The organism is Pantoea sp. B550 (assembly GCF_024158165.1).
Classification (GTDB): domain Bacteria; phylum Pseudomonadota; class Gammaproteobacteria; order Enterobacterales; family Enterobacteriaceae; genus Pantoea; species Pantoea alfalfae.
On sequence record NZ_JAMYXI010000003.1, the window covers coordinates 115,344 to 230,686 of the forward strand.

110 protein-coding genes, 1 tRNA gene and 2 pseudogenes (1 of these 113 only partly in view) are annotated in these 115,343 nt (G+C 54.0%); 59 read left to right on the forward strand and 54 right to left on the reverse strand.

Translation table 11 applies throughout. The features are described 5' to 3' along the window. The 5 genes and pseudogenes from trpD to NIM72_RS03605 form a co-directional block, all read left to right on the forward strand. Positions 1-411 (forward strand): annotated as a pseudogene (gene trpD, locus NIM72_RS03585) (bifunctional anthranilate synthase glutamate amidotransferase component TrpG/anthranilate phosphoribosyltransferase TrpD) (it extends 1,184 nt beyond the left edge of the window). Between the two features lie 2 nt (positions 412-413). After that, positions 414-1,775, forward strand: coding sequence for a bifunctional indole-3-glycerol-phosphate synthase TrpC/phosphoribosylanthranilate isomerase TrpF (gene trpCF / locus NIM72_RS03590; protein ID WP_161736506.1), 1,362 nt, complete (start codon positions 414-416; stop codon positions 1,773-1,775). A gap of 45 nt (positions 1,776-1,820) precedes the next feature. Further along, positions 1,821-3,011, forward strand: coding sequence for a tryptophan synthase subunit beta (trpB, locus tag NIM72_RS03595; protein WP_161736507.1), 1,191 nt, complete (start codon positions 1,821-1,823; stop codon positions 3,009-3,011). Next, positions 3,011-3,814: a tryptophan synthase subunit alpha gene (trpA, locus tag NIM72_RS03600; protein ID WP_161736508.1), complete on the forward strand. Its 804-nt coding sequence runs from the start codon at positions 3,011-3,013 to the stop codon at positions 3,812-3,814. Before trpB ends, trpA begins: the two co-directional genes overlap by 1 nt. A 149-nt stretch (positions 3,815-3,963) precedes the next feature. Then, the gene (locus NIM72_RS03605) at positions 3,964-4,278 is read left to right on the forward strand and encodes a BON domain-containing protein (protein WP_009089937.1); all 315 of its coding nucleotides are present in this window, start codon (positions 3,964-3,966) and stop codon (positions 4,276-4,278) included. A 46-nt stretch (positions 4,279-4,324) separates the two neighbouring features. On the opposite strand, the gene ompW is transcribed toward NIM72_RS03605, so the two are convergent. Then, the gene (gene ompW, locus NIM72_RS03610; protein ID WP_237566755.1) at positions 4,325-4,957 is read right to left on the reverse strand and encodes an outer membrane protein OmpW; all 633 of its coding nucleotides are present in this window, start codon (positions 4,955-4,957) and stop codon (positions 4,325-4,327) included. Between the two features lie 254 nt (positions 4,958-5,211). On the opposite strand from ompW, the gene NIM72_RS03615 reads away from it, so the two are divergent. From NIM72_RS03615 to yciA, 4 genes are read left to right on the forward strand one after another with little or no spacing between them, the layout of a single operon-like run. Next, positions 5,212-5,628 (forward strand): YkgJ family cysteine cluster protein, encoded by a 417-nt coding sequence (locus tag NIM72_RS03615; RefSeq protein ID WP_161736509.1) that lies wholly within the window; start codon positions 5,212-5,214, stop codon positions 5,626-5,628. Between the two features lie 27 nt (positions 5,629-5,655). After that, the gene (locus NIM72_RS03620) at positions 5,656-6,390 is read left to right on the forward strand and encodes a YciC family protein (RefSeq protein WP_222925409.1); all 735 of its coding nucleotides are present in this window, start codon (positions 5,656-5,658) and stop codon (positions 6,388-6,390) included. Between the two features lie 51 nt (positions 6,391-6,441). Next, the gene (locus NIM72_RS03625) at positions 6,442-6,981 is read left to right on the forward strand and encodes a septation protein A (protein ID WP_161733961.1); all 540 of its coding nucleotides are present in this window, start codon (positions 6,442-6,444) and stop codon (positions 6,979-6,981) included. A gap of 58 nt (positions 6,982-7,039) precedes the next feature. Continuing rightward, on the forward strand, positions 7,040-7,462 hold the full coding sequence (gene yciA, locus NIM72_RS03630) for an acyl-CoA thioester hydrolase YciA (RefSeq protein WP_161733963.1): 423 nt from the start codon (positions 7,040-7,042) through the stop codon (positions 7,460-7,462). A gap of 36 nt (positions 7,463-7,498) precedes the next feature. Here yciA and tonB read toward each other — a convergent pair whose 3' ends face one another. Next, entirely contained in the window at positions 7,499-8,248 is a 750-nt protein-coding gene (gene tonB, locus NIM72_RS03635) for a TonB system transport protein TonB (protein ID WP_161733965.1), read from the reverse strand. Positions 8,249-8,445: 197 nt separating this feature from the next. On the opposite strand from tonB, the gene NIM72_RS03640 reads away from it, so the two are divergent. Together NIM72_RS03640 and NIM72_RS03645 are read left to right on the forward strand one after the other, a co-directional pair. Further along, positions 8,446-8,742, forward strand: a complete 297-nt coding sequence (locus NIM72_RS03640; protein WP_003853909.1) for a YciI family protein — start codon at positions 8,446-8,448, stop codon at positions 8,740-8,742. A gap of 76 nt (positions 8,743-8,818) precedes the next feature. Beyond that, positions 8,819-9,004: a hypothetical protein gene (locus tag NIM72_RS03645; RefSeq protein ID WP_253418760.1), complete on the forward strand. Its 186-nt coding sequence runs from the start codon at positions 8,819-8,821 to the stop codon at positions 9,002-9,004. Positions 9,005-9,203: 199 nt separating this feature from the next. On the opposite strand, the gene ycgZ is transcribed toward NIM72_RS03645, so the two are convergent. Further along, on the reverse strand, positions 9,204-9,446 hold the full coding sequence (gene ycgZ / locus NIM72_RS03650) for a regulatory protein YcgZ (RefSeq protein ID WP_253418763.1): 243 nt from the start codon (positions 9,444-9,446) through the stop codon (positions 9,204-9,206). A 345-nt stretch (positions 9,447-9,791) separates the two neighbouring features. Between ycgZ and NIM72_RS03655 the strand changes: the two genes are divergently transcribed. Further along, positions 9,792-10,109 carry a hypothetical protein gene (locus NIM72_RS03655; protein WP_161733971.1) on the forward strand — a complete coding sequence of 106 codons (318 nt, stop codon included), beginning with the start codon at positions 9,792-9,794 and terminating at the stop codon, positions 10,107-10,109. Between the two features lie 22 nt (positions 10,110-10,131). On the opposite strand, the gene NIM72_RS03660 is transcribed toward NIM72_RS03655, so the two are convergent. Next, the gene (locus tag NIM72_RS03660) at positions 10,132-10,305 is read right to left on the reverse strand and encodes a YciY family protein (protein ID WP_095707117.1); all 174 of its coding nucleotides are present in this window, start codon (positions 10,303-10,305) and stop codon (positions 10,132-10,134) included. 170 nt (positions 10,306-10,475) lie between these two features. Here NIM72_RS03660 and cls point away from each other — a divergent pair, with 170 nt between their 5' ends. Beyond that, complete coding sequence (gene cls, locus NIM72_RS03665) at positions 10,476-11,936, forward strand: cardiolipin synthase (protein ID WP_253418766.1); 1,461 nt, start codon at positions 10,476-10,478, stop codon at positions 11,934-11,936. A gap of 45 nt (positions 11,937-11,981) precedes the next feature. Then, on the forward strand, positions 11,982-12,305 hold the full coding sequence (locus NIM72_RS03670; RefSeq protein ID WP_003853921.1) for an HI1450 family dsDNA-mimic protein: 324 nt from the start codon (positions 11,982-11,984) through the stop codon (positions 12,303-12,305). A gap of 43 nt (positions 12,306-12,348) precedes the next feature. On the opposite strand, the gene oppF is transcribed toward NIM72_RS03670, so the two are convergent. From oppF to NIM72_RS03705, 7 genes are all read right to left on the reverse strand, one after another. Next, complete coding sequence (gene oppF, locus NIM72_RS03675) at positions 12,349-13,350, reverse strand: murein tripeptide/oligopeptide ABC transporter ATP binding protein OppF (RefSeq protein WP_161733973.1); 1,002 nt, start codon at positions 13,348-13,350, stop codon at positions 12,349-12,351. Then, the gene (locus NIM72_RS03680; protein ID WP_161733975.1) at positions 13,347-14,360 is read right to left on the reverse strand and encodes an ABC transporter ATP-binding protein; all 1,014 of its coding nucleotides are present in this window, start codon (positions 14,358-14,360) and stop codon (positions 13,347-13,349) included. The genes oppF and NIM72_RS03680 overlap by 4 nt, the downstream gene beginning before the upstream one ends. A gap of 11 nt (positions 14,361-14,371) precedes the next feature. After that, the gene (gene oppC / locus NIM72_RS03685; RefSeq protein WP_161733977.1) at positions 14,372-15,280 is read right to left on the reverse strand and encodes an oligopeptide ABC transporter permease OppC; all 909 of its coding nucleotides are present in this window, start codon (positions 15,278-15,280) and stop codon (positions 14,372-14,374) included. A gap of 14 nt (positions 15,281-15,294) precedes the next feature. Then, a complete protein-coding gene (gene oppB, locus NIM72_RS03690) occupies positions 15,295-16,215 on the reverse strand; it encodes an oligopeptide ABC transporter permease OppB (protein ID WP_161733980.1) in 921 nt (306 codons plus the stop codon). A 92-nt stretch (positions 16,216-16,307) separates the two neighbouring features. Beyond that, entirely contained in the window at positions 16,308-17,948 is a 1,641-nt protein-coding gene (gene oppA, locus NIM72_RS03695; RefSeq protein WP_161733982.1) for an oligopeptide ABC transporter substrate-binding protein OppA, read from the reverse strand. Between the two features lie 154 nt (positions 17,949-18,102). After that, entirely contained in the window at positions 18,103-19,728 is a 1,626-nt protein-coding gene (locus NIM72_RS03700) for an ABC transporter substrate-binding protein (RefSeq protein ID WP_253418769.1), read from the reverse strand. 581 nt (positions 19,729-20,309) lie between these two features. Next, entirely contained in the window at positions 20,310-20,957 is a 648-nt protein-coding gene (locus tag NIM72_RS03705) for a YchE family NAAT transporter (RefSeq protein ID WP_161733986.1), read from the reverse strand. Positions 20,958-21,405: 448 nt separating this feature from the next. On the opposite strand from NIM72_RS03705, the gene adhE reads away from it, so the two are divergent. Beyond that, positions 21,406-24,093 carry a bifunctional acetaldehyde-CoA/alcohol dehydrogenase gene (gene adhE / locus NIM72_RS03710; protein ID WP_161733988.1) on the forward strand — a complete coding sequence of 896 codons (2,688 nt, stop codon included), beginning with the start codon at positions 21,406-21,408 and terminating at the stop codon, positions 24,091-24,093. 68 nt (positions 24,094-24,161) lie between these two features. Here adhE and tdk read toward each other — a convergent pair whose 3' ends face one another. Further along, a complete protein-coding gene (tdk, locus tag NIM72_RS03715) occupies positions 24,162-24,782 on the reverse strand; it encodes a thymidine kinase (protein ID WP_033783265.1) in 621 nt (206 codons plus the stop codon). Positions 24,783-25,190: 408 nt separating this feature from the next. Here tdk and hns point away from each other — a divergent pair, with 408 nt between their 5' ends. Beyond that, a complete protein-coding gene (gene hns, locus NIM72_RS03720) occupies positions 25,191-25,601 on the forward strand; it encodes a histone-like nucleoid-structuring protein H-NS (protein WP_161733990.1) in 411 nt (136 codons plus the stop codon). 77 nt (positions 25,602-25,678) lie between these two features. Here the strand turns inward: hns and NIM72_RS03725 are convergent, their stop codons facing one another. The 5 genes from NIM72_RS03725 to rssA all read right to left on the reverse strand — a co-directional run bounded on the left by NIM72_RS03725 (position 25,679) and on the right by rssA (position 31,187). Beyond that, a complete protein-coding gene (locus NIM72_RS03725) occupies positions 25,679-26,686 on the reverse strand; it encodes an NAD-dependent epimerase (RefSeq protein ID WP_253418772.1) in 1,008 nt (335 codons plus the stop codon). Between the two features lie 14 nt (positions 26,687-26,700). Next, positions 26,701-28,041, reverse strand: a complete 1,341-nt coding sequence (locus NIM72_RS03730; RefSeq protein ID WP_222925404.1) for a UDP-glucose/GDP-mannose dehydrogenase family protein — start codon at positions 28,039-28,041, stop codon at positions 26,701-26,703. A 22-nt stretch (positions 28,042-28,063) separates the two neighbouring features. Continuing rightward, positions 28,064-28,972, reverse strand: a complete 909-nt coding sequence (galU, locus tag NIM72_RS03735) for a UTP--glucose-1-phosphate uridylyltransferase GalU (protein WP_253418775.1) — start codon at positions 28,970-28,972, stop codon at positions 28,064-28,066. A 193-nt stretch (positions 28,973-29,165) separates the two neighbouring features. Then, positions 29,166-30,182 (reverse strand): two-component system response regulator RssB, encoded by a 1,017-nt coding sequence (gene rssB, locus NIM72_RS03740; RefSeq protein ID WP_161733998.1) that lies wholly within the window; start codon positions 30,180-30,182, stop codon positions 29,166-29,168. 99 nt (positions 30,183-30,281) lie between these two features. Continuing rightward, positions 30,282-31,187, reverse strand: a complete 906-nt coding sequence (gene rssA, locus NIM72_RS03745) for a patatin-like phospholipase RssA (RefSeq protein WP_161734000.1) — start codon at positions 31,185-31,187, stop codon at positions 30,282-30,284. Between the two features lie 96 nt (positions 31,188-31,283). Here rssA and NIM72_RS03750 point away from each other — a divergent pair, with 96 nt between their 5' ends. From NIM72_RS03750 to xthA, 4 genes are all read left to right on the forward strand, one after another. Then, the gene (locus NIM72_RS03750; protein ID WP_253418778.1) at positions 31,284-31,739 is read left to right on the forward strand and encodes a YchJ family protein; all 456 of its coding nucleotides are present in this window, start codon (positions 31,284-31,286) and stop codon (positions 31,737-31,739) included. A gap of 56 nt (positions 31,740-31,795) precedes the next feature. Then, positions 31,796-32,644, forward strand: coding sequence for a formyltetrahydrofolate deformylase (purU, locus tag NIM72_RS03755; protein WP_253418781.1), 849 nt, complete (start codon positions 31,796-31,798; stop codon positions 32,642-32,644). A 144-nt stretch (positions 32,645-32,788) separates the two neighbouring features. Then, positions 32,789-32,873: transfer RNA gene (locus NIM72_RS03760), tRNA-Tyr, on the forward strand. Positions 32,874-33,134: 261 nt separating this feature from the next. After that, entirely contained in the window at positions 33,135-33,941 is an 807-nt protein-coding gene (xthA, locus tag NIM72_RS03765; RefSeq protein ID WP_161734004.1) for an exodeoxyribonuclease III, read from the forward strand. Positions 33,942-33,974: 33 nt separating this feature from the next. On the opposite strand, the gene NIM72_RS03770 is transcribed toward xthA, so the two are convergent. From NIM72_RS03770 to NIM72_RS03780, 3 genes are all read right to left on the reverse strand, one after another. After that, positions 33,975-34,286, reverse strand: coding sequence for a DUF1496 domain-containing protein (locus NIM72_RS03770; protein WP_161734006.1), 312 nt, complete (start codon positions 34,284-34,286; stop codon positions 33,975-33,977). Further along, a complete protein-coding gene (locus NIM72_RS03775) occupies positions 34,283-36,199 on the reverse strand; it encodes a DNA topoisomerase III (protein WP_253418784.1) in 1,917 nt (638 codons plus the stop codon). The genes NIM72_RS03770 and NIM72_RS03775 overlap by 4 nt, the downstream gene beginning before the upstream one ends. 192 nt (positions 36,200-36,391) lie before the next feature. Then, entirely contained in the window at positions 36,392-36,943 is a 552-nt protein-coding gene (locus NIM72_RS03780) for an NAD(P)H nitroreductase (RefSeq protein ID WP_161734010.1), read from the reverse strand. Between the two features lie 173 nt (positions 36,944-37,116). On the opposite strand from NIM72_RS03780, the gene sppA reads away from it, so the two are divergent. The 3 genes from sppA to pncA all read left to right on the forward strand — a co-directional run bounded on the left by sppA (position 37,117) and on the right by pncA (position 40,703). Then, on the forward strand, positions 37,117-38,979 hold the full coding sequence (gene sppA / locus NIM72_RS03785; RefSeq protein WP_033783269.1) for a signal peptide peptidase SppA: 1,863 nt from the start codon (positions 37,117-37,119) through the stop codon (positions 38,977-38,979). Positions 38,980-39,064: 85 nt separating this feature from the next. Further along, positions 39,065-40,078, forward strand: a complete 1,014-nt coding sequence (gene ansA, locus NIM72_RS03790; protein WP_161734014.1) for an asparaginase — start codon at positions 39,065-39,067, stop codon at positions 40,076-40,078. Positions 40,079-40,094: 16 nt separating this feature from the next. After that, a complete protein-coding gene (gene pncA / locus NIM72_RS03795; protein ID WP_161734016.1) occupies positions 40,095-40,703 on the forward strand; it encodes a bifunctional nicotinamidase/pyrazinamidase in 609 nt (202 codons plus the stop codon). A 30-nt stretch (positions 40,704-40,733) separates the two neighbouring features. On the opposite strand, the gene NIM72_RS03800 is transcribed toward pncA, so the two are convergent. After that, positions 40,734-41,015 (reverse strand): YeaC family protein, encoded by a 282-nt coding sequence (locus NIM72_RS03800; protein ID WP_013358061.1) that lies wholly within the window; start codon positions 41,013-41,015, stop codon positions 40,734-40,736. A 4-nt stretch (positions 41,016-41,019) separates the two neighbouring features. Next, complete coding sequence (gene msrB, locus NIM72_RS03805) at positions 41,020-41,430, reverse strand: peptide-methionine (R)-S-oxide reductase MsrB (RefSeq protein ID WP_222925402.1); 411 nt, start codon at positions 41,428-41,430, stop codon at positions 41,020-41,022. Between the two features lie 342 nt (positions 41,431-41,772). Here msrB and gapA point away from each other — a divergent pair, with 342 nt between their 5' ends. Both gapA and NIM72_RS03815 read left to right on the forward strand, forming a co-directional pair. Continuing rightward, on the forward strand, positions 41,773-42,771 hold the full coding sequence (gene gapA / locus NIM72_RS03810; protein WP_013358063.1) for a glyceraldehyde-3-phosphate dehydrogenase: 999 nt from the start codon (positions 41,773-41,775) through the stop codon (positions 42,769-42,771). Between the two features lie 74 nt (positions 42,772-42,845). Beyond that, positions 42,846-43,745, forward strand: coding sequence for a D-hexose-6-phosphate mutarotase (locus NIM72_RS03815; RefSeq protein ID WP_161734020.1), 900 nt, complete (start codon positions 42,846-42,848; stop codon positions 43,743-43,745). On the opposite strand, the gene NIM72_RS03820 is transcribed toward NIM72_RS03815, so the two are convergent. Further along, on the reverse strand, positions 43,742-44,593 hold the full coding sequence (locus NIM72_RS03820; RefSeq protein WP_253418788.1) for an aldo/keto reductase: 852 nt from the start codon (positions 44,591-44,593) through the stop codon (positions 43,742-43,744). The two genes, NIM72_RS03815 and NIM72_RS03820, sit on opposite strands and share 4 nt — an antisense overlap. A 72-nt stretch (positions 44,594-44,665) precedes the next feature. Continuing rightward, the gene (locus NIM72_RS03825; RefSeq protein ID WP_222925399.1) at positions 44,666-45,415 is read right to left on the reverse strand and encodes a MipA/OmpV family protein; all 750 of its coding nucleotides are present in this window, start codon (positions 45,413-45,415) and stop codon (positions 44,666-44,668) included. A gap of 420 nt (positions 45,416-45,835) precedes the next feature. Between NIM72_RS03825 and yeaG the strand changes: the two genes are divergently transcribed. The 6 genes from yeaG to NIM72_RS03855 all read left to right on the forward strand — a co-directional run bounded on the left by yeaG (position 45,836) and on the right by NIM72_RS03855 (position 54,586). Continuing rightward, the gene (gene yeaG, locus NIM72_RS03830) at positions 45,836-47,770 is read left to right on the forward strand and encodes a protein kinase YeaG (RefSeq protein WP_003852739.1); all 1,935 of its coding nucleotides are present in this window, start codon (positions 45,836-45,838) and stop codon (positions 47,768-47,770) included. Between the two features lie 89 nt (positions 47,771-47,859). Continuing rightward, positions 47,860-49,134 carry a YeaH/YhbH family protein gene (locus NIM72_RS03835; protein ID WP_110330377.1) on the forward strand — a complete coding sequence of 425 codons (1,275 nt, stop codon included), beginning with the start codon at positions 47,860-47,862 and terminating at the stop codon, positions 49,132-49,134. A 248-nt stretch (positions 49,135-49,382) separates the two neighbouring features. Then, the gene (locus NIM72_RS03840) at positions 49,383-51,110 is read left to right on the forward strand and encodes a potassium/proton antiporter (protein ID WP_253418791.1); all 1,728 of its coding nucleotides are present in this window, start codon (positions 49,383-49,385) and stop codon (positions 51,108-51,110) included. A 78-nt stretch (positions 51,111-51,188) separates the two neighbouring features. Beyond that, the gene (locus NIM72_RS03845) at positions 51,189-51,422 is read left to right on the forward strand and encodes a DUF1480 family protein (RefSeq protein ID WP_013358069.1); all 234 of its coding nucleotides are present in this window, start codon (positions 51,189-51,191) and stop codon (positions 51,420-51,422) included. Positions 51,423-51,798: 376 nt separating this feature from the next. After that, entirely contained in the window at positions 51,799-53,265 is a 1,467-nt protein-coding gene (gene wbaP, locus NIM72_RS03850; RefSeq protein WP_253418794.1) for an undecaprenyl-phosphate galactose phosphotransferase WbaP, read from the forward strand. A gap of 127 nt (positions 53,266-53,392) precedes the next feature. After that, complete coding sequence (locus NIM72_RS03855) at positions 53,393-54,586, forward strand: multidrug effflux MFS transporter (RefSeq protein WP_253418810.1); 1,194 nt, start codon at positions 53,393-53,395, stop codon at positions 54,584-54,586. Here NIM72_RS03855 and dadX read toward each other — a convergent pair. Continuing rightward, positions 54,579-55,649: a catabolic alanine racemase DadX gene (dadX, locus tag NIM72_RS03860; protein WP_253418812.1), complete on the reverse strand. Its 1,071-nt coding sequence runs from the start codon at positions 55,647-55,649 to the stop codon at positions 54,579-54,581. The two genes, NIM72_RS03855 and dadX, sit on opposite strands and share 8 nt — an antisense overlap. A 19-nt stretch (positions 55,650-55,668) precedes the next feature. Then, a complete protein-coding gene (locus NIM72_RS03865) occupies positions 55,669-56,970 on the reverse strand; it encodes a D-amino acid dehydrogenase (RefSeq protein ID WP_253418815.1) in 1,302 nt (433 codons plus the stop codon). Positions 56,971-57,474: 504 nt separating this feature from the next. Here NIM72_RS03865 and NIM72_RS03870 point away from each other — a divergent pair. Then, positions 57,475-59,010, forward strand: coding sequence for a SpoVR family protein (locus tag NIM72_RS03870; RefSeq protein WP_033732860.1), 1,536 nt, complete (start codon positions 57,475-57,477; stop codon positions 59,008-59,010). A 41-nt stretch (positions 59,011-59,051) separates the two neighbouring features. On the opposite strand, the gene fadR is transcribed toward NIM72_RS03870, so the two are convergent. Continuing rightward, positions 59,052-59,771, reverse strand: coding sequence for a fatty acid metabolism transcriptional regulator FadR (fadR, locus tag NIM72_RS03875; protein WP_013358075.1), 720 nt, complete (start codon positions 59,769-59,771; stop codon positions 59,052-59,054). 471 nt (positions 59,772-60,242) lie between these two features. Between fadR and dsbB the strand changes: the two genes are divergently transcribed. Further along, the gene (gene dsbB, locus NIM72_RS03880) at positions 60,243-60,773 is read left to right on the forward strand and encodes a disulfide bond formation protein DsbB (protein ID WP_161734034.1); all 531 of its coding nucleotides are present in this window, start codon (positions 60,243-60,245) and stop codon (positions 60,771-60,773) included. A 72-nt stretch (positions 60,774-60,845) separates the two neighbouring features. Here dsbB and NIM72_RS03885 read toward each other — a convergent pair whose 3' ends face one another. The 3 genes from NIM72_RS03885 to NIM72_RS03895 all read right to left on the reverse strand — a co-directional run bounded on the left by NIM72_RS03885 (position 60,846) and on the right by NIM72_RS03895 (position 62,609). Next, positions 60,846-61,292 (reverse strand): YcgN family cysteine cluster protein, encoded by a 447-nt coding sequence (locus tag NIM72_RS03885; protein WP_013358078.1) that lies wholly within the window; start codon positions 61,290-61,292, stop codon positions 60,846-60,848. A gap of 65 nt (positions 61,293-61,357) precedes the next feature. Further along, positions 61,358-62,017, reverse strand: coding sequence for a fumarylacetoacetate hydrolase family protein (locus NIM72_RS03890; RefSeq protein ID WP_222925393.1), 660 nt, complete (start codon positions 62,015-62,017; stop codon positions 61,358-61,360). Between the two features lie 316 nt (positions 62,018-62,333). Continuing rightward, the gene (locus NIM72_RS03895) at positions 62,334-62,609 is read right to left on the reverse strand and encodes a YcgL domain-containing protein (protein WP_161734038.1); all 276 of its coding nucleotides are present in this window, start codon (positions 62,607-62,609) and stop codon (positions 62,334-62,336) included. 155 nt (positions 62,610-62,764) lie between these two features. Here NIM72_RS03895 and minC point away from each other — a divergent pair, with 155 nt between their 5' ends. Genes minC through minE form a run of 3 tightly spaced genes read left to right on the forward strand, consistent with a single transcriptional unit; the run spans position 62,765 to position 64,597 of the window. Continuing rightward, positions 62,765-63,478, forward strand: a complete 714-nt coding sequence (gene minC / locus NIM72_RS03900; RefSeq protein WP_161734040.1) for a septum site-determining protein MinC — start codon at positions 62,765-62,767, stop codon at positions 63,476-63,478. A gap of 33 nt (positions 63,479-63,511) precedes the next feature. Then, complete coding sequence (gene minD, locus NIM72_RS03905) at positions 63,512-64,324, forward strand: septum site-determining protein MinD (protein WP_003852716.1); 813 nt, start codon at positions 63,512-63,514, stop codon at positions 64,322-64,324. A gap of 3 nt (positions 64,325-64,327) precedes the next feature. After that, positions 64,328-64,597 (forward strand): cell division topological specificity factor MinE, encoded by a 270-nt coding sequence (minE, locus tag NIM72_RS03910; RefSeq protein WP_008925314.1) that lies wholly within the window; start codon positions 64,328-64,330, stop codon positions 64,595-64,597. Positions 64,598-64,650: 53 nt separating this feature from the next. Here minE and rnd read toward each other — a convergent pair whose 3' ends face one another. The 7 genes and pseudogenes from rnd to NIM72_RS03945 all read right to left on the reverse strand — a co-directional run bounded on the left by rnd (position 64,651) and on the right by NIM72_RS03945 (position 72,869). Then, positions 64,651-65,772 carry a ribonuclease D gene (gene rnd / locus NIM72_RS03915; protein ID WP_161734042.1) on the reverse strand — a complete coding sequence of 374 codons (1,122 nt, stop codon included), beginning with the start codon at positions 65,770-65,772 and terminating at the stop codon, positions 64,651-64,653. A gap of 98 nt (positions 65,773-65,870) precedes the next feature. Beyond that, entirely contained in the window at positions 65,871-67,547 is a 1,677-nt protein-coding gene (gene fadD, locus NIM72_RS03920; protein ID WP_161734044.1) for a long-chain-fatty-acid--CoA ligase FadD, read from the reverse strand. 206 nt (positions 67,548-67,753) lie between these two features. Further along, positions 67,754-68,350 (reverse strand): Slp family lipoprotein, encoded by a 597-nt coding sequence (locus NIM72_RS03925; protein ID WP_061062628.1) that lies wholly within the window; start codon positions 68,348-68,350, stop codon positions 67,754-67,756. A 60-nt stretch (positions 68,351-68,410) separates the two neighbouring features. Beyond that, entirely contained in the window at positions 68,411-69,109 is a 699-nt protein-coding gene (tsaB, locus tag NIM72_RS03930) for a tRNA (adenosine(37)-N6)-threonylcarbamoyltransferase complex dimerization subunit type 1 TsaB (protein ID WP_253418818.1), read from the reverse strand. A gap of 44 nt (positions 69,110-69,153) precedes the next feature. Continuing rightward, entirely contained in the window at positions 69,154-71,070 is a 1,917-nt protein-coding gene (locus NIM72_RS03935; protein WP_253418821.1) for an ATP-dependent DNA helicase, read from the reverse strand. Between the two features lie 249 nt (positions 71,071-71,319). After that, positions 71,320-72,057, reverse strand: a pseudogene (locus tag NIM72_RS03940) (carbonic anhydrase). Positions 72,058-72,701: 644 nt separating this feature from the next. Beyond that, complete coding sequence (locus tag NIM72_RS03945) at positions 72,702-72,869, reverse strand: hypothetical protein (RefSeq protein ID WP_202604891.1); 168 nt, start codon at positions 72,867-72,869, stop codon at positions 72,702-72,704. Between the two features lie 341 nt (positions 72,870-73,210). On the opposite strand from NIM72_RS03945, the gene NIM72_RS03950 reads away from it, so the two are divergent. Both NIM72_RS03950 and NIM72_RS03955 read left to right on the forward strand, forming a co-directional pair. Continuing rightward, complete coding sequence (locus NIM72_RS03950; protein ID WP_253418824.1) at positions 73,211-73,570, forward strand: hypothetical protein; 360 nt, start codon at positions 73,211-73,213, stop codon at positions 73,568-73,570. Positions 73,571-73,637: 67 nt separating this feature from the next. Next, a complete protein-coding gene (locus tag NIM72_RS03955; RefSeq protein ID WP_253418827.1) occupies positions 73,638-73,982 on the forward strand; it encodes a RidA family protein in 345 nt (114 codons plus the stop codon). 12 nt (positions 73,983-73,994) lie between these two features. Here NIM72_RS03955 and NIM72_RS03960 read toward each other — a convergent pair whose 3' ends face one another. Further along, on the reverse strand, positions 73,995-74,189 hold the full coding sequence (locus NIM72_RS03960; protein ID WP_253418842.1) for a YoaH family protein: 195 nt from the start codon (positions 74,187-74,189) through the stop codon (positions 73,995-73,997). A 110-nt stretch (positions 74,190-74,299) separates the two neighbouring features. On the opposite strand from NIM72_RS03960, the gene pabB reads away from it, so the two are divergent. The 4 genes from pabB to NIM72_RS03980 all read left to right on the forward strand — a co-directional run bounded on the left by pabB (position 74,300) and on the right by NIM72_RS03980 (position 79,566). Continuing rightward, a complete protein-coding gene (pabB, locus tag NIM72_RS03965) occupies positions 74,300-75,679 on the forward strand; it encodes an aminodeoxychorismate synthase component 1 (protein ID WP_222925385.1) in 1,380 nt (459 codons plus the stop codon). Then, a complete protein-coding gene (locus tag NIM72_RS03970; RefSeq protein WP_253418845.1) occupies positions 75,663-76,226 on the forward strand; it encodes a CoA pyrophosphatase in 564 nt (187 codons plus the stop codon). The genes pabB and NIM72_RS03970 overlap by 17 nt, the downstream gene beginning before the upstream one ends. 188 nt (positions 76,227-76,414) lie before the next feature. Continuing rightward, entirely contained in the window at positions 76,415-77,779 is a 1,365-nt protein-coding gene (locus NIM72_RS03975) for an L-serine ammonia-lyase (protein ID WP_161733053.1), read from the forward strand. Positions 77,780-78,003: 224 nt separating this feature from the next. After that, positions 78,004-79,566: an EAL domain-containing protein gene (locus tag NIM72_RS03980; RefSeq protein WP_161733055.1), complete on the forward strand. Its 1,563-nt coding sequence runs from the start codon at positions 78,004-78,006 to the stop codon at positions 79,564-79,566. A gap of 133 nt (positions 79,567-79,699) precedes the next feature. On the opposite strand, the gene NIM72_RS03985 is transcribed toward NIM72_RS03980, so the two are convergent. Continuing rightward, positions 79,700-81,292 carry a TerC family protein gene (locus NIM72_RS03985; protein ID WP_161733057.1) on the reverse strand — a complete coding sequence of 531 codons (1,593 nt, stop codon included), beginning with the start codon at positions 81,290-81,292 and terminating at the stop codon, positions 79,700-79,702. A 509-nt stretch (positions 81,293-81,801) separates the two neighbouring features. Between NIM72_RS03985 and manX the strand changes: the two genes are divergently transcribed. From manX to NIM72_RS04005, 4 genes are all read left to right on the forward strand, one after another. Further along, positions 81,802-82,764: a PTS mannose transporter subunit IIAB gene (gene manX, locus NIM72_RS03990; protein WP_222925383.1), complete on the forward strand. Its 963-nt coding sequence runs from the start codon at positions 81,802-81,804 to the stop codon at positions 82,762-82,764. A gap of 63 nt (positions 82,765-82,827) precedes the next feature. Next, complete coding sequence (locus tag NIM72_RS03995; protein WP_033733019.1) at positions 82,828-83,628, forward strand: PTS mannose/fructose/sorbose transporter subunit IIC; 801 nt, start codon at positions 82,828-82,830, stop codon at positions 83,626-83,628. 15 nt (positions 83,629-83,643) lie between these two features. Continuing rightward, complete coding sequence (locus NIM72_RS04000; protein ID WP_161733061.1) at positions 83,644-84,489, forward strand: PTS mannose transporter subunit IID; 846 nt, start codon at positions 83,644-83,646, stop codon at positions 84,487-84,489. A 91-nt stretch (positions 84,490-84,580) separates the two neighbouring features. Then, positions 84,581-85,039 carry a DUF986 family protein gene (locus NIM72_RS04005; protein WP_161733183.1) on the forward strand — a complete coding sequence of 153 codons (459 nt, stop codon included), beginning with the start codon at positions 84,581-84,583 and terminating at the stop codon, positions 85,037-85,039. On the opposite strand, the gene rlmA is transcribed toward NIM72_RS04005, so the two are convergent. The 4 genes from rlmA to NIM72_RS04025 all read right to left on the reverse strand — a co-directional run bounded on the left by rlmA (position 85,036) and on the right by NIM72_RS04025 (position 88,135). Then, complete coding sequence (gene rlmA, locus NIM72_RS04010) at positions 85,036-85,845, reverse strand: 23S rRNA (guanine(745)-N(1))-methyltransferase (RefSeq protein WP_253418848.1); 810 nt, start codon at positions 85,843-85,845, stop codon at positions 85,036-85,038. The genes NIM72_RS04005 and rlmA overlap by 4 nt on opposite strands. A 137-nt stretch (positions 85,846-85,982) precedes the next feature. After that, on the reverse strand, positions 85,983-86,192 hold the full coding sequence (gene cspE, locus NIM72_RS04015; protein WP_003852684.1) for a transcription antiterminator/RNA stability regulator CspE: 210 nt from the start codon (positions 86,190-86,192) through the stop codon (positions 85,983-85,985). A 647-nt stretch (positions 86,193-86,839) separates the two neighbouring features. Further along, positions 86,840-87,844, reverse strand: a complete 1,005-nt coding sequence (locus NIM72_RS04020) for an MBL fold metallo-hydrolase (protein WP_253418851.1) — start codon at positions 87,842-87,844, stop codon at positions 86,840-86,842. Between the two features lie 18 nt (positions 87,845-87,862). Further along, positions 87,863-88,135 carry a YebO family protein gene (locus NIM72_RS04025; protein ID WP_150014979.1) on the reverse strand — a complete coding sequence of 91 codons (273 nt, stop codon included), beginning with the start codon at positions 88,133-88,135 and terminating at the stop codon, positions 87,863-87,865. Positions 88,136-88,339: 204 nt separating this feature from the next. On the opposite strand from NIM72_RS04025, the gene NIM72_RS04030 reads away from it, so the two are divergent. Then, positions 88,340-88,576 (forward strand): YobH family protein, encoded by a 237-nt coding sequence (locus NIM72_RS04030; protein ID WP_253418854.1) that lies wholly within the window; start codon positions 88,340-88,342, stop codon positions 88,574-88,576. A 30-nt stretch (positions 88,577-88,606) separates the two neighbouring features. Here NIM72_RS04030 and kdgR read toward each other — a convergent pair whose 3' ends face one another. Next, positions 88,607-89,398 (reverse strand): DNA-binding transcriptional regulator KdgR, encoded by a 792-nt coding sequence (gene kdgR, locus NIM72_RS04035; protein WP_222925382.1) that lies wholly within the window; start codon positions 89,396-89,398, stop codon positions 88,607-88,609. 187 nt (positions 89,399-89,585) lie between these two features. Here kdgR and NIM72_RS04040 point away from each other — a divergent pair, with 187 nt between their 5' ends. Beyond that, positions 89,586-90,956, forward strand: a complete 1,371-nt coding sequence (locus NIM72_RS04040) for an MFS transporter (protein ID WP_161733071.1) — start codon at positions 89,586-89,588, stop codon at positions 90,954-90,956. 340 nt (positions 90,957-91,296) lie between these two features. On the opposite strand, the gene htpX is transcribed toward NIM72_RS04040, so the two are convergent. From htpX to NIM72_RS04060, 4 genes are all read right to left on the reverse strand, one after another. After that, the gene (gene htpX / locus NIM72_RS04045) at positions 91,297-92,178 is read right to left on the reverse strand and encodes a protease HtpX (RefSeq protein ID WP_161733073.1); all 882 of its coding nucleotides are present in this window, start codon (positions 92,176-92,178) and stop codon (positions 91,297-91,299) included. A 244-nt stretch (positions 92,179-92,422) separates the two neighbouring features. Then, positions 92,423-94,462, reverse strand: coding sequence for a carboxy terminal-processing peptidase (gene prc / locus NIM72_RS04050; RefSeq protein WP_161733075.1), 2,040 nt, complete (start codon positions 94,460-94,462; stop codon positions 92,423-92,425). Positions 94,463-94,481: 19 nt separating this feature from the next. Further along, a complete protein-coding gene (gene proQ, locus NIM72_RS04055) occupies positions 94,482-95,183 on the reverse strand; it encodes an RNA chaperone ProQ (protein ID WP_253418857.1) in 702 nt (233 codons plus the stop codon). Positions 95,184-95,279: 96 nt separating this feature from the next. Then, positions 95,280-95,780, reverse strand: coding sequence for a GAF domain-containing protein (locus NIM72_RS04060; RefSeq protein WP_161733077.1), 501 nt, complete (start codon positions 95,778-95,780; stop codon positions 95,280-95,282). Positions 95,781-95,994: 214 nt separating this feature from the next. On the opposite strand from NIM72_RS04060, the gene yebS reads away from it, so the two are divergent. The 3 genes from yebS to rsmF all read left to right on the forward strand — a co-directional run bounded on the left by yebS (position 95,995) and on the right by rsmF (position 101,598). Beyond that, complete coding sequence (gene yebS / locus NIM72_RS04065) at positions 95,995-97,239, forward strand: membrane integrity lipid transport subunit YebS (RefSeq protein ID WP_161733079.1); 1,245 nt, start codon at positions 95,995-95,997, stop codon at positions 97,237-97,239. Further along, on the forward strand, positions 97,208-99,841 hold the full coding sequence (locus tag NIM72_RS04070; protein ID WP_161733081.1) for a PqiB family protein: 2,634 nt from the start codon (positions 97,208-97,210) through the stop codon (positions 99,839-99,841). The genes yebS and NIM72_RS04070 overlap by 32 nt, the downstream gene beginning before the upstream one ends. A 290-nt stretch (positions 99,842-100,131) precedes the next feature. Continuing rightward, positions 100,132-101,598: a 16S rRNA (cytosine(1407)-C(5))-methyltransferase RsmF gene (rsmF, locus tag NIM72_RS04075; protein ID WP_253418859.1), complete on the forward strand. Its 1,467-nt coding sequence runs from the start codon at positions 100,132-100,134 to the stop codon at positions 101,596-101,598. 1 nt (position 101,599) lies between these two features. Here rsmF and NIM72_RS04080 read toward each other — a convergent pair whose 3' ends face one another. The 4 genes from NIM72_RS04080 to NIM72_RS04095 all read right to left on the reverse strand — a co-directional run bounded on the left by NIM72_RS04080 (position 101,600) and on the right by NIM72_RS04095 (position 106,391). Next, positions 101,600-102,247, reverse strand: coding sequence for a metallophosphoesterase (locus NIM72_RS04080; protein ID WP_161733085.1), 648 nt, complete (start codon positions 102,245-102,247; stop codon positions 101,600-101,602). Between the two features lie 258 nt (positions 102,248-102,505). Beyond that, the gene (locus tag NIM72_RS04085; protein WP_161733087.1) at positions 102,506-102,718 is read right to left on the reverse strand and encodes a DUF1272 domain-containing protein; all 213 of its coding nucleotides are present in this window, start codon (positions 102,716-102,718) and stop codon (positions 102,506-102,508) included. Between the two features lie 146 nt (positions 102,719-102,864). Then, positions 102,865-104,226 carry an MFS transporter gene (locus tag NIM72_RS04090; RefSeq protein ID WP_222925380.1) on the reverse strand — a complete coding sequence of 454 codons (1,362 nt, stop codon included), beginning with the start codon at positions 104,224-104,226 and terminating at the stop codon, positions 102,865-102,867. 134 nt (positions 104,227-104,360) lie between these two features. Further along, positions 104,361-106,391: a choline transporter gene (locus NIM72_RS04095; protein ID WP_161733091.1), complete on the reverse strand. Its 2,031-nt coding sequence runs from the start codon at positions 106,389-106,391 to the stop codon at positions 104,361-104,363. Positions 106,392-106,646: 255 nt separating this feature from the next. Between NIM72_RS04095 and betI the strand changes: the two genes are divergently transcribed. From betI to NIM72_RS04135, 8 genes are all read left to right on the forward strand, one after another. Beyond that, positions 106,647-107,240 carry a transcriptional regulator BetI gene (gene betI, locus NIM72_RS04100; RefSeq protein WP_222925379.1) on the forward strand — a complete coding sequence of 198 codons (594 nt, stop codon included), beginning with the start codon at positions 106,647-106,649 and terminating at the stop codon, positions 107,238-107,240. Between the two features lie 14 nt (positions 107,241-107,254). Then, complete coding sequence (gene betB / locus NIM72_RS04105; RefSeq protein WP_161733095.1) at positions 107,255-108,727, forward strand: betaine-aldehyde dehydrogenase; 1,473 nt, start codon at positions 107,255-107,257, stop codon at positions 108,725-108,727. Between the two features lie 23 nt (positions 108,728-108,750). Next, the gene (gene betA / locus NIM72_RS04110; RefSeq protein ID WP_161733097.1) at positions 108,751-110,433 is read left to right on the forward strand and encodes a choline dehydrogenase; all 1,683 of its coding nucleotides are present in this window, start codon (positions 108,751-108,753) and stop codon (positions 110,431-110,433) included. 428 nt (positions 110,434-110,861) lie between these two features. Beyond that, a complete protein-coding gene (gene mdtJ / locus NIM72_RS04115) occupies positions 110,862-111,212 on the forward strand; it encodes a multidrug/spermidine efflux SMR transporter subunit MdtJ (protein WP_150015024.1) in 351 nt (116 codons plus the stop codon). Beyond that, a complete protein-coding gene (mdtI, locus tag NIM72_RS04120) occupies positions 111,199-111,528 on the forward strand; it encodes a multidrug/spermidine efflux SMR transporter subunit MdtI (RefSeq protein ID WP_253418862.1) in 330 nt (109 codons plus the stop codon). The genes mdtJ and mdtI overlap by 14 nt, the downstream gene beginning before the upstream one ends. A 200-nt stretch (positions 111,529-111,728) precedes the next feature. Further along, positions 111,729-112,871 carry an acyltransferase gene (locus NIM72_RS04125; RefSeq protein ID WP_161733101.1) on the forward strand — a complete coding sequence of 381 codons (1,143 nt, stop codon included), beginning with the start codon at positions 111,729-111,731 and terminating at the stop codon, positions 112,869-112,871. Positions 112,872-113,034: 163 nt separating this feature from the next. After that, the gene (locus NIM72_RS04130) at positions 113,035-113,295 is read left to right on the forward strand and encodes a hypothetical protein (RefSeq protein ID WP_013358126.1); all 261 of its coding nucleotides are present in this window, start codon (positions 113,035-113,037) and stop codon (positions 113,293-113,295) included. A gap of 116 nt (positions 113,296-113,411) precedes the next feature. Beyond that, complete coding sequence (locus NIM72_RS04135) at positions 113,412-113,597, forward strand: hypothetical protein (RefSeq protein WP_150015032.1); 186 nt, start codon at positions 113,412-113,414, stop codon at positions 113,595-113,597. 95 nt (positions 113,598-113,692) lie between these two features. Here NIM72_RS04135 and NIM72_RS04140 read toward each other — a convergent pair whose 3' ends face one another. Both NIM72_RS04140 and adhP read right to left on the reverse strand, forming a co-directional pair. Then, entirely contained in the window at positions 113,693-113,830 is a 138-nt protein-coding gene (locus NIM72_RS04140; RefSeq protein ID WP_167493426.1) for a hypothetical protein, read from the reverse strand. Between the two features lie 215 nt (positions 113,831-114,045). Then, on the reverse strand, positions 114,046-115,029 hold the full coding sequence (gene adhP / locus NIM72_RS04145; protein WP_253418865.1) for an alcohol dehydrogenase AdhP: 984 nt from the start codon (positions 115,027-115,029) through the stop codon (positions 114,046-114,048). Positions 115,030-115,343: the final 314 nt, after the last annotated feature.

The following is a 115,343-nucleotide window of genomic DNA, read 5'->3' on the forward strand; positions in this document are numbered from 1 at the left end:
GAACTGGTGCTGCCGATTGCGCAGACCCTGAAAGTACTGGGTTATCAGCGCGCCGCGGTGGTTCACGGTGGCGGCATGGATGAAGTGGCGCTGCACGATGTGACCCATGTGGCTGAGCTGCGTGAAGGGGAAATTACCCGCTATCAGCTCTCGCCGGAAGACTTTGGTTTTGGCTTCCATCCCAAAGAGGCGCTGGCGGGCGGCACGCCGGAAGAAAATCGTGACATTCTGACGGCTTTACTCCAGGGTAATGGCCAGCAGGCCCATGAGGAGGCGGTCGCCGTCAACGTGGCGATGTTGCTTAAAGTATTCGGTCAGGAAGATCTGCGTGAAAACGCACAGCAGGCGCTTAACGCCATCCGCAGCGGACAGGCTTATGAGCGTGTTGTCGCACTGGCAGCAAGAGGATAATCATGAAAGGCACCGTGTTAGAAAAAATTGTTCAGGACAAAGCGATTTGGGTGGAAGCCCGTCAGCAGCAGCAGCCTCTCTCCACCTTTCAGAACAGCATTGAACCTGCCAGCCGTCATTTCTATGACGCGCTGCAGGGTGCAAGAACTGCGTTTATCCTGGAATGTAAAAAGGCGTCGCCCTCAAAAGGTGTGATTCGCGAGGATTTCGATCCGGCCGCCATAGCCGGGGTTTACCGCCACTATGCTTCTGCGGTGTCCGTGCTGACCGATGAGAAATATTTTCAGGGTGACTTCGCCTTTCTGCCGATTGTCAGCGCCGCCATCACCCAGCCGGTGCTGTGCAAAGATTTTATTATCGACCCTTATCAGATCTATCTGGCCCGCTATTACCAGGCGGATGCGATCCTGCTGATGCTGTCGGTGCTGGATGATGAGCAATATCGTCAGCTGGCCGCCGTAGCGCACAGCCTGAAAATGGGCATCCTGACGGAAGTGAGTAATGAAGAGGAACTGGAGCGGGCTATCGCGCTGCAGGCAAAAGTCGTGGGAATTAACAATCGCGACCTGCGCGATCTCTCTATCGATCTCAACCGCACTCGTCAGCTGGCGCCACGCCTGTCACACGGCGTCACCGTAATCAGCGAATCAGGCATAAACAGCTACGCAGATATTCGTGAGCTGAGCCACTTTGCCAACGGCTTCCTGATTGGGTCTGCCCTGATGGAAGAAGCTGACCTGACCGGTGCGGTACGTCGGGTTACGTTGGGTAGCAATAAAGTGTGCGGTCTGACCCGTGCCGAAGATGCCCGCGCTGCGTATGAAGCCGGTGCAATCTATGGCGGTCTGATTTTCGCGGAAGGGTCACCGCGCCAGATTGACACCGCCGCGGCACAACATGTGATTGGCGCCGCGCCGCTGCGTTACGTCGGGGTTTTCCGCAACCACTCCATCAGTGACGTTGTCACTCAGGCCAGTGCGATTTCGCTGTCAGCAGTGCAGCTTCACGGCAATGAAACGCCGGAATTTGTGGCAGAATTGCGTGCTTCCTTACCTGCAGAGATTCAAATCTGGAAAGCACTTCGCATTGAAGGCGCATTACCTGCGCGCGACTGGCCACATGTCGACCGCTATGTATTTGATAATGGTGATGGCGGAACCGGACAGTGTTTTGACTGGTCGCTGTTACAGGGGCAGACATTGGACAATGTGCTGCTGGCCGGTGGCCTGAGTGCGGATAACTGTGTTGAAGCCGCGCAGCTGGGCTGTGCCGGACTGGACTTCAACTCTGGTGTGGAAAGCGCGCCAGGCATCAAAGATGCCCGAAAAATTGCCGCGGTGTTTCAGACGCTGCGTGCCTACTGATTTGCCTGGCCTGCTCAACGGCGGGCCCGAGAAAGGAAGAGAAAAATGACGTTACTGAATCCCTACTTTGGCGAATTTGGCGGAATGTATGTTCCGCAGATCCTGATGCCAGCCCTGCGCCAGCTGGAAGAGGCGTTTGTCGACGCCCAGAAAGATCCTGAGTTTCAGGCCGAGTTTACCGACCTGCTGAAGAACTATGCCGGTCGTCCTACTGCCCTGACGCTGTGCAAAAATCTGACGAAAGGCACCAAAACCCGCCTCTATCTTAAGCGTGAAGATCTGCTACACGGTGGCGCGCATAAGACCAACCAGGTGCTGGGTCAGGCATTGTTAGCTAAACGTATGGGCAAAAACGAAATCATTGCCGAGACCGGTGCCGGTCAGCACGGTGTCGCTTCCGCGCTGGCCTGTGCGCTGCTGGGCATGAAGTGCCGCATCTATATGGGTGCGAAAGATGTCGAACGTCAGTCTCCTAACGTGTTTCGTATGCGTCTGATGGGTGCAGAAGTGATCCCGGTTCACAGCGGCTCCGCCACGCTGAAAGATGCCTGTAACGAAGCGCTGCGTGACTGGTCTGGCAGCTATGAGACTTCACACTATATGCTCGGCACCGCGGCGGGTCCCCATCCCTTCCCGACTATCGTGCGTGAGTTCCAGCGCATGATTGGTGAAGAGACCAAAAAGCAGATTCTGGAAAGAGAAGGCCGCCTGCCTGACGCGATCCTCGCCTGCGTAGGCGGCGGTTCAAATGCCATCGGGATGTTTGCCGACTTCATCGATGAGACCAGCGTGAAGCTGATCGGCGTGGAGCCCGCCGGTCACGGCATTGAAACCGGCGAGCATGGCGCACCGCTCAAACATGGTCGCGTCGGCATCTACTTCGGTATGAAATCGCCGATGATGCAGACCCACGATGGCCAGATTGAGGAGTCTTATTCAATCTCTGCCGGCCTCGACTTCCCGTCAGTGGGTCCGCAGCATGCGCATCTGAACAGCATTGGTCGCGCGGAGTATGTCTCCATTACCGATAATGAAGCGATGGACGCCTTTAAACAGCTGTGCCGTGCGGAAGGGATTATTCCGGCGCTGGAGTCTTCTCATGCTCTGGCGCATGCCCTGAAGATGATTCACGCTGAACCAGAAAAAGAGCAGTTGATCGTGGTCAACCTCTCTGGCCGCGGCGACAAAGATATTTTCACCGTTCATGACATTCTGACAGCGCAGGGAGAAATCTGATGGAACGTTACAATCAACTGTTTACGCGGCTGTCAGCGAATAACGAAGGCGCTTTCGTTCCTTTCGTTACGCTGGGCGATCCCTCTCCGGAGCTTTCATTGCGCGTGATTGACGCGCTGGTGGAAGGTGGCGCGGATGCACTGGAGCTGGGTATTCCCTTCTCCGATCCGCTGGCAGATGGCCCGACCATTCAGAACGCCACGCTGCGCGCCTTTGCGGCGGGTACCAACACCAGCCAGTGTTTTGAAATGCTGGCGACTATCCGCCGTAAATACCCGGATCTGCCGATTGGCTTGCTGATGTACGCTAACCTGGTTTTCACCAACGGCGTGGATGCGTTCTATGCCCGTTGTGCTGAAGCCGGTGTGGATTCGGTGCTGGTTGCGGATGTGCCGGTTGAAGAGTCTGCACCCTTCCGTCAGGCGGCGCTGCGTCATGGCATAGCACCTATCTTTATCTGTCCGCCTAACGCCAGCGATGAGCTGCTGCGCGAGATCGCGTCACACGGACGGGGTTACACCTACCTGCTGTCACGCGCGGGTGTGACCGGTGCTGAAAACCGTGCCAGCCTGCCGTTGCAGCACCTGATCGACAAGCTGCGTGAATACCACGCCGCGCCGCCGCTGCAGGGCTTTGGTATTTCAGAACCGGAACAGGTGAAAGAAGCGATCGCTGCCGGTGCAGCGGGTGCTATCTCCGGATCTGCGATTGTCAGAATCATTGAAAAACACCATGCAGAGCCTGAGGTCATGCTGAGTGAACTGAAGAATTTTGTCAGCCGCCTCAAGGCCGCCAGCCGTTAATCCTGCCATCATGCCTTATCGCGCGATAAGGCATGATTTCTTTCCTTTTTTTTCATTCCGCTATTTGCCCTTTTTGCAAAATCTGCACCACAATGACAATGCGCCGTTACGGTAACGTCGCATCCATTTTGTGACAGGGAGAGAGAGCAATGAAATTCGTTAAACTGCTGACAGGTGCTGTACTGGCGGGCGTGGTTGCGCTGACACTGAGCGCCTGTGCGCCAACCGCAACCAAAGAGGGAACCGGTGGCTATATTGATGACACCGTGGTGACCACAAAAGTGAAAGGTGAACTGCTGAAAGATGACTCGCTGAAATCGACTGAAATCAACGTAGAAACCTTCAAAGGTAAAGTTCAGCTGAGCGGTTTTGTTTCATCACCACAGATGGCGAATCGTGCCGTTCAGGTTACGCGTAGCGTGCCGGGCGTGAAGTCAGTCGTCAACAATATGCAGATCAAATAACGTCGTAACAGAAAAAAAGGCCGCTGATTCAGCGGCCTTTTTCTCATCAGAAACGGTAACCCGCTCCGAAGAAGAAGACCCAGGGATCGATGCGCATATTGATATTCTGCTGCTCGCCTCCTGCTTTAAACTTCACTTCCGTATCAATATCCATGTACCACACTGATGCATTCAGCATCCAGTCACGGTTAATCTGATAATCCAGACCGACCTGACCCGCCACACCCCAGGAGTCCTTCACGCTGAGATCGGTCAGGCCCGCATCGCGGCCCGTCTGGTTGAAATCGGCATCATAAAAGGTGGTGTAGTTGATCCCCACGCCAACGTAAGGGCGCGCTTTGCTTTTGCTGTCAAAGAAATAGTACTGCGCCATCAGCGTCGGCGGTAACTGGCGAACGGTAGCCAGCGTACCCGTCGGGCCAAGACCCACTTTGTGACGGAAAGGCGTGGCGGCCAGTAACTCAACACCAATATTGTCTGTTGCCATGTACGTGAAGGTCAGGCCGAGTTGTGTGTCATTAGTGGCGCTGAACTCGCCCATTCCTAACACATTATCGGAACCCTCAGTCGGCCGGACGGTAGCGCTGCCGGCACGCATAAAGAAGTCGCCTGCTTCGTGGGCCATCGCCAGTTGAGGCAGGGCCAGGGCCAGCAGCATCGCGCATTTTGCCAGTTTCATTATCACTCCTTTGCTTAATGTTAATGTCGCGAACGGAATCGCTTTTTTTGCTGGCAATTATTTAACGCGATTTACAGAAAATTGCACTCAGTACCCCTGAGATAAATTGCTTAAAAAACAATGAATTGATTTAGATCAATTTCGGCGCTGTCAGCAGCATGCAAATTCCGCTTGCTGAATAATTTCGCTGGCCCTATGTTGCTTATCTTCATTGTTGATTTTGGTTCGATGCCCTGGGAGGGGCGGGTGATCAAATGAGTGAGCTCTCTAACCCTTGTGTCAGCTGTGGCGCCTGCTGCGCCCATTTCCGCGTCTCATTTTACTGGGCTGAAGCCGATGATGCGGGCGGTCTGGTTCCCACTGAATTAACGGAGCCTTTAGGCCTGTTAATGCGCAACATGCGGGGTACCAACGATCGTGCGCCCCGCTGCGTCGCCCTGCAGGGCGACATTGGCGGCTGCGTTTCCTGCGGCATTTATGAACAACGTCCGACGCCCTGTCGGGAGTTTTCAATGTCGGGTGAAGCAGGTATCCATAATGAAGCCTGCGATCGCGCCCGCGCGCGTTATGGCCTTCCTGCCCTTTTTGCGCCCTCTTTACCTCATATTACAGAAAGTTATGCCCTGCCGGGTGCCCCAGAGCTGCCAGAACATGTACAATCGCCGGGTTAATTAACCCGGTTCCTCCAAGGAGTGTACATGTCTATCACGGCAAGCTCGTTATACCGTGACACAGGAAATTTCGCGCGCCATCAACTGGCTACGGTGCTGTTGATGTCGCTGCTGGCCGCGTTTGTCACCGTCATGCTGGTGCATGTGCTGACGCCTGGTGCCGATCAGATGGCCATCCTGCAGCAGGGCGATGACAGCGCCAGTTCATTATTTGAGATGGTGCAGAATATGTCACCGGAACAGCAACAGGTACTGCTGCGCGCCTCAGCGGCCAGCACTTTTGCCGCGCTGATGGGGAATACCCTGCTGCTTGGCGGTATGCTCTATCTGATCCCGATGGTCTCTTCCGGCCAGCGTGTCAGTGCGTTGCGGGCCATTGGTGCCTCAGCACCGCTGCTGCCAAAGCTGCTGCTGCTCACCTTCCTGATGACGCTGGTCGCGCAGCTGGGCTTTATGGTGCTGGTCGTGCCAGGCATTCTGCTGACGATCCTGCTGTCGCTGGCGCCGGTGATGGTGGCGAGTGAGAAGATGGGTGTCTTTGCCGCCATGCGCGCCAGTATGCGGATGGCGTGGAAGAATGTCAGGCTGATCGCCCCGGCGATTTTGCTCTGGCTGCTGGCTAAAGTCATTGTGATGCTTTTCTTCTCATCGCTGACGGTATTACCCCTCAATGTCTCGTCGGTGATTTTTACCGCGGCTGGCAATGTGGTTTCAGCGATGTTGATTATCTATCTTTATCGGCTCTATATGCTGTTACGTTGATTGGCGGTGTGCCTTCGGGCACATTCGCAGCCAACTCTGAATGGAAAAACTATGAAGCAGCTACTCGACTTTCTCCCCCTGGTGGTCTTTTTCATCTTCTATAAGCTGTATGACATTTTTGTCGCCTCGGGCGCGCTGATCGTGGCTACCGGCCTGGCGCTGGTTGTCAGCTGGGTGCTCTATCGCAAGCTGGAAAAGATGACGATTTTCACCTTTGTGCTGGTGGCGGTTTTTGGCACCCTGACGCTGGTGTTCCACAACGATGAGTTCATTAAGTGGAAAGTCACGGTGATCTACAGCCTGTTTGCCGCCGCCCTGCTCTACAGCCAGTGGTTTATGGAGCAGACGCTGATTCAGCGCATGCTGGGCAAAGAGTTACACCTGCCCGATGCGGTCTGGCGTCGGCTCAACGTTGCCTGGGCGCTATTCTTCTTCATCTGCGGCCTGGTAAACATCTATGTCGCCTTTTGGTTATCTCAGGCGTTTTGGGTTAACTTTAAAGTGTTCGGTCTCTCCGGTCTGACCTTACTGTTTACCCTGCTCAGCGGGCTTTACATCTGGCGACAGATGCCGCAGCAGGAACAAAAATAATCATCTGCCCGGTCCGCCGGGCATTTTTTTAGCATTCACCTGCATAGAAGTGGAAGCAATGGGCGAAAAACATAAATTGCCGAAAGGCGAAATGGTGCTGCGTACGCTCGCCATGCCAGCAGACACCAACGCCAACGGCGATATTTTTGGTGGCTGGCTGATGTCACAGATGGATATGGGTGGCGCTATCCTGGCGAAAGAGATCGCTGAAGGACGCGTGGTGACGGTTCGCGTCGACGGCATGTCATTTATGAAGCCCGTCGCGGTGGGCGATGTGGTGAGCTGCCATGCGAGCTGTCTTCGTACCGGCAACAGTTCCATGACGATTAATGTGGAAGTGTGGATCAAAAAAGTGTCGTCTGAGCCGATTGGACAAACTTACATTGCGACGGAAGCGGTGTTTATTTATGTGGCGGTCGACAATGCGGGCAATTCCCGTCCTCTGCCAGCCGGTCGCGCCAATCAGCAGCCTGCTGGATAAGTGACGGGTCAGGCGGCGTCTGCCTGACCCGGTACCTTATTCAATGCTGGCACCACCATTAATTTTAAACACGATATTCATGGTAAGACCCTGTCCTGGCTTTCCTTTCTCATAGCGCCAGGTTTTCATCGCCTGCTTAACGCCCCGCTCAAACATATTGCGCGGTTCAGCAGAGAGAATCTGGATGTTATCTACCCGTCCGTCGCTGTCCACATCAAACTTCACCCTTACACGTCCTTCTACCCGCAATGCAAAAGCACGCTGAGGATAGCCAGGCTTACTCACGCTCAGTGCCTTAGGGCCAGTTGAGGCCGATGAGCCAGGTGACGGTGTAGATTTTGGCGCCGTGGTCGGTTTGTTTTGCGTCGCCGGGGCTTCCTGCTTAAACGGGTCGGCCTTCGGTTTGCTCTCCTGACGCGGCTTCACCTCGCGTTTTGGCTGCTCCCGTTTGTGTTCCGGCTTTGGTTTAGGCTTAGGCTTAGGCTTCGGTTCAGGTTTCGGAAGGGGTACCGGCTCCGCTTTTGGCGGTTCCGGCACTGGCTGTGGCTCCGGTTCAGGCTGCGGTTCAGGTTGTGGCGCAGGCGGCTCTGCGATAGCCGGTGCTGGCTCGGGCTGGACTTCGGGCGCGACCATGGTAACGCTGATGGGCTGCGATGCTTTGGGCACCTCAATCACCTGCTGGAATGAAGCATAAAGAATTCCGGCAATCACGACTCCATGCAGAGCAACAGACAACAACATGGAGACAGGCGTGCGTTTAGGAAATGGCATAGTCAGCGTGGTCATAACAGTCGCAGTGATTGAATAGAGCAGCGATTTTAAATGCAAATAGCAATCAGTTTCAATAACTCCCGCCATCCGGCCTGAAGAAAAGCGCTTTTTAGCCCTTTATGCTGAGCCATTAGCCGCCCACAGGTTTCGTTTGCACTCTAATCGTCAATCCCTTAACGTGTTGCAAAATTCTGATAACCAGGAGTTCCTTAGTGCTTTACGTCATTTATGCAGAAGATACTGCAGAGTCACTGGAAAAACGTAACGCCGTGCGCCCTGCCCACTTGGCGAGGCTCAAACTGCTGCAGGAGGAGGGACGCCTGATCATCGCAGGCCCAATGCCTGCTGTGGATAGCAACGATCCCGGCGTGGCGGGCTTCACTGGCTCAACCGTTATTGCTGAGTTTCCGTCCTTAGAAGCCGCACAGTCATGGGCCCAGGATGATCCTTACTTTGCGGCGGGCGTCTATAAACAGGTCTCGGTTAAGCCGTTTAAACGCGTCTTCTGATAACGTATCTGCAGTCAAAATGGCGTCTGTGCCTGGCACAGACGCCATTTTTGTTTTGAATATTCAGAGAGGAAAGATGCAGATAATCATTCTGGGGCTACTGGCAATTATCGCTTTACTGATTGGCGGTGCGCTATACCTCTGGCGAACAGAGGGCTGGCGTAGTAAAAAGCAGTGGATTGTGATGCTGATCGTGCTGGCGGCAGCACTGCAGTTGGTGAATGTAACGCTGATGATGACGTCACAACGTCTTTCGGGTTAATTATTCATGCAGCTTATTGCGATATCAGCGTAAATACCCCTGTCAGAAAAAGCTTTCGTACTGCATTACTCCTCTGCCCATACGGCTGAACGCGACGCTCTCCGCCTGACCGTTAAGAGCTTATTTATGGCTAAGCGGGCCTGCTCGTTAAGTTAGCCCGCTTTGTTTTCCCGTCACTCACTGGCATAGTGGCGTTGAATTAACCCCTGTCCAGAATCAGACCAATCAGCGCATGATAGTGCTGCTCTTCTTCCTGGCTGGTGACATGCTGTAAACGGCTGATCAGCTTTGAGCAAATCGCTTTACGGTTCAGGCTACGGCCAGAAGCGATGATTTCCGTCACGACAGACCCCAGAATGGCCTGCTGTGAAGGCTGTGCAGCACTGTGTAAATAAGCGGAGAGGTCAGATACTGAAGCGGGAATACGAACGTTAGTCTGCATGGTTGGCCCTCATAGGATTCATTAAAAGTTAGTAACCGATACGGTAAAGTTATACAACAACCCCTTAACTGTACAGATATTTAACTCAAAATTTCGCCGTGCCTGCTGATTAAATGAATAAATCATTTAGGAACAGTGACTTGCAAAAATGTAAAGTTGTACAGGTTTAACGTCAGCGGCTGTACACCTCTTAAATTACACCTTGAGATAGCCTGTTTAGCTTTAAAAAATGATCTCTGTGTCATTTTTTTAGCCGTCGGGAGGAATTATCTGGCAGAGCTGTCTACATTTAGCTTTTGTGAGTTAAACCTCTGAATGGAAGCACAGCGTAATCGCGGGCAAATTATGAATAAAACCTATCCCGGCCAGTCACTTACTCTGATCGAGCCACTGTTATCCCGAATTGTGGCGATTATTGATCCGAAAATCGAAGTCATGAGTGGTTATCCTGCAAATTGCTCTGCATGGCTGACCCTCTATTACCAGCGTAAATCGGGAAAATGGTCTTACGAATGGTACGATCGGACGGGGTATCGCAGACCAGCGGCGCTGGGCAGCACGATGGAGTGCCTCATGCGCGAAGTCAGTGACCGGGGTGCGTCGCGTCAGGAGCATGCTATAGCGCGACGAGTCATGGCAGAGTCGGGATTTTTTGAAGCCTGAGCAGGGCTGCTGCCGATATAACCTAAACTAACTGCGTAATAAACAGGATCGAGCGACGTTGCTGCTGTGCCAGTTGATGGCGAATGCAATGGATACGCTTGTAACGCCGCGACTGCCCTTCCAGCCAGCGGGAGCGGCGGCGATGCACCTGACGTAACATTCTCCAGCGCGCCACTTCATTTCTGCTTCGTTTCATCACATCCTCTCTGACTTCATACATGCAAGACCTGTGCGAAGGCATTATAGAGATCTCCGTCGTAATGCCAAATCAGATCTCTCATCGAGACTGTCCGGGATAAAGGGTTTCGTTAGCGATGATCTGCACGTAAACTTGCCAGACGAAAGCGCGAACGGGATGTCCACTTTATGACCACTTTTTATACCCTGATCAGCTGGTTGCTGGTATTTGGTTACTGGCTGCTGATCGCCGGGGTTACGCTGCGTGTATTAATGAAGCGCCGGGCCGTAACCTCGGCGATGGCATGGCTGCTGGTTATCTATATTCTGCCGCTGGTGGGTATTATCGCTTATCTCTCGTTTGGCGAACTGCATCTGGGCAAACGTCGCGCGGAGCGCGCCCGCACTATGTGGCCGTCGACCGCACGCTGGCTCAACGACCTGAAACAGTGCCGTGAAATTTTTGCCACCGAGCACAGTGACGTTGCCCGTTCACTGTTTGAGCTTTGCTACCATCGTCAGGGCATTGCCGGGGTTAAGGGCAATCAGCTTCAGTTGCTCACCAGCGCCGACGACGTCATGCAGGCGCTGATTCGTGATATCCAGCTGGCCCGTCATAACATTGAGATGGTGTTTTACATCTGGCATCCCGGCGGCCTGGCGGATGAAGTCGCCGAATCGCTAATCGCCGCATCACGCCGTGGCGTTCATTGCCGACTGCTGCTCGACTCCGCAGGCAGCGTCAACTTTTTCCGCAGCCCATGGGTCGGCATGATGCGCAATGCCGGTATCGACGTCGTGGAGGCCTTGCAGGTCAGCCTGCTGCGCGTCTTCCTGCGGCGAATGGATTTGCGTCAGCATCGCAAAATCGTTCTGATTGATAATTACATTGCCTATACCGGCAGCATGAACCTGGTGGATCCACGCTTCTTTAAACAGAGCGCGGGTGTAGGCCAGTGGATTGACCTGATGGCGCGTATGGAAGGCCCGGTTGCGACCGCGATGGGCATTGTGTTCAGCTGTGACTGGGAGATTGAGACCGGTAAACGCATTCTTCCCCCACCGCCCGATCGCAACATCATGCCGTTTGAGCAGGAGAGCGGCCACACCGTGCAGGTGATCGCCTCCGGACCTGGCTTCCCGGAAGATATGATCCATCAGGCGCTGCTGACCGCGGTTTATTCAGCGCGTGAACAGCTGATTATGACCACACCCTACTTAGTGCCCAGCGACGATCTGCTGCATGCTATCTGTACCGCTGCGCAGCGTGGCGTGAGTGTCAGCGTGATTGTGCCGCGCCACAACGACTCCCTGCTGGTCGGCTGGGCCAGCCGCTCCTTCTTCAGCGAACTGCTGGAAGCGGGCGTGAAAATCTATCAGTTTGAAGATGGTCTGCTGCACACTAAAAGCGTGCTGGTCGACGGACAGCTGAGTCTGGTGGGAACCGTTAACCTTGATATGCGCAGTTTATGGCTGAATTTTGAAGTGACGCTGGTGGTGGATGATGCAGGATTTGGCAGCGATCTCGCCTGTGTGCAGGATGACTACATTGCCCGCTCCCGCCTGCTGGACGGTAAGCGCTGGGCAAAACGTGCCTGGTGGCAGCGCATCGTCGAACGACTGTTTTACTTCTTCAGTCCTTTACTGTAAAACGAGCCAGATTGTGTAAATGGCCGCAGGCCGACAGGACAGACTATGGATTTGAATAATCGCCTTACCGAAGATGAAACGCTGGAACAGGCCTACGATATTTTTCTCGAACTGGCCGTCGACAATCTCGACCCGGCAGACGTCATTCTCTTCAATCTTCAGTTCGAAGAGCGCGGTGGCGCAGAGCTGTTTGATCCCTCTGAAGACTGGAAAGACCATGTCGATTTTGATCTGAACCCGGACTTTTTCGCCGAGGTAGTCATCGGGCTGGGTGAAGCGGATGGTGAGCCAATCACTGATGTCTTTGCCCGCGTGCTGCTGTGCCGCGAGAAAGATCACAAGCTCTGTCATATCCTGTGGCGCGAGTAAGCATCAGATAAGAAAACGCCGGGCACATGCCCGGCGTTTTGCTTTAGAGCGGATCGACCTTGAGGCAAGAGACCGCATGGTGGAAACTGCCTTCCAGCAGCGGCCGGGTTTTCGCACACTCCGGCCCGGCAATCGGACAGCGGGTGCGGAATACGCAGCCTGACGGCGGATTAATCGGCGACGGCAACTCCCCTTCCAGCAACTGAATCTGCTTATTCTTTTCCAGATCAGGATCGGGGATCGGCACGGCAGACATCAGCGCACGGGTGTAAGGATGCTGCGGATTGCTGTAGACCTCGCTGTAGGTACCCAGCTCCACCGCATGCCCCAGATACATCACCAGCACCCGATCAGAGATATGCTTCACCACAGCCAGGTCGTGGGCAATGAAGATTAGCGACAGCCCCATCTCACGCTGTAACTGTTGCAGCAGATTCACCACCTGCGCCTGAATCGAAACATCCAGCGCCGAGACCGGTTCATCGCAGATGATCAGCTTCGGCTCCAGAATCAGCGCACGGGCGATACCGATACGCTGACACTGACCGCCCGAAAACTCATGCGGGTAGCGGTTAATCAGGTTGGGCAGCAGCCCCACTTTCATCATCATATTTTTGACGCGGTCTTTCACTTCCTGCCGCGCCATTTTTGGATGGTAGGTGCGCAGTGGCTCGGCGATGATATCGCCGATGGTCATACGCGGGTTCAGCGACGCCAGCGGATCCTGGAAAATCATCTGGATATCGCTGCGCGCCTTGCGCCACTCCTCTTCACTCTGACCGAGCAGATCGCGGCCTAACCAGGCCACCCGACCTTCCGTGGCTTTAACCAGACCGATAATGGCGCGTGCCAGTGTCGATTTGCCGCAGCCAGACTCGCCTACCACGCCCAGCGTTTCTCCCTCATAAAGGCGCAGGCTGACGCCATCCACTGCCTTCAGGGTTTTTGACGGCTGCCAGAACCATTGCTTGCCATCTTTGATATCAAAATGGACTTTGAGGTCGGCGATTTCCAGTAACACTCTTTTTTCAGCTACGGTGCTCATACTAACTCCTCCACCGGCTTAAAGCAGGCACGCAGACGGCCTTCGCCAAACGGCTCCAGCGGCGGAGCCTGGGTGCAGATATCCATTGCGTGCGGACAACGCGGCTGGAACGGACAGCCCTGCGGCAGCCGCAGCAGGTTGGGTGGATTGCCCGGAATGGTGGTCAGGCTCTCGCCCTCCGCATCCAGGCGCGGCACTGCATTCAGCAGACCAATTGAGTAAGGGTGCGCAGGCTGATAAAAGACATCGCGAGCGCGGCCATACTCCATGGTGCGTCCGGCATACATCACCAGCACCTTATCGCAGATCCCGGCCACCACGCCGAGATCGTGGGTGATCATGATTATAGCGGTGTTGAATTCACGCTTCAGATCGTTGAGCAACGTCATGATCTGCGCCTGCACCGTCACATCCAGCGCCGTGGTCGGTTCATCGGCAATCAGCAGTTTTGGCCGGCACAGCAGCGCCATGGCAATCATCACGCGCTGACGCATCCCGCCGGAGAACTCATGCGGGTACATCTTCATGCGTTTACGTGCTTCCGGCATTTTCACCGCGTCCAGCATTCTCACTGACTCTTCAAACGCCTGTGCGCTGTTCATCCCTTTGTGTAGCTTGAGCACTTCCATCAGCTGCTCGCCCACCCGCATATAGGGGTTCAGCGACGTCATCGGGTCCTGGAAGATCATTGCAATCTGTTCGGCGCGCAGTTTATTAAGCTGGTTCTCAGGCAGGTTCAGGATCTCTTTGCCGTTGAACATCGCCGAGCCGCCAATGCGGCCATTTTTTGCCAGCAACCCCATCAGGGCAAAGGCCGTCTGTGATTTGCCGGAACCGGACTCGCCAACAATGCCCAGCGTCTCACCGGCGCGCAGCGAGAAGTTGAGGTCATTAACGGCGGTCACATCCCCATCGTGCGTGCCAAAGGTCACGCGTAAATCTTTGACCGTAAGTAGCTGTTCGCTTCCCGCGCGGGCCGCCATTGCTGGCTGAAATTCATGAATAGTCATCGGGAAACTCCTTAACGATCTTTCGGGTCGAGGGCATCACGCAGGCCATCGCCGATAAAGTTGAAACAGAACAGCGTAACCACCAGGAAGCCCGCTGGATAGAGCAGCAGCCAGGGTGAGACTTCCATCGAGTTGGCGCCGTCGCTGAGCAGTGCGCCCCAGCTGCTCAAAGGCTCCTGCGTACCCAGACCGAGGAAGCTCAGGAAGGATTCAAACAGGATCATGCTTGGCACCAGCAGCGAGGCGTAAACCACCACCACGCCCAGCACGTTTGGCACGATGTGGCGCACCACGATTTTCCAGGTTGATACCCCGCCGACATGGGCCGCTTCGATAAACTCTTTACGCTTCAGGCTCAGCGTCTGGCCGCGCACAATACGCGCCATATCCAGCCATGAAACCATGCCGATAGCGGCAAAAATCAGCAGGATATTACGACCAAAGAAGGTCACCAGCAGGATGACGAAGAACATAAACGGGAAAGAGTTAAGGATTTCCAGAATACGCATCATCACCGAGTCCGTTTTGCCGCCGAGATAGCCAGCAATCGAACCATAAAGTGTGCCCACGATCACCGCGATCAGCGCTGAGGCCACACCCACCATCAGGGAGATACGGCCACCAATCGCCACGCGCACCAGCAGGTCACGACCCGATGAGTCAGTGCCGAACCAGTGGCCGGAAGTGGTATCCGGCGGCGAGGACATCATGGCCCAGTCGGTATCGTCGTAGGTGAACTGCGCCATCATCGGCGCAAAGATCACGAACAGGGTAATCACCAGCAGCACCAGCAGGCTGATTAAGGCCGCCCGGTTATGGATAAAACGACGACGCGCGTCCTGCCAGAGACTGCGCCCTTCTACTTCCAGCTTCTCACTGAACGCATCAAGAGCTTCGCTGTTTTTCTTACTTAACATCATGGCGAACTCCGCAATCAGTAACGAATTTTTGGATCGATAACGGCATAGAGCACGTCAACAATCGCGTTGAAGATAATGGTCAGCAAACCGACCAGAATGGTCAGGCTCATCACCAGTGAGTAGTCACGGTTCAGCGCACCGTTCACAAACAGCTGACCGATACCCGGCAGACCATAGATCGACTCAATGACCATCGACCCGGTGATGATGCCGACAAACGCCGGTCCCATGTAGGAGATCACCGGCAGCAATGCGGGCTTCAGCGCATGACGCAGCACAATGCGGCGCAGCGGCAGGCCTTTGGCGCGCGCGGTGCGGATAAAGTTGGAGTGCATCACTTCAATCATCGATCCACGGGTAATACGCGCGATACTGGCGATATACGCCAGCGACAGCGCCACCATCGGCAGCAGCATGTAGTTCCACTGCCCGCCATTCCAGCCACCGCCCGGCAGCCATTTCAGGCTGATGGCGAACAGCAGGACCAGCAGCGGTGCGACCACGAAACTGGGTATCACCACACCGGTCATTGCCACCCCCATCACCGCGAAGTCCCACAACGTATTTTGTTTGAGCGCAGCGATGACGCCGGCGGTCACGCCCAGCACTATCGCCAGCAGGAACGCGGCCAGACCGAGTTTGGCAGAAACCGGGAACGCATGTGCGACCAGATAGTTGACCGAATAGTCTTTGTATTTAAACGACGGGCCGAAATCGCCGTGCGCCAGCTGCACAAGGTAATCGACATACTGTTTACCAATGGGATCATTGAGGTGGTACTTCGCCTCAATGTTGGCCATGACTTCGGGTGCCAGCGTACGCTCACCGGAAAAAGGACTACCGGGGGCCAGGCGCATCATAAAGAAGGAAATAGTAATCAGGACGAACAGCGTCGGTAGCGCTTCAAGCAAGCGACGCAGGATGAATTTTAACATTGCCGTACCTACCAGGCTGTTGCTTCACAACATATAAAAAATTAAAAAAGGCGGCGCCAGACGCGCCGCCACTGCTGATAGCCTGAATGCTATTAGTGTTTGATGATGTAGAAGTTTTTATCCAGGGTTTTATCCAGTGGATCTTTACCGGTATAACCGCCGACATAAGGTTTCACCAGACGCGTATTTACGTAGTAGTAAACCGGTACGATGGTGCTGTCTTTATCCATGATCTGCTCAGCCTTCTGATAATCCACTGCGCGGGCTTTCGCATCCGGGGCTTTGATCGCGTCACGCACCACTTTGTCAAACTCATCGCTCTTGTAGTGCGATGTGTTACTGCTGCTGTTGGACACCATGGTGTTCAGGAAGGAAGTGGGTTCGTTGTAGTCCGCACACCAGGCCGCACGCGACACATCGTAGTTACCCTGATGACGGGTATCCAGGAAGGTTTTCCACTCCTGGTTTTCCAGCTTGATGTTTACGCCGATGTTTTTCTTCCAGATCGACGAGGCGGCAATCGCGAGCTTCTTGTGCAGATCGGAGGTGTTATACAGCAGGTTAAAGGTCAGCGGTTTGTCAGCGGTGTAGCCCGCTTCAGCCAGCAGCTTCTTCGCTTCGGCATTACGTTTGTCCTGTGACCATGTGAACCAGTCTGGCGGCAGAATGTCCATGCCGTCGGTCGCTGGTGGCGTGTAGCTATAGGCAGGTTTCTGGCCCTGCGCCAGCACTTTATTCACCATGATGTCACGATCCAGACCCAGCTTCAGGGCCGCGCGCACGCGAGGATCGGTGAATGGCGCTTTCTGGTTGTTGATTTCGTAGTAATAGGTGCAGAGATATGGATCGACGTGCAGCTCTTTACCGTTGTCACGCTGCAGCTTTTTAAACAGCTCAATTGGCAGGTTGTTATAGGTCATGTCGCTGCCGTTCTCGGAGAAGTAGCGGTTAACGTCACTGACTTCTGAACTGATCGGCAGGAAGGTGACTTTGTTCAGCACCGTATGTTCATTGTCCCAGTAGTTCGGGTTACGCACCAGGGTGATACGTTCGTTAATCACGTGCGCTTCAAGCTTAAAGGCACCGTTGCCGACCCAGTTCTGCGGCTGCGTCCACTGATCGCCAAATTTCTCAATCGCCGGTTTGTAAACCGGTGACATGACGGAGTTAATCAGCAGCTTATCAAAATAGGGAACCGGCTCGCTCAGGGTGACTTCCAGCGTGTGGTCATCAATAGCTTTTACGCCCAGATCGGTAACTGGTTTTTTACCGGCGATGATGTCATCGACGTTCAGGATATGACCATACTGCGGATAGCTGGCATACGGTGAGGCGGTTTTAGGATCGACCAGACGCTCCCAGCTGTAGACGAAATCCTGCGCGGTGACCGGCTCGCCATTGGACCATTTGGCATTTTTACGTAAGTGGAAAGTCCACACTTTGAAATCTTTATTTTCATAGCTTTCCGCTACGGCCGGGATCGGTTTACCGTTGCTGTCATTGACCAGCAGACCTTCGTAAAGATCGCGCGCCACGTTATCTTCCGGCACGCCTTCGATTTTGTGCGGATCGAGCGACTGTACTTCATCGCCATTGCCGCGAACCAGCTCCTGTTTAGCGGCCAGCTCAACGCCCGCAGGCACGGTTGCCGCGAAAGCCGCATTCCCTGCCAGGGCACTCACTGCGGCAAAAACGCCCGCTGCAATCAGGCTTTTTTTCGTGATGTTGTTCATTATTACACTCCAGTTTTATTATCGTCACCGTGGCGATGCTCCGCCACGGCGTCCCCCGTCTCCGGGCTCCCTGGCCTGTTCCCAGGGAGATTGACCCCAAAATGGTCTGTACGCTGATGCGTGTCCCGACTGTCTCGCCGAAACGGCGATCAGATCAGTGTTGTTTGATGAAATAGTACTTCAGGTCTGTCATGTCCTGCGGGTCTTTGCCCGTAAAGCCGCCAACCCAGGGCTTTACCAGGCGCACACTTACGCGGTAGTAAACTGGCACAATTGGTGAGTCTTTGTCGAGTTGTGTTTCAGCCTGCTGATACAGGTCGACGCGCTGCGCCTCGCTGCCCGCCGTCAACGTTTCCGCCATTAAGCGATCGAAGGTCGCGCTGCTGTAAAACGCGGTGTTGATCGAGGCGTTACTGATCAGCATGTTCAGGAAGGTGGAGGGCTCGTTGTAATCGGCACACCAGGTGACACGTACCACGTCATACTGGGCCTGATGACGGGTCTCCAGCATGGTTTTCCACTCCTGATTCTGCAGCGTCACCTTCGCGCCCAGATTTTTCTGCCACATCGACGCGGCGGCAATCGCCTGCCGCTTATTTTGATCAGAGGTGTTATAGAGCAGCGTAAAGTTCAGCGGATGGCTGGCATCAAAACCCGCCTCTGCCAGCAGCTTTTTCGCCGCCTCATTACGCTGCGCCTGGGTCCAGGTGAACCATTCAGGCGGGGATAGCTTAATACCAGCCGTGAACGGTGGCGTGAGGCTATAGGCCGGAATCTGTCCCTGAGCCATGATCTTATTGGCAATCACCTCGCGATCGAGGGTCATTTTCAGCGCAGCGCGCACCCGTGCATCGGTGAACGGCGCTTTTTTGTTGTTGATTTCGTAGTAGAAGGTGCAAAGCAGCGGACTGACTTTGACTTCATCACCCAGCTCTTTGCGCAGCTTGCCAAACATCTCTGGCGGTATCGCACTGTTAGTGATATCCGTGCCACCACTGCGATAGCGATTAATGTCACTGTTTTCAGAAGCGATCGGCAGGAAGGTCCCCTGCTCAATCACCGTATGCGCATTGTCCCAGTAGAGGGGATTACGCGTCACAATGATTTTTTCATTCACCACCCAGTCGCTGAGTGTATAGGCACCGTTACCGATGTAGTGACCGGGACGGGTCCAGGCGTCGCCCCACTGCTTAATGGCTGGCGCATAAACCGGCTTCATCGCCGTGTGCGCTAACATCGCCACCAGGTAAGGCACGGGTTCACTCAGGGTAATCTGCAGGCGATGGGCATCAAGTGCTTTTACGCCCAATTGATCGGGTGATGCTTTACCGGCGAGGATGGCATCAATACCGGCAAAATGAGCTGCCTGCAGATAGCTGGAATATGGCGATGCTGTTTTCGGGTCCACCAGCCGACGCCAGCTATAAACGAAATCAGCGGCCGTCACCGGTTCGCCATTGCTCCACTTTGCATCATCACGCAGAGTAAAAATCCAGACCGTGGGTTGTGGATTTTCCCAGCTTCTGGCGACGCCCGGCACAACCTGACCGCGGTTATCGGTGTTAACCAGGCCATCCAGCAGGTTATGGATAACATTAGATTCCGGCACGCCTTCGGTTTTATGTGGATCCAGTGAAGAGACTTCGCTTCCGTTGTTGATCACTATTTGCTGTTGGGCGGCCAGAACCGTTCCAGGCGGAATGGTGGCGGCATAAGCCGGAGAAAAAGCCGTGAACAAAAAGAGTGCGATTGCTGACCGCTGTTGTTGCAAGTTTTTCATCCCAATCATGCGAAACGCCAACCTTTAATTAAGTATCCCGATAGGCTTAAGCAAAAAGCGTTCTCACTTTGGACTTTCGGAGAAAAAATTTACGCTGGGCCAAAAATTATCAGAAGCCGCGAAGGGGCGCCAAAGCAAAATAGCTAAAATGTTAACTAATTCTCTTTTATCATGAGATGTCAGGCAGCGAAAGTGTTAATTTTCGTCCTGAAAATATTATATCGATATGAAAAATAGGCTATTTAGCTGGAAACCTTTTTCCAGGGCGTTATGCAGCTACAAAAAGCGTCTGTTTTGGTATTTGTATTGATAAAAAGAGCATCGATGTGATGAAATTCAGGCTGGCCGCTGAAGCCTGGGTATTTATCGGGTTGAGCGGAGATCTGATAGCAGATTATCGTGTGAAAATAGTGACATTATTCTGAGAAAAAAAGTCTGTGAGCAAACCCACAGTAACGGAATTTATAATCGTCTGTTTTTATTAAGCAGGATGAATGACTGCATTACTATGGTGCAATAAATTACCTTACTGCACCAATTCAGGTCACCAATTCGCTTCGCTGCATGAAATAAGTGAGTTTCTAGTTCAGCAAGCCGGGGAAAATCGACTTCATGCCGGTCACAACAAATTCAATACCCAGCGCCATCAGTAACAGGCCCATAATTCGGGTAATGACGTTGATACCGGTCTGCCCAAGAATGCGCACCATTAACGGCGCGGCGCGGAACAGCAGCCAGCAGCAGAAGGCAAAAATAGCAATGGCCAGGGTGAATCCCAGCAGATTGAGCCAGCTGTGGTAGCGGGTACTCCAGACGATGGTTGAGCTGATGGCACCCGGCCCCGCCATGAGTGGCAATGCCAGCGGCACAACCCCCACGCTTTCACGAATCGCCGTTTCTGACTTCTCCTGTTTGTTCTGCTTATCCTCGCCCAGCTTGCCGCTGATCATCGACATGGCAATGGTGACGACCAGAATCCCGCCCGCAATCCGGAAGGAATCAATCGAGATGCCAAACACATGCAGAATCGCATCGCCGAGGAAAAGTGACGTCCAGAGAATAATGGCAACGGCCAGATTAGCTGTAAGGTTGGTTTTGTTACGCTCAGCTACCCCCTGATAACGGGTCATGCTGATGAACACCGGAATAATGCCTACCGGATTGACCAGCGCAAAGAGCCCGACAAAAAATTTTATGTAGCCTGATAGATCTAACAGCGCTGGATTCACAACTCTACTCCGTACCACAGGGGGGAAAACGCGCCTAATGTATGTGAAAACGTGCAGAGACGCCAGATGTGCGCCTGGGTATTTATCCTGATGAACAGCAAAGCAATTAGCGCTTTCCGCCAGAGATTAAAAAGTGGCTGGATTTAGCCACTGCCAGGACGGCTGAGCACAGGAGCACGCTGACTTAACAGGAAAGCACTATAAAGGGCTGCTGAAAGGTGTCAGCTTGCGCTTAAATTGATCTGCATCAAAATTGACCTACCCCAAACCAGGTAATCTTTTCTTAACGGAAGGATAAGAAAGCTCGCTAACGCCAGCAGAAGACTCGTTCAGTAAACAGTTGAAAATCCGGGATTTACCTGTCAGCCAGTCACGTTATTTCAGCGTGACTATACTCAGGACGCAGGATTGTTTACTAAAAAAGTTTAACTTCCTTCAGGAGAACACCATGGCCGTAACCAATGTCGCTGAACTCAATGCACTGGTCGAACGTGTAAAAAAAGCCCAGCGTGAATATGCCAACTTTTCTCAACAACAGGTCGACGCCATCTTCCGTGCCGCCGCCCTTGCCGCCGCTGACGCCAGAATCCCGCTAGCCAAGATGGCCGTTGCCGAATCCGGTATGGGCATCGTCGAAGACAAGGTCATTAAAAACCACTTTGCTTCCGAGTATATCTACAACGCCTATAAAGATGAAAAAACCTGTGGTGTATTAGCCACTGACGATACGTTCGGTACGATTACCATCGCCGAGCCGATTGGCCTGATTTGCGGTATCGTCCCGACAACCAACCCAACGTCAACCGCCATCTTTAAAGCATTAATCAGTCTTAAAACCCGTAACGGCATTATCTTTTCGCCACACCCTCGCGCCAAAGATGCGACAAACAAAGCTGCCGATATTGTCTTGCAGGCCGCCATTGCTGCCGGTGCGCCGAAAGACATTATCGGCTGGATCGATGCCCCGTCTGTTGAACTTTCAAACCAGCTGATGCATCACCCTGACATCAACCTGATTCTCGCCACCGGCGGTCCGGGCATGGTGAAAGCAGCATACAGCTCCGGTAAACCGGCGATTGGTGTCGGTGCCGGTAACACGCCGGTAGTGATTGATGAAACCGCCGATGTGAAACGTGCCGTTGCCTCCATTCTGATGTCAAAAACCTTTGATAACGGGGTGATCTGCGCCTCTGAACAATCTGTCATTGTGGTTGATTCAGTTTATGATGCCGTGCGTGAACGTTTCGCCAGCCATGGCGGCTACATGCTGCAGGGTGCTGAACTAAGCGCCGTACAGAATATCATCCTCAAAAACGGCGGTCTGAATGCGGCGATCGTGGGTCAGCCTGCCTTCAAAATTGCAGAGATGGCCGGTCTCACCGTGCCGCCGAGCACCAAGATCCTGATTGGTGAAGTGAAACTGGTGGATGAGTCTGAGCCATTTGCCCACGAAAAACTCTCACCTACCCTCGCAATGTATCGGGCAAAAGATTTCCAGGATGCTGTAGATAAAGCCGAGAAACTGGTCGCCATGGGCGGTATCGGTCACACCTCCTGCCTTTACACCGACCAGGATAACCAGACTGAGCGCGTGCACTACTTCGGCGACAAAATGAAAACCGCGCGTATTCTGATCAACACCCCGGCCTCTCAGGGCGGTATCGGTGACCTCTACAACTTTAAACTGGCGCCGTCTCTGACGCTGGGTTGTGGTTCCTGGGGCGGTAACTCTATTTCAGAGAACGTCGGTCCAAAACACCTGATCAATACCAAAACTGTCGCCAAGCGAGCTGAGAATATGTTGTGGCATAAACTTCCTAAATCCATCTACTTCCGTCGGGGTTCACTGCCAATTGCGTTGGAAGAGGTGGCAACGGACGGCGCGAAACGTGCCTTTATCGTCACTGACCGCTTCCTGTTCAATAACGGTTATGCTGACCAGGTGACCCGCGTGCTGAAATCACACGGCATCGAGACTGAAGTATTCTTCGAAGTTGAAGCTGACCCAACGCTGAGCATCGTACGTAAAGGTGCAGAGCAGATGAACAGCTTTAAACCTGACGTCATCATTGCCCTGGGCGGCGGTTCCCCAATGGATGCCGCGAAAATCATGTGGGTGATGTACGAACATCCCGAAACCCATTTCGAAGAGCTGGCGTTACGTTTCATGGACATCCGTAAACGTATCTACAAGTTCCCAAAAATGGGCGTCAAAGCACGCATGGTTGCCATCACGACTACCTCAGGTACCGGTTCAGAGGTCACACCGTTCGCTGTGGTAACCGACGATGCGACCGGTCAGAAATATCCTCTGGCTGACTATGCATTGACACCAGATATGGCAATTGTCGATGCCAACCTGGTGATGGATATGCCACGTTCACTCTGCGCCTTCGGTGGTCTGGATGCAGTCACCCACGCTCTGGAAGCCTATGTTTCTGTGCTGGCGAATGAATACTCTGATGGTCAGGCGCTGCAGGCACTGAAACTGCTGAAAGAGAACCTGCCGGCCAGCTATGCCGAAGGCGCAAAAAATCCGGTGGCGCGTGAACGCGTACACAATGCCGCAACTATCGCCGGTATTGCGTTTGCCAACGCATTCCTCGGGGTCTGTCACTCAATGGCACACAAACTGGGTTCAGAGTTCCATATCCCACACGGCCTGGCTAATGCCCTGTTAATCTCGAACGTTATTCGCTACAACGCGAATGACAACCCGACCAAACAGACCGCATTCAGCCAGTATGATCGTCCGCAGGCGCGTCGTCGTTACGCAGAGATTGCTGACCACTTAGGTCTGAGCGCACCAGGCGACCGCACCGCGCAGAAAATTGAGAAGCTGCTGGTATGGCTGGACGAGATCAAAACTGAACTCGGTATTCCGACCTCAATCCGCGAAGCCGGTGTGCAGGAAGCGGACTTCCTGGCGAAAGTCGACAAACTGGCCGATGATGCGTTCGATGACCAGTGTACCGGCGCGAACCCACGCTATCCGCTGATTGCTGAGCTGAAACAGATTATGCTCGATACCTACTACGGACGTGAATTTGTCGAACCGTTCTCAAGTGTCGCCGAAGCTGTCTCTGAGCAGCCGGTGAAAGGCGTGAAGGTTGATAAGAAAGTGAAGAAAGTCTGATAGTCCGGTTCTGACTGTCTGATAAAAAAACCCGCCGCGGCGGGTTTTTTATTACCTGAATGATGCGGTTAATTCAGCGGAGTCTGTGCGCCATGAATCGCCTGTAACGACCCCTGCTCTATCGCCTGTTTATAATGCTTACGGCAGACGGAGATATAGCGTTCGTTACCGCCAATGACCACCTGCTCGCCTTCGCTGAAAGGTTTACCCTCGCTATCCAGTCGCAGCACCATGCTCGCCTTGCGGCCACAATGACAAATGGTTTTTAATTCAACCAGCTTGTCAGCCCATGCCAGCAGATACTGACTGCCCACAAACAGTTCACCGCGAAAGTCGGTTCTCAGGCCATAGCAGAGCACCGGAATATCCAGATCGTCTACGACATCAGAGAGTGCTTTAACCTGCTCCCGGGTCAGGAACTGACTCTCATCAACCAGCACACAGTGGATTGGCTGCGCGGCATGCTCGGCGGCAATGTCACTATAGAGTGCGGTTTCAGCATTGTAGAGCATGGCCGGTGACGAAAGTCCGATACGGGAACTCACCTGCCCGGCACCAAACCGGTTATCGATTTCAGCGGTATAGACCAGCGAGCGCATGCCGCGCTCCTGATAGTTATAGGAGGATTGCAGCAGTGCCGTCGATTTCCCTGCATTCATGGCAGAGTAATAAAAATAGAGTTGAGCCATAGGAGCGTATCTTCATCAGGACTTAACGGAATGGCGCGCATATTAACACAAAGTGCAGGTAATACATTGCGGTGTAGCGGTAATTAAAGCGTAACGGCTGACCGGTTATTCATCCTGGTGCATAGCCGGGAGCCGGTTATGTGCGCTTCACGCTGGATAAGTTTTGCTTATTTTACCCGCAACAAAAGGAATGACATTTTTGTTACCACGCTAAATACATTAAATTTATTGCATATCAGACTTGCGGAAACTCTTTTTTTATTTGCCATAACCGTGAAATTTTCACTGTGATTATTTTAATTACTCAGGGAATTATCGTTCTGATATTGTTTTAAGATTGAAGTTATTTAATGTCACCACTACTATTAGCGGGCAACACAACTTTTTCCTTATTCAGAGACCAGGACAATGAGCGAAGCACTAAAAGTTCTTAATAATATCCGTACGCTGCGCGCCCAGGCCAGAGAGTATTCCGTCGAAACACTGGAAGAGATGCTGGAAAAACTGGACGTGGTGGTAAAAGAACGCCGCGAAGAAGAGTCACATTTTCAGGCAGAAAATGAAGAACGCACGCGTAAGCTTAATCAGTATCGTGAAATGCTGCTGGCAGATGGAATCGACCCGAATGAACTGATTAACACGCTGACCGCCACTCACCGGGTTGCGGCAAAAGGTAAACGCTCAGTGCGCCCGGCCAAATATGGTTATACCGATGAAAAAGGCGAGTCCAGAACCTGGACAGGTCAGGGACGGACACCGGCCGTGATTAAAAAAGCGCTGGAAGAACAGGGTAAAACGCTGGACGATTTTTTACTGTAATGCTGACTGCTTCGCTGCTTAAGCGTTAGCCTGCTACCCCAATAAAAAAGGAAGCCGGAGCTTCCTTTTTCTTTTAATCAGACGCGGTAGAAATCGCGATACCAGTCAACGAAATTTTTAACGCCCTCTTCGACCCCGGTCTGCGGTTTAAAACCAATGGCCTTATACAGCGCTTCGGTATCCGCACTGGTTTCCAGCACATCACCGGGCTGCATTGGCATCAGGTTTTTCTTCGCCGTAATCCCCAACGCTTTCTCAATCGCTTCGATATAGTTCATCAAGGTAACCGGCTGACTGTTACCAATATTATAAACCCGATAAGGCGCAGAGCTGGTTGCAGGTGAACCGGTTTCAACAGTCCAGTTATCATCCTGCTGCGGAATAACATCCTGCAGACGGACAATCGCTTCAGCAATATCGTCAATATAGGTAAAGTCGCGTTTCATCTGGCCCTGGTTATAAACATCTATCGCTTCACCTGCAATCATTGCCCGGGTGAACTTAAAGAGTGCCATATCAGGACGGCCCCAGGGACCGTAAACGGTAAAGAAGCGCAATCCGGTCGTCGGCAGCTGATAAAGATGCGAGTAAGTGTGCGACATTAACTCGTTAGCTTTTTTAGTCGCCGCATATAAAGAAACCGGATGATCAACGCTATCTTCGGTTGAGAACGGCATTTTGCGATTCAGGCCATAAACTGAACTGGATGAGGCATAGAGCAGATGTTCAATTTTATGATGACGACAGCCTTCAAGGATATTGAGGTGACCGATCAGATTTGAGTCTGCGTAGGCATGGGGATTTTCAATGGAGTACCTGACGCCAGCCTGAGCGCCAAGGTGAATAACGCGCTGGAATGTGTGCTGGTCGAACAGTGACGCCATTGCGTCACGGTCCGCCAGATCCATCTCAATAAATGTAAAACCAGAATCGGCTTTAATTAAATTGAGACGGGCTTGCTTGAGATTTACGTCGTAATAATCATTCAGGTTGTCGATACCGACAACCTGGTGACCGGCGGCCAGCAGACGCTGACTGACATGAAAACCAATAAAGCCTGCGGCGCCGGTGACCAGAAAGTTCATAAATCCCTCGTTAATTATGCAGTTTGAATAGACGCTCCGCGGCCGATTGCATAATAAACGAAACCGCGTTTGCTGATACGCTCTGGATCATACAGGTTACGACCATCAAAAATCACGGCTTCTTTCAGTGCATTTTTGATAACGTCGAAGTCAGGCGCACGGAAGTTTTGCCACTCCGTACAGATGACCAGACCGTCTGCGCCCTGCAGTGCGGCTTCTTTGGTACCCATCAGCTTCAGATCGCTGCGGTGACCATAGATGCGCTGTGCTTCATCCATTGCTTCAGGGTCAAACGCCTGAACAGATGCGCCCGCTTCCCACAGCGTTTCCATCAGCACACGACTGGAGGCTTCACGCATATCGTCAGTGTTCGGCTTAAATGACAGACCCCAGAGTGCAAACGTCTTACCTTTCAGATCGTCACCAAAATGACGCTTGATAAAGGTAGGCAGCTTGTTTTTCTGGTTGTCATTCACATCTTCCACCGCCTGCAAAAGACGTGGCTGATAGCCAATGGACTCAGCGGTACGGATTAACGCCTGCACATCTTTCGGGAAGCAGGAGCCGCCGTAGCCACAGCCAGGATAGATAAAGTGATAGCCAATGCGGGGATCAGAACCGATACCCTGACGTACTTTCTCAATATCCGCACCTAAACGTTCAGCCAGGTTAGACATCTCGTTCATAAAGCTGATTTTGGTTGCCAGCATGCAGTTTGCGGCATACTTGGTCAGCTCCGCGCTGCGGATATCCATCATGATCATGCGATCGTGATTACGGTTAAACGGCTCATAGAGCTCGCGTAACAGTTCTACCACGTCGTCGTTGTCAGTACCGACAACAATACGCTCCGGACGCATACAGTCATTAACTGCTGCACCCTCTTTCAGGAATTCCGGGTTTGAAACCACATCGAAAGTGATGTTGGCGTCACGCGCTTTCAGCGCTTCCGTCATTACTGCACGAACTTTGTCTGCTGTGCCAACCGGAACGGTTGATTTGTCGATAACCACCTTGTGATCGTTCATATGCTGCGCAATAGTGCGCGCTACGGCGGTCACATATTTCAGATCGGCAGAGCCGTCTTCATCCGGTGGAGTACCGACTGCAATAAACTGCATAACACCATGGTTTACGCCCTGCTCAGCATCGGTGCTGAACTTAAGACGACCCGCTTCGTAATTGGACATTACCAGCGGTGTTAAACCTGGTTCGAAAATAGGAATGATGCCTTTTTTCAGATTTTCGACTTTATTAGCGTCGACATCAATGCAGAGAACGTCATGTCCGACTTCGGCTAACACCGCAGCCTGAACCAGACCGACATAGCCGATACCAAATACAGTGACTTTCATCGAGTTATCCTGTGTTTATGAATTACTTTTTGTTGCCAACTGCGCCATCGAGCCATTCAGAGAAATCTTTGCCCAATACCGGATGACGAACACCGTACTCAACGAAAGCATGCATGTAGCCCAGCTTATTACCACAGTCATGGCTCACGCCTTTCAGGTGATAAGCTTCAACCGTCTCTTTTTCCATCAGCATCGCAATGGAGTCAGTCAGCTGAACTTCGCCGCCTGCACCTGGAGGAGTTTTCGCCAGCAGTGGCCAGATGTCTGAAGACAGCACATAGCGACCTACAACGGCCAGATTTGATGGTGACTCTGACGCTTTAGGCTTTTCAACCACACCAACCATAGGTGCGCTGTCGCCTGGGTTCAGTTCTGCGCCCTGGCAATCAACAACACCGTACGCGGTAACATCGTCAACCGGCTCAACCATGATCTGGCTGCGGCCAGACTCTTCATAACGGCTCAGCATTTCTGCCAGGTTATCTTTGGTTGGGTTGGATTCATATTCGTCGATGATGACGTCTGGCAGGATGACCGCAAATGGCTCATCACCGATCAGCGGGTGTGCACACATCACAGCGTGACCCAGACCTTTAGCGATGCCCTGACGGACCTGCATGATGGTAACGTGTGGCGGGCAGATTGACTGGATTTCATCCAGCAGCTGACGCTTAACGCGTTTTTCCAGCATTGATTCCAGTTCGAAGCTGGTATCAAAATGGTTTTCGATGGCATTTTTTGATGAATGCGTAACCAGCACAATTTCGTTGATGCCAGCAGCGATACACTCGTTGACGACATACTGGATTAACGGCTTATCAACCAGCGGTAACATCTCTTTTGGAATCGCTTTGGTAGCCGGGAGCATACGCGTACCCAAACCCGCTACCGGGATTACCGCTTTTTTTACTTTGGTATTATTGGCAGACATTAAGATACCTCTCTTATAGGCCGTTCAAGTTAATACTTGATATGTCGGTTTAAAATCGGAAATGAGTATATCAGTTAGTATCGAACGGATTTATCCTGGAAGGGACTAAACTGTCGAAATTAAGACTATTACCCAACTGTAAAGCTAAACTCTGGCCCTGAGTTCATCGCCAGAATCTCTCTGTTTTTTACCCTTACTCTTCTGCAGACAGCATCAGCCGGATGCGACCACCCGCGCCCCATACGTGGCACTGCCAGTTATCTGCGCGCTGACTGATTTGATTAAGATGGGTGCTGCCCATAGTGCCAAGCGGGACACCATTACTGAGCTGAATCTGATGGGCATGCACATGTAGTGTGGCGTTTAATCCGGCCGAAACCAGAATCAGATTTTTTAAACCGCGATGATAGTAACCAACCAGTAGCGGGAACTGACCGCTCAGGTTCGCCTGACGCAGCAGCAGATTGACCTGTCTGAGTAGTCCATTCAGCTCCGGAAGACGTTGTTTTTGGCCCGTGAGCTGCTCCTGCAGCAGGCCATTAAACAGTGCGCGCAGCAGCAGTGCCGCCAGCACGCCGTTATCACCGGCGCGCGTCACATCGAGACAGTAAAACGCCAGATCTTTGTCGGAGAGTGCCGCGATATCAAGTACCAGACCAGGCTGCTCGGCCATCGTCAACTGGCGATAGTTAATCCGGCAGTTGGCAATGGTCTGCTGTACCGGCGGCTGAAGTTGCTTGAGCAGCTTGGCGGCTGCTTTTGGATCGCGAACCAGCGCATCCCAGTCCTGGAAAAGCTGCTCATCCTCCTCCACTTTTGAGGTGAACATTGAGGGATAAAGGCACTCATAAACCGCTTCACGGAAGCGTTCGAAGTTTTTGAGTGGCTTAAGCAGCACATCCTGCACCCCAAGACGCAGCACATGAGCGATATCGGACATGTTTTCAGTGGCCGAGATGATCAATATCGGCACGACATTGCCACGGGTACGAATATGTTCAACAAACTGGATGCCACTCATACGGGGCATTTCCAGATCGCAGATAATCAGGTCGACAGTATGCTGTTGTAGTTGTGCAATTGCTTCCAGACCATCTTCCGCTTGTAACGTCACAGCACCCATCGATAACAAAAATTGGTCCAGCAACGAACGGAAAACAGCCTCATCTTCGACAATGAGTATCTTTTTGCCGAGTAGTGGTTTTTCCATTCTTTCCCCCTGCGTACCAGATAATTCAATAGTGGTTCATAAAACGCAGTTGCGCCTTTCAGTATTGCCCGAAGTCACCGTTTTGAATGAACAACCTGATTATCTGCCACGGACCAGTGGTAATAGTTCATCCATTTTCTTCTCTACGGCGGCCCTGCCTGCCTCAATGGCCTCTTCAGCACGATGAAAATCCAGCGTCGAAATTTGCGGACAGATCGGCTGTATCAAAACATCGGGCGGATCGCCTGCCATACGGTTTCGCTTAAGGCGATTCTCCAGTACCTGAATAGAAGTAGACATAATCTCCATCGCGCCAGGTGACTGAGATGCACGGCGCTGGGTGAAATTCACCAGGCGCTGTCGCAACTTTCCCCCCCAACTTAATGCCGCTGCGGCGGCTTCTTCTTCACTGTTCTGAGGTGTAACGGAAAAGAGATCCTGCTGCATTAAATGTGCGTCATGCTGTAAGTCAACGGCGATAACAATGTCTGCGCCCAGGGCGCGCGTCAGTGAAATCGGCACCGGGTTAACCACAGCACCATCCACCAGCCAATACCCATTGTAGCCCACCGGCGGTAATAAACCTGGCATACTGCAGGATGCGCGTACTGCCTGATGCAGATCGCCCTCGGTCAGCCAGAGCTCACGTCCGGTACTGAGGTTGGTCGCCACCACGCCAAAGGGTTTATTACAGTGCTCAATCGCATCATTGGGAATCAGCTGACGGACATGGCTGAATACTCTTTCGCCGCGTAACAACCCGCCACGCTGCCAGGAGACGTCCATCAGGCGAATCACATCCCAGTAGCGAAATGCACTGACCCATTTTTCCATCAGCGGTAAACGGTTATTCACATAGGCAGACCCGACCAGTGCGCCGACTGAGCAGCCTGCAACAACGTCAATCTCAATACCGGCCCGCTCCAGCGCGTTAATCACGCCAATATGCGCCCATCCCTTGGCCGCGCCAGATCCAAGAGCCAATCCAATTCTTACCTTTCTCATTTGTATCTGGTCCTGCCGTCAATACGTAGCGTCACAACGTGGGGTCAGCTAACATAGCGCGCTTGTGAAATCGACTCATCATTCCCGGGAGACAATGTGTCAGAAACCTGCCCATGTTGTAGCGGAGAGCAGTATAGCGTATGTTGCGGGCCCTTTCTGCAGGGTAACCAGACTCCTGTTACAGCTGAACAACTTATGCGATCCCGTTATTGCGCCTATGTTCAGCAGAATGCGGACTATCTGGTTGCAACCTGGCATCCTGACAAACGGCATCCGGGGCTGTCGGGGCTTTTATCTGAAAGTTTTCCGGGCACCGAATGGCTTAGCCTGAATGTAACCCGTTGTAATCATGGAAACCATGAGAACGAAGCTTTCGTTACCTTTTTTGCGCGATACCGCGAGAAAACAAACATTCATGCCATTCATGAGCGTTCACGCTTTCTTCGCGAGGATCAACGCTGGTACTATGTTGACGGTACAATACCGCCCGTCGGGCGTAACGATCCCTGCCCGTGCGGCAGTGGCAAAAAATACAAAAAATGTTGTGGTTAAGCTGACGGCTACCCCAGCGGTTTACACCCTAATGCTTTGACAGGACTCTGATTGAGATGCAAGCGCAAACCATGCAAAGAAAAGTTTTACGAACCATTTGTCCCGATGCAAAAGGTCTGATCGCCAAAATCACCAATATTTGTTACAAGCACGAACTTAATATCGTGCAGAACAATGAGTTTGTTGATCATCGCACCGGGCGTTTTTTCATGCGCACCGAGCTGGAAGGAATTTTCAACGATAATACCCTGCTCGCTGATCTCGACAGCGCCCTGCCGCAGGGTTCAGTGCGGGAACTTCACAGTGCCGGTCGCCGTCGCGTGGTGATTCTGGTGACTAAAGAGGCACACTGCCTGGGCGATCTGTTAATGAAGAGCGCGTTTGGCGGCCTGGATATGGAAATTGCAGCGGTAGTGGGTAACCACGATACCCTGCGTTCACTGGTTGAGCGTTTTGATATTCCGTTTGTGCTGGTGAGTCATGACGGGCTGACGCGGGAAGAGCACGATAACCGCATGGCAGAAGAGATTGACCGCTATCAGCCCGATTACGTGGTGCTGGCAAAATATATGCGCGTTCTGACGCCCGCTTTCGTGCAGCGTTATCCGAACCAGATTATCAATATTCATCACTCCTTTCTGCCCGCCTTTATTGGAGCCCGCCCTTACCACCAGGCTTATGAGCGTGGCGTGAAAATCATCGGTGCTACCGCGCACTACGTGAATGACAATCTCGATGAAGGTCCCATCATCATGCAGGATGTGATTAACGTTGATCACAGCTATACCGCGGATGAGATGATGCGTGCCGGTCGCGACGTAGAAAAGAATGTACTGAGCAACGCACTGTATAAAGTGCTGGGACAGCGCGTGTTCGTTTACGGCAACCGTACGATTATTCTTTAATCAGCCAGGACGCTGAATTGCCTGCAGATTCAGCGCTACGTGTAAAAAGTGGGCAAACAGTTGTGGTTTTGCCAGTGGGCGCTTTACACTCTTATCGCATTTGGTATGATGCGCCCCGCTTTAAGAGACAAAGATTCAGGCCATGGTGGGATTCCCGAGCGGCCAAAGGGAGCAGACTGTAAATCTGCCGTCACAGACTTCGAAGGTTCGAATCCTTCTCCCACCACCATCATCCTGCATGTCGCACTTAATCCCAAAAAAACATCACAGCCTCCTGTTCTGCGCGGAGAGGGATGAGAACCTTCGATTAAGGTTCGGGTCGGGCATCGTGCACACGACTCCCAAAACGATACCTGAGCTTCCTGGTCTGCCTTACGCCTCCTCACGTTTCTTACCCGCTTTCGCACAATCTCAGTCTGTTCCGTCATGACTTTCTCAATAAAAATCGCTACCATCTTCGCCCATTACTTGCTGAATAATGGTCGATCTCATGAAATTTGTTTCATTTAACATCAATGGGTTGCGTGCCCGCCCACATCAGCTTCAGGCGCTTGTCGAACAGCATCAGCCCGATGTGATCGGTCTGCAGGAAACCAAAGTCCATGACGACATGTTCCCACTGGAGGAGGTGGCAAAGCTTGGCTATCACGTCTTTTATCATGGTCAGAAAGGCCATTACGGCGTGGCGTTGCTAACCAAAGCTCAGCCAGTGTCAGTCAGCCGGGGTTTTCCGGGCGATAATGAAGAATCCCAGCGCCGCCTGATCATGGCGGAAATTCCCAGCCCGATTGGCGACATCACGGTGATTAATGGCTATTTCCCGCAGGGCGAAAGTCGCGACCATCCCACCAAGTTCCCGGCTAAAGAGAAGTTCTATCGCGATCTGCAACGTCTGCTGACCGAGGATCTGCCTGCTGATAAGCCGGTTCTGATTATGGGCGACATGAATATCAGCAGCACCGATCGGGATATTGGTATTGGTGAGGAGAGCCGCAAGCGCTGGCTGCGCACCGGCAAATGCTCCTTCCTGCCGGAAGAGCGCGAGTGGATGGACCGCCTGCTGGGCTGGGGACTGGTTGATACCTGGCGTGAGCACAATCCGGAGGTGGCGGATCGCTTTTCCTGGTTCGATTACCGTTCGAAAGGGTTTGATGATAATCGCGGGTTACGCATCGATCTGGTGCTGGCGAGCAAAACCCTGGCGTCGCACTGCGTTGAGACCGGCATTGATTATGAGATCCGGGGCATGGAAAAACCATCTGACCACGCCCCCATCTGGTCAACCTTCCACTTTTAATTAATGGTCGCGTGGCAGAGCGCCACGCGACGGCTATTTCACTATCTTCCAGATAAGGTTGTTGGTGCCAAGAGACTGTTCATCACGCGCACACTGCAGCAGCACGCCCTCAGATTTCACTACCGCACCTTCTGTGTAGTTGCGGTTCTCAAAGATACAGCAGCGGAGACAGTCCTGCTGACGTCTCTCTGACTGCGTCCAGGCTTCAGGCGGCATATCCACCACTACATCAGTGTTTACACCATTGTTGCCCTGTTGTGGCATCGACTGATAACGACTGTTGGCCTGCACTGCGCTGGTCGCCAGCATCAGAGCCAGGGCCAGTAATACTGAATAATGCCTCATTCCGTCTCCTTCACTTTACGCCTGGTTTTGCGCACCGGACGTTTCTGTCCGGTGGACGGTAATCCCCGAAATGCATGCGCCGCAGGCTGCTGCCGCGCCTGCTGGATAAGGCCGGTTAAGGTCTGCACCAGCGGCTGCATAAACTCATCATAGCGGCAGGCCTTTTCGCTGATACGCGTCAGTGTCGATTCCCACTGCGCCGTCATATCCGGGCGCGCGGCCAGATCGGGCAGAGAGTGAATCAGGGCGCGTCCTGCATCCGTGGAATTGATGTAACGGCCCTTCTTCACCAGGAAGCCACGACGAAACAGTAATTCGATAATGCCGGCACGTGTGGCTTCCGTTCCTAAACCATCGGTCGCACGCAGCACTTTCTTTAATTCTTTATCCTGAACGAAACGGGCGATGCCGGTCATTGCAGAAAGAATCGTCGCATCGGTAAACGGGCGTGGCGGCTGAGTCTGCTTCGCCAGCACCTCGCCACGCTCACACAGCAACTCATCACCCTTCGCCACCTCTGGCAGCGGCATGCCGTCGTTCTCTTCATCACGCTCTTTGCTGCCCAGCAGTGCGCGCCAGCCCGCCTCAGCCAGGAAGCGCGCTTTCGCCACAAATTTTCCGCCCGCAATATCAAGGTCGATGACACATTTACGGAATACTGCATCCGGGCAGAACTGCATCAGATACTGGCGTGCCACCAGCTCATAGATATGCTGTTCATTTTCGCTGAGCTTTACCGCGCTGCTTCGGGCCGTGGGAATAATGGCATGGTGAGCATCGACTTTTTTATCATCCCAGCAGCGATTTCTGCGATCGGCGTTAAAGTCTGCTGGTGGGGTAAGCTGGGGCTGATGCGCCTGTATCGCCTTTAAGACTGCATGACGACCAACAAAATGTTCTTCCGGCAGATAGCGGCTGTCTGAACGCGGGTAGGTAATCAGTTTGTGTGTTTCATAGAGCCGCTGACAGGCGTCCAAAACCGTCTGGGCACTCAGTCCGTACCGTTTTGCGGCCTCGATCTGCAGGCTGGACAGGGAGAATGGCAGCGGAGCGACGTCATTTTCGCGCTTATCACTGTAAGCTGTGACGATGGCGGGTTGACCGGTGATACGCGCTACCACATGATCGGCCAGTGCGCGTTTAAGCAGACGCCCCTCTTCATCCTGCCACGGCTCACAGGCTTCGCTGGGAATCCAGCTGGCAACAAATCTGGCACCATCCGGCGTGAGGATATGTGCTTTAACTTCGAAGTAGTCTTTCGGCACGAAGTTTTCGATCTCCTCATCGCGCCGGACTACCAGCCCCAGTACCGGTGTCTGCACCCGACCTACCGACAGCACGCCATCGTAGCCAGCATTGCGTCCCAGCAGCGTCCAGGCACGGGTCATGTTGATGCCGTAAAGCCAGTCCGCCCGGGCGCGGGCCAGCGCAGAGACGCACAGCGGGATAAACTCGCGATTCTCACGCAGGCGATTTACGGCTCGATCCACTGCCTGAGGATTAAGATCGTTGATCAGACAGCGCTGCACTTTGCTGCGTTTTTCAGCCGGCAGGTTAAGGTAATCCAGCACCTCATCCACCAGCAACTGCCCTTCCCGATCCGGGTCACCGGCATGCACCACTTCACTCGCCTGCGCCAGCAGACTTTCAACCACTTTCAGCTGCTTCGCGACCGACGGACGCGGTTTCAGCTGCCATTTTTCCGGGATGATCGGCAGATCGTTCAGCGACCAGCGTGCGTAACGGCTGTCATAACTGTCGGGCTGCGCCTGCTCCAGAAGGTGTCCCACGCACCAGGTGACGATCTGATCGTTGCCGCAGGCAATAAAGCCATCACCGCGGCGATGCGGTTTCGGCAGCACATCTGCGATAGCACGCCCAAGGCTCGGTTTTTCCGCAATAAACAAACGCATTGAATCAGGACATCCTTAACATCAGGGGAACACAGTGATAACCGGTTGTTCGCTGTCGGTTTGAATCTTGGGGCTATGTTAGCCTGGCAGGGCTTCGGGCGTAAGCGTGACGCGCGGTGTTAGCGATCGTTCGCACAGGAACCGTGCAAAAGGCAGGGCTGAAATGCACCCTGCCGGAACCGGACATGCAGATTAGAAGTAGCGGACGAAAGGCGCGGTGTCAGGCGGGAGCACCGTGGTGCTGGATTTCAGTTGCGGGGTCCCCAGATAAAGGAAGCCAACAATGGCATCCTGCTCGCGGCAGCCAAAACCCTGCCGTACCTGCTCGTCATCGGTCCAGGGACCGCTGCGCCAGATACCGTTGTAACCCTGAGCAAGCGCTGCCATCTGCATCGCCATCACCGCACAGCTGGCCGAGGCAATCTGTTCCCAGCGCGGCACTTTGTGGTGCTCTTCGCAATGTGCCACCACGGTAATAATCATCGGTGCGCGAAACGGCGCCTGGCTCGCTTTATTAATCGCCTTTTCATCCAGCTGGCTATCGCGTGCCGCCCTCTCCAGCAGCTGACTCATCCGGTCACGCCCTTCATTTTCTACAATGATGAAGCGCCAGGGTTGCAGCGTGCCGTGATCCGGGGCGCGCATGCCAGCCCGCAGGATATTTTCCAGTGCGTCACCTGCCGGTGCCGGCTCAGTCAGGCGTGAAGCCGAACGTCGGTTGACCAGTAACTCCAGTGCGTCCATGTTTCTCTCCCGATCTCTGTAATGTTGCCATTATCCTGGCACAGGCAGATTTTTTGTAACAGTGCGCAGTGATTTCCTGCTGACTTTTCACACGCCGCTCTTTAGGATGAGCTCGTCGGGGAAGTCTGGTCCGCGCGGCGGCCACTTCCTGCTACATATTTATGGAGAGTCTGATGCGCACATTGTGGCGAATAATTGCAGGTCTGTTCCGCTGGAGCTGGCGGGTATTGAATTTTATCAGGGAATTTATTCTGAATATTTTCCTGATTTTGTTGATTGTGGTGGGTGTAGGGATCTGGCTTCAGGTCAGCGGATCGGGCGGCAGTTCAGCGCCGATTCAGCAGGGCGCGCTGAAGGTCGATCTCAGCGGCGTGCTGGTGGATAAACCGTCGGTAAGCAACCGTCTGAGTAAAATTGGTCGCCAGCTGCTGGGTGCCAGCAGTGATCGCTTACAGGAAAATTCGCTGTTTGATGTGGTCGATGCCATTCGCCAGGCAAAAGGTGACAGCAACATTAAAGGCATGGTGCTCGATCTACGCGAGTTTGCCGGTGGCGATCAGCCTTCGCTGCAATATGTGGGTAAAGCGCTGCGTGAATTCCGCGACAGCGGCAAGCCAATTTATGCTCTGGGCGACAGCTACAGCCAGGCGCAATACTACCTTGCCAGCTACGCCACGAAAATCTATCTGTCGCCGCAGGGCACCGTGGATCTGCATGGTTTCGCCACCAATGGACTCTACTACAAAACCCTGCTGGAGAAGCTGAAAGTCACCTCACACGTCTTCCGTGTCGGGACCTATAAATCAGCGGTCGAGCCATTCCTGCGTGACGACATGTCACCAGCGGCACGTGATGCTGACAGCCGCTGGGTCGGTCAGCTGTGGCAGAACTACCTGAATACCGTGGCGGCGAATCGCCAGCTGACGCCGGAACAACTCTTCCCTGGCGCAGCAGCGATTATTGCTGGTTTAAACGCGGTTAAAGGCGATACCGCGCAATATGCGCTGGATAACAAGCTGGTCGATGCCCTGGGTTCCCGTGCAGCAGCCGATCAGGAGCTGGTGAAAACCTTTGGTCTGGATAAGCAGAGCAACGATTACCGTAGCGTCAGCATCTATGACTACAGCGTGAAACCAGCCTCCTCGCAGCAGGATGGCAACATTGCGGTCGTCATGGCCAGCGGTGCCATCATGGATGGCGAAGAGACGCCGGGCAACGTGGGTGGTGATACCACGGCCGCGCAGATTCGCGATGCGCGTCTCGATCCAAAAATCAAAGCGATCATTCTGCGGGTCAACAGCCCGGGTGGCAGCGTGACGGCTTCGGAAGCCATTCGTGAAGAGCTGGCGGCGGCCCAGGCCGCAGGTAAGCCGATTGTGGTCTCTATGGGCGGCATGGCGGCATCCGGCGGTTACTGGATCTCAACGCCTGCCAGCTATATTGTGGCGAACCCCAGCACGCTGACCGGCTCGATTGGTATCTTCGGTGTGATTAATACGCTGGAGAACAGTCTGGACAGCATTGGCGTACACACAGATGGTGTCGCGACCTCCCCGCTGGCGGATATCTCTACCACCAAAGCGCTGCCAGCGGAAGTTCAGCAGCTGATGCAGCTGACTATCGAAAATGGCTACCGCAACTTTGTGGGTCTGGTGGCGAAGTCGCGTCATAAAACCCCAGAGCAGATTGATGCGATCGCGCAGGGCCATGTCTGGACCGGCAGCGATGCCAAAGCCAATGGTCTGGTGGATGCGCTGGGTGACTTCGATGATGCCGTGAAGAAGGCGGGCGAGCTGGCTAAAGTCAGTAAACCTATGCTGAGCTGGTATCAGGATGAACCGACCTTCCTGGATATGGTGCTGGGCCAGATGAACGCCTCTGTACAGGCCGTATTGCCGGATACGCTGAAAGCCTGGCTGCCCGCACCGATGCTGGATGTGATGAGTGCCATGAAAGCCCAGCCGGGTCTGTTCGACAAGCAGAACGATCCTCAGAATCGTTATGCCTTCTGCCTGAACTGCGGCGAAGTGCGATAAACCTCTCAGCCCGGCCGCTGGTCGGGCTGCTTTTCCCCGCTATTCCCCTTATACTGCGCGTTTTATGGCGAGTCTGAGTTCTCTAATGCAAAAGAAAAACATCTACGTTGCCTACACTGGCGGGACAATCGGTATGCAGCGCTCTGCGCAGGGCTATATTCCGGTCTCAGGGCACCTGCAGCAGCAGCTGGCGAATATGCCCGAGTTCCACCGCCCCGAGATGCCTGATTTCACCATTCATGAATATCAGCCGCTGATCGACTCATCCGACATGACCCCGGAAGACTGGCAGTTTATCGCCAACGATATCCGACAAAATTACGATCGCTACGATGGCTTTGTGATTCTGCATGGCACTGACACCATGGCGTTTACCGCCTCTGCGCTCTCGTTCATGCTGGAAAATCTGGCCAAGCCGGTGATCGTGACCGGGTCGCAGATTCCACTGGCGGAACTGCGCTCAGATGGTCAGCAGAATCTGTTGAATTCTCTTTATGTAGCGGCTAACTATCCGATTAGCGAAGTGTCTCTGTTTTTCAATAACACACTTTATCGCGGTAACCGTACCACCAAGGCTCATGCCGATGGCTTCAACGCCTTTGCTTCGCCGAACCTCTCCGCACTCCTGGAAGCGGGCATTCATATTCGCCGCCTCAATACGCCACCTGCCCCGTCCGGTCAGGGTGAACTGAACGTTCACACCATTACGCCTCAGCCCATTGGTGTGGTCACCCTCTATCCAGGAATTTCCGCCGACGTGGTGCGTAACTTCCTGCGTCAGCCGGTGAAGGCGCTGATCCTGCGTTCTTATGGCGTGGGCAATGCCCCGCAGAACAAGGAATTTCTGGCCGAACTTCAGCAGGCCAGCGAACGTGGTATCGTGGTAGTAAACCTGACCCAGTGTATTTCAGGCAAGGTGAATATGGGCGGATACGCCACCGGCAATGCGCTGGAAGAGGCTGGCGTGATTAGCGGATTTGACCTGACGGTAGAAGCCGCGCTGACCAAGCTACACTTTTTACTCAGTCAGGAACTCTCTGCCGATCAAATCCGTGCCAGAATGCAGCAGAATTTGCGCGGCGAACTGACTGAAGACTGAAACGGAGCGACATGTAATGAAGCGGGCACTCATCATTATTGATATTCAGAACGATTTTTGCCCCGGCGGCCCGATGGCAGTCCATGAGGGCGACCACACGGTCGAGGTGGCTAATCGCTATGCGCGTTTGTTCCGTGAGAACGGTGAATGCGTACTGGCCCTGCAGGACTGGCACCCGGCCGATCACGGCAGCTTTGCCTCGGTTTCCGGTGAGCCGGTCTACACGCTGGGCGAGTTAAATGGTCTGGCGCAAATCTGGTGGCCCGATCACGGCATTCAGGGCTCAGCAGGTGCGGATTTCCATCCCGGTCTGGATCGTTCACTGTTCGATGCGACGTTCCATAAAGGTGAAGATCAGGATGTCGACAGCTACAGCGCCTTTTTTGATAATGGCCACCGTCGTAAAACCGAGCTGGACAGCTGGCTGCGTGAGCGTGGCATCACCCATCTGGTGATGCTGGGGCTGGCGACAGATTACTGCGTGAAATATAGCGTGCTGGATGCGCTGGAATTGGGGTATCACGTCGAGGTGGTCAAAGAAGGTTGCCGCGGCGTTAATCTCAATCCTGAGGACAGTGAAATCGCCTTTGCTCAGATGACGGCGCAGGGCGCGATTCTGATTTAAAAAAGGAGCTGGCATGACGCCAGCTTTTTTTTAGTGCAGATGAATGCGGGTGACATCCGGATCGATGCCGAACGCTTCTTTCAGCTCTTTTTTCGACTTCATCACCATCTCGCCGCCCTTAGCGATGGTCATATGCTGCGGCGCATCGTTATGTCTTGCCTGCCACAACATAACCAGTTGCAGACAGTTGTCGCGCTGTTCCTGCGTCAGTGCCACGCCATCCGGCCATTTTCCAATCTCAACTGCTGTTGCCAGTCGTTCATAGACTTCAGGTGTCATCGACGCAAGCATCGCTTCAAGTTGTTCCTTCATCGCCTTACCCTTTGGTCTGTTCGCCCTGCTCGTCGGTGAAATTCAGCGAGGCGGAGTTAACACAGTAGCGTTCACCGGTCGGTTGCGGGCCATCGGGGAAGACATGCCCCAGATGCGCATCGCAGCTGCCACAGCGGATCTCAACACGCTGCATGCCGTGTGAATTGTCTTCGATGTAGCGAATTGCATCGTCACTGAACGGCTGATAGAAACTGGGCCAGCCACAGCCAGAATCATATTTAGTCTCTGAGAGAAAAAGTGGCGCCTCACAGACCAGGCAGTGGTAAATCCCTTCCTGCTTGTTGTGCAGCAGTGCGCCGCTGTAAGGCGGTTCCGTTCCGCGTTGCTGTGTCACATAACGCTGCATTTCTGTCAGCTCGGCGATTTTTGCGTCGGGTGCGGTGTCTTTAGCCATTTTTAGGATTCCGGGGAAGTGCCATTCTGAAAAATTCGACTATTATTCTAACAAATGATCAACATTACCGGGTCTTTTTTTGTGCTCACCCTTTCAAGCCGTCCACTGCAAAGCGTAATTGTGACTTTGATCACCTTTTATCCCGGGCATCCCTATATATTCGGCGATTGGTTCGACGAAACGCGATATCATTGGCGGCGCGCAAGCGGTTGCGCATCGAATTATTCCTGTCAGGCGAATTGACCTGTCGCAACAATTGACACGATTCCGCTTGACGCCTGGTAAGGTTTTTGTAATTTTACAGGCAACCTTTTATTCACTAACCAATAGCTGGTGGAATATATGACTATCAAAGTAGGTATCAATGGTTTCGGCCGTATCGGTCGCATCGTTTTCCGTGCTGCTCAAAAGCGTTCTGACATCGAAATCGTTGCTATCAACGACCTGCTGGACGCGGATTACATGGCGTACATGCTGAAGTATGACTCTACGCACGGTCGTTTCGACGGCACCGTAGAAGTTCAGGATGGCGCACTGGTGGTTAACGGTAAAAAAATCCGTGTTACTGCTGAACGTGATCCAGCGAACCTGAAGTGGGATGAAGTGGGCGTTGACGTTGTTGCGGAAGCAACCGGTATCTTCCTGACCGACGAAACCGCGCGTAAACACATCACCGCAGGTGCTAAGAAAGTCGTTCTGACCGGTCCATCTAAAGATGACACCCCAATGTTTGTTCGTGGTGCAAACTTCGACAAATATGATGGCCAGGATATCGTTTCTAACGCCTCCTGTACCACCAACTGCCTGGCACCGCTGGCAAAAGTCATCAACGACAAGTTCGGTATCGTTGAAGGTCTGATGACCACTGTTCACGCTACCACTGCTACCCAGAAAACCGTTGATGGCCCGTCTCACAAAGACTGGCGCGGCGGCCGTGGCGCATCGCAGAACATCATTCCTTCATCAACTGGCGCAGCAAAAGCCGTTGGTAAAGTTCTGCCAGAGCTGAACGGCAAACTGACAGGTATGGCATTCCGCGTACCTACCCCTAACGTTTCCGTTGTTGACCTGACCGTGCGTCTGGAAAAAGCGGCCTCTTACAAAGAAATCTGTGCTGCCATTAAAGCTGCTGCAGAAGGTGAGATGAAAGACGTTCTGGGCTACGTTGAAGATGACGTGGTTTCTACCGACTTCAACGGCGAAGTCCTGACTTCAGTGTTTGATGCTAAAGCGGGTATCGCGCTGAACGACAACTTTGTGAAACTGGTTTCCTGGTATGACAACGAAACTGGCTACTCAAACAAAGTTCTTGACCTGATTGCGCTGGTTTCTGCTAAATAAGGCAGACAGACATCATTAAGATTAAGGGCGACTTCGGTCGCCCTTTTTTTGATCCGCACAGGAAGGAATCGAACATGCAAGATAAACTGTTTTCTCTGCCCGTAGTCACGCAGATCTCCCCTTACCTTTCGCAGCGTCAGGTTGGCGAACTGCCGACGATTGTCATCAGTCACCCTAAGGTACGCGCAGCGATTACGCTGCAGGGCGCGCACCTGATCGCCTGGCAGCCGAGTGGCGAAAAGCCGGTACTCTGGCTGAGCGGCAAAAGTCTGTTTTCACCAGGCAAAGCGATTCGTGGCGGTGTACCGATCTGCTGGCCCTGGTTTGGTCCGGCAGGCGAACCGGCTCACGGTTTCGCCCGGATTCAGACATGGAAACTGACGGCGCATGATGAGAATGAAGATGGCGTGATGCTGACGCTGGTGCTGGAGAGCAACGCTCAGACGCTGAAACTGTGGCCACACGAATTTACCCTTATCGCCCGCTTCCGCCTGGGTCAGCATTGTGAGATTGAGCTGGAAGCTCATGGTGACTTTGAAGCCACGGCAGCGCTGCATAGCTACTTTACCGTCAGTGACATCAACGGGGTTGAGGTCTCCGGTCTGGGCAACCGCTATATCGACAAAGTCAATAATGGCGAGGTTGCCAGCAGTGATGGCAGACAGCGTTATCCTGGGCGCATCGACCGTATTTTTACTGCAGCAGAAGATTGCTCGGTCATCAATGATACGGCGGGTGAACGGCAGATTGAGGTTTATCACCATCATCATAGTGACGTTGTCACGTGGAATCCGGGTGTTGAACTCTCCTGCAGTATGTCGGACATGGCAAATGAAGGTTACAAGACGATGGTCTGCGTAGAGACGGCACGTATCAGCAAACCGTTACGCAGCGCAGGTGAAAAGCCAGCACGTCTGGCTACAACATTCCGCCTGAAGAAGAAAGCCGCAGCCAGCGACAGGGGCAACGGCTAAACGATATCCAGCGGTAATTTATGCTGTGGTGCTGGCCAGGCACGATCGATGAGCTGCAATTCTTCATCGGTCAGTTCCACCTCCAGTGCCGCAGCATTCTCATGAACATGAACCACAGAACTGGCTTTGGGAATGGCAATGACGCCAGACTGACGAATTACCCAGGCCAGCAGTAATTGCGCCACGCTGATGCCCTTCTGTTGTGCAATCTGATTCAGCACCACGTCGGTAAACAGCGCGTCCCGTAGCCGTCCAGCCTGTGCCAGCGGACAATAGGCCATCACCGGCACGCCACGCTGCTGACAGACGGGCAGCAGATCAAATTCAATACCGCGTGAAGCCAGATGGTAGAGTACCTGGTTGGTCGCACACTGATCGCCTCCGGGTTCGTCCCACAGTTCGGCCATATCATCAGTATCAAAATTCGAGACGCCCCAGTGACGAATCTTGCCCTGCTGCTGCAGGCGCTCCATGGCGCGCAGAGTCTCTTCCAGGGGGATGTTACCGCGCCAGTGCAGCAGGTAGAGATCAAGGTAGTCGGTCTGCAGACGGCGCAGGCTGCGCTCACAGGCTTTAATGGCATCCACTTCGCCGGCATTCCACGGATAGACCTTCGACACCAGCAACGCTTTATCGCGACGCCCCTGCAGTGCCTGCCCGACCACCTCTTCAGCGCCGCCGTCTGCATACATTTCGGCGGTATCAATTAGCTGCAATCCACATTCAAGACCTGCCTGCAATGCCGCGACTTCACCGGCCCGCTGCGCCGGGTTTTCGCCCATATACCATGTGCCCTGCCCGATTAACGGCAGGTTATTGAAGCCAGCGAAGTTAATCGTGTTGTGCATTCTGCTCTCCCGCCTCATTCTGAGGCCCCATAAAAGAACAGAGGGCACTGGGTGCCCTCTTTCGGTGCGTTATCAGAAGGTGTAGCTGACACCTGTCCAGATCGTCGTCTGCCCGCTCTTATCAATCATTGGACTGTCTTTGATTTCGCTGTCAAAGCGGGTGTAACGTCCTACCACGCCAACATTCCACTGCGTTGCAATCTGATAGCTGGCACTCAGCTCAACATAAGGTGACCAGCTGTCGTCCGGATTGTAACGACTGATGCCGGTACGTGCGCTTTCATGCGCGGAAACACCGTAATAATAACGGTTTTGATTGGCGCTATTCCACATGGCACCGATGCCCGGCGTCAGGCTGAAGTCGCCCATCTGGATGGGGTAGAGGTAAGTCAGGTCCCAGATCATGCCGTTGCTGTTATTCAGCACGTCGCCCAGCAATGCCGTACGGACAACCCCCCAGTCGGCGGTGTGACGATAGGTTGCGCCACCCATTAGCGTCATGCGGCGCTTATCCAGCCCTTTCATATCGCCCAGATCGTTGTCGCTGGGTTTGTACTCCTGCGGTGAGCCCAGTAGCGTCAGAGAGAGCTGATTCTGAGGATCTTTCCACAGGTAGTAACCGCCCTGCAGGCTACGGAACCAGAAGTTTTCACCTTCATAATTGATAACCGGAACCGGAAGATAACGGTCCTGTCCGCCACGATAAGGTGAGTCGGCATAGATAACCGATGCCCCTACAGAAAGCGGAGCGGCACTGGCGTGCGCCGCCAGTAAACAACAGGGTAAAAGTGCAACAAGCGTCTTAAATTTGAATTGGTTCACAATTTATTCATTCCATAAATATAACAATCAAACAGGAAGTCTAACGTTTTTTTACGGCTGGATTAACTTATATCGAAATCCTTTAAGCAACCAACAGATGAATGTGGCACCAAAGGTTAAAAACACGTTAAGTTAAAGCATCACCCATACGAACTCATCTCTTAACTGATCCGAATTCGTCTTGATCTCCCCCTCATTCGCTCAAACCCGTGGAGGAAATTTCCTAGAAGCCATCTACAGTTAGAATTAACAGCAGAGATTTTGTACGAGCAGAGTAACCATAAAAGTTGTGTATCCCGATAAAAAAGATCAGGTTGGCATAAGGGTTGCTGTACTCAACAGAGAATATCTTCCGGGAGCTGCTACACGTCTTAAATTACGCTCCTTACCTGTGCTAAAAACGAAAGGACGGGCATCGCTATGAATATATTCGATCACTATCGTCAGCGTTATGAAGCTGCCAAGGACGAAGAGTTCACACTGCAGGAATTTCTTGCTATCTGTAAGCAGGATCGCAGTGCATACGCCAACGCTGCAGAGCGACTGTTAATGGCCATCGGAGAGCCAGTAATGGTCGACACTGCTCAGGAGCCACGCCTTTCCAGAATATTCTCCAACCGTGTGATGGGACGCTATCCGGCGTTCGAGGAATTTTATGGCATGGAGGAAGCGATTGAACAGATCGTCTCCTATCTGAAACATGCCGCTCAGGGACTTGAGGAGAAGAAACAGATCCTCTATTTACTGGGTCCGGTCGGTGGTGGTAAATCTTCCCTGGCAGAACGGCTTAAGTCGCTGATGCAGCGGGTGCCCATCTATGTGCTGAGCGCTGACGGTGAACGCAGTCCGGTCAATGATCATCCTCTCTGCCTGTTCAATCCGCAGGAAGACGCGCATATTCTCGAAAAAGAGTATGGCGTGCCGCGCCGTTACCTCGGCACCATCATGTCGCCGTGGGCCGCGAAACGCCTTCACGACTTTGGTGGCGATATTTCGCGGTTCAAAGTCGTAAAAGTCTGGCCGTCGATTCTGGAACAGCTGGCGATCGCCAAAACCGAGCCGGGTGATGAGAACAACCAGGATATCTCTGCTCTGGTGGGTAAAGTGGATATCCGTAAACTGGAAAACCACGCGCAAAACGATCCTGATGCCTACGGTTACTCTGGTGCACTCTGCCGCGCGAACCAGGGCATCATGGAGTTCGTGGAGATGTTTAAAGCGCCGATTAAGGTGCTGCACCCCCTCCTGACAGCAACGCAGGAAGGGAACTACAACGGCACCGAGGGGATTTCGGCGCTGCCGTTTAACGGCATTATTCTGGCGCACTCCAACGAATCAGAGTGGGTGACGTTCCGTAACAACAAGAATAATGAGGCGTTCCTTGACCGCGTTTATATCGTCAAGGTGCCCTACTGCCTGCGGGTTTCTGAAGAGATCAAAATTTACGACAAACTGCTTAATCATAGTGAGCTGGCAACCTCGCCCTGCGCACCGGGTACGCTGGAAACGCTGGCACGCTTCTCTATCCTGTCACGTCTCAAGGATCCGGAGAACTCCAGTATCTACTCTAAAATGCGGGTCTATGACGGCGAAAGCCTGAAAGATACCGACCCTAAAGCGAAGTCATGGCAGGAATATCACGACTACGCCGGTGTGGATGAAGGTATGAACGGTCTTTCAACCCGCTTTGCCTTTAAGATCCTGTCGCGGGTATTTAACTTCGATCACGCCGAAGTAGCGGCTAACCCGGTGCATCTGTTCTACGTGCTTGAGCAGCAAATCGAACGTGAGCAGTTCCCGCAGGATCAGGCTGAGAAATACCTTGAGCACCTCAAAGGTTATCTGATTCCCAAATATGCTGAGTTTATTGGCAAAGAGATTCAGACCGCCTATCTGGAATCCTACTCTGAATATGGTCAGAACATTTTTGATCGCTATGTGACCTATGCCGACTTCTGGATTCAGGATCAGGAGTATCGCGATCCCGATACCGGACAGTTGTTTGACCGTGAATCGCTCAACGCGGAGCTTGAGAAGATCGAGAAGCCTGCTGGTATCAGTAATCCGAAAGATTTTCGTAACGAGATCGTCAACTTCGTGCTGCGCGCCAGGGCACACAATAACGGTCGCAATCCAAACTGGACCAGTTACGAGAAATTGCGCACCGTGATTGAGAAAAAAATGTTCTCGAATACGGAAGAGTTGCTGCCGGTCATCTCGTTTAACACCAAGACCTCTACCGATGAGCAGAAAAAGCATGATGATTTTGTCGATCGCATGATGGAAAAAGGCTATACCCGCAAACAGGTTCGCCTGCTGTGCGAATGGTATCTGCGTGTGCGTAAATCGTCCTGATAAGAGTCTGTAAGCTTGCCGGTAAGTGATACCGGTCTGACAGGGTCGGGTTCGCCCGGCCTGCTTACAATGTAGTTTGGGGGAATACCATGGCCTATTTCATCGATCGCCGGCTTAACGGCAAAAACAAGAGCGCGGTTAACCGCCAGCGCTTCTTGCGCCGTTATAAGTCGCAAATTAAGCAGTCGATCTCCGAGGCCATCAATAAACGCTCGGTGACCGACGTAAGCAGCGGTGAGTCCGTCTCTATCCCGATTGACGATATTAATGAGCCCATTTTCCATCAGGGCCGCGGCGGTAACCGCCATCGGGTCCATCCGGGCAACGACCATTTTGTTCAGAATGACCGCGTTGAGCGTCCGCAGGGTGGCGGTGGTGGCGGCAGTGGTCAGGGCAATGCCAGTCAGGATGGTGAAGGTCAGGATGAGTTTGTCTTTCAGATATCGAAAGATGAGTATCTTGACCTGCTGTTTGAAGATCTCGCCCTGCCTAACCTGCGTCGCAACCAGCATCGTCAGCTTAATGAGTATAAGACCCACCGGGCCGGTTTCACCTCTAATGGCGTGCCAGCCAATATCAGCGTTGTGCGCTCACTGCAGAACTCACTGGCGCGTCGTACGGCGATGACGGCAGGTAAACGCCGCATGCTGCACGAACTGGAAGAGACGCTGCAGGAAGTTGAGAATGCTGAACCGGCACAACTGCTGGAGGAGGAACGGCTGCGTAGAGAGATTGCCGAGTTACGGGCGCGCATTGAACGGGTGCCCTTTATCGACACCTTCGATCTGCGCTACAAAAACTTTGAGAAGCGCCCGGAGCCCTCCAGCCAGGCGGTGATGTTCTGTCTGATGGATGTCTCCGGTTCGATGGACCAGGCGACTAAGGACATGGCAAAACGCTTCTATATCCTGCTCTACCTGTTCCTGAGCCGCACCTACAAGAATGTCGATGTGGTTTATATCCGCCATCATACGCAGGCTAAAGAAGTGGATGAACAGGAGTTCTTCTACTCTCAGGAGACCGGCGGCACCATCGTTTCCAGTGCGCTGAAACTGATGGATGAGGTAGTAAAAGAGCGTTATGACCCGGCGCAATGGAATATCTATGCAGCTCAGGCCTCCGATGGTGATAACTGGGCCGACGATTCGCCGCTCTGTCATGAGATTCTGGCGAAGCACATTCTGCCGGTCGTGCGTTACTACAGTTATATCGAGATCACCCGCCGGGCGCATCAGACCCTATGGCGCGAGTATGAGCATCTGCAGGCGACGTTTGATAACTTTGCCATTGAACATATTCGTGAGCCGGAAGATATCTATCCGGTATTCCGATCGCTGTTCCATAAACAGGCAACGGAAGCCTGATGCACTAAGCCGGTTAATCACCGGCTTTTTTTATCTGCCGAATAACATGCTAAAACAGTCTGTTTTCTCCCGCTTGCCTGCCAACCCCCTCATTCTTCACATTAATCTGATTCCATATGCTGTTAAGCAATTCGTATAATACGCATTTTCACAATGACAACTCCTTGATAAAACATTATCTTTCAGAGATAGCATGGATATTTATCACCCCTTGCTGCATCGCACTGTCATATCTCAGGAGACCGGGTTTGAACCACACTATTGTCTACAGTCTGTTTATCATTGGTTCCGTGCTGGTCGCATCGAGTATTCTGCTCAGCTCTTTCTCGTCCCGGCTGGGCATTCCTATTCTGGTTATCTTCCTTGCACTGGGTATGCTGACCGGTATTGATGGTATCGGCGGCATCGCCTTTGATAACTATCCCGCGGCGTATCTGATTTCAAACCTGGCACTGGCGATCATCCTGCTGGATGGTGGCATGCGAACCAAAGCCAGCTCGTTTAAAGTCGCGCTGGGGCCTGCGCTGTCGCTGGCTACCTTCGGGGTAATGATCACCGCAGGTCTGACCGGCGTGGTGGCCGCCTGGCTATTTAACCTGGACATGATGCAGGGCTTCCTGATTGGCGCCATTATCGGATCCACAGATGCCGCCGCCGTCTTCTCCCTGCTGGGTGACAAAGGCCTGAATGAGCGCGTCAGCTCTACGCTGGAGATTGAGTCGGGCAGTAACGACCCAATGGCGGTGTTTCTGACCATCACCCTGATAGAGATGATTGAACAGGGCCGCAGCGGCCTTGACTGGATGTTCCTGGTGCATCTGGTGCAGCAGTTCGGTCTGGGTATCGTGTTGGGCCTGGGTGGTGGCTGGGCGCTGCAGCAGTTGATTAACCGGATCAGTCTGGCCCCAGGGCTTTATCCGCTACTGGCGTTGAGTGGCGGCATTCTGGTGTTTGCCCTCACCACCGTGTTAGAGGGCAGCGGCATCCTGGCGGTCTATCTGTGCGGCTTCTTACTGGGCAACCGCCCGATTCGTAACCGTCACGGCATTCTGCAGACCTTTGATGGGATGGCCTGGCTGAGCCAGATTGGCATGTTTATTGTGCTGGGTCTGCTGGTGACGCCGTCTGATTTATGGCATATCGCGGTACCCGCGATGATCCTCTCCCTGTGGCTGATTCTGGTGGCGCGTCCGCTGTCGGTGTTTATTGGCCTGTTGCCATTCCGCAACTTCACCACCCGCGAGCGGGTCTTTATCAGCTGGGTCGGCTTACGCGGTGCGGTGCCGATTATCCTCGCAGTCTTCCCGATGATGGCCGGCTTAGAGAACGCCTCGCTCTATTTCAATATCGCCTTCTTTGTGGTGCTGGTCTCCCTGATGTTGCAGGGTACCTCGCTGGGCTTTGCGGCGAAAAAAGCCAAAGTAGTGGTGCCGCCGACCGCCTCGCCGATCAGCCGTATCGGTCTGGACATTCACCCGGAAAACCCGTGGGAGCAGTTTGTCTATCAGCTCAGCGCCGACAAGTGGTGCGTCGGTGCCGCGCTGCGTGACCTAAAGATGCCGCGCGAGACCCGCATCGCTGCCCTGTTCCGTGACAATGTACTGATGCACCCCAACGGCGGCACACGGCTGAAAGAGAACGACGTCATCTGCGTGATTGGCCGTGAGCGCGATCTTCCGGCGCTGGGCAAAATGTTTAGCCAGTCGCCGCCGGTTTCGCTCGACCAGCGCTTCTTTGGTGACTTTATTCTGGATGCAGAGGCCCGCCTGCGCGACGTTGCGCAGATTTACGGACTCGAGCTGGATGAGCGCACCAACGATCAGCAGTCGCTGGGGCAACTGGTGCTGGCGATGCTGGGTGGCTCGCCAGTCGTCGGCGATCAGGTGGAGTGGAATCAGCTGACCTGGACCGTCGCGGAGAAAGAGGATAACCGCATCGTTAAGATTGGTGTCCGTCCGGCTGAAGAGAAGGAATAATCCTAATCATTCAGCCACGTTATTTTCTCTCAGTGCGCTAAGCTTAACAGTCAATGCCAGTTAAAACGGGAGAAATGAATGGGACACGTGGTTAAAATTGGTCGTTATGAGATTGTAGATGCCGATCTTGACAGTGAGAACGCCGACACCGTCAGTATCCCCTGTCACACCAATCCCGGCTTAATTACCCAACTCGATGGCTGGGATCGTGATACCAGCGTACCGGCCTGGATTGACGGGGAGCCAGTGAATCTGCAGATTGGCCACTACGATAAACAGCAGGACCGCTGGATTTTAAAGAAACCTGCCTGAGTCACTATCACTACCGCCAGTCATATGATTTGGCGGTAATTCCTAAAAAGTGTCTTAAACAGTTTGGTTATAACTGACCTCTTCCTTATTTTATTAAACAAAAACATGTAGTTATAGATTTAAAACTTTAATCACTTTTGATGTTTTCAGATTTTTTCCGTATTAACTCTGTCAAATAACTCCTGCATACTCATTCTCAATGCTGCAACATTTCGTGATTACCATCACGCTTTAATCGTTACCTTTTTTGCAGCTGCACTGGCTGTACTGACTGCAACAGACTGAAAATTATTTTTTAATTTTTCAGAGGCCCACTCCTGAGCGCGTATTTGATTCTGATCAGGCCATCTTTTACTTGAGAAAGAGAGCAGGTTTTATGGCAAGTACATTGATAATGAATAGCCCGAGCCGCTCGTGGAGCGGAACGCGTAAAAATATCATCGTGAAATTCGCCCTGAGTTTTTCCGATCTGATTGCACTCAACCTGGCGCTGTTTTTATCTGCCGCGACGATACAGGGTATTTGGGGCGAGCTGGATACCTTTATTCCACCGCATCAGATTGAATATCGTTTTGTGGCTCAGTTTATTATGTCAGTCATGTGTACCGGCTGGTTTTGGGTACGTCTGCGCCATTACACCTATCGCAAACCCTTCTGGTTTGAACTGAAAGAGATCGTTAAAACATTATTTGTTTTCTCGCTGCTTGACCTCTCGCTTATCGCCTTCTCTAAATGGGACTTCTCCCGCATGGTGTGGGTCTTCAGCTGGACATATGCCCTGCTGCTGCTGCCGCTGATGCGTGCTCTGGTTAAACGTGCCATTAACAAGGCGGGCCAGTGGCAGAAAGAGACCATCATTATCGGTTCCGGCCGCAACGCCACTGAAGCGTATGCGGCGCTGCAGAGTGAAGAGATCCTGGGCTACAACGTGCAGGCCTTTATCTCGGTGGATGAGGTTCCTGCTCAGCAGAGCGTGAATGGTGTGCCAGTGATCACCTGGAAAGACATTAACTGGCAGACCATTGACCGTGACAATGTGCAGTTTATTGTTGCCATGGAGTATGAGCAGCAGCCGATGCGCGATCGCTGGCTGAAATTCCTGTCGAAGATGAACTGCCGGTCCGTCTCGGTGATCCCGACGCTGCGCGGCGTGCCGCTTTACGGCACCGACATGTCCTTTATCTTCAGTCATGAAGTGATGATCCTGCGAGTCAGCAATAACCTGGCGAAGCACTCCTCACGTTTCATGAAGCGTGCCTTTGATATCGTCGTAGCATCGATGCTGCTGCTGTTCCTTGGCCCAATCTTCGCCCTGCTCTGCTATATGGTGAAACGTGACGGCGGCAATGCAATTTATGGTCACGAACGTGTGGGCCAGAATGGCAAAAAATTCAAATGTCTGAAATTCCGTTCCATGGTGACCAATTCCAAAGAGGTGCTGGAGAAATTGCTGGCGACCAGTGAAGAGGCACGGATGGAGTGGGACAAAGATTTCAAACTGAAGAATGACCCGCGCGTAACCCGGATTGGCAGCTTCCTGCGTAAAACCAGCCTCGACGAATTGCCGCAGCTCTGGAACGTGATTCGCGGTGAGATGAGTCTGGTCGGCCCGCGTCCGGTCATCGAAGCTGAACTGGAGCGTTATGCCGGTGACGTCGACTACTACCTGATGGCCAAGCCAGGCATGACCGGCCTCTGGCAGGTCAGCGGACGTAACGATATCGACTATGATACCCGCGTCTATTTTGACTCCTGGTATGTCAAAAACTGGGCGCTCTGGACCGATATCGCGATCCTGTTCAAAACCGCAGGCGTGGTGCTACGCCGCGACGGTGCTTACTAAGCAAGACCCTGCGATGCCTGTTTACAGCAGGCATCGCACTTTCCGCACGACTTCCTCTATCTTTTTTGCCTCTGAATCATTACCCTCTGCGCTCGTTTTTTAACAGAACGTTTACCCTCTGGTTGTTATGCAAAAATTTACTCTGCTGTTATTAAGCCTGGTGCTGCTGGCACCTTTAGGCATCGATCTCTATTTGCCCACGCTGCCGCAAATCGCTGAAGGGCTGGATACGCCGGTCTCACTGGTACAGACCACCATTCCTCTGTTTCTGCTGGTGATGGGACTGGGCCAGCTGGTGACCGGTCCGCTGGTGGACAACTATGGCCGTAAGCCGATTGCCCTGCTGGGGCTGGGACTTTACATCACCGGCAGCGCCATCGCCGCTACCGCCACCTCATTTCCGCTATTCGTCCTTGCCCGTCTGGTGCAGGGCTGTGGCGTCTGCTGCAGCGCGGTAGTCGCCTTTAGCGGCGTCCGCGACCGCCTCAGCGGTGATGATGCCGCCCGCGCCTATGGTTTTCTGAACGGTGCACTGAACATCGTTCCAGCCCTGGCACCGCTGCTGGGCGGACTCCTGGCCAGCGCCTTCGACTGGCGCGCACCCTTCTGGTTCCTCTGCGTCTACGGCGTGCTGATTACGCTGCTGGTGATTATATGGCTGCCAGAAACACGTCCGGCTGATACGCTGCGGGTAAAAGGATTACCGGTTAAACAGTACGCTGAAATTCTGCGTCAGCCGCGCTTCCTGGCCTTCGCCTTTGCCAATGCCGGTGCGCTGGGTATGGTGCTGACCTATGTGTCGCTGGCACCGCAGGTACTAATGACCGAAGGCGGGCTGACGCCGATCCAGTTCTCGTTTGCGTTCGGCGCTAACGGTTTCTGGATCATGTTTGTCAGTATGTTCGTGAATAAAGCGATTCGTAAAGCAGGTCGGCCGTTCTGCCTGGCAATGGGATTCTTCACCATGCTGCTGGGCGCGGTGCTGCTGGTGGCAGGGATGCAGATTTTCCCGGCGGAGATGCAGACGCACTGGGCGCTCTACATGTTCCCGGTCGCCGTGTCGGTGGCCGGACTGGCCTTTACGGTGGGACCGGCCACCAGCTATGCGCTGGAGCCCTATCAGCAACAGGCGGGCGTGGCGTCCGCCCTGCAGGGCTTTATTCAGATGGCCGGTGGTGCGGCAGGCAGCCTGGTGATCGTCGCGCTGCCGGTGGCGGAGAAGCTGTCGCTGAGTCTGATGATGCTGCTGGGTGCAGCGCTGGCCTTTATCGCCTGGCGCTGCAGCAGAAAGATGCGCGGCAGCCTGACCGCGCTTAAATAACCGTGACCGGGACGCGGGGTGCCAGCGCGCACATCAGTTCGTACCCTACCGTTCCGGCCGCTTTTGCCACCTGATCGATTTTCACCTGCTCACCCCACAGCTCAACAGAAGAACCGATGCCCGCCTGCGGACAGGGGGTTAAATCCACCGTGATCATATCCATGGAAACGGCACCAACCACCTGCGTCATCACGCCATCGACGCAGACCGGCGTGCCCGTCGGGGCATGGCGCGGATAGCCATCGGCGTAACCACAGGCTACGACGCCAATCCGCTGCGACGTGCTGGCGTGATAACGGTAGCCGTAACCGACGCCATCGCCCGCATGTAACTGCTGAACCGCAATAATCTCACTGCTCAGGGTCATCACTGGCTTCAGGCCACTGCCGGCAATGTCCTGCCAGTCACCGCTGGGCGACGCACCGTACAGAATAATACCGGGCCGGACCCAGTCAAAATGCGCTTCAGGATGCCATAAGGTGCAGGCGGAATTCGAGAGCGACCGCGGGCAGTTCAGCCCCTCCGCCGCCTGATCAACACGCTGCAGCGGTGCAATCAGGCCCTGCGGATTTTCGGCATCGGCAAAATGGGCCATCAGCGTCATCTCACCAACATTGCTCAGCGCCCGCAGCTTCTGCCAGGCGCCAGAAACCTGCTCCGGGCGAAAGCCCAGACGGTTCATGCCGCTGTTCATTTTGAGATAGATATCAATCGGTGCAGAAAGGCTCGCACTGGCTAGCGCCTTGATTTGCCAGTTACTGTGTATGCTGGTGGTCAGGCGATAGCGGTCAATCAGCTGCAGATCCTCTGGCTGGAAAAATCCCTCCAGCAGCAGAATCGGTTTTTTCCAGCCCTGCTCGCGCAGCAGAATGGCTTCTTCCATATTAAGCAGCGCAAAGCCGTCGGTGGCAGATAACGCTTCGCGTACACGATCAATGCCATGGCCATAAGCATTGGCTTTCACCACTGACCAGACGCGGGATACGGGCGCCGCCTGGCGAACAACAGTCAGGTTATGACGAAGCGCCTGTTGGTTAATGGTAGCGACAATCGGACGTGACATCCTCTCTCTCCCTGAATACTTAACGAGTTGCGTTGGCGTTACGCAGCGGCGATGAGGTCGCCGCGAAACCGGGTAAGTAGCGGAACACCGCTAAGTCATCCGCCGCAATGGCTGGCTTTTTACCGGAGATGAGATCGGCCAGCAACTGACCAGAACCACACGCCATCGTCCAGCCCAGCGTACCGTGACCGGTATTGAGATAAAGATTGGAGAGTGGCGTGGCACCGACAATCGGCGTACCGTCTGGCGTCATCGGACGCAGACCGGTCCAGAAACTCGCCTGCGCGAGATGACCGCCTTCAGGATAGAGATCACTGACCACCATCTCCAGCGTTTCCCGCCGCGCTTCGGTGAGTCTGGTGTTAAAACCAACAATTTCCGCCATCCCGCCGACGCGGATACGATCGTCAAACCGGGTCACCGCCACTTTGTAGGTTTCATCCAGAATCGTCGAAACCGGTGCAGCCTCAGGATTTTTAATCGGAATAGTGAGTGAGTAGCCTTTCAGCGGATAGACCGGAATATCAATGACGTTTTTCAGCAGTGCGGTCGAGTAGGAACCAAAGGCCACTACATAGCTGTCCGCCTTGATGATCTCCTCGCCGCACTTCACACCATAAATGCGATTGCCATCGCGCAGCAGGTGATCGACCGGGGTGTTAAAGCGGAAAACCACGCCCGCCTCTTCGGCCATTTTTGCCAGTCGCTGCGTAAAGAGCTGGCAGTCACCGGTTTCATCGTTAGGCAGGCGCAGTCCACCAGTGAGTTTATGCTGGGTTGCCGCCAGCGCCGGTTCCACGCGAGACAGCTCATGCGCCTCCAGCAGCTCATAGGGCACGCCCGCGTCGCAGAGCACCGCAATATCTTTACTGGCGCTGTCGAACTGCTGCTGCGTGCGGAAAAGCTGCAATGTGCCGCCCTGACGACCCTCATAGGCGATGCCGGTCTCAGCGCGCAACGCTTTCAGACAGTCACGACTGTATTCGGCAATCCGCACCATGCGGCTTTTGTTCTGTTGATAATGGTTGATGTCGCAATTACGCAGCATGTGCCACATCCACTCCAGCTGAAAACTACTGCCATCCAGCCGGATAGCCAGCGGCGCATGACGCTGGAACATCCACTTCACTGCTTTCAGCGGCACGCCTGGTGCCGCCCAGGGCGCGGCATAACCCGGTGAGATCTGACCCGCATTGCCTGCGCTGGTCTCCATCGCCGCAGCAGGCTGACGATCAATGACCGTAACCTGATGTCCGGCACGCGCCAGATACCAGGCACTTGCCACGCCAACCACACCACTTCCAAGAATGACTACGTGCATAGCTCCCCCACCCGGCATGTAAAAGCATAATTCACTGTTCAGGAGATGATAGTCAGCGGATTTACACAGCGGACACCACCCCATAAATTCAGCATCTATTTCACATCTTTTTCACTTTTCAGGTAACTAAAATCTTGTCGCACAGCCAATTTCAGCGCTTTATGCGTCTTATTCCATAAACACAGAAATAAATGACAACGGAGGCAGTTAAATCTGCGCATGGCAGGAGAATGCTTCAACCCCATACATTCTGCTTATAAACAGGATGATATTCCGCGTTATAAAATAACGTTCGAATTAAAGGCTATTAATTTCTCTGCCGCATCTGTCTGAATGATTTTGTGCCAAAGAATTCGTTTGAGTTCGCATTTCGGATAAGCGACAGTGGGCTATCATTGTTGTGTTCGCTCAGTTTTTTTCGGGTTCCCTTTTTCAGGATGAAGCCTTAAATAACCAGAACGGGTTGTCTTTCGGGTCAGCCGGTTTGCAAAAAAGAGGTGCGCTATGACGACGATCTTTGACGAAGCCATCAGAGACAGCAAACGACTCAATGACGGACCAGACTGGACATTTGAACTGCTTGATGTCTATTTAGCAGAGATAGACCGGGTTGCTAAACTGTACCGGCTTGATACCTACCCGCACCAGATTGAAGTGATTACCTCAGAACAGATGATGGATGCCTATTCCAGCGTTGGCATGCCCATCAACTATTCACACTGGTCATTCGGTAAAAAGTTTATTGAGACCGAGCAGCGCTATAAGCATGGTCAGCAGGGTCTGGCCTATGAAATCGTTATCAACTCCAACCCCTGCATCGCCTACCTGATGGAAGAGAACACCATGACCATGCAGGCGCTGGTGATGGCGCATGCCTGTTATGGCCATAACTCCTTCTTCAAGAATAACTATCTGTTCCGCAGCTGGACGGATGCCGGATCGATTGTCGATTACCTGCTGTTCGCCAAAAACTACATCAGTGACTGCGAAGAGCGCTATGGCGTCGAAGAAGTCGAGCGGCTGCTCGACTCCTGCCATGCCCTGATGAATTATGGCGTTGATCGCTATAAACGCCCGCAAAAAATCTCCCTTCAGGAGGAGAAGGCGCGACAGAAAAGCCGCGAAGAGTATCTGCAGAGCCAGGTGAACACCCTGTGGCGTACGCTGCCACGGCGTGAAACAGAAGCCGTGGCCTTTGAAGCCGCGCGCTACCCTTCTGAGCCGCAGGAAAACCTGCTCTACTTTATGGAGAAGAACGCTCCGCTACTGGAGCCCTGGCAGCGTGAGATTCTGCGCATCGTGCGCAAGGTAAGCCAGTATTTCTATCCGCAAAAACAGACCCAGGTGATGAATGAAGGCTGGGCGACCTTCTGGCACTACACCATCCTGAATCACCTCTATGACGAAGGCAAAGTGTCTGAACGCTTTATGATGGAGTTCCTGCACAGCCATACTAACGTCGTGTTTCAGCCACCCTATAACAGTCAGTGGTATAACGGCATCAACCCTTACGCCTTAGGCTTTGCGATGATGCAGGATATTAAGCGCATCTGTCAGTCACCGACCGAAGAGGATCGCTACTGGTTCCCGGATATCGCCGGTTCAGACTGGCTGGAAACGCTGCATTTTGCGATGCGTGAGTTCAAGGATGAGAGTTTTATCAGCCAGTTCCTGTCGCCGAAAGTGATGCGTGACTTCCGGTTGTTTACCGTGCTGGATGATGACCGCAATAACTATCTCGAAATCGCCGCTATTCATGATGAAGCAGGCTATCGGGCAATTCGCCAGCAGCTCTCTGCGCAGTACAACCTGAGTAATCTCGAACCCAACATTCAGGTCTATAACGTGGATGTGCGCGGTGACCGTTCACTGACTCTGCGCTATGTGCCGCAGAGCCGGACGCCGCTCGATAAGAGTCGTCGCGAGGTGCTGAAGCATGTGCATCGTCTGTGGGGATTTGATGTGATTCTGGAACAGCAGAACGAAGATGGCAGCGTTGAGTTACTGGATCGTAATCCGCCGCGCGGTTCATCGCTCTGACAGGCTAAACATAAAAAAACCGGACGCGATGTCCGGTTTTTTTATCGCTTATTGCCGAGGTCGTCTGGCAGGTTCTTCTGCATACTGTGCCAGATTTCGCCGCTGCGGCGGCCATAGTTGCGCACCACCTCTACAATCTCATCCTGTCCTGGCTCTTTGTCGCACAGCGCCAGAAGTGTCAGATAGAAATCACGCGCAACCTGACGCGCTTCCGCACTGGAAAAGTAGTGACGACCTACACGGGTATAGAGGCCTTTCAGGCCATTGAGGATCAGACCGTAAATCGGATTACCTGATGCAAATGCCAGACCGCGGAACACCCGATAGTCGAGTTCGGTATAGGCATCCGCCTGATCGGCCGCGGCACTTACCGTCTCCAGCACTTCACGCGCCTTGTCCGGATGATGGCGCAGCGCACGGCTGATAAAAATTGATGAAATATTGCTGCGGACTGACAGCAGGTTGTCAATCAGCACCGGCACACTGTCGTGATCAAGGCGGGCAAGCGTCTCCAGAATATTCAGGCCAGATGTCTCCCAGAAATCATTCACGCGCGTCGGTTTGCCGTGCTGAATCGTCAGCCAGCCGTCACGTGCCAGGCGCTGCAGCACTTCACGCAATGTAGTGCGTGTCACCCCAATCAATTCAGAAAGCTCACGCTCAGCAGGAAGAATCGATCCGGGCGGAAAGCGACTGTTCCAGATGCTTTCAATAATATACTCTTCAGCAAATCCCGCTGGACTCTGAGCCTTTATAACCATAGCAATGTGTTCTCGTTGCTTTTCTAATCATGATGGGGACTCATCATACCAGACGCCCTATAGCGGATATAGCCTGCGTAACCATTAAAACCGGGCGCGGGCGCATATTTCAGACTGGCTGGCGACGAGTGCAACTGTTATAAGGCGACGGCCGGGTGCACGTTTTTCTGCGCGGGAACATTCAGTCTCAAAAACCAGCAGAAAAACATCCTGAAAGTACAGCATGCTGGTACCGGATGGCCTGCGCTTGCCGTTTCGCTTCCTGTCGATCGCAGCCGGGTATTCTTAACGTCCCCACCTTCAAGCTGTTTACTGAGCAGGCAAAACCCTGAGGGCCTCCGCTTATCCTCATGTAACCTGCTCTGGATCAGAATCAGGTCATGTTTGCACACGATTTTTCCCTGTCCCTGGCTGGTTTGCCCGCGCTTTTGGTTTACACTGCGTGGCATTAACGTTTACAGGGAATGCAATATGTTGCGATATCTGAATCAATGTTCTCGTGGTCGGGGAGCCTGGTTATTACTGGCACTGACAGCGCTTGCACTGGAATTAACGGCACTCTTCTTTCAGCACGTGATGGGACTAAAGCCCTGCGTGATGTGTATTTATGAACGTAATGCGCTGTTTGGTGTACTGGGCGCGGGTCTGGTGGGTGCGATTGCACCGAAATCACCGCTGCGTCTGGGCGCTCTGGCGTTATGGATCTACAGTGCCTGGGAGGGTCTGCGTCTCTCTTATGAACACACGATGATTCAGCTGCATCCAAACCCGTTTACGACCTGTGATTTTGCCGCCCGTTTCCCCAGCGGATTACCGCTGGATAAGTGGCTGCCGTCGGTGTTTCTGGCCAGCGGTGACTGCGCAGAACGTAGCTGGACTTTCCTGACGCTCAGCATGCCGCAGTGGATGATAGGGGTATTTGCCGGTTATCTGCTGGTCGCAGTGCTGGTACTGATTGCCCAGCCTTTCAAACCTAAGCGTCGCGATCTCTTTAGTCGCTGACACGAAACGTTGCTGAGATCAAAAAAGGCTGCCAGTGGCAGCCTTTTTACGTTTCAGATGAGGCAGTGGCGCTTAGCCGTTGCGATCGGGACGATCAATAATGTGATCTTCCCAGTCCCGCACTTCACTCTCCCGCACTGCAATATAACGCACCGAAATTCGCTGCGCATGCATCGCGGTTTTCGAACCAGCCCGCAGCGGATGCCAGACCGGCAATCCTTTGCCCTCGCCCAGCAACCGGTAGGCGCAGGTGCGCGGCAGCCAGTTGAAGGTGGTCAGATTTTCGCGCGTAAGCTTGATGCAATCCTCTTCTAATTCGAAGCGGCGTTCATAGTTACGGCACTGGCAGGTTTTAATATTGAGCTGATTGCAGGCGACGTTGGTAAAGTAAATCTCATCCGTGTCAGCGTCCTGCAACTTGTTAAGGCAACACTGGCCACAACCATCACACAAGGATTCCCATTCCTCATCGCTCATTTGTGCCAGGCGTTTTTGTTGCCAGAAAGGGGTGTCAGTCATGATGATTTGTCCGGGTTGTGCCTGAAACGCACCTTATAAAGCCTATGCTGCGGTGATGCAAGTTTTTAGAGTACGCGCGTGCTGATGCCGTGACCCGCCAGCGACACGTCCAGCTTGTCACCCGAGCGCATCGGCCCCACACCCTCAGGTGTCCCGGTCAGAATGACATCGCCTGCACGCAACGTAAAATAGTGGCTCATATGTGCAATCAGCGGCAGAATTTTGTGAATCATATCGGCTGTGTTGCCGTGCTGACGCACTTCTCCGTTTACCACCAGCTTAAGCTCGACATTCTGTGGATCATCACTGAATTCGGCTACCGGGATGAAACCGGAGATGGGACAGGCGTTATCAAAGCCTTTGGATTTTTCCCATGGCTGGCCCGCTTTTTTCAACCCGGACTGCAGGTCACGCAGCGTCAGATCCAGCGCCACGCCATAGCCTGCAATCGCCTTAGCCACGTGTTCTTCACTCGCCTGCTTCAGCGTCGCACCTATCAGCACCGCCAGTTCTACTTCGTGATGAACTTCGCCAAAGGCGTCGGGAATAGAGAGCGGCTGGCGCAAATCACATAGCGCTGTTTCCGGTTTGATAAAGATTACCGGCTCGGTTGGGGTCGCACTGCCCATCTCTTTAATGTGTTTTGCATAATTACTGCCGACGCAAACCACTTTGCTGACCGGAAAATCTAACAGAGCGCCTTGCCAGTTATGATGCTGATACATGCTCATCCCCTGTTCAGGTTAGGTGTTGTGCCAGCGCGGCTGGCGGGTTGATGTTTGCTGATGCGTTGATCGAAATGCCAGCAACAGAGCGTGATAATAAGATCCTTTTAACCATCCGGGGTGCGGAATTTGTCAAAAAGCGTAAACGATGCCCCTGGCGTGCTGAATAATCGTACAAATAAGGTGTGAAAATGTGGACTGGGTATTTAAACAGGGGTAAACAGATAAGCTGCGCCGTTAATTTTGCGCAGCTTCAGAGCAATATTAACCCTGCAGTATCGCACCGACAGGATTTATATTTACAGAAGAATCCGAGTTAAACTTTTTTATCGGCCTCCAAATGAATTTTTAGCAGACTTTCAATCGGCGGTGGAAGCTGTAAATAATAACCCTGCTCGCTCAATCCCTGCTTAACTTTATTGATATCTGCGTTAGCCAGCCTGTCGCGGTCCGCCAGCTTCAGCACCATCGCCAGTTGCGGCTTGCCAAATCCTTTCAGCAATTCTTCCGGAACGCGCGAAAAATCGTCCTTTTTTTCAACATAGAGATAAGTCTGGTCACGTAACGGGCTTCTGTAGATCACACAAAACATATTTTTTACTCGAATTAACCGGCGTTGAGGCTTGTCTGAATATAGCTGTAACTATAACATGCTTGCAGAACTTCGAATATTCACCGTTAGCGCTTCAGCGATGATTTTATCATCGCTGGGTTAACGGTAGTGAAAACAGGACTGAGTCGGGACAGATGTCGCAAACGCCAATCGAATTCAAAGGTAGCAGTTTCACCCTGTCTGTCGTCCATTTGCATCACCATGACCCTGTGGTGATTCGCAAGGCACTCCAGGACAAGATTGACCAGGCTCCCGATTTCCTGAAAAACGCCCCGGTGGTGCTAAACGTCGCCACATTGAGTGCCGATGTTAACTGGAAACAGCTGCAGCAGGCCATTCTTGCTACCGGTTTACGCATTGTCGGCGTAAGCGGCTGCAAAGATGATGCTTTGAAACGCATGATCGCCCGTGCAGGGCTGCCGGTACTGGCAGAAGGCAAAGAGTCCAGACCGCGCGCCGAGACACAGCAGCCGGCCCCCATTCCTGAACCACAGCCGGTTGTAACCGAGACGGCAGCAGCGAAAACCCGCATCGTGAACACGCCGGTGCGCTCAGGCCAGCAGATTTATGCGCGTGACGCCGACTTAATCATCACAAGCAGCGTCAGTGCCGGTGCCGAACTGGTCGCCGATGGCAACATTCATATTTACGGCATGATGCGCGGTCGCGCTCTGGCAGGTGCCAGCGGCGATCGCAACTGCCAGATTTTCTGTACTAACCTGGCTGCCGAGCTGGTCTCGATTGCCGGAGAGTACTGGATCATGGATCAGATCCCGCAAGAATTTTTTGGTAAAGCCGCGCGCCTGTGCCTGCAGGATGGCGCGCTGACTATCCAGACACTTAATTAGGCCCCTTTTCTTTTGTTAAGGAAATCAACATTTATGGCACGCATTATTGTAGTTACATCCGGTAAAGGGGGCGTTGGTAAGACCACGTCAAGCGCGGCCATCGCCACCGGTTTAGCGCAGAAAGGCAAAAAGACGGTCGTTATCGACTTTGATATCGGTCTGCGTAACCTGGATTTGATCATGGGCTGTGAACGCCGTGTGGTCTACGACTTCGTTAACGTTATCCAGGGCGATGCCACGCTGAACCAGGCGCTGATTCGCGACAAACGCACTGAGCAGCTCTACATTCTGCCTGCATCGCAGACCCGCGATAAAGATGCGCTGACCCGTGAAGGTGTTGAGAAAGTCCTGAACGATCTGGCCGCAATGGAGTTTGACTTCATCGTCTGTGACTCACCGGCAGGGATTGAAACGGGCGCACTGATGGCACTTTACTTTGCGGACGAAGCAATCATCACCACTAACCCGGAAGTCTCTTCTGTCCGCGACTCCGACCGTATCCTCGGCATCATCTCATCGAAATCCCGCCGCGCTGAAAACAGTCAGGACCCGGTTAAGGAGCATCTGCTGCTGACCCGCTACAACCCTGGCCGGGTAAACCGTGGCGATATGCTGAGCATGGAAGATGTGCTGGAAATTCTGCGCATTCCTCTGGTCGGTGTGATCCCTGAAGATCAATCGGTGTTACGTGCCTCTAACCAGGGTGAGCCGGTGATTCTTGACGGCGAATCTGATGCTGGCAAAGCCTATGCCGATACCGTTGAACGGTTACTCGGTGAAGTACGCCCCTTCCGCTTTATCGAAGAAGAGAAGAAGGGTTTCCTGAAACGCCTGTTCGGGGGATAAACCATGGCATTACTTGATTTCTTTTTATCCCGGAAGAAGAACACTGCCAACATAGCCAAGGAACGGCTGCAGATTATCGTGGCAGAACGGAGAAGGGGCGACAGTGAGCCCCACTATCTTCCGCAACTTAAGCGCGACATTCTGGAAGTGATTTGCAGATATGTGAAGATCGATCCGGAAATGGTCACGGTACAGCTCGATCAGAAAGGTGATGACATCTCGATTCTGGAGCTGAACGTCACGCTGCCAGAAACGGATGAAGTGACTAAATGACGCTGACCGTTTCCTGAATTTCCCCTGCGCAGTGGCAGGGGAAGTTTAACCGGTTAACAACCCGCAAGAATCTCCTCAATGCCGGGTTTCAGCAGTTCGCCCCGCCATCCGGTGAGTAATTCCGGCTGACGTCCCTGTGGCTTCAGGCCCCAGTGCTGACTTAATACCTGATTAATCTGACGTCGTGACGCCAGTAACTCCTGACTGAATCCGCTCTGCTCACTGACCTGCTGCACCAGCGCCTTCATCGCCTTAAACACCTGCTTATAGTGCGGATGGTCGATCAGATTGCCCAGCGGTGCCGGCAGTTCATTCTCGTCAAGCGCCTCCGCTTCGGCCACCAGCGCCACCAGCGTTTTGCCGTGGAAACGGATTTCGTGGCCTGACAGCCCCAGATGATCCAGCTCCCCCAGAGAGCCAGGCATAAAGCGCGCCACTTTCCACAGATGCTCTTCGCGCACCACAAAATTCACCGCCATATCTTTTTCACGCGCCAGTTTCAGACGCCAGGCCGCCAGCCGCTGCAGTGCCGCCAGCTGACGCGGACGCAGTTGCCAGGCATTGGTGATATCCCGCCAGGCTTCATCCGGTGCCACGCTGTCGAGACGGCGCTGACAGAGGTTATCGCACTCACTGAGTGCCGCCGCCATGTTGCCAGCCTCTTCCGTGTTGATCATCAACTGACGGGCAATCGGCAGCAGATAGTGAACGTCCGCCGCCGCATACTCGCACTGACGCTGGGTCAGAGGGCGCGCCAGCCAGTCGGTACGGGATTCACTTTTATCCAGCTCGACCTGGGTAAAATGCGCCACCATGGAAGCAAAGCCCCAGGAAAGTGGCTGGCCGGAGAAGGCTGCCAGAATCTGAGTGTCAATCATAGGCGTCGGCAGCACGCCGAAACGGTGCAGGAAGACTTCCAGATCTTCCCCTCCGGCATGCAGAAATTTAGTCACGCGGGTGTCGGTCAGCAGCGCAATAAAGGGTGACCAGTCACGGATATTCAGCGGGTCAATCAGCACCAGCTGGTGATCGTCGAACAGCTGGATCAGGCCAAGCTGAGGGTAGTAGGTGCGGGTGCGGACAAATTCGGTGTCCAGTGCCACCGCTGTATGCTGGCGGGCTTTCTGACACACGTCAGCCAGTTGTTCATCCTGGTCGATAAGGGAATAATTCACGTCTGATTTCCACCGCAGCCAACAACGCGCGGCGCTCCATGTTAAAAACAATAAAAACGCCGGACATGCCGGCGTTCAACCTCAATTCTTATACAGATTCAGTTCGCGCCGGGCTTCGCCTCGTCGCGCAGCTCACGTCGCAGGATCTTTCCGACGTTGGTTTTCGGTAACTCATCACGAAACTCAATGATTTTTGGCACCTTGTACCCGGTCAGCTGGCGGCGACAGTGATCGAGCACCTCTTCTTTGGTCAGCGACGCCTCTTTTTTCACGATGCAGACTTTTACTGCTTCGCCTGACAGGTCGCTGGGCACGCCAATTGCCGCGGCTTCACGCACTTTCGGGTGCTGCATCAGTACATCTTCGATCTCATTCGGATAGACATTAAAACCGGAGACCAGAATCATATCTTTTTTGCGGTCAACGATGCGAATGAACCCTTCCTGGTCAACGGTAACAATATCACCGCTGTGGAGCCAGCCATTTTTCAGCACTTCCGCTGTTGCTTCCGGATGCTGCCAATAGCCCAGCATCACCTGCGGACCGCTGATACAGAGCTCGCCCGGCTCCCCCGGCACTACTTCGTTTCCGGCATCATCGAGAATGCGTACGTCGGTCGAAGGAACCGGCAGGCCGATACTGCCCGTATGGCAGCTGATGTCATACGGATTGACGGATACCAGCGGCGAACATTCGGTCAGGCCGTAGCCTTCCAGCAGATAGTGTCCGGTGAGCTTTTCCCAGCGCTCAGCCACCACTTTCTGCACTGCCATTCCGCCACCCGCAGAGAGACGCAGCGTTGAAAAATCGAGTTTATTGAACTGCTCATCGTTCAGCAGCGCATTAAACAGCGTGTTCACGCCGGTAATCGCGGTAAACGGAACTTTACCCAGCTCTTTAACGAAGCCGGGAATATCGCGGGGATTAGTGATTAACAGATTCTGACCGCCCAGCTCCAGGAACAGCAGGCCATTCACGGTTAAAGCGAAGATGTGGTAAAGCGGCAGCGCGGTGACAACAAATTCTTTTCCGTCACGCAGTACCTTACCGTATGTCGCACGGGTCTGCTCCAGATTCGCCTGCATGTTGCGATGGGTCAGCATTGCCCCTTTCGCCACGCCGGTGGTGCCGCCGGTGTATTGCAGGAAGGCAAGATCGTCATTCGAGACAGTCGGTCGCTGATAATTGAGCGTGGCACCCACTTCCAGCACCTGACGAAACGAAATGGCGCCGGGTAAATGGTATTTGGGCACCAGCTTCTTCACATACTTGACGACAAAATTAACCAGTGTGGCTTTTATCGGTGCCAGCTGATCGCCCATCCGGGTCAGGATGACATGCCGCACAGCGGTTTCAGCCACCACTTTTTCCAGGGTATGCGCAAAATTTGAGACAATAACGATGGCGCTGGCACCACTGTCATTGAGCTGATGCTTCAGCTCACGCGGCGTGTAGAGCGGATTCACATTGACCACGACCATACCGGCACGCAGTACACCAAACAGGGCCACCGGATACTGCAGTAAGTTAGGCATCATCAGCGCCACCCGATCACCTGCTTTCAGGCCCAGCTGATGCTGGAGATAAGCAGCAAAGGCACGGCTCTTCTCTTCCAGCTGACGGTAACTCATCTTCTGACCCATGTTCAGAAATGCGGGTTGATCGGCGTAGCGTTTTACTGCCTGCTCAAAAAGATCCACCAGCGAGGTGTAACGATCTGCACTTATTTCGGCAGGTACATCTGCCGGGTAGCGTTTCAGCCAAACCTTATTCAAGGATCCACCCCGATAATTATGTTGTATTTCCATCGCTGCCTCAGCCAATCTGGTTTGTTAACAATATTTTAACTGATTGTACCAGTTTGCCTGTTTCGGCATGTTGAGGTTGCGAAGTGCATCACTAAATTTCGTGCCGGGAAAACAGGCCAATAAAAAGCCCGGTAGCGAGCGCCGCGACCGGGCTGGATAAATCATGTTTACACTTATTCGGTCAGGATGGTCTGCACCTCTGAGGGTCCGGTGTTGACCATTCCCCAGTAGGGATTAGGTCCCCAGTATCCGCCGCGATGACGGGTCGGACCATACCAGATCCAGGGATCCATTGGCTGTGGCGGTGCGGTTACCTGCTGGGCAATGCGCCAGCGCTGATAACCGCGCACATCAATGACCACAAATTTGTAATCGGCCTCACCAATTTTACCCTGCTCCGTGCCCTTCAGCGTACCCAGCACGGTAACGTACTGGTTTCTGACATCCACCGGATCAACAAAGCCGTGAATGTCTGCATAAATCCGGCCAACCGAGGCCGCCCCCAGACGCGGTCTGGCGCTCTCATCCAGCGGTTGTGCCGCAATCTCAAGCCGGGTTTTGCCGTTCAGGTTAGTGACATTCACTACCTTGCCGCCAAAGCGCGATTCCTGCCCGACAAAGAGCGAAGGATCGCTCATCACCCGCAACAGATCCTGCTGTGGCTGAGGTGAGCTGCCCTGCAGTGTGTCAGGAATGGAGACACAACCGGTTAACGCCAGCACACAGGTCAGCAGCAGACCTGAAAGCCCTTTACCACACATTGACGACATAGACGTTCTCCCGTTAGGTAAAGCGTTAGACTGGATGCATAACAATAAGTTGCGTGTATTTTACCGGCCAGGTAATTTTTTCCAGGCGACTTCATTACGCAGATACGTCGGCTCCGCCGTCTCCGGCAGCAACGTATTCCCCTGCGCCAGCGCAAGCATCGCCAGTGGCAGCATATCCTGTGCGGCAGGCAAAGTAACGTCGCTGGTGTTCAGGGTCAGATCGTGTCCCTGCTGCAGGGCAGGATAGGCCTGCCAGCCGGTGCCGGCGGTCATCCAGTCGCCAGAGAGCGCCTGCATCCGGGTGAGTGCTGCCTCAGGGGACAGCACGCATTCGCTGGCTTCACCCTGCCAGACACCCTGCTCATCACGCTGATATTCGGCCCAGTAAACCTCGCCCATTCGCGCATCGATAGCGGTTAACACCCGGGTTGCACCGTGCAGACGCCAGGCCCCTTCCGCCAGCATCGCCAGGGTGGAAACGGCGATCATCGGCAGTGATGCGCCCAGTGCCAGGCCCTGAGCAATACCAATACCGATCCGCACGCCGGTAAAACTGCCAGGACCCCGGCCAAAGGCGAGCGCGTCCAGTTCGGTCAGTTCCAATTGCTGCGCCAGCAGCAGTTCCTCGACCAGCGGCAGAATACGCTGCGTATGATCGCGCGGAGCAATCTCGAATCGGGCATCAATCTGTTGCTGATTCAGCAAGGCGGCTGAACAGGCTTCTGTCGCCGTATCCAGCGCTAAAATTCGGGCTGACATGACTACCTCAGAAGAAAGAAAACGGCGCGCATCTTAGCATAAAATTACGCGTCTGGTTCGGGTTGCTGGCGGATAAAGGCGATGGCCTGAGCAATGTCGCGGGTGCGCGGCGTCGGCGGCAGGCTGTTAAGAAACAGTGCGCCATAAGGCCGTGAGACCAGACGCTGATCGCAAATGACCAGCACACCACGATCGTCCGTATCACGGATCAGACGGCCTACACCCTGCTTCAGGGTAATCACCGCATCCGGCAACTGCACATCCGCAAAGGGATCGCCGCCGCGAATCCGGCAATCTTCCATTCGGGCTTTTAGCAGCGGATCTTCCGGTGAGGTGAACGGTAGTTTGTCGATGATCACCAGGGACAGCGCATCACCCCGCACATCCACGCCTTCCCAGAAGCTGCTGGTCGCCACCAGCAGAGCATTACCCTTCTCGATAAACTGCTTCAGTAACTGACCTTTGCTGGTTTCACCCTGCACCAGCACCGGCAGTGTCATCGAGGCGCGAAACTCTGCGGCCAGCTCTCGCATCATCAGATGCGAAGTACAGAGGAAGAAACAGCGGCCTTTATTCGCATCGATCAACGGTTTCATCATTGCGGCCAGCTGGCGCGCGCCACCGGGACGGTTAGGTTCCGGGAGATTGCGTGGTACACAGAGCAAAGCCTGCTTCGCAAAGTCAAACGGACTGTTCAGGATCAGGCTCTTTGCCGCATTGACACCCAGCCGTTCGGCAAAGTGGGCCATTTTCTCATCTACCGCCAGGGTGGCCGAGGTGAAAATCCATGCGGCCTTGCGGTTATCCATCACCTCACGGAAGCGTTCCGCTACCGAGAGCGGCGTGAGCGCCAGGATAAAGTGGCGGGAAGTGCATTCATACCAGTAGCTGTAGCCCGGCTCGTTAATCGCCCGTAACCGTTTTAACCGGGTACGGTAGAGCGCGGCGCGCTCAAAGGCGGCATCCAGCAGAGCTGAGCGACCCAGCGAGAGTTTGATGACGTCATAGCAGAGCTCCAGTGCATCATCCAGCAGGGTGAACATACGCAGAATCTGATTATCGCTCAGCAGCTCGCGCAGATTTCCGCGATAGCCGGGATCGCCCAGTGACAGGCGGAAATCCTGCGCGCATTGCGCCAGGCGGTCAGCGGATTTCTGCAGCTGCTGGGCATCGCGAACTTCGGTGCGGTAGGCGGTAATGATATCTTTGGCGAGATCGAGTAACTGACGGCTGGAAAGCTGTTGACCAAAATACTGACTGGCGATGTCAGGCAACTGATGAGCTTCGTCGAAGATCATCACATCCGCTTCGGGAATAAGTTCGCCGAAGCCGCCCTCTTTCACCACCAGGTCGGCAAGAAAGAGATGGTGGTTAACGACGACCACATCGGCGTCCATGGCGCGCTTACGCGCTTTGACCACGAAGCACTCTTTATAGCGCGGGCAGTCGGTGCCGAGGCAGTTATCGTTGGTGCTGGTCACCAGCGGCCAGACCGGACTGTCTTCGGTGACGCCCGCACAGCTGCTGATGTCGCCATCTTCCGTCTGCGATGACCAGCTGCGTAGCGTCACCAGATCGGTCAGCCCCTGCGCGGTGAGATCGCCGCCCGCCATCGATTGCTGTTCCATGCGTTCCAGGCAAAGGTAGTTGGAGCGCCCTTTCAGCAAGGCCGTTTTACCTTTGAAATCCAGCGCCTTGATCATCGTAGGCAGATCACGGCCATAGAGCTGATCCTGCAGCGCTTTGGATCCAGTGGAGACAATCACTTTTTTACCAGCCCGTAAAGCGGGTGCCAGGTAAGCATAGGTTTTACCGGTGCCGGTTCCGGCTTCGACCACCAGTTCACCCTGCTGTTTTACGGCTTCAGATACCGCCTGCGCCATCTCACGTTGTGCTTCACGCGGCTTAAAGCCTGCGATCGCCAGCGCCAGCGCGCCATCCACTGCAAAATCGTCTGCCACATACCCTCACTAAAAACGGCAAAAACACTGTAATTATGTCAGTATTGGATTAACAAAGCAAAATCGAAAAATATCAAAAACTTATAATTCTCATGCCGATACCAACACCCTCTTATATCAGCCCGATTTACAGCTGACAGGCACAGAAAAGGCGGCCCGAAGCCGCCTGAAAAAAAACCGTCGCGTTGCCGATATGCCTGATGACATATCAGTCAATTGCACAGGCAGAAGAAGCGTTAAAAACCGTTATTACTGCACAATCATCCGGCCATTAAGATGCTGCAGCGGACGATTATTGGTGGTTTTCAGTGCCTGTTTAAAGGCGTCGAGCTGCGCCTGAGAGAGCGTAACCGGCTCTTTCAGCACCAGCCAGCGAATACCTTCGCTGCAGGGTGGCGTCGTAAGTGAACCACTGAAGCGATAGTAGTGCAGGTCTCTGGGAAAGAGTGCGCGCAAATCTACCTGCCGGTTAATGTTTACCTGTTTGTTTTCCTCTTTCGGCATTGCGTCAATTAAGGGCACCAGTGCCGGATTCTCTTTACCAACCTTAAACATCACCGCGACCACGGCGAGATCGCCATCCTCTTTGCTGTGAACAAAGTGGGCTTCAAGCGGAAAAGTTTCTCAGTTAATCTGGTTTTCACTCGGTGTATGAAAATGATACTGACGCAGTGTGAATTTTTCACCATCCAGCACAAAGTCATCTTCCTCATCAACCGTTACCTGAATGGTGTGACCGTTGTTAATCACCTTCTCAGCGGATGTGTGGTAAGCCAGATCAAGTGGCTGTAAATGTCCCTCGATCGGATTTGTAATATTAATGGGCGACTGTGACTTGCCTTCGTGACACATATGGAAGTCGCTGGTCAGTTCACTCCAGTGCGCCGGACCGGCTTTGCCTTCATAGGTCCAGTGCGGCTCCGCGGCACCTGCTGCGCTGATAGACGAAATCGCTATAACCAGACTTAACATTTTTAGTTGTTTCATTTTATCCCTGCTTAATAAGCTAATGTGCGGCTGGAATACTATTCCTCTCAGCTTTGCGTCAGCAAGATGACAAAATGCGGTTAATTAAAACAGGAATGAATAATGAGTCGATAATTTCTATCGATGTTAATTTAATAAATATTACTTGTAGATTTTTTATTTCAAATAACGATTTTTACGATCATTAATATGGACTTCCTGCTTCAGGAAATCGACTCAGCAACAAACCTGAAGAAAAAATGGGTCGGCAGGCTCAGAGAGAAAACAGCACAGAAAGAGGTGAATCGGTGCAGGCTACAGAAGTGAGAAACCGCAAAACTGCACGACTGGCGGTTTTGCGGTGTAAGCCTGAATCAGAAGAAAGGCACCTCGACAACTATCCCTTTGAGACGGTTAAACATCCTTTTCTAACGGATCGTCCTCCTCATCCTCTTCTTCATCTTCCGGATAGATCTCAGCATCATCTGGCAACGGTTCATCATAATCAGGACGTTCAGACATAATTACCTCCGGTGATAAATAGCAGTGCTGCTATTTCAACTGAGCATAGTTAACTGTCACCACCGGCCGCATATTTTCCGCCTGAAGTGTGAGCCAGGCGTAAAATTGCTGTAATAGACTGAAAATGAACTCACCGCATGGCGCTAATGGCGTATGTAGAGCGCGCCCGCCAGCATGATGATAAACAGCACCGCAAAGGTGATCACGCCTGGCTTAGTGCCTTTGGATAAACCCACAAACGCCGCGATAACAATAAACAGCAGCGTCAGTGCGCCAGCCATAACCCAAAAAAGATACTGCGTATTCGCCATGCTCTCATCCTCATCCAGTGGCGCGATTTCACGGCTGATTTATAACATTTTTAAGCCGGCACTGTCCTGAATTCTGTCCCGTTGCCCGCCTGTCAGGGCTGGCAGCAGGAGCGGCAATCGCCCTCCACCCTGAAAGCTGCCAGCCCGACAGTGTGATGCAGTTATCAAATGCAGAGGAACGCAGCGAGGAAACAAAGGCCCGGCTTATAATGATTAAATCAGCTTACTGTTGGGATGTGGCACCCGTAAGCTGACGTGCTGAGACTGGCTTAACATTGTCGTTCAGGCGATGTTATGCAGATGGCCTTAACCCGACTGCCTGACTCAGGCGGAGGCATGTTATGAACTATTACCGCATCGGCTCTCTGGCTGGCGTGCTGCTGCTTTGCGGCTGCCAGGCTCCCACTTCTGATCAGGCTCGTATGCAGCCACCCGTTTTTCAGGGTCAAAGCACCCGTACCGTCCCTCAGCTCAGCGACTGTATTTATCGTGGCTGGTCAACCACCAGCGTTATTGCCAGAGATAACACCACCCACACCCAGCCGAACGGCAACGGGATCAGCGTCTTTACCTGGGAAGATTCGATTTTTGCGGATATCTCTCCCCACAGAAAAGGGGCAGAGGTAAAATATTTCACGACCTTCCGGATGGCTCCTCAGGTAATAGCGGACAGACAGGCGATTGTGCAACGCTGCCTGTAAGGCGTAAGGCGTGACAGCGATGTCGGGAGTGTGCCAGGCTAATGCGCACTTAACCAGGGAGAAACCGATGAGTATTACCCGCATTGACCCGGAACATCGTATGTCCGAAGCTGTGATCCACAACGACACCATCTATTACACCAGTGTGCCTGAGAATCTGGATGCCGACGCAGAAGCGCAGACCGCCAATGCGCTGGCGGTCATTGACGCGATCCTGATTCGCCTCGGCAGTGATAAAAGTAAGATCCTGGATGCGACGCTGTTTCTGGTGGATAAAGCCGATTTCCCCGCCATGAACCGGGCCTGGGACGCCTGGATCTCACCGGGTAATGCGCCGGTGCGTTGCACCGTTCAGGCCGGCCTGCTGAATCCAAAGTACAAAATCGAAATTAAAATTATCGCTGCACGTTAACGATGTCGGGTGTTATTCCTCTTCGTTTTCTTCATCTTCGTCGTCGAATAACGCCCGAATCTGTTCGCCCTTGTGATTCTGACGGATTTCCTGCGCCACCTGGGCGATCGCTTCACCGCTCGATAAACCACCCGCCATCAACTCCTGAATACGTTCGACGGCCTGCTGTTGCTGCTCATGTGAGAGAGCCGGTAATCCAATAAACATGTTCTACTCCTGCGTTGGGGCAGACAGTATCCCATGCGGAACTAACAGGTGCCAGTCGGGAAAAAATATGTCAGTCTGACCGCCTCTTTGCTTTCTGATTTGTCTGCCTGATGATTGTTGAAACCCTCACGCTTGATTATACCCCGGATGCGCTGACACAGCGTTTTGCCACCCTTGCCCATCTGCCGTGGGCGATGCTGCTCTCCTCCGCGCAGGCCAGCCACAGCGACAACCGCTTCGACATTCTGACCGCCGATCCCCGCGTCACCCTGGTGACCCGCGGGCCGATCACGACCATCAGCGACACGACCGGCACCACCGAATCGACCGCGGATCCCTTGCTGCTGGTGCAGCAGCAGTGTGATGCGCTGGGCATCAGACCCACAGCCAGTGAGGCTTTGCCGTTTCAGGGCGGTGCGCTGGGCCTGTTTGGTTATGACCTGGGCCGCCGGTTTGAGTCACTGCCCCAAAAAGCCACAGCCGATCTCACCACGCCGGACATGGCGGTGGGGATCTATGACTGGGCCTTGATTGCCGATCATCATCAGCAAACCCTGACGCTGGTGGCGCTGAAGAACGCTGAAGCGCGCGCCGCCTGGCTGGCGCAGTGGCCCGCGCGTGAAATCGTGCCCTTTTCACTGACCAGCCGCTGGCGCTCCAATCTGAGCTATGCCGATTACGCCGCACGCTTTGCCGCGGTTCAGGCCTATATTCAGGCCGGTGACTGTTATCAGGTTAACCTGGCGCAGCGTTTTCAGGCCGGTTATCAGGGTGATGAGTGGCAGGCGTTTACTCTGCTTAACGCGGCTAACCGGGCGCCGTTCAGCGCGTTTCTGCGCCTGCCGGAAAGTGCGATTCTCAGCCTGTCGCCGGAGCGCTTTCTGTCGCTGAATCAAAACCAGATTGAAACCCGACCGATTAAAGGTACCCGGCCACGCTGTGCCGATCCGATTGCCGATGCGCAACAGGCTGAGGCACTGCGCCATGCGGAGAAAGATCGGGCTGAAAACCTGATGATTGTCGATTTGCTGCGCAACGATATTGGCCGCGTGGCGCAGCCCGGCTCGGTCACGGTGCCTGAACTGTTTGTGGTTGAACCCTTCCCCGCCGTCCATCATCTGGTGAGCACGGTGCGCGCACAGTTGCCTGACACCCTGCAGGCCACCGATCTGCTGCGCGCCTGTTTTCCGGGCGGCTCGATAACCGGTGCGCCCAAAATTCGGGCGATGGAGATTATTGATGAGCTGGAGCCGCAGCGGCGCAATGCCTGGTGCGGCAGTATCGGCTATCTCAGCCTGTGTGGCCGGATGGACACCAGTATCACGATCCGCACGCTGATCGCCGAAGGCCAACAGCTTTACTGTGCCGCGGGTGGCGGCCTGGTAGCAGACAGCGATGCTGAAGCGGAATATCAGGAAACGCTCGATAAAGTCAGCCGGATTTTACCGGCACTGGAACAGACAGGAGGTTCAGTTGGCACTGACGCTTGAGGTTTTTCGCAGCCGTTTTCTGCTTCAGCAGCCGGCCCGCAGCACGCAGCATCTCTCCGGACGTCATGCCGCGGTGCTGGTGCCGATTACAGCCCGCCATGAACCGGGGCTTTTGTTGACGCAGCGCTCGCACGCCCTGCGCAAACACGCCGGACAGGTCGCCTTTCCCGGCGGGATGCAGGATGACACCGACGCCTCGCTGATCGCCACCGCCCTGCGTGAAGCGCAGGAAGAGGTCGGTATCGATCCACATCAGGTCGAGATATTAGGCGCGCTGCCCGCTGTCACCAGCAGCACCGGCTTTCAGGTGACACCCGTGCTGGGCATTATTCCGGCCGACCTGCGCTTAACGATTAATCCGGATGAGGTGAGCAGTGCCTTCGAGATGCCACTGGCCGAGGCTTTGCAGCTCAGCCGCTACAGCGCGCTGGAGGTGCATCGGGCGGGTGTACGCCATCCGGTCTGGCTGTCGCGCTATCAGGATTATCTGGTGTGGGGCATGACAGCAGGAATTATCCGTTCACTGAGTACGCAGATCGCCTTCTGAGACCTTTCTTCCTCTTTTTTATTCCCTTCCAGCCCATCAGCGACCTGCCGGGCTGCGCTATAATTTTTTCTATCTGTTTTGATAAGTTTATTTCATGCGAAAAGCTGCTCTTTTCCGGTGCATGACCATTACTATGGGCGCCATAAACTGCCCCGGCAGACTGAGAATAAATGTGAGGAGTGTCACCTGTGATTAGTGTTTTCGACATGTTCAAAGTGGGCATTGGCCCCTCGAGTTCGCATACTGTCGGCCCGATGAAAGCGGGTAAACAATTTGTGGATTTGCTGTGCGAACAGGAAAAGCTGCAGGAGGTCACCCGGATCGCCGTGGATGTTTACGGTTCTCTGTCTCTGACCGGTAAAGGCCACCACACGGATATCGCCATTATTATGGGTCTGGCGGGCGAATCGCCGGACACGGTGGATATCGATGCGATCCCCGCTTTCATTAAAGATGTCGAACAGCGTGAGCGACTGCTGCTGGCGAAAGGCGCGCATGAAGTCGATTTCCCGCGTGAAGGCGGCATGGTGTTCCGCAGTGAGAACCTCTCATTGCATGAAAATGGCCTGCGCCTGCTGGCATTCGCGGGCGACCTGCTGATCCTGTCGAAAACCTATTACTCTGTGGGCGGCGGATTTATTGTGGATGAAGAGCACTTCGGTCAGTCGGCACTGGATGAAGTCTCTGTGCCCTGGCCGTTCCACTCCGCCAAAGATCTGCTGGCGCACTGCCGCGAAACCGGTCTGTCGCTGTCGGGTCTGGTGATGAAAAATGAGCTGGCACTGCATAGCCGCGACGAGATTCATGCCTATTTCACCCACATCTGGCAGACCATGCAGGCCTGTATTGATCGCGGTCTGAATACTGAAGGCGTGTTGCCCGGACCGCTGCGCGTACCCCGTCGAGCCGCCTCCCTGCGTCGCCTGCTGACCTCCTCCACCAAGCACTCCAGCGATCCGATGATTGTTATCGACTGGATCAATATGTATGCCCTGGCGGTCAACGAAGAGAACGCCGCGGGTGGCCGTGTGGTGACCGCGCCGACGAACGGTGCCTGCGGTATCGTGCCTGCAGTGCTGGCTTACTACGATCACTTTATCGAGCCGGTGACGCCCGATATTTTCCTGCGCTATTTCCTCGCCTCTGGCGCTATAGGCGTGCTGTACAAAATGAACGCCTCTATTTCAGGCGCGGAAGTGGGCTGCCAGGGTGAAGTGGGTGTCGCCTGTTCGATGGCGGCCGCTGGTCTGGCAGAGCTGCTGGGCGGTAGCCCGGAGCAGGTGTGCGTCGCCGCTGAAATCGGCATGGAGCATAACCTTGGACTGACCTGTGACCCCGTGGCCGGTCAGGTTCAGGTTCCCTGCATTGAACGTAATGCTATCGCCTCGGTAAAAGCCATTAACGCGGCGCGTATGGCACTCCGTCGCACCAGTGAACCCCGCGTCTCGCTGGATAAGGTTATTGAGACCATGTATGAGACCGGCAAGGATATGAACGCGAAATACCGTGAAACTTCCCGTGGCGGTCTGGCGATTAAAGTTCAGTGTGACTAAGCGAAACGTTTAATCGTTTAAATAACATGCAAACGTAATAAAATCCGCATCCTGCGCTATCTCAGCGCAGGTTTAAACGGTAGAGTGTTTTCCGCGCAGCCGTCCGGTCTGCGCAGCTTTCCAGACCCGCTTTTCTGCATTCCGGCCTCAATATTGATCTGGCCGTGCCGATACTAACCCCGTATTTTTTGCTTTTTTCTGGCTTTTTGGGAAGGTGGATACTGATGTTTATGGCCCAGCAATTTGTTGGACAATTCAGGCGCAAGCGTTTGCTGATCGCCCTGTCAATCGCCACCGTAATGCTGATATTAACGCTGGCCTTTCGCTATATCGAAGAGAAGTCACGTATTGAACAGCAGGCGATGGCTTTTGCCGACAAAGCGATTATGCGGTTTGACAGGATGTTTTCACCGCTGGAGGTTTCAGCCAATAATACGCTGGGGCTGGTAGGCGTTCCCTGTCAGGACGTGCGTTTTCCGCTCGTCGAAAAAATTTCATCACTGCAGACGGTACGTGCCATTCTACTGGTCGAAAACGACATGCTTTACTGCTCCAGTATTTACGGCTCGCGCAATATCCCTTTCAGCCAGACTTATCCTGACCTTGCCTTCAACAGCCAGCGTATGACCCTGTCAACCGACCAGTATCTGCTGAAAGGCTCGCCGGTCTTACTGCTATGGACGCCAAAAAGTCTGGATAACCGGTCGGGAATATTGCAGGTCATCAACATTGAAATGATGAGCAATTATCTGCTGGAACCCCAACTGCCCTGGGTGGAACGCGCCGTGTTTAACGTCAATGGTGAGAGCCTGGAATATGGCAATCCGCTGATACAGCCAACGGTGCCGGCAGATGACGAAGTGAGCTACGAGCAGGGCTCGCTGCGCTACCCGTTTACCCTTACCCTCTATGGCCCTTCGCCGACACGGCTGGCGCTGGCGACACTTCCCTCACAGCTGCCGCTGGCGCTGCTGCTGAGCCTGCTGATGGGCTATATTATCTGGCTTGCGACGGCAAATCGCATGAGCCTTAGCTGGCAAATCAGTTATGGCATCACGGCCCGTGAGTTTATGGTCTATTGTCAGCCGCTGATCAACAGCAAAAGCGGCGGGTGTGACGGGATAGAATTACTGCTGCGCTGGCATAACGCCCGACAGGGCTGGATCGCACCGGATGTCTTTATTCCGCTGGCCGAGCGCCAGAACCTGATCAAGCCGCTGACGCGCTTTGTGCTGAACGAGGTAGTAAGGCATCTGCCTCAGTTGCCCAATGATCCCGCCTTTCATATCGCCATCAATGTGGCCGCCAGTCATTTCCGCGACCGCGCCATTCTGGAAGATTTGCAGAACCTGTGGTGGCCTGCCAGTCCGGTGCCGCAACTGGTGGTGGAACTCACTGAACGGGATGCCCTGCCGGTCGTCGATCAGTCGGTGATTGCACAACTGCACGACATTGGCGTCCGGCTGGCGATTGATGACTTTGGCACCGGTCACAGCTCGCTCTCCTACCTGAAAGATTTACAGCCAGACGTGCTCAAAATCGACAAGATTTTCACAGCGGCCATCGGTACGGATGCCATTAACGCCACGGTAACGGATATGGTGATTTCGCTGGCCCAGCGCCTGAATATCAGTCTGGTCGCCGAAGGGGTAGAGACGGCTGAACAGGCAGCTTATCTGCGCGAACGCGGTGTGGATCATCTGCAGGGCTACTATTTTGCCCGCCCGATGCCGCTGGAAGATTTTCCAGCCTGGCTGACGCTGCATCAGGCTGATACGCACCGTTAACTGCCGCGTCAGCGCCGTTCCGCCCTTATACGACTTCCCCACAAAAAAACAGCCGCGGCGTTTCAGCAGCGGCTGTCAGAGAGATTCAGCGCGGCCGGTAATACCGGCAGCGCCTCAGCAACAACGGGAAGCGTTAACCCTCTTCCTCTTCGTCATGCGGTTTATCTTTGGTGACACGCACCAGATCGATACGGTAATCCGTCGCTTCGATAATCTGGAAGTGCAGCGGCGTAATATCAATCACCTCGCCAGGAAGCGGTAACTGCCCTTTCTGTTCAATCAGCAGGCCCGCCAGCGAGGCGTGATCTTCTGTCGGATCGACCAGCTCATGGAAGTCGAGTAACTGCTGCAGCGAGTGCAGATCGGTTCCGCCTTTCACTAACCAGCCATCGCCATCTGCAACAATATCAGGCGTTTCGTCTTCATCCGGGAATTCACCCGCAATCGCTTCCAGCACGTCCAGCGGCGTAATCAAACCCTGCACCACGCCAAACTCATTGGTGACGATCACGAAGCTGCCTTTAGCACGACGCAGCACGCCAAGCAGGTTGATCGGATCCAGCGTCTCCGGCACCACAATGGTCGGTGTATTCGCCGCGAAGGTCGCCACATCAACACCCTGCTCCAGCGCCACCAGCAGCTCTTTGGCGCGCACCACGCCAACAATTTCATCCAGTTCACCCCGGCAGACCGGGAACAGGCTGTGAGGCGTATCCAGCAGCTGACCGCGAATCTCATCCACCGGACGATTCGCATCGACCCAGGAGATATCACCGCGCGGCGTCATAATGCTGCGAATCGAGCGGGAAGCCAGGGTCAGCACACCATTAATCATGTAACGCTCTTCATCTTTAAACGCTTCCTGCGGCATCGCTTCCGTCAGCGCAGACTCTTCACTGGTGCTGGTGTTACCGCTGCTATTGCCATTGCTGGATGCCAGCGCACGATTACGGCCGCCCATCAGGCGCAGAATGGCCTCTGCGGTACGCTCACGCATTGGACGATTTGACTGATGGCGAATAAAGTTACGACGTGCAATCTGGTTGAACAGCTCAATCAGAATTGAGAAGCCAATCGCCGCATAGAGGTAGCCTTTAGGAATATGGAAACCAAAGCCTTCTGCCACCAGCGACAGACCGATCATTAACAGGAAGCTCAGACAGAGCACCACTACGGTCGGATGCGCGTTAACAAAGTTGGTTAACGGTTTAGACGCCAGCAGCATCACCCCCATGGCAATCACCACGGCGGTCATCATCACCGGCAGGTGATTCACCATACCTACGGCGGTAATCACCGCATCCAGCGAGAAGACCGCGTCCAGCACCACAATCTGCAGCACCACTGCCCAGAAACTGGCGTATCCGCGATTTGCGGAACCATCAAGCTGACGGTTCTCCAGCCTCTCGTGTAGCTCCATGGTCGCTTTAAACAACAGAAAGAAACCACCGAACAGCAGGATTAAATCTCGTCCGGAAAAGCTGAAACCGCCTACGCTGAAGAGAGGCGTTGTCAGCGTGACGATCCAGGAGATCAGCGACAGCAAACCCAGCCGCATCACCAGCGCCAGCGACAGGCCGATCAGGCGTGCTTTATCACGCTGCTTTGGCGGCAGTTTGTCGGCCAGGATGGCAATAAACACCAGGTTATCGATACCCAGTACGATTTCCAGCACGATAAGCGTCAGTAAACCCGCCCAGATTGAGGGGTCGAATAAAAATTCCATTATTTATGACTCCAGAGCAGGGAACAGATCGAGCCGGTGCCTGTCAGCGCAGCGAAGCGTGACATCCGGGTAGTCGGGAAAGCGGTGAAAACGCCGTGAGGCGAAGGGTGACGCGCCAGCAGGCGCAAAGAACAGATTAAGCGACGTCGGTGACGATCCATAAAGGTGGGCTGAAGCCCGTTACTCCTGAGCAATAAACAGAACGTTAATGTATCAGGTCGGCAAATTGCGTCAAAAAATTTTCTTATTTTTACAATCTCTGTAAGGGATGATCGGGCGCATAAAAAAGGTAAAGCGCCACTTCACGGGGTGAATAGCTGACGGACATCACATAATTTATTTTTTCGATCACTAAAATAAATCGCGACTTTACCGCCTTGATGAAGTTAACCCCTGTTTTTTCGACGCTATATCAGAAAGTCGAATGACCGGGTTAAACGGATAATCAAAACATGTCTCAATACAGTTCATTTACTCAGATGAGCATCTCTAGCGAACGGAGGTAGCACGTGACCATTGCGATTGTAATTGGTACACACGGCTGGGCAGCGGAACAACTGCTGAAAACAGCAGAAATGCTCTTAGGCGAGCAGGAGAATATCGGCTGGATAGATTTTGTCCCCGGTGAAAATGCAGAAACGCTGATTGAAAAATATCAGGCACGACTGGCAGAACTGGATACCAGTAAAGGGGTTCTTTTTCTGGTCGATACCTGGGGCGGCAGCCCGTTCAATGCGGCCAGCCGCATTGTTGTCGACAAGCCACACTATGAGGTTATTGCCGGGGTCAATATTCCGATGCTGGTTGAAACGCTGATGGCGCGCGATGACGATCCCGGATTTGACGAACTGGTCGCCGTGGCGGTGGAGACCGGTCGTGAAGGGGTCAAAGCCCTGAAAGCCAAAGAAGAAGCACCGACACCGGCTGCTGAGAAACCGGCCGCGGCGGCGCAACCAGCTAAGCCGATGGCCCCCGGGGATCACATGAAAATCGGGCTGGCGCGCATTGATGATCGTCTGATTCATGGGCAGGTCGCGACGCGCTGGACTAAAGAGACAAACGTTCAGCGTATTATTGTGGTCAGCGATGAAGTGGCCAACGATCATGTGCGCAAAACCCTGTTGACGCAGGTCGCGCCGCCCGGCGTGACGGCTCATGTGGTGGATGTCGACAAAATGGTCCGGGTATGGAACAACCCGAAGTATGGTCAGGATCGCGTCATGCTGCTGTTTACCAACCCTACCGATGTCCTGCGCGTAGTTGAACAGGGTGTCGATATTAAAACGGTCAACATCGGTGGTATGGCGTTCCGCCAGGGGAAAACCCAGGTCAATAATGCGGTCTCGGTTGATGAGAAAGATATTGCCGCATTCCGCAAACTCAATGAACGTAATATTGAACTGGAAGTGCGTAAAGTTTCCAGCGATCAAAAACTGAAAATGATGGATCTGATTGCGAAAGTAAACGCGTAACAGAAGCACTTCTGCGCCTGCGTTTCCGGGCTCCTGATTAACCTGCTGAGGACAAGAAGTATGATGGAAATAACCTCGCTACAAATTATTTTGATTTTTATTGTCGCCTGTATTGCCGGTATGGGGTCAATTCTGGATGAGTTCCAGTTTCACCGTCCGCTTGTCGCCTGTACGCTGATTGGTATCGTACTGGGTGATATGAAAACCGGTATTATCATCGGCGGTACGCTGGAGATGATTGCGCTGGGCTGGATGAACATCGGTGCAGCGGTTGCCCCTGATGCCGCCCTCGCCTCTATCATCTCGACAATCCTGGTCATCGCTGGTGGTCAGAGTGTGGGTGCCGGTATCGCGCTGGCGATTCCGCTGGCTGCAGCCGGACAGGTGCTGACCATTATCGTGCGTACGCTGACCGTGGCCTTCCAGCACGCGGCTGATAAAGCCGCCGAGAAAGGCAATCTTACGGCCATCTCCTGGATTCATGTCTCTGCCCTGCTGTTACAGGCAATGCGTATCGCCATCCCGGCGCTGATTGTGGCGATTTCTGTCGGCACCAGTGCCGTTCATGCGTTGCTGAGTTCTATTCCTGAAGTGGTCACCAATGGCCTGAATATCGCCGGTGGCATGATTGTGGTGGTCGGTTACGCGATGGTCATCAACATGATGCGCGCAGGCTATCTGATGCCGTTCTTCTACCTCGGCTTTGTAACCGCAGCGTTCACCAACTTTAACCTGGTGGCGCTGGGCGTGATTGGCGTGGTTATGGCAGTGCTCTATATTCAGCTCAGCCCGAAATACAACCGTGTGGCGGGAGCACCCACAGGTGCTGCAACCGCAAACGATCTTGATAACGAACTCGATTAAGGAACAGGTGATCACATGGTTGATATGACGAAAGTTGAAAAGAAACTGACCCCCGGTGATGTCCGCGCCGTCTTTCTGCGCTCTAACCTTTTCCAGGGTTCATGGAACTTTGAGCGTATGCAGGCGCTGGGCTTCTGCTTCTCAATGGTGCCGGTCATCCGCCGTCTCTATCCTGAGAATAACGATGAGCGCAGGCAGGCGATAAAACGTCATCTGGAGTTTTTCAATACCCATCCCTATGTCGCCGCACCGGTACTGGGCGTCACCATGGCGATGGAAGAGCAGCGTGCCAACGGCGCACCTATCGACGACGGTGCGATTAACGGCCTGAAAGTCGGGCTGATGGGACCGCTGGCCGGTGTTGGCGACCCGATCTTCTGGGGTACGGTACGTCCGGTGTTTGCCGCACTGGGTGCCGGTATCGCCATGAGCGGCAGTCTGCTGGGTCCCCTGCTGTTCTTTATACTGTTTAACCTGGCTCGTCTGCTGACCCGCTACTACGGCGTGGCGTATGGCTATCGCAAAGGGATCGACATCGTTAGCGACATGGGCGGCGGTTTTCTGCAGAAGCTCACGGAGGGCGCCTCGATTCTGGGGCTGTTTGTCATGGGGGCGCTGGTCAACAAGTGGACGCACGTCAACATCCCGCTGGTGGTGTCGCGCATTACTGACTCTACCGGCAAAACCACTGTTACCACGGTACAGTCGATCCTCGATCAGCTGATGCCAGGCATTGTGCCACTGCTGCTGACCTTTGGGTGTATGTGGCTGTTACGCCGTAAAGTGAATGCGCTATGGATTATCGTCGGCTTCTTTGCCATCGGTATCTTTGGTTACTGGATCGGCCTGCTCGGTCTGTAATTTCATCCTGCCGGGAGCCTCTGCTCCCGGCTTTTAAGCGTGGTGAGCTGAGCCACAACCGGCTGAGCTCACCCTGTTTGAGGTAGAAGTGATGTCTTTAACTGACGCGTTGATTGCGTGTTGTGTCGCCGTCCTGATGGGATTTGCCGTTTACCATGAGGCTATTCTGCCACGTCGGCACGGGCCGACCCGCCTACGGGTAACACTGCGCAGGCAGCATAAACTCGACAGTCTGATTTTCATCGGCCTGCTGCTGATTTTGCTGTGGAACAATGTCAGTCATCATGGCCCGCAGCTCACCACCTCACTGCTGATGGTGCTGAGTTTTATGGCGTTCTGGCTCTTCTGGCTGCGCAAACCCACGCTGCTGATGAAGAATGAGGGATTGTTTTACGCCGGCGTCTGGATCGATTACCGGCGGATTCAGGGCATGAATCTTTCTGAGGATGGCATTCTGGTCATTCAGCTGGAACAGCGCCGTCTGCTGATTGCCGTGCAGCAACTCGACGACCTGGAGCGCATCTACAATACGCTGGTCGACGCGCGCTAGTCGCGCTGCCACATTGTCAGGGTAAAATCCGCATCGCAACCGAACAGCTCACTCTGCTGCAGCGTTTGCCAGACGTCTTCACGTGCCCGCCAGGCAAAAGGCGTCATCTGCAGCAGGGTTGTGGCGGCTGCGCCGGTTAATGCCATCGGGTGGCGCAGGGCATGCTGCGCTACCTGCCGGAAGCCGGGATAATCTTTCTGCTCTGGCACATGCAGCTGCACTTCGCGGTAAATCAGCGCTTTGAACTGTTGCAGATGGTGCGGGCCTGGGGTAACCGTCAGCACCAGGCCACCCGGCTTCAGCACACGGGCCAGTTCCGCTTCGTTGCAGGGTGCGTAGATGCGTACAATCGCATCCAGTGAGTGATCGGCAAAGGGTAAGCGCTGGCTGGAGGCGACGCAGAAGCGCACCGCAGGGTAACGCTTTGCTGCCAGCCGGATGGCCATTCGGGCGACATCCAGCCCATAAATCTGGGCCTCTTCGCCTGCCGCCTCTGCCAGTGCTGCGGTGTAGTACCCTTCACCGCAGCCGATATCCAGGATTTTACACTCTGGCTGATTCAGCACCGGCGCAAGCAGGTTGACTACCTGCTCACGCAGCGGCTGATAATAGCCTGCCTCAAGAAATTCCCGTCGTGCCTGCATCATCTCTGCACTGTCACCCGGTTCACGTGACCGTTTATGCTGAACGGGCAGCAGATTGACATACCCTTCTTTTGCCTGATCGAACTGATGGCGGTTTTCGCAGCACCAGCTGCGGTCGGTAAAGGTCAATGGAGAGTGACAAAGAGGGCAAGTCAGGGACATCAGGTGCTCCGGCATCAGATAACGCGGCGCAGTGTAACCTTAACGTTTCCGCATCGGAAGCATAAAGAAAGCCCCGGCTGTAGAGCCAGGGCTTTAAGATTCCGTGTCAGGGTGCAATGCACTGAGGCGGAGTCGAATCAGATAGCAGTGACGTTAACAGCTGCCGGGCCTTTCTGGCCGTCCTGAATTTCGAACTCAACGCTCTGGCCTTCAGCCAGGGTTTTAAAACCGTTGCCCTGAATAGCAGAGAAGTGTACGAACACATCTTTGCTGCCGTCAGCAGGAGTGATAAAACCAAAACCTTTAGACTCGTTGAACCACTTAACCTGACCTTTAATCTTTGCCATTTTGCAAATTCCTTTAGATGTTTATTTAGCCCGAAAGCTGTCTTACAGAAAAACCAGAGACATTACTGCATGAGGCACTAATTAAGGTTCGGCAAGGAAGCGGTATTCAACGTCAACGTCTTTACTCGTACTTCTTTACTGAAGATGCCATGCATAAACAGAACTGTACCTCGTTTAACCCACGAATTGTTATCACATATCCCAAAAATAATGGCAAGCCATTTTTAAAGCCCTGACGCGCCTGCGCACATATTTGCCAGAAGGCTCACATTGCCTGTTCCGCGGGGTCTACAAATGTGTCTGAGAATAAAGTCCATGCGCGGCCAGCGCGCGCTCCTGCCTGTGTTGCCAGGCATAACCCGATGGATACCATAAGAAATTAATATTTCACAAATATGGCAATAGCGAAATGAATAAGCGAAGCGGTAACGGTTGTAGATATCCAAAATCTGGCGTCAATCCTGTACAGCGCCTTTTATTTCGTACAAATAACGTTTTTTTTGCACCAAAAGCAGGAGCCAGCCATTAGCCTTGCTCCAAATAAAAGCAGGGATGCGGATTTTACTTATTAAGAATTTAACTTTCGATTTGAAAGATTGATGTCTGATAAAAACCTCCGTCTTTTATTTACACCGGAGGCTTTAGGATTATTCCTGGCTGAAATTATTCAGACTGCGACCTTCGCCTATTCGCCAGGGGGCGAAGCGGCCATTATGTTCGTCTGCCCGCTGTAGCGCATTCGCCAGTTCCTGTGGTGGCGCATCCAGCGACTCATCGGCCAGTTCAAACACGCCCCAGTGAATAGGCAGCGTCAATGGCCTGCCTGCTGCCTGCCATAACGCCACCGCCTGATCGGGATCCATGTGCTGGCTTGCCATGAACCATTTAGGTGCATACGCGCCAATCGGTAACGCAGTCACGCTGAACGGGCCAAGCCGGGCCGGAATCTCCTGCAGGCGGTCACTGTAGCCACTGTCGCCAGAAAACCAGAAACGCAGTGAGGCAGAGCGTACGACCCAACCGCACCAGAGTGAACGGTTGCGATCGCATGGGGTTCGCATACTCCAGTGACGGGCTGGCACCGCATCAAAACAGAGATTACCGAGCGTTACCTGCTGCCACCAATCGAGCTGGTGCACCTGATTTACGCCCTGCGCTCTGCACCATTTCGCCAGTCCCAGCGGCACAATAAAGGTCGCCTGCGGAAAATGCCGGATAATCGCTTTAACCGTCGGTTTATCCAGATGGTCGTAATGGTTGTGTGAAATCAGCACGACATCAAGCCGTGGCAGATCAGCGATGCTGATGGGTGCGGGTGTTTTACGCTGTGGCCCCGCAAACGCCAGCGGCGAGGCGCGTGAGCCGAGTGCCGGATCGATCAGGATATATTGTCCCTTAAGCCGTAACAGTACGGCAGCATGTCCGAGCCACCAGATACGATCGTCACTGCCGCTGATATCCGCGGGCTGCCACCATTGCCTGGTGAACGCCGCATAACCCTGTTGTGGGGGTATTGGTAGCCCCAGTGCTTTGCGCTCCCTGCGCCAGCGTTTCAGGTCACCCGGCCTGCGCTGTTCCGGTTCAGGATTACGAAATCCCTCGGGCGTGTGGTGCGCTTTGCTGCTGTCATACCACGGATTTTTCCAGGCCATTCCGTCTCTCTGGTGTGATTAACGTTCCGGGATTAACCGGATAAAGTCGCGCTTTTCCCGATCGTCTTCGGTTTTTTTACTTTCTGCCCCAGGCTGCATCTCAATCAGACGGCGCAGCAGCTGATTCTGTTTCTTCTGCTCTTCAAGTAAGGATTCCAGTAAACGGATCTGCTCACCCGCGCGCACGCTGGCCCGGTTTACAAAGAACCAGGCGATAAACGCCACAATCAAAATAATGACCAGCAGGCCATAGCTGACCAGGGGGCCCGAATTTGCGGCTAACTCATTCATAACTGCCTCGTAAAACTCAGTGGAAATTAAACAACCGCTCATTCTACCTGTAGCCATCGCAAAAGATAATGGGAGATACATCAATGCAGAATTTGCCGTTTCAGTTATCTCTGATCGATCCCGTCAGAAAAGCGAGGCATGCTGGTATCATCATAACCGGCAGCACCAGGTGGCGCGCTGAGTTATCTTTCACAAGGAGACACAATGAAACTGTTTATTCGCACAATAGGCCTGCTGGCGGTGATCTGGCTGGCAATGCTGCTTACCGGCTATGGCGTGTTAACCGGCAGTACTAAAAATGCCGCCGGACTTGGCCTGCAGTGCAGCTATCTTACCGCTCGCGGCGTCATCAACGCGCAGTATCTGCATACCGACAGTGGCGTGGTGGGCGTGACGGATTGTCCGTTGCTGAAGAAAAGCGGAGAAGTGATCGATAACTAGTGATAAAGCGGGCCGGATGGCCCGCTTTGTTCAGAATGGGTAGTCGTGATAGCCCATTTCTGCTGAGAGCGTGCGGGCCGCCCGATGCAACATCGCCACATAATCCTGGCGGGCATCTTCTGAAAAACGAATGGTGGGAAATGAGATACTGAGTCCCGCAATCACTACGCCAAACCGATCAAACACTGGCACGGCAAGGCAGCGTAGCCCCTCTTCCTGCTCTTCATTATCTTCGCCATAACCCTGCACTCTGACCTGATCCAGCGTCGTGATCAACGCCTCCGCGCTCAGCAGCGTATTGGCCGTGCTGCGTTTGAACTCCACATCCCGCAGAATTTCCTCAACATCGCTGCGATCGCGCCAGGCGAGCAGGACTTTACCAATTGCGGTGGTATGCAGCGGGTTGCGGCGGCCAATGCGCGAATACATGCGTAGATTGTAAAGCGAGTCGATTTTATGGATGTAGACAATACTGTCCTCTTCCAGCGCCCCAAGGTGAATCGTCTCTTTGGTCAGACGCGACAGCTCGCGCATCTGCACATCCGCGCTGCGGATTAAATCGACGTTCTGTAGCGCTTTGGCACCCAGTTCAAACAGCTTCAGCGTCAGTGAATACTTCTCGCTTTCACCTTCCTGCGTGACATAGCCCAGCGACTTCATGGTCTGCAGAAAACGGTAGACGGTGCTTTTTGACATCATCACGCGCTGCGCAAGCTCGGTAATACCGTGATCGCGCTCTTCACCCAGCGCCTGCAAAATGCCAAATACTTTAAGCACTGAAGAGACGGAATCGGGCTGTTTATCATTTTCAGCAGAGGACATCGCGCACCTTGTTAAATCTGTTTCAAAAAAAATGGAACGGACTGTCAGTATAGAGTGACGCACAGGTCGGCAGCAATGCTTTAACCATTGAGTCATATTTTAAGACAGTTTTTTATTTGTCCGGACGCTGCTTTTCCGCGCTTATTTCATTAGCATGATGATATTCACCCTCTTTAGTAATTAACTTATGACACGCTCTCCTCCTCAGGATGGATTACCCACGCGTCAGCGCTATATGGCCATCGTTACCATTGCGCTGGGCCTGACCATGGCGGTGTTAGACGGCGCGATTGCCAATGTAGCGTTACCGACCATATCGCGTGAGCTGAATGCCAGCCCGGCGCAGTCGATCTGGATTGTGAATGCTTATCAGATTGCGATTATCGTCTCGCTGCTGTCGCTCTCGTTTCTGGGCGATATGCTGGGCTACCGCCGCGTCTACCAGGCAGGCCTGGCACTGTTTATTGCGACATCATTGTTCTGCGCCTTTTCGACCACGCTAACCATGCTGACCTTTGCCCGTGTGCTGCAGGGCCTGGGCGGCGCGGCGCTGATGAGTGTGAATACCGCGCTGATACGCATTATCTATCCACAGCGGTATCTGGGACGCGGTATGGCGATCAACTCGCTGGTGGTGGCGGTGTCAACTGCGGCAGGGCCGACGGTAGCGGCAGCAATACTCTCGGTCGCCAGCTGGAAATGGCTGTTTCTGATTAATGTTCCGCTGGGTGCCATTGCGCTCTGGCTGGCGCTGCGAACGCTGCCTGATAACCCGCAGAAAGCCACAACACAAAAATTCGATGTGCCCAGCGCGATCATGAATGCCCTGTTCTTTGGTCTGATCATCTCCGCGCTGAGCGGCTTTGCTCAGGGACAGAGTCATCTGCTGGTGCTCTCCGAGGTCATTGCGCTGCTGGTCATTGGCTGGTTCTTTATTCGTCGTCAGCTCAACATGGCGGTGCCGCTGCTGCCGGTTGATCTGCTGCGTATCCCGATTTTCAGCCTGTCGATGGGGACGTCGGTCTGTTCGTTCTGCGCCCAGATGCTGGCGATGGTTTCACTGCCCTTCTTTCTGCAGAACGTCCTGCAGCGTAATGAGGTGGCAACCGGTCTGTTGCTGACGCCCTGGCCGCTGGCAACGATGGTATTTGCGCCGATTGCCGGCCGCCTGATTGAACGGGTGCATGCCGGGCTGTTGGGGGGAATTGGACTGGCGATGTTCGCGCTGGGACTGTTCCTGCTCGCGTGGCTGCCGGTAAATCCGGATGATGGCGATATTATCTGGCGCATGATGCTGTGCGGTGCCGGTTTCGGGCTGTTCCAGTCACCCAACAACCACACGATTGTCACCTCCGCGCCACGTAATCGCAGTGGCGGTGCCAGCGGCATGCTGGGTACTGCGCGCCTGCTGGGACAGAGTATGGGTGCCGCGCTGGTCGCACTGATGTTTAATCTGTTTAATGAACGTGGGACGCACGTTTCGCTGCTGCTGGCGGGCAGCTTTGCCGCCGTGGCCGCACTGGTCAGTGTGTCGCGGATGACGCAGACCCGCGCCTGATGGCAGAAACAGAAAAGGCGACCCACCTGGCAGAGGGTGAGCCGATTCGCTGTCAGGCCGGGCCTTCACAGGGAACCCGGTCAGCTCGGAAAGACTTCTGTCATCCATGACGGTCGTCCCGCACCATTGCGCACCTCATCCCTGAGGTGCGACCGTAAACGGTCCAACGGTTGCGTTGTTTAAAAACGCTCCCGGCGTTTTTGTCCTGGCGCGGGACGCTTTCCTCCTCTGCCCGGGTTCCCTGCATGTTGAGCTAAGATATTGCTGTCAGAGGCAGTCTGATTATGGTTTCTAAACAGAAAAGGCGACCCGCGGGTCGCCTTTTTTGCTCTGCTTAACGCTACTTCAGATACTGACCGCTGCGCAGGGCTTCAATACGCTTATCTAACGGCGGATGCGACATAAACAGCTCGCTGAATGATTTACCTTTACCGTTGATACAGAATGCCAGCATGCTGCTCGGCTCCTGTGGTTCGTAGCTGGTTTTCAGGCGCTGCAACGCCGCAATCATCTTCTCACGACCGACCAGCTTCGCTGAACCGGCATCGGCGTGGAACTCACGATGACGCGAGAACCACATGGTGATGATGCTGGCAAGAATACCAAATACCAGCTCCAGCACCATCGACACCGCAAAGTAGACCAACGGATTGCCGTTGCTGCTCTCTTCGCCATCACGGTTGCCGGACATAAAGCCCGCCGCAATCTGTGCCAGAATACGTGAAACGAAAATCACGAAGGTGTTCACCACCCCCTGGATCAGCGTCATGGTGATCATGTCACCGTTGGCGATGTGCGACACTTCGTGCGCCAGCACCGCTTCCGCCTCATCACGGCTCATGTTCTGCAACAGACCGGTTGAGACAGCCACCAGTGAGGCGTTACGACGCGCACCAGTCGCAAAGGCATTGATATCAGGTGCGTGATAGATCGCGACCTGTGGCATCGCAATGCCCGCCTGTTGGGCCTGACGGCCAATGGTATCCACCAGCCAGCGCTCGGTTTCATTGCGTGGCTGTTCAATCACTTCACCGCCAACCGAACGCAGCGCCATCCACTTCGACATCAGCAGTGAAACAAACGCACCGCCGAAGCCAAACAGGCCTGCCATGATCATCAGGCCCTGAACACTGCTTGACTGGATCCCTGTCAGGCTGAGAATCAGCCCGAATACCAACATCACAGCCAGGTTGGTCATCAGGAAAAGAGCAATACGCATCATTTTTGTTAATCTTCCTCAGTAGTTCACGCGCCTATACGCGGATACATATCCTATGAGCATTGGGCGGCTTTTCAAGCGACCTTAACGTTTAAGTGCCTAAAAAGACATAACTTTACATTCTGACACGCCTGATGAGTAGCCCAGCCTTCAGGCACCTTCACCAGCGCTAATCATTGCTTACTGGAAACTTTTCTGAGTACAAAAAAAAGCACCGCTGAGCGGTGCTTTTTCTGGCAACAGCGGATTATTTCGCCGCTGGCGCCTCTGGCTGGGATTTCTCCAGTTGCGCAAGATCGTTCGCGATCTTCACCGTCTCGTCGAGATAGGGATCCGGCTCTTTATAATCTTTCGGCAGCTCATCCAGGTTTTTCAGCGGTTTTTTGCCTTCGGCCTGATAGCGCGCGTTGATTCGCTCCAGTCGTGACGCATCATCTTCGTGGTTCTCTTTCTCGCGCTGGGCAAGATTGAGTGACACGATATTGCGCTTATCTTTCAGGGCATTGTAACGGGCAATGTCCTTCATGATGTACTGGAACTCGCGATCCTGAGCGATACGGTCCGCATGCTGCTTCGTCAGCTGCGCAACCAGCGGTTTAACATCACCGGTTTTGGTATAGGTTGCCGCTTTGATGCTGTCCCACGGCAGCGCGTTATCTTCAAATTTCTCACCGGTTTCAGCCGCTTCAACGCCGGTTGGCATCAGCAGATCCGGCGTGACGCCTTTACGCTGTGTACTGCCGCCGTTAATGCGATAGAACTTCTGGATCGTATAAGAAACGGAGCCTAACGCTGGCCACTCCGGACGCAGCATCTGATCGTAAATGCGGTTCAGCGAGCGATACTGCTGAACGGTGCCTTTACCAAAGGTTGGCTCGCCGACAATCACTGCACGACCATAGTCCTGCATCGCAGCAGCAAAGATCTCAGAGGCGGAGGCGCTGAAGCGATCGACCAGCACCACCAGCGGACCTTTGTAGTAGACCACGCCGTCGTTATCACTGTCTTCACGCACCCGACCATTATTGTCGCGAACCTGCACCACCGGACCACTCGGGATAAACAGGCCGGAAAGCGAGACCGCTTCGGTTAGCGCACCACCGCCGTTGGTACGGAGATCGATCACGACGCTATCGACGTTCTGTTTCTGCAGTTTCTGCAGCTGTACTTTCACGTCGTCGGTGAGGCCGACATAGAAACCAGGAATATCGAGCACGCCCACTTTCTGCTTGCCGACATTTTTGATGGTCAGTTTAACCGCGCGATCTTCAAGACGGATTTTCTCACGCGTCAGCGTCACAGTACGGGTTTTAGTACCCTTACCGGCGGGCAGAACTTCCAGGCGCACTTTGCTGCCCTTGGGTCCTTTAATTTTTGCCACGACATCATCCAGACGCCAGCCAATCACATCTTCCATCGGCTTGCCTGGCTGACCAACACCGACGATGCGATCGCCAACGGTAATGGCTTTGCTCTTCGCGGCCGGGCCACCTGCGACCATCGAGTTGATCACGGTGTAGTCGTCATCCATCTGCAGTACCGCACCGATGCCTTCCAGTGACAGGCTCATCTCGGTGTTGAACTGCTCAGTGTTACGCGGCGACAGATAGCTGGTGTGCGGATCGATTTCGCGGGCGAACGCGTTCATCACCAGCTGGAAAACATCTTCACCGTTGCTCTGGGCCAGACGACGGATAGCAAAGTTGTAACGCTTGGTCAGAACGTCGCGGATCTCGTTATCGTCTTTGCCCGCCAGCTTCAGACTCAGCTGGTCATATTTGACCTTGGCATCCCAGAGCGCATTGAGTTCAGCCTGATCTTTCGGCCAGGGCGCTTTGGCGCGGTCAATGTCGATTGTGTCATTGCCGCTGAAATTCATCGGACGCGCCAGCACCGTCAGCGCATACTGATAGCGCTCAAAACGGCGTTTCTGCGCCAGATTATAAATATCGTAAAAGAGATCCAGCTTGCCACTGCGCAGCTCATCGCCGACGGTGGTTTTTTTGCTGGCAAACTGCGCCACATCTGACGCCAGCAGCACATTGTGGCTGTAGTCGAGCATGTTCAGGTAGCGATCAAAAATTTTCGCTGAAAAGTTCTGATCCAGATCGAACTGGCGGTAGTGGGAACGGGTAAAGCGCGAGGTGACGCGCTCACTGACCGTCGGATCCTGCGGGTCTTCGTGAAGCTGGGGAATCTGATCGGCGCGGGTAATATTCTCTGCGCCGAAGGTTGGGCCTGCTAAGAGCAGGCCCGCAATAAGTCCAACTTTAAAAAGGGTGTTCATGCCGGGGTTAGCCTCCGTTTCAGAACTGCAAGTGTTCTGCGCGCACAATCATTGCCATGCCGGAAGCGAGCTGGACCCGAACGCCGTCTTTTGATACTTCAAGAACGGTAGCGTCCATCGCACTTTTGCCTGCTTTAACTTTAATACTCTGGCCGGGTTGCAAAGTTGAGGTATCAGTGATGGGTCGGGCTTCCTGCTCCGGACGTGGGGCTGGCTTGCGATGCTGTAAGGCGGTCGCACGCGGTGCAGTCGTCTGCGGACGTGGTTTACGCGCAGCATCGCCTTCTGCGGGCTTACGTGGCGCGGGCTTGCGTGGACGACGCGGTGCCGCGCCCTCTTCGCTTTCACCCGCTTCACGACGTGCAGCACGCTGCTGGTCACGCTGCGCCTGGACGCGTGCTTTCGCTTCTTCCAGTTGCTTACGTGCATGCTCAACGTGTTGCTCATCCAGCACGCCACAGGCGTTACCGTCGAGATCGACACGAATCGCACCGGCTTTGATGCCGTACAGATAACGCCAGCTTGACGTATAGAGACGCAGCGCGGAACGCAGCTGTGTTTTGCTCAGACCCATTTCGCCCTGAACACGCTCGACCAGATCCTGAAAGATACCGATTTTGAGCGGACGCGCTTCACCTTCAGCGCTAAAGCAGTGCGGAAAGCGCTCCGCCAGAAAAGTGATGACTTCTTTACTGCTATTCAACTTAGGTTGATTTTCCATGAAATTTCCTGATTACAACGGGTTTGCCGACCAGCGCAGGCATGAACAGGCGACATTATAATGACAACATCGCTAAATGCCATGTGATCCAGTCGATTAGCTGCGCGTCAGCTGCAGATATTTTTCTAAGTCGCTGTTCGCAAGCACTTCACAAAGCCCATCAGTCAGTTTGACCAGCCCCGATTCGTCGTCGCTGTCAAAGCGATTGTACTCCACGCTATCGATGTCCAGCACCCCAACCACAGTGCCATTCACTTTCAGAGGAATCACAATCTCAGCATTACTGGCAGCGTCACAGGCGATATGGCCCGGGAAAGCATGCACATCATCGACTCGTTGCACTTTTTCTTCTGCCAGCGCCGTGCCACACACACCTTTACCGACCGGAATGCGCACACAGGCGATTTTCCCCTGGAACGGGCCAAGCACCAGCGTATCGGCTTCCGTAAGCAGATAGAAACCTGCCCAGTTCACGCCATCGAGACGTTCGTACAGCAGCGCGCTAAAGTTTCCCATTGCGGCGAGGAACGCCGTTTCTCCCGCCAGCAAGGCGCGCATATCGCGATTCAAATCGGCGTAAAAGGCAGTTTTGTTCATTATTTAACCGTTACCAATGACATCTGAACGGGGCAATAGAGACCGTTCGTTAAAAATAAGTTTTAAATATCCAGAGCCACAAGGTGAATCATAGCGTTAGTTGCTATACCCTTAGCATTCTGTGGATCGAAGCGTGATGCCCGAGACAGGCACACAGACAATGTCTTAATGACCAATATCTGTTCCCTCTGAAGAGCGAAAATTGCATCACCCTATGAAAATTCACGCTATCAGCCAGACATTGCCTCACGCACGTTATCAGCGTTGCCCGCAATGCGATACCCTTTTTTCCTTACCGGATGTGAAAACGCATCAGTCGGCACACTGCCCGCGCTGCAACGCTGAGATTCTCAGTGGACGCGACTGGCCAATGACCCGACTGATGGCCATGGCCGCCACCATGATCGTGTTAATGCCCTTCGCTTTTTCCCTGCCGCTGGTGGATATCCGGCTGCTGGGTATGCGCATTAATGCCAGCGTGCTGGAAGGGGTGATTCAGATGACTCAGCAGGGTGATGTGCTGACCGCTTCGATGGTGGCCTTCTGCACTATCGGTGCGCCGGTAACGCTGGTCGCCGGCATCTGTTATCTCGGTATTGGTCATCGTCTGGGCATGAACCTGCGGCCCGTATTGATCATGCTGGAGAAGCTCAAAGAGTGGGTAATGCTCGATATTTACCTGGTCGGCATCGCCGTGGCATCCATCAAGGTGCAGGACTATGCTTCGCTGGAGATTGGCTATGGGCTGGCGGCCTACATTGCCCTGACGGTGCTGAGCGTGCTGACCATGATCCATCTGAATATGGAACAGCTGTGGGAGCATTTCTACCCGCAAAGCCCCGGCAATATGGCCCGTGACGACATGCAGGTCTGCCTCAACTGTCATAACACCGGCATCGCTGATGAACGGGGCCGCTGCCCGCGCTGCCATACGCCGCTCGACTTCCGTCGCCGCCACAGCCTGCAGAAATCCTGGGCTGCGCTGATCGCGTCGATTGTGTTCTTGATCCCTGCGAATCTGCTGCCTATTTCCGTGGTTTACCTGAACGGTTCACGGCGCGAGGACACCATCTTCTCCGGCATCCTGGGGCTGGGTGAAGGCAATATTCCGGTGGCAGCGATTGTGTTTATCGCCAGTATTCTGGTGCCCTTTACCAAGGTACTGGTCATGCTGACGCTGCTGCTTAGCATTCATTTCCGCTGTGAACAGGGACTGAGAACCCGCATCCGGTTGCTGCGGTTTGTGACCTGGGTTGGCCGCTGGTCCATGCTCGATCTGTTTGTCATTTCGTTAACCATGTCGCTGGTCAACCGTGATCAGCTGCTGGCTTTTACCATGGGACCGGCTGCGCTGTTTTTTGGCGCGGCCGTCATCCTGACCATTATGTCTGTTGAGTGGCTGGACAGCCGCCTGCTCTGGGATGCACATGCAACAGGAAACGCCGACTACACCGACTAACGCAACGCTGCGTAATAAGCGCAAAATTTCGCCCTTCTGGCTGCTGCCGGTCATTGCGATGCTGATCGCCTGCTGGCTGCTCTGGACTAATTATCAGGAGCGCGGCACCACCATCACCATCAATTTTCAGACGGCGGATGGTATCGTGCCGGGTCGTACCCCGATCCGTTATCAGGGCGTAGAAGTGGGCACCGTGCAGGGCATTAATCTCAGCGACGACTATCGTAGAATCCAGATTAAAGCCAGCATCAAGAGCGACATGCGCGACGCGCTGCGTGAGGATACTCAGTTCTGGCTGGTGACGCCCAAAGCCTCACTGGCGGGCGTCTCGGGTCTGGATGCGCTGGTCGGCGGTAACTATATCGGGATGATGCCGGGTAAAGGTAAACCCAGCGAGGCGTTTACCGCGCTGGATACGCAACCGAAATACCGGGTCAATACCGGCGAATTGATGATCCATCTGCATGCGCCCGATCTTGGCTCTCTCAACACTGGCTCGCTGGTCTACTACCGTAAAATTCCGGTTGGTCGGGTCTATGACTACAGTATTGATAATAAGGCCGATGGCGTGGCAATTGATGTGCTGATTGAGCGTCGCTTTATTAATCTGGTGAAGACCAACAGCCGCTTCTGGAACGTGTCGGGCGTCAATGCGGACGTCAGCCTGAGCGGCGCTAAAGTGCAGCTGGAGAGTCTGGCGGCGCTGGTCAATGGCGCGATTGCGTTTGACTCACCGCAGGGGGCGGAAACCGCCAAAGCGGAGCAGAACTACCGGCTCTATCCCGATCTGGCGCACAGCCAGCGCGGCGTGCAAATCACGCTTGACCTGCCTGATGGTAAAAATCTCAAGGCCGGCAGCACCCCGCTGATGTACCAGGGCCTGGAGGTGGGTACGCTGACTAAACTGAACCTGCTGGATGGCGGCAAGGTGACCGGCGAGCTGACGATTGATCCTTCTGTGGTTGGACTGATGCGCAGCGGTACCCGCATCGAAATGCACAGCCCGAAAATCAGCCTGACCGATACCAGCCTCAGCGCGCTGCTGACCGGTAATACGCTGGAACTGGTGCCGGGTGAAGGCGAGCCGCAGCAGCACTTCACCGTGCTGGCGTCGAATGAGACACTGCTGCAGAAACCCAACGTACTCACGGTCAAACTCAGCGCACCAGAGAGCTACGGCATCGATCAGGGCCAGCCGCTGATGCTGCACGGTATGCAGATTGGTCAGGTCATGTCACGTTCGCTGGATGAAAATGGCGTCAATTTCGTCGTCGCGGTCAATCCTGAAAATCGCAATCTGGTGCATGGCGACAGCAAATTTATCGTCAACAGTCGCCTCGATGTGAAGTTCGGTCTTGATGGCATGCAGGTATTAGGTGCCAGCGCCCGCGAGTGGGTAGATGGCGGCATCCGGCTGGAGCCGGGCAAAAAAGGCGAGCCAAAAAGCGCCTATCCGCTGTTTGCCGATGCTGAAAAAGCGGACGAAGGCATTACCGGCGATGGCCCGTCCACGACGCTGATGCTGACCGCCAACAGCCTGCCTGACGTACAGGCCGGTTCGGTCGTGCTTTACCGTAAATTCCAGGTGGGCGAGATTGTCAAAGTGACGCCGCGCGCTGACGCTTTTGATATTGCGGTGCATATTCAGCCGGAGTATCGCAAGCTGCTGACCAGCGAAAGCGTGTTCTGGGCTGAGGGTGGCGCACGCGTCAGCCTTAACGGCAGCGGTCTGACGGTGCAGGCATCGCCCCTTAACCGTGCGCTGAAAGGCGCAATCAGCTTCGACAATATGAGTGGTGCGCAGTCGGTCAAAGGGGCTAAACGCATGCTCTACTCCTCTGAAACCGCCGCCCGCGCGGTGGGCAGTCAGATTACGCTGCACACCTATGACGCCAGCAAGCTCTCTGCCGGGATGCCGATTCGTTATCTGGGTATCAACGTCGGTCAGGTGGAGTCACTGTCGTTAAGCAAAGATAACAATCAGGTCGTGGCGAAAGCCGTACTCTACCCTGAATATGTGAATGATTTTGCCCGCCTCGGCAGCCGTTTCTCAGTGGTTTCACCGGAGATTTCCGCTACGGGTGTAAATCATCTGGAGACCCTGTTACAGCCGTACGTCAACGTTGATCCGGGCAAAGGCGGTGCTGCACGCACCTTTGAATTGCAGGAAAGCACCATTACCGATTCGCGCTACCTGAATGGCCTGAACATTTATGTTGATGCCACTGAGGCCGGTTCACTGTCGCTGGGTACGCCGGTGCTGTTCCGGGGTGTGGAAGTGGGTACCGTCACCGGCACGTCACTGGGTAATATGGCCGACCGCGTGCAGATCGCCCTTCGCATCAGTAAGAAGTACCAGCATCTGGTGCGGAACAATTCGGTGTTCTGGCTGGCGTCCGGATACAACCTCGACTTCGGTCTGGTGGGCGGCGTGGTGAAAACCGGGACCTTCCAGCAGTTTATTCGCGGCGGTATTCAGTTTGCGACGCCACCAACGGTGCCGCTGGCGCCACAGGCGAACCCGGATAAACATTTCCTGCTGCAGGATGAAGCGCCGAAAGAGTGGCGTACCTGGGGAACGGCGATTCCGTCTCCGCGTTAATTTACTCTGAACGAGCCGCTTCTTTCAGACGGCTCAAAACGTAAAGCGATGGGAGTATACGCCTGTAGCAAAGCATCGCGGGCCATGGACAAAAACGCCGGGAGCGTTTTTGAACAACGCAACGCGTTGGCCCGTTTACGGGCGCACCTCAGGGATGAGGTGCGTAATCGCCCGCGCTGAGCATGCCTGGGATGGCGTCTTTAGCGTCTTTGCGAAAGGCGTATGCTCCCTGAGCCTTCACGTTATTCTCACTCTCAAACGGGCAGCCTGGCTGCCCGTTTTCTTTCCTCATGTTACACTGCCGCCTTTGCCTTAACTGGAATGTGCCCGTGTCAGATGCGTCTTCGTTTTTCCCCGCCGATTTTCTCTCATTAATGCGTCAGAGCCTGCCCGATGAGGCGAGCTTCGCGCAGTTTATCGCCTACAGTCAGCAACCGCTGCGCCGCAGTATTCGCGTCAATACCCTGAAGATCAGCGTAGCTGACTTCCTGAGCCAGACCGCCGGGTATGACTGGAAGCTGACGCCGGTGCCGTGGTGCGAAGAGGGATTCTGGATCAGCCGGGAAGATGAGAGCCTGCCGCTGGGTAGCGTCGCTGAGCATCTCAGCGGCCTGTTCTACATTCAGGAAGCCAGCTCCATGCTGCCGGTAACTGCACTGTTTGATACCCAGCCAGAGGTCAGCGCCGTGATGGATATGGCGGCGGCACCGGGTTCCAAAACCACCCAGATTGCGGCGCGAATGGGCAATCAGGGCGTAATCCTGGCAAACGAATTCTCCTCCAGCCGGGTCAAAGTGCTGCACGCTAACATCAGCCGCTGCGGCGTCAGCAACAGTGCCCTGACGCACTTTGACGCGCGGGTCTTCGGGCCCGCCCTGCCGGAGCAGTTCGACGCCATCCTCCTCGACGCACCCTGCTCCGGCGAAGGCGTGATTCGTAAAGATGCGGATGCACTGAAAAACTGGTCGCTGGCGAGTACCGAAGAGATCGCCGCGACCCAGCGTGATCTGCTCGACAGTGCCTTTCACGCACTCAAACCTGGCGGCACGCTGGTTTATTCAACCTGCACCCTGAATCAGATTGAGAATCAGCAGGTGATTAGCTGGCTGCTGCAGCGCTATCCGGACGCGGTTGAGGTCGTGCCGCTCGACAGGCTTTTTGAGGGTGGTGATCAGGCCGCGACGCCCGAAGGCTATCTGCATGTCTTTCCGCAGATGTTCGACAGCGAAGGCTTTTTCGTGGCGCGTCTGCGTAAAATCGCGTCAGTCGAGCCCTTACCCCTGCCGGGCTACAAAGTGGGTAAGCTGCCCTTCTCCCATCTCAACCGTAAGCTGGAAAGTGAGATCGTACAGGCCGCCGCCACTGTCTCTATCAAATGGGATGACGCACTGGAGCTGTGGCAGCGTGATAAAGAGATCTGGCTCTTCCCGAAAGCCGTCACCCCGCTGCTGGGCAAAGTGCGCTTTTCGCGCATTGGCCTGAAGCTGGCAGAAACCTTTGCTAAAGGCTATCGCTGGCAGCATGAAGCCGTGATTGCACTGGCGCAACCCGATGCGACGCAGGCCTTTGAGCTCACGGCGGCAGAAGCTGAAGAGTGGTATCGCGGCCGGGATATCTATCCGGAAACGGCACCCGTTAACAATGAGATGATTGTGACCTATCAGCAGCAGCCGCTGGGGCTGGCGAAGAAAGTTGGCACCCGCATCAAGAACAGCTATCCGCGCGAACTGGTGCGCGACGGTCGCCTGTTCCGCTAACTCACTTGAGTTGCAGCATCGTCAGATGATTGCCAAACACGGCGCCGGTATCGATGTAATGCAGATTGGCAATCGTCAGCGGCTGTTTCAGCGGGGTATGACCGAAGTAAAAGGCATCTGCGCCATGGATGCCCGCCTGCTCACCTGACTCCAGGTCCTCCAGCCGCTGACGGCTCCAGACCACCTTTTGCCAGTCGAGTGACTTATTCAATGCGTATTCCCGGGCCGGATAATCTGCATGGGCAATCACAATAGTGCGCTCACCCAATTGCAGATGCAGTATCAGCGGCCGTTCACCACAGCGCCGCAACGCATGACGTGCCGCGATTAACGCTGCGCCCCGCAGCCGGAAGAACCAGTCGCCGCCGTTCATCCGCCAGAGCGCCATTTCCTGTCCCTGCAACGCCGCCAGCGCCATCTCCTCATGATTGCCGCGCACGCAGCGAAACCAGGGCTCGTCCAGCAGGGCCAGACAACCCAGACTGTCGGGCCCGCGATCGATAATGTCGCCTACCGAAATCAGTAAATCCTGCTGAGAGTCAAACTGTTGCTGCTGCAACAGCGCATCGAGTTCGCGGCGGCATCCATGGATATCGCCCACCACCCAGATCCGTCGCCATGCTGCGCCATTCAGGACGTCGTAATACATGGGTGCATGCGCCTCTCTGCTGAAAACATTATCAGAGTATAGTCAGGGCTGGCCACGAATCGGCGTGATGAACGGGGAAACAGAACCAGTAAGGCTGTGGGGCGAAGAGAAACAGAGGGTGGAAGAAAAGTGCGTCCCTCCCGGCGCTTATCTCCGGCACTCAGTTAAGGTGGTAGCTCTGTCAGGGACGAGATTCATCATAACGGCATCGGGCCACGCAGGCTATTCTGCCTCTGACGTAATCGTCGTCATTTGAGATCAGCTGCGCATTTTGGCCGGATATTTCTGTAGTTTCTCTGCCGGACGCACCGGACGGCGCACCAGTTCACCGCCGCAGTTGGGGCAAACATGCGCGAAATGCTCATCGCAGTCAGCGCAGAAGGTGCATTCAAACGAGCAGATGCGTGCCGCCAGAGACGATGGCGGCAGATCGACGTCACAGTGTTCACAGTTCGGGCGCAGTTCCAGCATGGTATGACTCCTGAAGAAGCGGGTGACTCAGCATCGCTGCTGCTGGCCCGCCTGTCGAGCCAGTGACCGGACAGAAGTGAGCCAGATCCGGACATTATGCATAAAGCCATGCAAAGCCTGGCGAACAAGGTCCTGCCCTGTCGCGGCTATTTATGGCGCTGATCTTCGGAAACCTCCCCGGGATGATCGTCGGACAATGCCTCTTCATCAGTCGCGCCCTCGTCTCCACCGTACTCCTCCTCCGGTGCCTGACCGCCCATTGACGCCTGAATCACCTCCTCTTCCAGCGTCGGGATCAGCGCAGCACCCAGTGGCGAGGTCGCCAGACTGTCAGGCATGACCACGTGCGGCAGCGGGACTTCGGTTGTCGGAAGCGGACCTGGCGCACGGACAAAACTCAGCCCGCCAATCACCAGCGCACAGAGCGCAAAGAAGAGATAGAGCATATTGCTGCCCAGCGGCTGCATCAGCGCACCGACCACCAGCGGGCCGATACTGGCACCAATACCAAACGCCATCAGCAGACAGGCGGTTAACGACACGCGGCGCTCGGCGGCCACCTGATCGTTGGCCAGCGCCACCTGCAATGGATAGAGCGCGAACTGCATCATGCTGGCGGCAAAGGCGATGCCGATCATCCAGTCAAACGTCAGATGCGGCAGCAGGATAAGTGGCACGCAGATGACGGCAAACAGCATCGCAATAATAAACAGCAGTCGCTGACGATCGTAGCGGTCAGAAAGCCAGCTCAGTGGAAACTGCGACACCAGCCCGGCAAAGATCGTAAGACTCATAAAATAGCCGGTCTGACCGGTGGTGAAGCCTTTGCTGCTGCCATAAACGGGTGCCAGACCGTAGAAGGCACCAATTACCATGCCGGTTACCAGTGTGGTGCCGAGCAGTTTGGGGATGGTGCGGATAAAATAGCCCAGTTCCATGGGTGCGGGCGTCATCGGCCTGACATGGGTGCGGGTGGTCAGCGCTATCGGCACCAGACAGAGCGCGAAGCAGAGTGCGACAATCAGCAGCGTACTCACACCAAATCCGGTCTGCAGGCTCAGTATCACCTGCCCGCCACTCAGCCCAAGGTAGGTAGCGACCATATATAAGCCGAAAATCATGCCACGCTGCGACGATTCCGCCTGATCGTTGAGCCAGCTCTCCAGCACCATGTACTGGCACATCATGCAGAGTCCGATAATCAGACGCAGAAAGACCCAAAGCGGAATAAAGTCAGTCAGGCCGTGACCCACCACGGAGGCGGTAATGATCCCGGCGCAGGCGACGTAGGCACGGATATGGCCGACGCGGGCGATCAGGTTGTGCCCCACCTTGCCGCCAATGACCAGCCCGATATAGTTTGCCGCGATAATTGCACCAATCAGCGCGCCGTTAACCTGCTCGCTGGCCAGCCGTAATGAGACATAGGTGGTCAGTAAACCGGAACCAAGCAGCATCAGCAGCGTGGTGGTGTAGAGCGGCAGAAACGTACTGAATATTTTTCCCATATGACTCCCTGTCTATACCCTTCAGGCATCAGGCCAGCAAAGCCCTAAAGATAGACGATATCGGCAGGCGACGGCGTGCAACGGCTCGTCGATGGCAAAAAAAAACCCGCCAGCACAGTGCTGACGGGCCTGGTTTACACGCTCGGGAAGCTGATATTGCTGCCCGGCGCTTCACGGTTGAGATGGATGAAGTTCAGGTGTCGCTCATACTGATCCAGTATGTCGATGATCACCTGCTCTTTGCTGTAATCCATCAGGTCGTTACCCTGGCTGCCCTCCATCAGGAACGTTTCCAGTCGATAGTAGGTCGACTTACCGCTACGGGCGCGGTAGGTAAAGCCCGGAATCGAATATTGCTGCGGCCAGACCTGATAAATGAAGTCCTGCTCTTCGCCCAGATGAACACGCAGATCCAGATAGCCAATCGGGTTCGCCTCATCTGCCTCGACGCTTTCCAGTGTGACGCGGGCATCACGCAGTTCCAGCTCTTTTGCCACTTCCTGCATCGCCGGGAAAATGGTCTTTTCCATCATCTGCTGGGTGTAACGCGAACCCGGGTAGTTCATCAGGCGTGACAGACGCTTCTTCCAGGTCAGACGGTCGGTCGCATGCGCCAGATAGGGCGCAGTATCGCGCGTGGCGCTGGCACGGCGGTGATCCTCAATCTTCAGTGATTTAAACAGACCCGCCATCACAAAGAAGATCACAAAGCTGAACGGCAGTCCCATGATCACCGTGGTGTTCTGCAGGGCAGTGATACCGTTGGTCATCAGCATGCTCAGCGTCAGCACCCCAATCGCCACGGACCAGAAGATGCGCAGCCAGTTTGGCGCATCGCTGTTAATGTCTTTCAGCCGCGAAGTGAAGTTACCCAGCACCAGCGAACCGGAATCCGCAGAGGTCACGTAGAACAGCATGCCAGTGATGGTGGCAACCGATGCGCTGAGTTTAAACGCCGGATACTGCGCCAGCAGGCTGTAGAAGCCACGCTCTGCATGGTTCATTACTTCCTGCGCAAATTCCGTATTACCGTGAATGATCTGATACAGCGCGGCGTTACCGAACACGGACAGCCACAGCAGTGTAAAGGTGAACGGAATAATCAGCGTGCCCAGCACGAACTCACGAATGGTACGACCGCGTGAGATACGCGCCAGGAACAGGCCGACAAACGGCGACCACGCCACCCACCACGCCCAGAAGAAGAGCGTCCAGCTGTTCATCCATTGGGTTGGACGATCAAAGGCAAAGGTATTGAGCGTCATGCCCATGAAGCGGTTGATGTAATCGCCAACGTTCAGCACCAGAGCATTCAGCAGGAACTCGGTGTTGCCGAAGAACAGCACAAACAGAATCAGGCCAAGCGCCATGATCACGTTGAGTTCGGAGAGGAAACGGATCCCTTTATCAACACCCGACGTCACAGAGATGGTAGCGATCACCACAGAGAGGACAATCAGCGCGGTCTGCGCGGTCAGGCCTTCCGGGATATCAAACAGCACTTTCAGGCCGTAGTTCAGCTGTACGACCCCTATCCCTAACGTGGTAGCGATACCAAAGATGGTGCCGACCACGGCTGCGATATCTACCGTGTGACCAATGGGGCCATAGATGCGTTTACCGAATATGGGATAGAGCGCCGAACGAATAGTCAGCGGCAGGTTATAACGGTAGCTGAAGTAGCCCAGCGCGATGCCCATCAGTGCGTACATCGACCAGCCGGTCAGTCCGTAGTGGAACAGCGTCCAGACCATCGCCTGGCGGGCGGCTTCCAGCGTCTGCCCTGCTCCTTCCGGCGGCTGCATATACTGCGTCACCGGTTCGGCGACCGAGAAGAACATCAGGTCGATGCCGATCCCGGCAGCAAACAGCATGGCGGACCAGCTGAGCACGCTGAATTCGGGTTTAGAGTGCTCCGGCCCAAGCTTAATAGAGCCAAAGCGTGAGCAGGCCATATAGAGCACAAAGACGATGTAGAGGGTGGCAGCCAGCATGTAGTACCAGCCGAAGGTGGCGGAAACCCAGTTGACCGCCTTGAGGATCCAGCTCGCGGCCAGTTCACTGTAGAGAATCGTCACAAGTGAAAACGTCAGAATCAATCCGGCAGAGGTATAAAATACAACGGGATTGAGTCTGTCTTTTTCACCGGAAGGTGGATTATTCATCGATTACCTCTGGTTAATGTCCTGAAAATTCGCAATGGATACGTCTTGCCGCCCACGGTGTTCAGGCCGTGCGGCTCTGTTTCGTTCTGTCACTTCCTGTTAATCGCTATGACAATCCAGCCTATTTTAGCACTCATTGCCGTTTCGCTTACGCTACATTTAAAAAACAGCATCCTAACAAATTTTCTTTTTATATTGAACGTGCAATCAAAAAAAGATTAAATAGGGGCTCGATTTGAGGGTGGAGCTGGAGCTATGCCAAAGGTAGGGATGCAGCCGATACGACGTCGGCAACTGATTGATGCGACCCTGAGCACGATTAATGAGATGGGGATTAATGATGCCACGATTGCCCAGATCGCCCGGCGGGCGGGGGTCTCAACCGGCATCATCAGTCACTACTTCAAGGACAAGAACGGTTTACTGGAAGCTACGATGCGTGATGTGACGCGTCAGCTACGCGAGGCAGTACTGTCGCGGCTAAAACCGCTGGCCGATGCCTCTGCAGAACAGCGGCTGTGTGCCATTGTTGATGGAAATTTTGATGAAACCCAGGTGCACACCGCGGTGATGAAAGCCTGGCTCGACTTCTGGTCGAGTAGCATGCATCAGCCCCAGCTTAACCGGCTTGAGCGGGTCAGCAGCCGTCGGCTCTACTCAACGCTGGTGGTCGAATTCCGGCGTGAACTGCCGCTGGAAAAAGCACGCCTGGCCGCACACGGTCTGGCTGCCCTGATCGACGGTCTGTGGCTGCGCGCCGCGCTAAGCGGTAAGCCATTCGATCCCGCTATCGCGCTCACACTGACCACCCAATTCATCCGTCAGCAACTGGCTGGCGAGCACGAATAACGGAAGGAGAAAACATGTCCCGATTCACCGAGCAGAAACTCTACATCGATGGCGCTTATGTTGCCGCAGCGTCTGGCGAAACGTTCCAGACAATCAACCCGGTCAACGGCGAAGTCCTGGCAGAGGTTCATGCCGCCGGCCAGGAAGATGTCGATCGCGCCGTTGCTGCCGCCAGAAAAGGCCAGAAGGTCTGGGCGGCAATGACCGCCATGGAGCGCTCACGCATCCTGCGTCGCGCCGTCGACATCCTGCGCGAGCGTAATGATGAGCTGGCAGAGCTGGAAATGCTGGACACCGGTAAACCTTACAGCGAAACCTCAGCGGTCGATATCGTCACCGGTGCAGACGTGCTGGAGTACTACGCGGGTCTGGTTCCGGCGCTGGAGGGTCAGCAGATCCCACTGCGTGAAACCTCCTTTGTTTATACCCGCCGCGAACCGCTGGGCGTGGTCGCCGGTATCGGTGCCTGGAACTACCCGATTCAGATCGCCCTGTGGAAATCCGCACCCGCGCTGGCAGCGGGTAACGCGATGATTTTCAAACCCAGCGAAATGACTCCGCTTACTGCCCTGAAGCTGGCAGAAATCTACACCGAAGCGGGCCTGCCGGATGGCGTGTTTAACGTGCTGCCGGGCATCGGTTCGGTGACCGGTCAGTTGCTCACCGAGCATCCGGGCATCGACAAAGTCTCCTTTACCGGCGGCGTTGTCAGCGGCAAAAAAGTGATGGCTAATGCAGCGGGGTCAACGCTGAAAGAGGTCACTATGGAGCTGGGCGGTAAATCACCGCTGATCATCTTTGATGATGCCGATCTCGATCTGGCCGCTGACATCGCCATGATGGCGAACTTCTACAGCTCCGGTCAGGTCTGCACCAACGGCACCCGCGTCTTTATCCCTGCAAAACTGCAGGCGGCGTTCGAGACCAAAATCAGCGAACGCGTTGCCCGTATTAAAGCAGGCGATCTGCGTGATCCGGCTACCAACTTTGGTCCGCTGGTCAGCTTCAGCCATCGCGACAACGTGATGCGCTACATCGAATCCGGCATTGCTGAAGGCGCACGCGTGCTGTGTGGCGGCAAACGTCTGACTGGTGGTGATTTCGACCAGGGTGCCTGGGTGGCCCCCACCGTGTTCACCAACTGCCGTGATGAGATGAAGATTGTCCGTGAAGAGATCTTCGGGCCGGTGATGTCGATCCTGAGCTATGAAAGTGAAGAAGAAGTGATCCGCCGCGCCAACGATACCGAGTTTGGTCTGGCCGCCGGACTGGTGACGCAGGACCTGAATAAAGCGCACCGCGTGATTCATCAGATCGAAGCCGGTATCTGCTGGATCAACACCTGGGGCGAGTCCGCCGCAGAGATGCCGGTGGGCGGCTACAAGCACTCCGGTATTGGCCGCGAGAATGGTCTGATGACGCTGCAGAGCTACACCCAGGTGAAGTCCGTGCAGGTTGAGCTGACGCGTTTTCAGTCAGTCTTTTAATCACTTAACCTGAGGAACGACGAATGGAATTTGATTACATTATTATTGGAGCCGGATCCGCAGGTAATGTTCTGGCGACCCGTCTTACCGAGGAAAGCAACGTGAGCGTCCTGTTGCTCGAAGCGGGCGGCCCGGATTACCGTTTTGATTTTCGTACACAGATGCCTGCGGCCCTTGCCTTCCCGCTGCAGGGAAAACGCTATAACTGGGCCTATGAGACTGAGCCAGAGCCTTACATGAACAACCGCCGCATGGAGTGTGGTCGCGGCAAAGGCCTGGGTGGTTCATCCCTGATTAACGGCATGTGTTACATCCGCGGCAACGCGATGGATCTGGACAACTGGGCCAGCGAGCCGGGACTGGAGAACTGGAGTTATCTGGACTGCCTGCCCTACTACCGTAAAGCGGAAACCCGCGATATCGGCCCGAACGATTTCCACGGCGGCGATGGCCCGGTTTGCGTGGCAACGCCGAAAGCGGGCAACAACGTGCTGTTTGAAGCGATGATTGAGGCGGGTGTACAGGCGGGTTATCCACGCACCGACGATCTGAATGGCTACCAGCAGGAAGGTTTTGGTCCGATGGATCGTACCGTGACGCCAAAGGGTCGTCGTTCCAGCACTGCCCGTGGCTATCTCGATATGGCCAAAGGTCGCCCCAACCTGAAGATCATTACGCATGCCACCACCGATCGCATCATCTTCGACGGCAAGCGCGCGGTTGGCGTGGAGTATCTGCAGGGCGACAGCAACACCATCAATAAAGTGACGGCTCGTCGTGAAGTGCTGCTGTGCGCGGGTGCTATCGCCTCGCCACAGATCCTGCAGCGTTCTGGCGTGGGTTCGCCTGAGCTGCTGAAGCAATTCGACATTCCGCTGGTGCACGACTTGCCGGGCGTGGGTGAAAACCTGCAGGACCATCTGGAGATGTATCTGCAGTATGAGTGTAAAGAGCCGGTTTCTATCTATCCGGCCCTGAAGTGGTGGAACCAGCCGAAAATCGGTGCAGAGTGGATGTTTAACGGCACCGGAATCGGTGCCAGCAACCAGTTTGAAGCAGGCGGCTTTATCCGCAGCCGCGAAGAGTTCAGCTGGCCGAACATTCAGTATCACTTCCTGCCGGTAGCAATTAACTATAACGGTTCTAACGCTGTTGATGCCCACGGCTTCCAGTGTCACGTCGGCTCTATGCGTTCGCCAAGCCGTGGTCATGTGCGCCTGAAGTCACGCGATCCGCGTCGTCATCCGGCTATTCTGTTCAACTACATGTCACATGAGCAGGACTGGCATGAGTTCCGCGATGCTATCCGCATTACGCGTCAGATAATCAATCAGCCAGCGCTGGATAAATATCGTGGCCGTGAAATCAGTCCGGGTCTGGATTGCCAGACGGATGAGCAACTGGACGAGTTCGTGCGCAACCACGGCGAAACCGCCTATCATCCGTGCGGCACCTGTAAGATGGGTAACGACCCGATGGCCGTCGTGGATGGCGAAGGTCGTGTACATGGGCTGGAAGGTTTACGTGTCGTTGATGCGTCGATTATGCCGCTGATTATCACCGGTAACCTGAATGCCACCACTATCATGATTGGCGAGAAGATTGCCGATAAGATTCGTGGCCGCAATCCGCTGCCACGCAGCACCGCCACTTACTATGTCGCGGGTGATGCGCCGGTTCGCACCGTGCCGCAGCGCGCTGAGTGATTCGTGACGGTGTCACGTAACAAAAACCGGGCATTCTGTTGCCCGGTTTTTTTTTGCACTGTTTTACGAACTCGCGCTTCCCTACATACGTTTTAAAAAAAACTGATTTTTGAACCATCAAACCTCAACAGGAATCAAAAATAGCAGCATCTGCTGTTGATTTCATGATGTGCAGAATGGTATAAATCCGGCGTGTATTTCACCGGAGGCATTATCCGTCCACTGACGAGAAGCAACAATGTGGATGCGTTGTAAATTTTATGAGCAGAATGTTCATGTCACATCTTACCCCCACCTTCCTTTCTGGCTGGAACGTCGCCGATCAGCACTGGCGTAACGCCCTGTAGTCCCCTCACCACTTCGACACTGTTCTGAGTCTGCCCTGTGTACTGTGGCAGGTCGTCTTTTATCGTTGCTGGAGAGCACCCATGCGCGCCTGGGTTTTACTATCACTCGCTATTGTTACTGAAATTATTGGTACCCTTTTCATGAAATGGTCCAGCCTCAATGGCAGCCATTCAGGCTATCTCATGATGCTGGGCATGATCGCTTGTTCCTATATTCTGCTGAGTTTCGCCATCAAACGTATCGCCCTGGGTGTGGCTTATGCCCTATGGGAAGGGATTGGCATCATGCTGATTACGTTATTCAGCGTACAACTATTTGGCGAAGCGCTGTCAGCGCTGAAAATCTGCGGTCTGGTAACGCTGATCGTCGGGATTGTGCTGATCAAGACTGGCACCCAATCATCAGCGGAGGTTAATCATGGTCATCGCTGATTTTATTCATGCCGTCTGGCTGGCACTTGCTATCGTGCTGGAGATTGCCGCCAACATATTCCTTAAATATTCTGATGGGTTTAAGAAACCGCTGTACGGTCTGCTATCACTCTGCTGTGTGCTGCTCGCTTTCAGCGCACTCGCTCAGGCGGTCAAAGGCATCGATCTGTCGATCGCCTATGCAGTCTGGGGCGGTTTTGGGATTATTGCCACTGTCGCGGCTGGATGGGTGTTGTTTGGCCAGCGACTAAACCGCAAAGGCTGGGTCGGTCTGACTCTTCTGCTGGCTGGCATGATCCTGTTAAAGCTGGCCTGATCGCTTATCTCAATCAGTAATTCTGGTTAAGGGTGTGCGCTTGTACACTCTTACCTTTGCGTGCCTTCCAGCCCTTGTGCAGTTGATTTCTTCCTAATCTCTATGCTCGGAATCCTCTTACTTTTGTAAAGGCCCGTTTACATATCTTTTGCCTTAAGGCTTAGTGAGCGCCAAAAGCCGGGTAAAAACGAGGAAAAGTTATGTCTGCAACACGAGGTTGGTCAACGGAGCTGGAAGGGTTACGCGGCATTGCCTCTCTCTGGGTACTGGTTGGCCATATCAGCTTACTGGTTCATTGCCATATCACACTAATTTCATCACCGGGCATCGGGGTCGACCTTTTTATTCTGTTATCGGGTTATCTGATGGCGAAAAACTACGTCGAGCGCCAGCAGAAAGAGCCATGGCAGAGCGCGGAGACGATTAAGAAGTTTTGGATCCGCCGCTTCTTCCGTATCGCCCCGCTCTACTATCTGCTGTTAATCATTGCCCTGATTTATGGCCCGTGGTTTGGTGAAATGCGTGACACCATTGCGCATTTTTATTCCGGCACCGCCACGGAGTCGTCGCGTTACAACGACCAGTCGCTGGCAAATATCCTGACTCACTTCAGCTTCCTGTTCGGCATGTTGCCCGAGTATGGGTTTAACACCGTGCTACCTGACTGGAGTATTGGGCTGGAGATGCAGTTCTATCTGCTGTTCCCGTTCATCATGCTGGTCACGCTGCGCTTTGGTTATGCCGCCTCCCTGATTGGCATCATGGCGCTCTGCTGCGCCGGTCGGTACGTGCTGGCCGATTATTATGAGGCGTTTGAGATGCCTTCGATGATCCTGATTAAGCTGAACATGTTCCTGGCAGGAATGCTGCTGGCCGAAGCAATTCGCCGTAAATCGCTGCTCTATGTCGGCTATGCGCTGCTCGGCCCGGTCGTCACCGTGGCGATTGGCATGGACGCGATTAAGCTGCAGGTGATAATGGAGGCGCTGATGATCGTCGGTATGACGGCGATTCTGTGGCAATACCCGCAGGGCAGCATGATGGCTCAGCTGATTGCCCTGCCGCGGAAACTTCTGAACAACCGACTCAGCACGTGGCTGGGCGACGTCTCGTTCTCGGTCTACCTGCTGCACCTGCTGATCGTGATCCCGCTGATCGCCCTGCTGCTCACTCATACTGACTTTGAGTTTAAGAGCGACATGATGCGTTTCCTGATTGTCTGCGTATCTGCCATCCCGGTGACCTATGCGCTGGCCTCTTTACTCTATAAGTATGTTGAGAAGCCCGGCATTCAGATGGGTAAGCGCGTACTGAAGCCTAAGCTGGCCAATCAGACCAGCTAAGTTTCAGTCCACTCATTTCTTAAAAGCCCCTGTCTGGGGCTTTTTTATTACCTCTGACACCGTTTATCAGCCCTGTACACGCAATGATTAAGCGCCCTCGCCAGCACGCCTGCTGAGGTGAACTACACTTTCCCGGTTAGCAATCTGAAGCAAAGGAGAGAACATGAGCATTCAGCATCTGCTGCTATCCAGTGACGGTGGCGCGGTAATCATTGAAGCAGAACAACTCGAAAGTGAGCTGGTTATCCCGCCCCATCTGCAGACCCTGAGCGGCGGTGAAGCTGACAGCGATACCGGCCATCGAGTGGCGGTAACAAAGCACTACTGCAAGGGACGCTATTATGCGGTTGCCCTTGATCGCCACGCAGCCAGCAATGAAATCGATGACGTAATTGACCTGCTGCATCCTGCCCCGCTTGATTAGCCTTTATCGGCCACGGTGCGTTTAAGGTCAGGTTCCGCTGAGAGTCCGGCGAAAGAACGGCCTGTTAAGGCATTATCGCCACGCGGCATTACTATTTTCAGAAGAGGAAAAGCATCATGGAAAAGAAGAAGTGGTTTGTTTCCTACGTCATTAAGCCAAAAGGTGAAAATCATGTTACGACGCATGCCTTTATTGAAGGTGATGATGTTGAGGAGGCGCTTGAGACCTTTATGTTCGAAACCAAAAAAAGCCTGTCGCTGGAAACTGAAGAACTGACGCTGCTGTCGGTAAGTCTGGTGTAACCTCTGATTAACCTCGCGATAGCGGGGTTTATCCCTTTCGAGAGGGAAAGGTTATCTATTTATATTATTTATAATTTCCCTGGTGCCGCACTCAGTTACTTAGTGGGATAAGGCCAGGCGTGATCCATGCCCGTCGATGACATCAGACCGGTCACAGCCAGATACGCCAGTATCAGGACAAACAGTACAATTGCAGCAATTTCAATGGATTTAAGTAAGTGATGCTTCGCCATAAATAACCCTCCTTCGGTTGTGTGTAATCATGCCTTCCCCTCATAAACTATAATGTTACCGGTAAAGTGCAAGCGAAAATCACACAATGAAACATAAAGCCGTGCTTATTAATGTTTATGGGGAATACGCGTTAAGGCCTTCACGTGGCAGGACCAGGCGCTGCAGACATAAAAAAGCCCGCAATGCGCGGGCCTTAGTAACGCTCAGTTGGGTTCTAACTGGCAGGCTGACCGGTAAAGTCGATAACCATCCTGCCGCGGATTTTGCCGTGAATCATCTCATCGAAGATGGCATTGACCTCACCAATCTTCCTTTTGGTCACTTTCGGCACCACCTTGCCTTCTGCCGCAAACTGGAAAGCTTCCGCCAGATCGTTGCGCGTTCCGACCAGCGATCCCACCACCTGGATGCCATCAAGCACCAGTCGCGGGATATTCAGGCTCATTGCTTCCGGCGGCAGTCCGACTGCTACGACCCGACCTCCGGCTCTGACCGCGTCCACCGCTGAATTAAAGGCCGCTTTGGCGACGGCTGTGACCACAGCAGCATGTGCCCCACCGGTCTTCTCCTGAATAAAGCGTGCCGCATCTTCGCTGGCAGAGTTAACGACCAGATCGGCTCCCATCTCTTTCGCCAGCGCCAGCTGTCCATCACTGACATCAATCGCAATCACTTTAGCGTTGAAGACGTTTTTCGCATACTGCAGAGCGAGATTACCCAGCCCACCAAGGCCATAAATCGCCAGCCACTGTCCCGGTTTGACCTCTGATACTTTTACCGCTTTGTAGGTAGTGACACCGGCACAGGTAACGCTACTGGCGGCAAAGGGATCAAGTCCGTCGGGAACTTTGACCGAGTAGTCAGCAACGACGATACACTCTTCAGCCATGCCGCCATCGGCGGTAAAACCGGCATTGATGACGTCCCTGCAGAGCGTTTCATTACCGGAGTTACAGTATTCACAGTGTCCGCAGCCCTTGAAGAACCAGGCGACGCTGGCGCGATCGCCCGGCTTGAGCGAGGTGACATCCGGCGCGACTTCCTCAACGATACCGATCCCTTCGTGACCCAGCGTTACACCGGTCTTATCACCAAAATCACCGTTCTTCACATGTAAATCGGTATGGCATACACCACAGCATTCCATCCTGAGCCGCGCTTCGCCGGTTTTGAGAGGACGTAGCGTCTTCTCAACCACTTCAACCTAGTGTTCACTATTAGCAATTGCCGCTTTCATAAACGTTCCTCCATTTGATTGGAGGTTAAGAATAAGCCAAACCGCGGTGATGACAAGATGACAGGTAAGCTTTGGGTGCTTGCTGCGGGAGTTGTTGTGGCTTTTGCGAGTGGGGTCGGTTTTTTAGGTGAAGCCGCGGGATTGTGTTTAGCGGCAACGCTTCGTCAGGCTTGAGTTTTCTGTCGGGGACAAATAAAGCGCGCTTACGGTACGATTTTAGTCAGGTAAAGATTGCCCGTTAAAAGGGGCAATAAAGCCCCTTGTCGCTTCAGATG

Coding starts and splice junctions, on each gene's coding strand:
- trpCF (WP_161736506.1), top strand. CDS start 414: ATGAAAGGCACCGTGTTAGAAAAAATTGTTCAGGACAAAGCGATTTGG.
- trpB (WP_161736507.1), top strand. CDS start 1,821: ATGACGTTACTGAATCCCTACTTTGGCGAATTTGGCGGAATGTATGTT.
- trpA (WP_161736508.1), top strand. CDS start 3,011: ATGGAACGTTACAATCAACTGTTTACGCGGCTGTCAGCGAATAACGAA.
- NIM72_RS03605 (WP_009089937.1), top strand. CDS start 3,964: ATGAAATTCGTTAAACTGCTGACAGGTGCTGTACTGGCGGGCGTGGTT.
- ompW (WP_237566755.1), bottom strand. CDS start 4,957: ATGAAACTGGCAAAATGCGCGATGCTGCTGGCCCTGGCCCTGCCTCAA.
- NIM72_RS03615 (WP_161736509.1), top strand. CDS start 5,212: ATGAGTGAGCTCTCTAACCCTTGTGTCAGCTGTGGCGCCTGCTGCGCC.
- NIM72_RS03620 (WP_222925409.1), top strand. CDS start 5,656: ATGTCTATCACGGCAAGCTCGTTATACCGTGACACAGGAAATTTCGCG.
- NIM72_RS03625 (WP_161733961.1), top strand. CDS start 6,442: ATGAAGCAGCTACTCGACTTTCTCCCCCTGGTGGTCTTTTTCATCTTC.
- yciA (WP_161733963.1), top strand. CDS start 7,040: ATGGGCGAAAAACATAAATTGCCGAAAGGCGAAATGGTGCTGCGTACG.
- tonB (WP_161733965.1), bottom strand. CDS start 8,248: ATGACCACGCTGACTATGCCATTTCCTAAACGCACGCCTGTCTCCATG.
- NIM72_RS03645 (WP_253418760.1), top strand. CDS start 8,819: ATGCAGATAATCATTCTGGGGCTACTGGCAATTATCGCTTTACTGATT.
- ycgZ (WP_253418763.1), bottom strand. CDS start 9,446: ATGCAGACTAACGTTCGTATTCCCGCTTCAGTATCTGACCTCTCCGCT.
- NIM72_RS03655 (WP_161733971.1), top strand. CDS start 9,792: ATGAATAAAACCTATCCCGGCCAGTCACTTACTCTGATCGAGCCACTG.
- NIM72_RS03660 (WP_095707117.1), bottom strand. CDS start 10,305: ATGAAACGAAGCAGAAATGAAGTGGCGCGCTGGAGAATGTTACGTCAG.
- cls (WP_253418766.1), top strand. CDS start 10,476: ATGACCACTTTTTATACCCTGATCAGCTGGTTGCTGGTATTTGGTTAC.
- NIM72_RS03670 (WP_003853921.1), top strand. CDS start 11,982: ATGGATTTGAATAATCGCCTTACCGAAGATGAAACGCTGGAACAGGCC.
- oppF (WP_161733973.1), bottom strand. CDS start 13,350: ATGAGCACCGTAGCTGAAAAAAGAGTGTTACTGGAAATCGCCGACCTC.
- NIM72_RS03680 (WP_161733975.1), bottom strand. CDS start 14,360: ATGACTATTCATGAATTTCAGCCAGCAATGGCGGCCCGCGCGGGAAGC.
- oppC (WP_161733977.1), bottom strand. CDS start 15,280: ATGATGTTAAGTAAGAAAAACAGCGAAGCTCTTGATGCGTTCAGTGAG.
- oppB (WP_161733980.1), bottom strand. CDS start 16,215: ATGTTAAAATTCATCCTGCGTCGCTTGCTTGAAGCGCTACCGACGCTG.
- oppA (WP_161733982.1), bottom strand. CDS start 17,948: ATGAACAACATCACGAAAAAAAGCCTGATTGCAGCGGGCGTTTTTGCC.
- NIM72_RS03700 (WP_253418769.1), bottom strand. CDS start 19,728: ATGAAAAACTTGCAACAACAGCGGTCAGCAATCGCACTCTTTTTGTTC.
- adhE (WP_161733988.1), top strand. CDS start 21,406: ATGGCCGTAACCAATGTCGCTGAACTCAATGCACTGGTCGAACGTGTA.
- tdk (WP_033783265.1), bottom strand. CDS start 24,782: ATGGCTCAACTCTATTTTTATTACTCTGCCATGAATGCAGGGAAATCG.
- hns (WP_161733990.1), top strand. CDS start 25,191: ATGAGCGAAGCACTAAAAGTTCTTAATAATATCCGTACGCTGCGCGCC.
- NIM72_RS03725 (WP_253418772.1), bottom strand. CDS start 26,686: ATGAACTTTCTGGTCACCGGCGCCGCAGGCTTTATTGGTTTTCATGTC.
- NIM72_RS03730 (WP_222925404.1), bottom strand. CDS start 28,041: ATGAAAGTCACTGTATTTGGTATCGGCTATGTCGGTCTGGTTCAGGCT.
- galU (WP_253418775.1), bottom strand. CDS start 28,972: ATGTCTGCCAATAATACCAAAGTAAAAAAAGCGGTAATCCCGGTAGCG.
- rssB (WP_161733998.1), bottom strand. CDS start 30,182: ATGGAAAAACCACTACTCGGCAAAAAGATACTCATTGTCGAAGATGAG.
- rssA (WP_161734000.1), bottom strand. CDS start 31,187: ATGAGAAAGGTAAGAATTGGATTGGCTCTTGGATCTGGCGCGGCCAAG.
- purU (WP_253418781.1), top strand. CDS start 31,796: ATGCAAGCGCAAACCATGCAAAGAAAAGTTTTACGAACCATTTGTCCC.
- xthA (WP_161734004.1), top strand. CDS start 33,135: ATGAAATTTGTTTCATTTAACATCAATGGGTTGCGTGCCCGCCCACAT.
- NIM72_RS03770 (WP_161734006.1), bottom strand. CDS start 34,286: ATGAGGCATTATTCAGTATTACTGGCCCTGGCTCTGATGCTGGCGACC.
- NIM72_RS03775 (WP_253418784.1), bottom strand. CDS start 36,199: ATGCGTTTGTTTATTGCGGAAAAACCGAGCCTTGGGCGTGCTATCGCA.
- NIM72_RS03780 (WP_161734010.1), bottom strand. CDS start 36,943: ATGGACGCACTGGAGTTACTGGTCAACCGACGTTCGGCTTCACGCCTG.
- sppA (WP_033783269.1), top strand. CDS start 37,117: ATGCGCACATTGTGGCGAATAATTGCAGGTCTGTTCCGCTGGAGCTGG.
- ansA (WP_161734014.1), top strand. CDS start 39,065: ATGCAAAAGAAAAACATCTACGTTGCCTACACTGGCGGGACAATCGGT.
- pncA (WP_161734016.1), top strand. CDS start 40,095: ATGAAGCGGGCACTCATCATTATTGATATTCAGAACGATTTTTGCCCC.
- NIM72_RS03800 (WP_013358061.1), bottom strand. CDS start 41,015: ATGAAGGAACAACTTGAAGCGATGCTTGCGTCGATGACACCTGAAGTC.
- msrB (WP_222925402.1), bottom strand. CDS start 41,430: ATGGCTAAAGACACCGCACCCGACGCAAAAATCGCCGAGCTGACAGAA.
- gapA (WP_013358063.1), top strand. CDS start 41,773: ATGACTATCAAAGTAGGTATCAATGGTTTCGGCCGTATCGGTCGCATC.
- NIM72_RS03815 (WP_161734020.1), top strand. CDS start 42,846: ATGCAAGATAAACTGTTTTCTCTGCCCGTAGTCACGCAGATCTCCCCT.
- NIM72_RS03820 (WP_253418788.1), bottom strand. CDS start 44,593: ATGCACAACACGATTAACTTCGCTGGCTTCAATAACCTGCCGTTAATC.
- yeaG (WP_003852739.1), top strand. CDS start 45,836: ATGAATATATTCGATCACTATCGTCAGCGTTATGAAGCTGCCAAGGAC.
- NIM72_RS03835 (WP_110330377.1), top strand. CDS start 47,860: ATGGCCTATTTCATCGATCGCCGGCTTAACGGCAAAAACAAGAGCGCG.
- NIM72_RS03845 (WP_013358069.1), top strand. CDS start 51,189: ATGGGACACGTGGTTAAAATTGGTCGTTATGAGATTGTAGATGCCGAT.
- wbaP (WP_253418794.1), top strand. CDS start 51,799: ATGGCAAGTACATTGATAATGAATAGCCCGAGCCGCTCGTGGAGCGGA.
- NIM72_RS03855 (WP_253418810.1), top strand. CDS start 53,393: ATGCAAAAATTTACTCTGCTGTTATTAAGCCTGGTGCTGCTGGCACCT.
- dadX (WP_253418812.1), bottom strand. CDS start 55,649: ATGTCACGTCCGATTGTCGCTACCATTAACCAACAGGCGCTTCGTCAT.
- NIM72_RS03865 (WP_253418815.1), bottom strand. CDS start 56,970: ATGCACGTAGTCATTCTTGGAAGTGGTGTGGTTGGCGTGGCAAGTGCC.
- NIM72_RS03870 (WP_033732860.1), top strand. CDS start 57,475: ATGACGACGATCTTTGACGAAGCCATCAGAGACAGCAAACGACTCAAT.
- fadR (WP_013358075.1), bottom strand. CDS start 59,771: ATGGTTATAAAGGCTCAGAGTCCAGCGGGATTTGCTGAAGAGTATATT.
- dsbB (WP_161734034.1), top strand. CDS start 60,243: ATGTTGCGATATCTGAATCAATGTTCTCGTGGTCGGGGAGCCTGGTTA.
- NIM72_RS03885 (WP_013358078.1), bottom strand. CDS start 61,292: ATGACTGACACCCCTTTCTGGCAACAAAAACGCCTGGCACAAATGAGC.
- NIM72_RS03890 (WP_222925393.1), bottom strand. CDS start 62,017: ATGTATCAGCATCATAACTGGCAAGGCGCTCTGTTAGATTTTCCGGTC.
- NIM72_RS03895 (WP_161734038.1), bottom strand. CDS start 62,609: ATGTTTTGTGTGATCTACAGAAGCCCGTTACGTGACCAGACTTATCTC.
- minC (WP_161734040.1), top strand. CDS start 62,765: ATGTCGCAAACGCCAATCGAATTCAAAGGTAGCAGTTTCACCCTGTCT.
- minD (WP_003852716.1), top strand. CDS start 63,512: ATGGCACGCATTATTGTAGTTACATCCGGTAAAGGGGGCGTTGGTAAG.
- minE (WP_008925314.1), top strand. CDS start 64,328: ATGGCATTACTTGATTTCTTTTTATCCCGGAAGAAGAACACTGCCAAC.
- NIM72_RS03925 (WP_061062628.1), bottom strand. CDS start 68,350: ATGTCGTCAATGTGTGGTAAAGGGCTTTCAGGTCTGCTGCTGACCTGT.
- tsaB (WP_253418818.1), bottom strand. CDS start 69,109: ATGTCAGCCCGAATTTTAGCGCTGGATACGGCGACAGAAGCCTGTTCA.
- NIM72_RS03945 (WP_202604891.1), bottom strand. CDS start 72,869: ATGGCGAATACGCAGTATCTTTTTTGGGTTATGGCTGGCGCACTGACG.
- NIM72_RS03950 (WP_253418824.1), top strand. CDS start 73,211: ATGAACTATTACCGCATCGGCTCTCTGGCTGGCGTGCTGCTGCTTTGC.
- NIM72_RS03955 (WP_253418827.1), top strand. CDS start 73,638: ATGAGTATTACCCGCATTGACCCGGAACATCGTATGTCCGAAGCTGTG.
- NIM72_RS03960 (WP_253418842.1), bottom strand. CDS start 74,189: ATGTTTATTGGATTACCGGCTCTCTCACATGAGCAGCAACAGCAGGCC.
- pabB (WP_222925385.1), top strand. CDS start 74,300: ATGATTGTTGAAACCCTCACGCTTGATTATACCCCGGATGCGCTGACA.
- NIM72_RS03980 (WP_161733055.1), top strand. CDS start 78,004: ATGTTTATGGCCCAGCAATTTGTTGGACAATTCAGGCGCAAGCGTTTG.
- NIM72_RS03985 (WP_161733057.1), bottom strand. CDS start 81,292: ATGGAATTTTTATTCGACCCCTCAATCTGGGCGGGTTTACTGACGCTT.
- NIM72_RS03995 (WP_033733019.1), top strand. CDS start 82,828: ATGGAAATAACCTCGCTACAAATTATTTTGATTTTTATTGTCGCCTGT.
- NIM72_RS04000 (WP_161733061.1), top strand. CDS start 83,644: ATGGTTGATATGACGAAAGTTGAAAAGAAACTGACCCCCGGTGATGTC.
- NIM72_RS04005 (WP_161733183.1), top strand. CDS start 84,581: ATGTCTTTAACTGACGCGTTGATTGCGTGTTGTGTCGCCGTCCTGATG.
- rlmA (WP_253418848.1), bottom strand. CDS start 85,845: ATGTCCCTGACTTGCCCTCTTTGTCACTCTCCATTGACCTTTACCGAC.
- cspE (WP_003852684.1), bottom strand. CDS start 86,192: ATGGCAAAGATTAAAGGTCAGGTTAAGTGGTTCAACGAGTCTAAAGGT.
- NIM72_RS04020 (WP_253418851.1), bottom strand. CDS start 87,844: ATGGCCTGGAAAAATCCGTGGTATGACAGCAGCAAAGCGCACCACACG.
- NIM72_RS04025 (WP_150014979.1), bottom strand. CDS start 88,135: ATGAATGAGTTAGCCGCAAATTCGGGCCCCCTGGTCAGCTATGGCCTG.
- NIM72_RS04030 (WP_253418854.1), top strand. CDS start 88,340: ATGAAACTGTTTATTCGCACAATAGGCCTGCTGGCGGTGATCTGGCTG.
- kdgR (WP_222925382.1), bottom strand. CDS start 89,398: ATGTCCTCTGCTGAAAATGATAAACAGCCCGATTCCGTCTCTTCAGTG.
- NIM72_RS04040 (WP_161733071.1), top strand. CDS start 89,586: ATGACACGCTCTCCTCCTCAGGATGGATTACCCACGCGTCAGCGCTAT.
- htpX (WP_161733073.1), bottom strand. CDS start 92,178: ATGATGCGTATTGCTCTTTTCCTGATGACCAACCTGGCTGTGATGTTG.
- prc (WP_161733075.1), bottom strand. CDS start 94,462: ATGAACACCCTTTTTAAAGTTGGACTTATTGCGGGCCTGCTCTTAGCA.
- proQ (WP_253418857.1), bottom strand. CDS start 95,183: ATGGAAAATCAACCTAAGTTGAATAGCAGTAAAGAAGTCATCACTTTT.
- NIM72_RS04060 (WP_161733077.1), bottom strand. CDS start 95,780: ATGAACAAAACTGCCTTTTACGCCGATTTGAATCGCGATATGCGCGCC.
- yebS (WP_161733079.1), top strand. CDS start 95,995: ATGAAAATTCACGCTATCAGCCAGACATTGCCTCACGCACGTTATCAG.
- NIM72_RS04070 (WP_161733081.1), top strand. CDS start 97,208: ATGCAACAGGAAACGCCGACTACACCGACTAACGCAACGCTGCGTAAT.
- rsmF (WP_253418859.1), top strand. CDS start 100,132: ATGTTACACTGCCGCCTTTGCCTTAACTGGAATGTGCCCGTGTCAGAT.
- NIM72_RS04080 (WP_161733085.1), bottom strand. CDS start 102,247: ATGTATTACGACGTCCTGAATGGCGCAGCATGGCGACGGATCTGGGTG.
- NIM72_RS04085 (WP_161733087.1), bottom strand. CDS start 102,718: ATGCTGGAACTGCGCCCGAACTGTGAACACTGTGACGTCGATCTGCCG.
- NIM72_RS04090 (WP_222925380.1), bottom strand. CDS start 104,226: ATGGGAAAAATATTCAGTACGTTTCTGCCGCTCTACACCACCACGCTG.
- NIM72_RS04095 (WP_161733091.1), bottom strand. CDS start 106,391: ATGAATAATCCACCTTCCGGTGAAAAAGACAGACTCAATCCCGTTGTA.
- betI (WP_222925379.1), top strand. CDS start 106,647: ATGCCAAAGGTAGGGATGCAGCCGATACGACGTCGGCAACTGATTGAT.
- betB (WP_161733095.1), top strand. CDS start 107,255: ATGTCCCGATTCACCGAGCAGAAACTCTACATCGATGGCGCTTATGTT.
- betA (WP_161733097.1), top strand. CDS start 108,751: ATGGAATTTGATTACATTATTATTGGAGCCGGATCCGCAGGTAATGTT.
- mdtJ (WP_150015024.1), top strand. CDS start 110,862: ATGCGCGCCTGGGTTTTACTATCACTCGCTATTGTTACTGAAATTATT.
- mdtI (WP_253418862.1), top strand. CDS start 111,199: ATGGTCATCGCTGATTTTATTCATGCCGTCTGGCTGGCACTTGCTATC.
- NIM72_RS04125 (WP_161733101.1), top strand. CDS start 111,729: ATGTCTGCAACACGAGGTTGGTCAACGGAGCTGGAAGGGTTACGCGGC.
- NIM72_RS04130 (WP_013358126.1), top strand. CDS start 113,035: ATGAGCATTCAGCATCTGCTGCTATCCAGTGACGGTGGCGCGGTAATC.
- NIM72_RS04135 (WP_150015032.1), top strand. CDS start 113,412: ATGGAAAAGAAGAAGTGGTTTGTTTCCTACGTCATTAAGCCAAAAGGT.
- NIM72_RS04140 (WP_167493426.1), bottom strand. CDS start 113,830: ATGGCGAAGCATCACTTACTTAAATCCATTGAAATTGCTGCAATTGTA.